The following is a 105,860-nucleotide window of genomic DNA, read 5'->3' as shown; positions in this document are numbered from 1 at the left end:
TTCGATCATGTGGCGCTCCCTTGCTCCAGCGCCCGCTTCAACGTCGGACGTTTCCGCATCCGGGCCAGCATCTCGGAGGTATCCTGCCGTAGCACGGCGTCCTTGGTGACGAACACCACCCCGCCACCATAGGCATCCGCAGCCGGGCGGCTGCCGGTACAGGCATATTCGAATCCGACGGGAGGTAAGTCATACAGCAGGATGGCGGCCTGAATCAGCGCAGCCATCTTGTCCAGGTCGGCGCGTTCGGAATCCAGCAGCCATAAGCCTTCTGGCCGAGCCAACAGGGTAAGACCGTCAAGGTCCAGACGGGAGGTCCCGAATCCCGCCTCCACACGGGAATATGGCTCCTCCTCGTCGCCGGCGGAATCCACCAGCAACCGCTGCAGGAGGCCGGGAACTCCGACGGGCAAGTCCAGCAGCTTTTCCGTCTCCGCGCACACGGCATGGCGCGCCAGTTCCAGCAACGCGTCAGCTTGCGCCCGGCTCATCGGCACCTGTACCGACGCCTGGATATAGTAGTCCATTGCAACTCCTTCGGCTATGCAGCTCAACACTATGATTATATTAACATAATCAAACTATGAAGGCAATGCTGGAACGGGCGTTCCGGGATCGAACCAAAGGGAGACTCCCGCTCCAGGCCTCGGTATGACAGGACCCTTACCGGAATAAGGGGCCGCCCATCAGATGGGGCTGTCCCATTCCCGGGACAGGACCGGCGGGCCGGGAACCGGGGCCAGGGCCGTTTCCCGGTTGGGGGCCAGAGTCGGGTGGCGGTGGTGGCGGCCCATAGGCGGGAGCCGGGGTGCCGTACACGACCACCGGAGGCGGCCCTTCCGGGGCATACGGGTACGAGGCGGGGCCATCGTCGCCGTAGCCCTGGTAGCCATAGCCAGGCGCGTATCCGTACGGCGTTTGCAGGCTGGACAGATACGAGGCGCAGCCCGCTAACGGCAACAGGGCCACCAGCAGCAGAAACCGGAACAGGCGTCTTGGCATCGGGTGGACCTTCCTTGGATGCTGATATAGATTTATCAGTATAGCAGAAAACATGGCTACCTGGAACGAGTCGCCCGATTCGCGCAAGACGGGGCCGCTTCCTTCCGAGCGGCTCCGCAGTGGATGGTGAGAGCAGCACGGACGAAACCGGCTATCCGGCCGACCGCAGCCGTTGGATGATTTGCTGGAGATGGCCGGCGCGCAATTGCAGCTTGGCGGCCCGCGTATCCTGGCCTTCCGTCCGGAATCGTTCGGCGCGAACGGTCAACCGGTGTTCCACGCTTTCCAGGTGCTCGATCCGGGTAGACCGGCTCCAGCGGTGCCGCTGGCGCCAGTGCCGTTCTCCGGGATGGGCCTCCGGGGCAACCGCCTGCACCGGTTGGCCTGCGGAAACAGAAATCCCGGCCAAGGGGATGGGGGCCTGATCGTCAGCGAAAGCCCCGGTGGTGACGGCCGCCAGCATGGCGGTGGCCGTCCACAGCAACTGGCGTTTACGTTTTTTCATGAAGGAACTCCTTCCGTGATAGTGGATGGACGGTGCGCCAGGGGGCACTGATCCGCCCCCGCTGGCCGTTCGTCCATCTCAATATAGGACACACCGGCCTTCCTATACTAGGCAGGTCAACCAATGTGAAAAGGAGCGTCGCCATGAATCGCCAAGCCTTGTTCCAGCCCCGTTCTGCCGCTTCCGCCCGCAGCCGGATCGAAAGCCGGATGGCGGATATCCGCCGGCGGATGGCCATCGAACCGGACGCCTTCGTCCAGGCCCGGATGGATATGGCCCTGGAAATTCTCCAAACGGAACTCCGGAAGCTAACTGCGCCCACCTACTGAAAATTAAGCCTCCCTGGGTGTTTCGGGGAGGCTTTTGTATCCGGAGACCGAAACGCCAGGCGCTAAGCCTCGCCTCTCACGACGCATCGAGATCTCCTTCCAGCGGGACGGAGCGGGACGGGAGTTCGCCCGAGGAATTGGCCCAGCCGGGGTCTATGACCTTTGGTCGCAGATTCATAAATAATTCTCAGATGCTTCCTGGCAAGCGCTATTATGTTAGTCAAGGGATGTGTCGCGTAATTCTTTTTTGCTAGATACAGAAAACGGATTGACATACCTAACACCAAAACCTCTGTAAGCCCGGTCATCCAGTTTCTCATCAAAAAATGGTAACTCATGAAAATTATGGTGCTTACCAGCCACACGGTACGCATTCGGATAAAATCATGGGTAAGTTCACCAATCCTGCCCACCAGATAGCCAGCCAGAGGAAGCCATGAAATCCATAGTATTCCAGGAGGAGATAACCAGACACCGATGGCACCGAAAATCAGTCCAAGGCTTAGACGAATCTGTTGATGGCGCTGTGTATCCAGACTAAAAGGCGCTTGCGACAGTGAGGATGTCATTGACGCCAGGGACATGGCGGCACCCTGGTATTGATTATTGAGCATCTGGGTAACAATCAGTGAGATACCTATGGGAACACCCCAAATGAGTATTTTGGTTCTGCTGGTTTGCAGAAAACGGATCAGGTCCAAAACGAAACACAACGCTCCGAATACCTGGGACCATAAAAAGGGGGAATAAAGATGTATTATTGTTGCTACCATCGCGGATCCTTCAGCCTTTGCCATGCATTGATGCCGGCTCTCCATAGGATCGCGTAGAGAACAGACAGCAAAACCAGCACCGTCACGGCCACACCAGGAGAAGAAAACGACGCCAGACCACGGGCGACGCAAACTATCAGGGCGAACGGCGACAAGGACGCGACCAGGAGAATCACGGTGAGCCGGCCCTTCCATAAGGACCGGAACGCGGCGGCGATTTCTTCCCGCCATAGACGGAGAAACCTTTCGCATGGTGCGAGCCCCTTGCAAGGTGCCGGCCCCTTTCGCCGTCCGCAGAACCGCAGCCTTGCCTGTTCCTTCCGCTCCACCCATCGTCCAAGGTTAAAAAGCAGCCAGCCCACTCCGGCTAATATGAACAGCCAGCCCACTCCGGCCAATGCTTTCATCATTTCCGCAGAATCCATTGGCAATTTCCGGTTACAAAAAACGCCTCCAAAAAATGCGCCCATGAAGTTCCAAAAATGAAATGGTCAATCAGATAAATTATAATGCCCAGCACAATCACTATCAGGGAAACCACGAGAACCAGCAGCGCTATTTCCCGCAGCAGGATGTTCGACGTTCTTTGCTGAAATGTGTTTTCTTTTTCACGCCACATTAGAGATTCTCCTTGTCAACCGATGGAATAACGGGTACTGCGGTCATTGCAGGGTGCGCATCTTCATTTATGGCGTTCTCCAGCCTGCGCACCTCGAATAGTGCCCGTGCCGCCGCATGCACGACGTGTTCGTCGTTCCGAGCGTCCTTGATGAACGCCTTGAGGCGATCATCGAAACTCAGACAGGCCTCCAGCAAAACGCGCTCCGCGTGGACCTGCGGACGGTCGGGAGTCTTACTGGTCATACGGCTTTCTCCATCCCTGGCTCGATAACGGGGTCCATCAGATTTTCACCCAGCCACCAACTGATCCGCCGCCACGCGATTCCGGCATATTCCGGTGACTGCTCGATGCCGGTCACATCATCCCAGCCCGCAAGCAACGCACCGATCATTTCCGACCCGCTTCCGGAGAACGGCACCAACAGACGGCGCGGCGAATCCACCGCCTGCGGTTTATCCGCGCCAGGCGGCGGCAACAGGAGCGTCGCCAGTTGCCGCGTGAGGCCGATGGGCTTCATCGTGGGGTGACCGTTCGGCGCACCGCCCATGCCTGCCTGCCGTTCCCGGGTGGAGACCTTGGACACATAGAAAAACCGGCTGGCGCCGCCTTCGCTGGCAGGGATATTCGTTTTCGTGGCCGTACCGGCGAACTTGCCGTATCCGTTCTTGTTGCCGATGGTTTTTAGGGTGCCCGCGCGCATGGCCCCGCTTTTGCGAATGCCGGACTGCGCGTCCAGCATTTCCGCCGCGTCTTCGTCGAGTATCACGTTGGCGGGCCAGCGGCCATTCGGTGAAGGCGTATAACCGTTATTCGCCACGCCCGGATCCGGCTTACCGTCTCTGATATGTGATAGTTTCCGTCCTGCACCACCGGACAATGTTTCCCCATCCATAGGGATCCGGCCCCATCAATATTCAGCGCCCCACATCCCCACTTCAGGACATTTTCCGCATAAGTCTTCTTACCGGGTTTACGGCACAGCAATATTGGCTCATAAGCGGGTTTTAATGCTGTACCATAGCCTGAAAAAGCCTCAGATTTAGGACACACCGGGGCAGTAAGCTCCCACTCGCGGCGCCAACTATTACCGCCATGCGCGGCATTAGCGGATTCCTCCAGCAAATCGGTATTTTTCAACGTGGGGTGCTTACGAACTCCTGTCGTCTCACGCTTGTTTCCCATCTTTCTGTCGATGGCTTTACTGATGTTCGTGCTTTTTGGAAATCCGCTGCCATACAACCACATGAGGATATCTACCAGGATAAAACCCGCGTCCTCCATCGCCACCGCCAGCCGGTGAAAAGTCCGGCTGCCGCCGAAGGCCATGAGATACGCGCCCGGTTTCATCACCCGCATGACGGCTTCCCAGGTCTCGGTGCGGAACGCCACGTCGCCGCCGTCCCAGGTCTTACCCATGAATCCCTTATCGGTACCGAGAGCCAGGCGCCCGGATATTGTCCCCGGCTTTCCTTTGCGTTTGCTCCCGCCCCGCGAGTTCTGCGTCAGGTGATACGGCGGATCGCACAGCACCGCGTCGAAATGGTGGTCCGGCAACGTGGGCAAAATGGACAGAAGATCGCCTTCCAAAATATTGTGATTTTGGCTCGTCATCATGAACCCGCTTTTACAGTGCGCGAAGCCTTTTTCGCGCTGATCATCCACCCCAGAACCGTCCCCGCGCCGAAGGTGGCGGCGCTCCATCCCCATGTCCGCAACACAGTGTCGCTTCCGCTGTCTTCCGCGCGCAGACTTGCACCCGGCACGGGGTCGACGGCGCTTTCGCGCCGTCCCACGATATAGGGCGTCATGTCGCCTCCTGATTTTTCCGCTTTTCAAGCCTGTCCAGAATCAACCGCACAACATTGTCCATGTTGTTATCCCGCGTATTGTCAGCCAGTATGATGCGTTCGTGTGATGGTGGTTCTACTGGCAGACCCGCTCTATATTCTTGCCAAAAATCCAGCTTCCACTTATCCATGGCTGCGGCACGATGGGTAATGCGGGCACGGGTTACGTTGACGTCCGCCGTCAGCCAAACCAGCGATAGCGTCGTGGCGCGGATCGACACAAATGTTTCCATCTGTCCAATCCACTGCGAATCACGGAATAGGCTGGTGAATGGCGCGGTACAAATCACGCTCCGGCCAATATCCAGGTTGTCCTTGACAATGTTAAGGATGGTTTCATATTCGAGCGGCTTTACCTGTTGCACATAGGGTTCGCTTTCCCGATCATTTTTATCGCAACCCAGCGCCTTCAGCAGACCTTCAGTCATGGCGCAGGTCGCCGAATCCTTATCCACCAGACCGTATCCAAGCGTTTTCGCCAGTAATCGCCCTATGGTGGTTTTCCCCGTTCCGGGATTGCCACCAACCAGTATCAGTTCGCTCATGCCGCACTCTCCTTTAACGCTTCCCCCACATAATCCAGCAGCCACGCCGGGTCATCCCATTTCCCCTTGCGCACCATGCATGCGGTCAGTTTCTCGACGGCGCTGCCGGGCACGGTATCCGCCCACTCATGGAAATCCGGTTCCTCATCAAATGCGTCGATCAGCGCATCCACGGAACCGGCGGCCAAACGGCATCCAGCGCGTGCGCCAGGATTTTCATCGTTACGGCAATGCCCCCACATCCATAATCTGGTGTTCTCTCCTCTCGTAAAAACGTCGCGAGCGCAGCATATGTTGTTTCCCCAAGAAAGCACATCATGATGGTGTCAGGCGCATCAAGCACGGAGCCATCCAATATAATTAATGTCATAAAATGAAGGCAGCACGGATAAGAGATAATAGATTGTCGCCAAGGACCCGATGATTGTTATGAGCAGGGTAAACTGATAAATTCCATACAATACAGAGAAATCTCTCATGATTGCCATGAATAGGAAAACAGCCATGCTGACGAACACGCCTGTGCTTCTGCAAGGAGCGACAGGGATGAGGCGTTTCGATCTTGCCATGGCATACAACAGATACATCACTGGCAGGTTGAATAGCGGAAAAAGAAGCCCGGTGCCGGGGTGAACCACCTCACTCGTTGGCGCTGACCAGATAATAGCTGTTGGAATCACCCACACCAGCATGGAAGATAGAACGATAATCGCGTCTATTTTTTCCATCAAACTTTTATTTTGCATGATCCTCTCCTTATCGCCGTCCGCTCCACCAACAATACCTGGCGGCCACCACGGTCACGCCAGCCACCGCCACCAGCAGGATCTCTCCGATGCCTAATGGCGCAGCGCACCCCGGACCAGGGCCTTCTGCCGCTGCAGGGTTCGCAGTACCCGCCGGTCATAACAGTCCCGGAAATCGGCGCCGCATTGGGTGGCCCAAGGAGCCGCCTCCCGGAAGAACCGTACGGCATCGGCCTGGGCCCGCCGCAGGTCGGCGTCCCGCGCCGCATGCGTCAACCAGAACGTCGGCATCGGCTCGGCCAGCCAGTCGGCCTCCGATTGGAACCGGGCGGACAGTCGTCGCCAGCAAGCGAGCGCCGTCGGGTCCGCCGGATGCTGGTCCAGCTTAGCGCAGGCCACCGTGGCTTGCCGGGTGCGGATCAGGGCCAGATGCCACTCGGAGCGGAAATGCCGCAGGGTCCCGGAAAAGCCTACCCGTGGATAGACGGTGGCCGGTATCGGGACCGGCGGGACCGGTTTTGGAGCGGGAGGATTCAGCCAGGCACATCCGGAGAGGAACAACAGGGAGACGCCAATCCCCCCTTGCAGCAGGGAATACGGAATTCGCATCGGGGATCCTTACAAAATGCCGGACAGGCTGTGGACCAGCTGGCCCTGGAGCGCCGGTACCGCCTTGGCGAAGTTCAGGTTGACCTGGTTGGCCGTGGATACGATCCGAGTCCGGTAATCGATCCAGTGCCCGGTTTTGGTGGTCGTCTGGGTCGTTGTCGTGCTGGTCCCCTGCTGCAGGTTGACGGCCGTCTGCTGCGCGACGGCATGCCGCGACCGGACGCCCACCTGCACGTCGGTGATCATTGCGTAGGTGGTATTCTTCACCAGGGAGTCGGCGACCAGGCCGATCGCCCCGCCGATCAGGGCGCCGGCACCCGCCCCCACCATGGAATTGCCGATCATGGCGCCGGAGGCCCCGCCAATCAGGGCGCCACCGAAACCGCCGCCGAGCGCGCTCTGCGCCGCGGCAGGCGCCATCTTGCCCACCGAAAGCACATTGATCTGCAGCAGGTAGTGCGCTTGGGCATACGGCACGACGCGATATCCCTGCGCGACGAGGTTGGCGTCGATTTCCTGTTCCAGGGAGGAAACGCCCAAGGATTTGTCCGAAGTGTTCTTGAACTGGACAAAAACCGTCTGCTCCCGGGGGGATACCGGGGGCAAGAAAATGGTGTTCGACATCCGGGTTTGGACGTCCAGGTTCCGGTGTTGCAGGGCGACACTGGTGGCGGCACAGCCGGATAGGCCGAGCGCGGCGGTAGCACCGGCCAACAACAGGGAGAATCGGATGGAACGACGAAGGCTACTGGGCATGGTTCACTCCTGCGTGAAAAAACAAGGAAACAAGGGCGCTCAAGGGTTTCCCCCCGACCGGGTACTTTCGTTGGTACGGCCCGGCGCCGCCTCGCCCGAGTATAGAGCCCGAGCGTGGCGGTACCTGGTAAGGGTGCCGGCTAACAGGCGCCATCGTCGCCGGTTTCCGTTCGAGATATCCGCCACTCGGCCAGGATGGCCGCCAGCAGGTCTTCCTGAGCCTGGTCCACTGCGATCCAGCCGGCAGGTGAAGACCACAGCCCGTTACGGATGAAACTCGACAAGGCCTCGTGATACGTTCGGTGGAATCGGTCCAGCCGATGTCCGTCGCTCCTGCCCAGCCGGTGCAGATGGGCGTGAATCGAGCAATCTTCGGCGGCCACCTGTGTCAACACGGGCACCAGCTGCGGATGCTGCCGAAGGACTTTCTTCAGCGTTCCGTGCTCGGAAAGCTGGGCGGCATAAAGGCCGAGAAAGCCGCCGCAAGCCCCGCGCGAAACCGGGGTTCCTTCTCCCAAAAAACGGAGCAGGTCCGGCAAGGGAACGGGACGGGAAATGGCATAGCCCTGGAGCAGATTCGCCCCCATCGCGGTCACCGCGTCCAGGATGTCTACCGTCTCGACGCCTTCCACCACCAATTCCACGCCCATGCCGTCCGCGAGGTCCTGCAGGGCGCCCACGAAATGCAGATCCTGCGGCCGGGTCTCCAGTGTGCGGATGAAGCCCTGATCGAGCTTGATCTTGTCCACCGGCAATTCCTTCAGCCGCAGCAGGGAACCGTACGCCGTGCCGACATCATCCAGGGCCAGGTGAAGTCCCCGGCTCCGAAGCGACTCCAGTACCGGTATGGATTCCTCCATGCCCAGGAAATCACTGCTTTCCAATATTTCCAGGGTGATCCGGGAAGGGGCGATGCCGCTGTTGGCCAGGATGGATTGCAAGCACGGAACGCAGGCGTGGGAAAAGGACTCCGGCGCCATGTTGACGGACACCCAGAGCGGATAACCCCGGTCCTCCAGGACGGCCAGGTCCAGGAGTGCCTGGGCCAATACCGCCTGACTGAGTTCCATCAGATCGGCCACCTCCAACTGCGGCAGGAACTGATTCGGGTAGCGGATCGTCCCGTCCGCTTCGCGCAGCCGTGCCAGCGCCTCCACGCCCACGACGGTACCCGAAGACGCCTCCAGGATCGGCTGATACCAGACTTCCAGCCCGCCTTCCTCGAGAAGTCGCCGTGCCCCGCCAGAGGCCCAGGCCAGGAGCTCCCGGCGAACGGCAAGGTCCTCCTGCTCGATAGAACGGCTGGCGTTCCGGCTTACCCGACAAAAGGAGATATCCCGCTCGAATTCGGGACTGATTCTGGATGACATCCGCGACCTCGGAGCTACGTTCTGTTCTTGCGGTATATTATAATATACGTTCGGTTGATGGTCTAGCCAAAGGCCTGCCCGAAGTCGCTCTCGGGGCTTCCTTTTGCGAAAATCCGGCTCGTTCCGGCACAAAAAAAGGCCGGTCACATCCCGCAGGAGTGCCGGCCAAATACTAGGAGACACACACCACATCAGCCGGGAAGACGGAAAGCCTTCCCGGCTAACGCTTAAAACTGATAGGCGACGCCCATGTTCACCCCGAATTGGTTGGTCGAGCTGGAAGGCTCAAACGCCCCGAAATTCAACGCGCCACCGGTGTACGTGAAGTGGGTGTAATCCAGGCCGCTGTAGACGTGCACGGGGCCGACCAGGCGGTAGTCGGCGTCGAGGCCGAGGACTTCCTCACCGGTCACGCCGAACTGGGCGGAACCGAGTGCGCCGCCATACAGGTGCGGAGTCATACCACCGCCGACCACCGCCAGAAATTCCGCGTTGGCGCCCATCACCAGTCGGCTGGACATCGCGTACTGGAACTTGGCGCCCATGCCGACGAGGCCTGCGCTATAGTCTTCGGTATAGCCGTATGGACCCTGCAACGCACGATTCCAGCCCTGATAGCCACCCGCCACATAGGGCGTGACCATCATGCCGCTGGCCAAGTTGAAACCGACGCCGATGCGGGCCATGATCCGGTTGGTGGTCATGCTGTCGGTGCCGCCATAGGGGACGTAACCATAGCTGTTACCCACCGCGCCCTTGTAGGCGATGTCTCCGGTGCTGTAGCCGTACTTCACTTCGGCGTAGGCGTTGGGGACGCCCAGGAAATCCCCCATGTAGCTGCCCTTCAGGGCGAAGCCGGGGGTCCAGCCGGTCTCTGTGTCCGACGGGCCATACTGGGCGGGCACGTGTTCCTGGTAGTTGGTCAGGGTGCCGGTAGCCGCCACGCCGACTTCGTTGTTGGCGGCCAGGATCGGGTTGACGGTGTCCGCCATCGCGACCGTGGAAACGCCGGCCACGGCCAGAGCGGAAAGTACGGCGATCAACAGTTGCTTGCGCATGCAAAAGCTCCTTGCGGAAAAAGGGTAGTCCGGATCCATTCCGGGATTCACGAAGCCCGGCGCCCGCCAGCACTCCGCCGGAACCGGTAGGATCCGATATGTTTAGTATAGCATCGGAATTTGCTAAACGGCAACACGTTCGGAAATAGCGCGCAATGGAAGCGATAACTAGGCTATACTGAGCAGGGCCCTAAGATGGGAGTGCCGGGTTTTTAAGCGAATAGCTGGAGGTCGCTCGAATGACGACAAAATCGCGGGATGCGGTACTGTTTCTGGATTTCGACGGGGTCCTGCATGCCTTGGACGGCGCGGAGGACTTCCGCCACGTGCCGCTGCTGGCGACGGTGATCGCCCCGCACGCCGTGGACCTGGTCATCACCTCGTCCTGGAAGATCGGGTACGCGCTGGACGAAATGGTAGAACGGTTGGGTCCGGTCCTTGGCGCGCGGGTCGTCGGAATCACCCCTGAAGTTCGGCCGTTCGCTTCCGGCTATCGCCAACGGGAGGTAGAGGCCTGGCAGGAAGCCAGCCACCGAAGAACGGCGCACTGGCTGGCTCTCGACGACGATCCGCAATTATTCGATCCGGATTGCCCGAATCTGCTGCTTTGCGATGGCCGGACCGGATTCACTGAGCAGGACGCCCTGAAGCTGACAGACTGGCTGAAGATGGCCAGATGACCGCTTGAAGCCAAACCTTTTTCTTGTGCCAGGTTCCGCGAGGTTCCTGGTTTTTTTTTATGGTGCGGCGCCAGCTACCAGGCCAAAGACCACCGCCCGCATGAATGGCAATATCCGTCCGGAAGCGTGCTCGCCAGATCGGGCGCATCAATGGCAATCCATCGCCGGCCCAGTTTCTGCGCCGCATGGACGGAGGTCCCGCACCCCACGAAAGGCTCCAGCGCCACACTCGCACGACCGCGATCAGAACCTGCTTCCGTGCCCCCTGTTGATTCCGGTATCATTCCGGTTCTGATTCCGGCGAACATTCGACAGCTATATTCCGTTATCGACGCCATGCCGGTGTCTTTTATCAGGAGGACCACCCCCATGTCTCACCCAGACCAAACCCTGGTCGGCAACGCTGTCAAGCCGTGGCCATCCGCGGTGCTCGCTTGCGCCACCGAACGCCTGGCGCAGGAAGCCGCAGCCCGGCTGGTGTTCGAAACGGCCGCCAGGGACCCGGACCCGGAAGGTTGTATCGTGCTGCCGACCGGGCGCACCGCAGCCAGCCTGTTTTCGGGATTGCTGCGCACCGCCGGGGATTACGCCGAGGACCCGTTCGACGGCCACCCCGTCGTTCTCGATACCGAAACCTTCGGAGTGCCCTACCAGCATATGGCCTGCCGTGCCTGGGCGGCCTACCGGGCGCTGTTCGAACCGCTCCGCCGCCAGGGCAAGCACGTCGCCCGCAACGAAAGCCAGCTCCTGGGCAGCCCGCTGCGGGATAAAACCGCCTCAGACCGGTTACAGGTCCTGCTGCGGCTGCACCGACCGGTCATCCATGCCCTGGCGATCTCGCCGGCAGGGGAGGTTCTGGGATACGAGGCCGATGTCTATGCCGATCTGGAACCGCTGGTCTCCGACTTGCTTCCGCTCTTGACGGTGTCCCTGTCGGCCAAGAACTATATCGATAAAGAACAGCCCTTCCCGATCATCCGGTCTCTCGGCATGTCGGTACCCCTGTCAGCCAAAATGCTGCTACTGCTGGTTTTCGACGTGAGCAAGGCCGGCGCCGTGCGGCAATTGATGGCTTCCGACGAGGATCCAAAATTTCCGGCCAGTCTGTTGAAGCGCAATCCGAACGGTGTTCTCCTGGCGACCCGGGAGGTGCTGGACACCGCAGGAATCCCCCCTACGTTCGACATCACCCGCCCGGCCGACGTTTTACCGGTCCTGGAGTGGCTAGCCGGCTAGCGGGAGCGGCACCGGGACGGAATCAACGGCGGAAACCGGTTCCCGGACCAGGAGACGATCCGCCGTGATTCGTGCCCCCAGGTTACCACCACGGCCATCATAGCGGTAGGCCACGCTGCAACGGCGGGCCATGAAACCCTGCTTGCCGGCTTCGGCCGGTTCCAGGTCGAATTCCAGGATGATGCTTCGGCTCGGCAGGTCGCCCGGATCCAGCTCCCGGGGTAGTTCGGAAATATGAACGAACGCCGATTCGTACGGGGAATCGGCGTGCCGGGTGTCCGTAACCCACAGTTCATCCGAAACCTTCGTCAGGAAGCGCACAAAACCAAAGCCACGGTCCTGCTCCCAGCGGATGCAGGTGCCCCTGACCCGGGATCCCACTTCTCCCCAGGGCGCCCGGGCCTCCCGGCTCGGGAACAGCCCCGGCACCAGATACCCGGAATAGAAGGCATCCGCTTCATGCTGCAGATCCCGGGAGACATTCTGGAAGGCCAGCACTTCCACCCGGCAACCCTTGTTCTGCAGCGCGCGTACGACCTGCAGGAAGTCTCCGTCCCCGGTCACCAGCAGAACCTGGTCCAGTCTCTCCGACTGGAGCATCACGTCCACGGCCAGATCCAGGTCGGCGTTGGCCTTTGAAGTCCGGTTCCCGTCGGCATCGACGAACCAGCGCACCGGTTTCTCGATAATCTTCCAGCCGAGATCCCGAACGACCTGCTGGTACCCGTTGATGCTGGTCCGGTATTCGAAGTCGCGCTTCATCCGTTCATGGTCCACCGCCATGTAGGTGTTCAGCCGCAGCAGTTCGCTCCCCGCCTTTCGGGCCGCAAAACGTCGCAGCACGTCATAGCGCATGGCATAGCCGCCGTTGCGACCGATATTTTCCGAATCCACATACACCCCGATCTTGATAGAGGACATCACACGCTCCATAGCCCGATTAAAAATATACTATAGATAGTGTACCGTATACCTATGGTGAATGCCATAGGACGGGCCACCGATCCCGGACTTTCAGGGCTCTTCGGCCAATTTCCGGCTTGCTATATTTCGGAACGGTTCTTGCCCGAGACGTCCATGGCGCCCTACCTACCGAAGACTGCAGTTCCGTCCGCAGACCTGCTGGACGAGATCAACCTGCTGTTGGCGTTCCTGCCCGGAAACCATGGCGGCGGGGAAATCGGCTGCTGGCTGACGGTAGCCGAGGATGGCGTCCATGTTCGCACCAGGGATCACGCCTGGCAACGGATCACCTTGGCCGTCTTTGCCAGCCTGGAAGAAGCCCTGGCCTTTCTGCGGCAAGAGGTCCGGTTCCAGGCTGAAATCGCCGCGGCACCGGCAGGAACGCCGGGCTGAGCCAGTCGACCGCGCCGTCAACCGTAAAAACGGCGAGGCGCAGGTGTCTCGTGACCACGCCGCCGTCCATGCGACAACTGGATACGCGCCGGCCTATAATGTATAATATATACTATGCCGCAACATGAGGATCGCCAATGATCTGCCGTAGTTCACTTACTCAGCAGAACCTGGAAGATGGGCTAAAATTCATTCTCCATTCCCCTTTCACCTTTATCAATAACGCCCGCCTTTTCGCCACGGCTGCACATGGGGCTACCGGGCAGAAGCGTAAGTATACGGGCGAGCCCTACATTCATCATCCGTTGTGCGTGGCGAGCCTGGTGTTCATGGCCACCGGCGATGTCATTACCACGGCGGCCGCCTTGTTGCATGACGTGGTGGAAGATACTCAGATCACTTTGCCGGATATCCGCAGGGAGTTTGGCGACGACATTGCCGGGCTGGTCGGCAGCCTGACGGACGTTTCCCGACCGGAGGACGGGAATCGGGCCGCCCGCAAGGCCATCGACCGGGCGCATATCGCCCAGGCCGACCCGCGCGCAAAGAGCGTCAAACTGGCCGACCTCATTGACAACACCCGCACGATCGTCGCGTATGACCGGGAATTCGCCATGGTGTATCTCGCGGAAAAGGCGCTCTTGCTGAAAGTCCTGAAAGACGGGAACCGGACATTGCTGACCAGGGCGAAGAAAACCTTGAAGAACGGATCGGAAGCGTTGTCCAGGCCGATCGAAGGCCATGCGCATGAATAAGCCGCCGAGAATCGGAAGGCATCCACTTGACGGCGCCGAAAATCTCAAGCGGGTCAATTTCACGATCCGCGAGGACCAGCATCAAAAGGTGCTGGCCCTGGGCGGGTCGGTCTGGCTGCGGGCGCGGATCGATGAGGCCGGCAAACTTGAACATGCGCTGGAAGAGATCCGGCTGTTCGCGGCACGGCACGAGGAAGAAGAGTGGGCGCGGACCATCTTGCGGTACTGCGCCGATGCGGGTGTCAAAGGAGCCACACTCCAGACAGACGAAAAGCGCAACTGAGCCGGACCGGTATCGGTAGCGTCCGCGATCAGCGCCCCGGTGAGGAGCTTGTCCCGGGCCGGGGCAGCGCCCGGGCGAAGCCGGAAAGCGCCACGGGATGCGCGAAGAAGTTCAGCACCACCCGATCCGGTCCGGTTTTTCGCCAGAACAACGAACCATACCTTTCCCGGTGCTGCAGCTCGGCGCAGGCCCGGGCATCCGACAGCAACCAGCATGCGTCGATCCGATGCGTGTAGTAGGCGTTCCCGTGCTCCCAGGACAGGTCACTGGAGACCCATTTTAACGAATGGACAACGTCCGTCACCCCCAGGATGCCCACCAGCTTCCGGCTCCCGTCCGGAAATTGCAGCCAGGCGACGTTGACCCCGTTCAGCGGCAAATCCGCCAGGACCTCCGCGTGCGGGTAGCGGATGGCTAACGATTTCTCCGCCGCACCGGAGAACGGAACGTAGCGGCCTGGCTTCGTGATCAGATAGGTCAGCGATCCGAAAATCAGCATGGGGCTCAGAGCGACAGCCAATAGGACCTGAATGCCGCCAAGTAGCAGGCTGAGCCACGCTTCCCGGCGGCTGCGGACCATATACCGGACCAAGCCCAGACCAGCGATGACGGCGCCGGTATAGAGCAGGATATCGTCGAAAAATGTCAAATGTCCGTTCATCCCCAGCGCCGCCTCCAGTGGTTCGTCGTTTCTGGCACAGAATAGCACACTTTCGCTATACTGAAAATATAATTAATAAGCAGGAACAGAACAAGGAGCCTCCGGGCTCCTTGGAAAACTAATGCAATACGGGTTTCGGAGGATCTTCTCCCGTCAGGATCCGTCGAAGGGAATCCTGCGGGTTGGAGTCCGGCCCCACCTCCGATCGTTGAGATCGTTGAAACGAGGCCATGTGGGCTGCGACTTGGGTCTGTGCCCCTTGAATTTCCGACAGCCAGGCAGAGATCACTTTCTCCCAGCCGGCCACCGGCTCCCACACCATCCACCGGCCCATACAAGCCGCCTTTTGATCGGGGAGCAGCTGAACCATCCATTTGCTTTGGGCCAGGGTGGCCGTCAGGATCTGGGCCACCACTGCGGCGACCTCGACCGGCATGTCTACGAAGCGGATGGTCAGCAATACCGCGGCATCCTCCGGCTGCTGGTAAGTCTCGAACGACAGGCCGGAAGGCGCCCGCCACCAACGCAGCCGATCTGCCAACGCCGCCTCCCGAATCTGCGGATGGGCGGTTTCCGGGATTTCCTTGGAAACGCAACCCAGGGCGGCGAACTGGTCCCATAGCCCGGGTCTAACAATCTCGCTCATGTGTCACTCCTGATCAAAGTAAAAAGTGCCCATGGGTACCGGCGGCGGCATGGCGGAGCCCTGAGCGTAGTCGGCGTCCTCCGAAGGGTTGGCTACCTGCAGGAGTCCCCGTTGACCGGACTCCATCGCCTTCAGCTGAATCCGAGCGGCGGCCAGGAACAGGCCATCCATGGTTTTCCCGGTTATGCCAAAGCCTTTTTTGGCATATTTGACCAACCGGCGGAAGGCCACCCGGGGATCGTCCGGTTCCCGCGCGAACCGGACGACCCCGCTTTTCCGATCCGTCTCCAGCCGAGGATCGAAAATCACCACTATCTCGGAAGGAACGACCCCCACTTGAGCCCGGCAGACGGTTAAATCAAACCGGTCCCACACGGGCGTGATGCCATCCGGGCCCATCCATCGATCCTCCGCAGCGACTTCCTCAAATTCGACGACAATGATCTGGATCGGCGCGTAGGTTTGCCGTTGCGTTCCCACCCCGGATTGTGCCTGGGCCGGAGCGACTTCTCCGAATTTCCATGGCGCGTCGGCCTGCGGAGCGCTAGCCACCGGCCGGACGGTGCACGTGGGCCTCTTGCGGAACGTAAGAGCAAATCCCGTATGCTGTCCCAGCAAAAATCCCTGTTCCTCCAGCCATCGCTGTAGGCGAATGGAGCGTGGTTCCACGGGCCCCACCGATCGATCCAGAGCGGACGCATGCCCCGGAGAAAAGAAGAAGTCTGCATCGTTCGGGGTATACAAAGAGGCGGTGGCGCGACGCAAATGATAAAAATCCGTCAGCTTCGCCGCCGCTCCCCCCGCGAGCACAAAACCCAAACCCTGCAAGGCCGCCAAATGCTCGGGTGTAAGCCCGAACGTGGTGTGCAACCACGCTAGCGCCTCGCTTCGCACTGATTGGACCGCCGCCGTTCGCGCCGCGGGTGGCCGATCGGCCTGAACCAAACTCGGGGCGACCTCCGCCGGGGTACTAACGCCCAAGGGTAGTTCCGCCGACGTAACTGGCGGCCGGCGAGTCCGAAACCTGCCCAGCCACGGTGCGAGACCCTTTAGAATTTCCTTCAACATGGCACTCTCCTGGAATAAGCCTGCCCAGTATAGCGTCTTGGCCTGACATTGCATTCCAATGCTATACTATAATAATAACAGGAGCTGCCATGCCAACCCGCCGAAGACTGCTTGAACTCACCCTGGCCGGAGCCGTTCTGGCTACCCTGGCGGCAGACCCTGCCGCCTTTTCCGCTACCTATGTCTACCGGACGCACATCCCGGGCGCCACCTCGACTCAAGCCTGCCCGGCCGGGAGTTTCTCGGAGTCCCTGCCGGGGACGTACGACGTCACCGTGCCCGCCGGCTGTACTGCGACCATCGCACTGGACGGTGCCGGGGGCGGCGGCGCTCTCGGAAACGGGGGGAATGGTGCCCGGGTCCAGGGTACGTTAGCCGCCTCGAGTTCCCCGCAAACACTGTCCGTGACGATCCAGGCGGCGGGATCCCCCGGCAGTCTGAACAGCTATGCCCCGGCCGCGACCGGTGGCGGAGATACCACCTTAGTCATCGGGGGCACCCTGCTGATGGCCGCCGGGGGCGGCGGGGGAGCTGGCGGTTACGGGGGGAATAATGCGGTCCTGGCCAATGGCGGCGACGGCGGGGCAACAGGATCCCCCGGAGGCGGGGATCCCTATAGCTACTGTCAAACCGGGGCGGGAATCCCGGGACAGGGCGGCACGCAATCGGCACCCGGTGCAGGGGGCCTGTACGAAAACAACTGCAACTACGTGGCGGGAAACCCCGGCAGCGGGATGACCGGTGGCGCGGGCCAGGTGGGTCAATATGGCAACGGCACTTCCGGTGGCGGCGGAAACGGATATTACGGCGGGGGCGCAGGTTCGCTGGGAGGCGATTATTACGTCGGAGGAGGAGGCGGCGGCGGTTCCAGCTACGCCGCTCCCCAAATCCTCGCCCCCGTTTTCACTGCGGGTGGAGGTTCGCCCGGAGGTACCGCCTATACCGTATCCAGCCCCAGTCCGGCCCAGGCCGGCTCCGTCTCCATCACTTGGTGATGCTTCGGAAACGCGCTGCCCGATCGCCGGATGCAGACGACCGTCCGGCCTAGCGCCCGGCCTGGGTTCCCATCGCCCGGCACGGCCGGAATTACGGCCGGACCCCAGTGGACGTGCTTGCCTTCCACCATGTGGTGGCTGGACAAGAACGCCCGCAGCTCGCTGCCGGCCGTTCCGCCACCAAATCCAGTCCTGGATTGATTCCGGACGACCCGTTCAGGCCCCGCCTCCGGATCTCCGGCGGCGCCACCAGTCGCGCAGGCCCCGCGCCAACGCCTTGCCATCCCGCAACAGGCCCCCCTGGCGCAGCTCCCGCAGGATGGCCCGCGTCGTATCGTCCGGGCCCTGCCGCTGAACCAGCCAGGCGGTATAGGCGCCGGCCCCCATCCGTCCGGCAGCCAGATCCGCGCGCAGCCATTCGTTCAGCAGCCGTTGCCGGGTCTGCAGATGCAGCTCCCGTTGGGCGGTGATGGTATTCGCATACGCGGCGTCCGCCCGGGAGTCCGGGACACGCACATGGTAGCGGGCCGCCACTCCGCCTCGCTGGTACCCTTCCCCGAGCAGCAGGAGTTTCCGGTTGACGTCCCAGTCCTCCAAGACGGGCAAGTCTTCCCGAAACAAACCTACCTGGCGGAGGCTGGCCAGATCCCACAGCAAGGCGATGGGCGGAAACAGGTTGTGGACCAGGACGTCCGGCAGGGAAATCAGCCCTACCGGCGGACAGGGCTCGAAAGGCATTCGGGACACCTCCGGGATATCCCGATGATGGGTACTGATTCCGAGCCGCTCCTCGATCCGGATCACCGGGGCCGCGACCAGGGTCAAGGCCGGATACAGCACGCGCTGGACCGAAAAGGCGGCTACCGATTCGGCCAGAAAGGCTTCCGGCCAGGTATCGTCGTCGTCGTGCAGCGCGGCTAAATCGGTTTGCAGAAGGTCCAATCCGGCATTGGCGGCCCCCGCCACCCCGCGGGACAGCGGCAGATCCTTCACCCGGATCCGTTGATCGGCGCCCGGCAGCCGGCTCGCCATGTCCAGAACCTGACGGACGCTTTCCGGGGAACCCCCGTCATTGACGACCACCAGTTCCCATTTCCGATACGTCTGTCGGAACACGCTGAGCAACGCCCGGAGCAGGAGCACCGGACGGTCCTTGGTCCGGATCACGATGCCTACCGATAAATCAGAAACCGTCATAAGCCTTCACTTCCTGAAAGAATAGGAGACAACCGGGCTAGACCGGCTGTCGACGAGAACGGAACAACACGGTCATCAGGCCAAAACCCGGAATTCGCACGGCCCAAATCAGCAGCCATTCGAAGGTTTCGACGCCCACGTACCCGGCCGCGGTACCGACCGCCCCCCACTCGCGCGTCACCAGCGGGATCAGCGCCAGATTGATTACGGCCGTTCCCAGCAAGACCGACCCGAAGGCCCATCGGGCGCCCCGGTTGAGCAATACGGCTCCCGTCAGCACGTAATTCAAGGCGATGACCGGCAAAGCCATGGCCAGGACCTGCAAGGCGGGTATCGTCGCCAGATAGGAGGCTCCCGCCACCCAAGGGACCAGCAGGGGAGCCAGCTCGGCCAACGCCAGGCTGGCGAGGCTCGCGCCACCGACGGTCCAGATGGCATATTTCCGGATGAATCCCCGCACCGCCGCCGGATCGCCTGCCGCCCGCAAGCGGGACAGTCGGGGGTAACTGGCCGTCTGGGCATGCCCAATCAGACCGATGACGGGCGACAGGAATTTCCAGGCGGCGCCATACAGGCCGGCCACGACCGGACCACCGGCCAACCCCGCCAAAAACAGGTTTCCGGTACTGAAAACGAAGGCGGACAACGAGCCGGTCACCACCGGGAACCCGTTCCGCAGCAGGGCCATCAGCGCCGGCGGCCTGGGCCGGGTCACGACCAGCGGATGGATCCGGAACAGGAGGACCAGACCCAGGATTCCCGCCAATACCGGGGTCAGCGCCTGGATGGCGGCCACCCGCAGCAACTCCTGGTCGTCATGGACCAGGGCCAGCAGCAGGCTCACCGACGATAGCTGAGCGGCGATCTGGATCCGGGCGACGATGGCCATGCGTTCGAGACCTTGGAACGCCCAATTCGGGAACAGGACGCTTCCCAGTACCGCGGCGTAGCTGGTCAGGTAGATCGGTGCCGACAGACGCAGGCGCCAGACCAGCAGGCCGTAGACCAGGAACCCGGCGGCCGCCAAACAGAACTTCAGGGTAAGGACCGAAACCAGCAAGGCGCCGCTCCGCTCTGGGTCTTCCCGGCACTCCACCATGGCCTGGGTCGCCGTGAACGACAGCCCATAGTCCGCCAGGGTCACAAAGAGGCCGCACAAGGTCTGGGCCATCACCAGGACGCCATACCGGGCTGGCCCGAACAGGTGCAGCAGATAGGGGACGATCAGCAGGGCCAACAGGTACGTGGCGCCATGCTGGGTGAACAGCGCCAGGAAATTGTGGAAGGGCCCCGCCGATTTATCCGGCAGGGCCATCCAACACCTCCAAGCCGAGCGGGCGTCCGCTCGGCGGAAAGGCCGGTCCGGCATCAGGCCATGCTGCCGGCCGCGTCCAGGTTTTCCTGCTCTTCCGCCAGGACGGACCCCTTGGCGCGTTCTTTTTCCACCAGACCGATCACCTTGTTGAGCTGGGCCACACGAACCCCGAGCTCTTCGGCGATGGTCTTGATGTCCTCCTTGATCTGGAGATTGGTGGACGCCACCTGATCCCGGCGATTCAGGATGTCCTCGATGGCTTTCTTGTGCTTGCTGTCCAGTTGCATGCTGGCTTCTCCTTCTACGAAATGAGCCGCGCCTCCGGCCGGGCGGCAAGGCCTTGCTACGTTGGAGCAGCCGCTAGGCGGCCGTGCTGGCCGCCTCCGGGCGTTGACCGACCGACTTCAGCTCGCCCGGCGCGAATCGCCTCATCGCGGATGACGGCCCGCAATTCGGCTTCGGACGCATAACCCAGCCGGAGGATATCCGGATCACCGCGCAGGGTTGCCTTCCGTTCGGAGGCGGCGGTCATGGGTACAGAGACAGGCATGGCGCTCCTCATTCAAGTGCCGCCATCAGATTGAGAACTTGGCCGTGAAACCGGGATGTCGGAACGCGGGACCAATGATGGCAGTGGCGCCCAGGAAATATAGTCCCCCGGCGTCCATTGGCCGATCACCGTCCGGTGGTAGCAGGTGCGCAGCAGCAGGGAAACCCCCTGCGGCGTCTCCCCTTTCCGACACGGCCGAAACCGTAAGGCCGAAAGCGGAAACCAGGCGCGATACCCCGTGCCCCGCCATTGACCCAGGACGGTTACCTGTCCTTCGGTGCGCAACAGGAGCAGAACACCGCCAGGCGCCGGCTGGTCTTCCGGATACCGGAAGGCATAAGCCGGATCCGATGGACCTGTCGACGAGGCGGGCCGCGTGCTCACGGAAGTCATGAGACCGGTCTATCGCGCGGCCAATACCGGTTCGGAGTCCGACGCCTCCGTCGCGCTTTCCTCCACGATCTCGGCCATTACGGCGAAATCCTGGGCCAGGTACGGACGACCCGCGTTTTCCGCAACCCAGCTGGCCTGCTGCAGCAAGGCGGGATCCCGGCTTTCCAGGACTTCCTCCCAGATCGGGTCGGACAGAATCCGAGTCCGGATGCGCTCCCGATCGATTTCCGGCAGGTAGACCAGAACGGCGGCTCGCGTAGCCTCCGACAGGGCGATCCGGGGGCGGTCTTCTTGCATCCGGATCAGTTCGGCTTCATGCCGCAACAGCCAATAGGCCAATTCCTGCAGGGCGGGGGAAAGGGTCGGAGACACGGTTAGTTCCTTTTTGGGGGCGATGGGGAAACGGTCTTCTCGGGAAGTATAGGCAGCCGGTTCGCCGGCGAATGCCCGGGGGCGGCCGGATAGACCCGCAATGCCGGCCAGCCGGGCCGATATTCCACCAGCACGGCCTCCCTGTCCGTAAAGCGCAAAGGCTCCGTTCCGGGCGGGTAGCTGCTGGCCAGGACCGGATACCGCACGGTTTGCCCCGACATTAGCCGCAAGGCCAGTTCCGGCACCAGAGACGAGCTGGCCGCCCGACCGGACAACCCGGCCGGACGCGAACCGGACGCTAACCCCTGGATTTCCGCTCGGGCTTCCCGAGAGGAAATCAGGCGCTGACTTTGGATCGCCCCACGCACGACCGCGATCCCGGCCGGACCCCTATGCCAGGTTATCGCCTTGCCGACCCAGGGGGTACCGGCCAGGGCACCGCCCGCCCCGCACAGGCCCAATACCGCAAACCACCATAGGTGCCGCATCGCTCGCTCCCGGGATCAGTCAGAATGGCCCAAAATATACACCGTAGATAATTTTTTGTATACTGTAGGTGAATATATCGCCGAACAGGTGCCCATGACAACCACCCGCCCGCTGATTTCCGTGGATGAGCTAAATGTCGATCCGCATGAGAAGCTGTGGTGCTGGGTCCAGCGTATCTGGCCCGACGCCGTCAGGGAATACCGCGTCCCCATACCCGGCCGAAAATTCCGCGCCGACATCGCGTTCCCGGCCCTGAAACTGGTGCTGGAAGTGGACGGTTACGCCAGTCATGCGAAGCGATACAGCGGTTTCGAGATGGACCGAAGACGCCAGAACCTCTTCGTGGTCAACGGTTGGCGCGTCTTGCGATTTCCGGCCCTGGACGTCCTGCGTGATTTGCAGCGGTGCATCACCACCATCCAGACCGCCCGGGTGACCAGTCCCGGGTACCGCGAGTATCAAGCCGCGCAAGCCGCCGCTCCGGGTCCAACCCCGGGAGCCAGCCCACCGCTTCCATAATAAATAAGCTGTTGCTATACTGTATTTGTCATCATGAGAACATGGGCTTCGGACGACTCGTTCCTGCCGCACCTTCCCACGGGAAACAAGGCCAACGACCGGATTCGCCGCCGCCAGCGCGGAGACCAGACCGAAACCATACGCCAGGATGACCGCCTTACCTTAGGCGTCGGCGGATACCTCGCGTGCGCGACCGGTTCCATTTCGGAAACAGTTCGCCACCAGGACGCCCTTGGCTTGGCCAGGGCGCGTGCTCCCGATTGGGGTAAGGATGGGCAAGCCGTCACAATGGACACCAGGGAAAACGGCACAGAATGCTGAGACGGGACCTGCCCTGGGGGTGTGCAAACCACCTGAACCCGTTACCGGATCGCGTTGCAGCTGATTCGGGTCGAAAGCGAAGCGACGCCGGCTCCGGGTCTCAACAGACCAGCCCGCTCGACGCCAGAGACCAAGCCCTTTCCCCCGGATCGATTCGGGTAGGGAAAGCTTTGGTCTCTGCTCGCTCAACCCCACCAGATCTCAGTTAGAAAAAACCGGTAGCAGGCATTTAGGGGGAGTTGCGTCCGAAATTTGTAGACAGGAAGGAGACGGCCATGTGCCATGTACCCGAAGTAGACGGAAACCCGGAAGACGCGGAGGACTTCGATACCAGCCCGATCTTCCCCATCCACGTGGAAGGCCCGGGCCAGATTTCGGAGCTCAACCGGGAACGGTTGCGCCGGCTCTGCGACGAAATCCGGGAACGGGTCGGCGTAACGGCAGCCGGATCGGTCCGGGTCTACCGGCAAGGCGAGGTCGAAACGATCACCTGCCGTTTCCACGGAGACCATGCCGTGCTGGACGTGCAGATTCTGGCGGTTGGTCATACGGATCTCACGGACGTCCACATGGCCTTCGTGCCGGATTACCTGGATGCCCTGTACCTGGCCAGCATCCTGCTCCAGGCGATGGCCACTGGGGGGGATTTCCTGCACCTGTGCCAAACTCCGGCCATGGTTCCCCTGGCCAACGTGGGCTAGGCCGGAACCATCTTTTCCTCGGCCTCGCGCGCCTACCCGGCGCTCCAGTCCGAGCCCATCGACTGCGCAGCGGAGACCGTTTCCATGCCGTCCACCCCCACCAAAACCTACGACTGGAAAGGACTCCTCATCCAGACGGCGCGGACCCTTCGGCTGGTCGCCATCCTGCTGACGGCCCTGTTCCTGCTCGGAGACCTGGTCGCCGTCATGACCGGTAATCCGCTCACCATCCGCATGCTGGAAGCGTTGGCCCTGTTCGCCCTGCTCTTCTGCCTGGCGCTACTGGCTGAACAACAACTACGAATGGTCGGCTGAGTACGATGGCCTTACCCATAAGTTCCAGGATGGGCCTCCAGCGGCTATTCTGGACAACCCGGCAGGATCGGCGCCACCTGCTCCAAGAAGCTGGGCCAGCCCGCTGACGGCCTGGCGTAACTGGGCAGGTGCCCTGGAAGCACGCCATTCCTGCTCGGTGTGCCACTCAAGGCCCAAACTACGGTCTAGGATCCACAACATCTGGTCCAAGTCCACCTCCCGCGCTTCCCGGCTAAAGACGGACAGCTCTTATTGCAGGCCATCTGGACGGCATCGGCATCCGGAGATTCGGAAGCCTGGAAAGGCAGGAGTTTCAATGCGCTTGCGCGGCATGGCCTAAAACCTCCAGGGCTGGACAATCTGCCCGGTCAAGCCTTGGTGCTGGTCGAGGATTCCGGTCCGAAGCGGGTCGTCCAGCCTCATGGGCGGAAACAAGATTCGTAGCAGGGGATCCCACGCTCCGAAGCCTTCCGGAGCAGATAAGTCCAGGGCATAGCGGATATCCGCATTACTGGAATATTCGTTGCCTCCTGAATGCCGCAAGAGAGTGAAGCCCCGGGCCGTAAGATGGATCCAGTACGAGTCCAGCTCCCCAAATGAACCCAGTTCCCCATTTTGGACCTGACGAACATATAGCCAGTTCCAGGGAGTCTGCGCCGGGCTCGGTACCGCCCCTTGCACGGCTTGCTGGACAAGTGAGGAGACTTCGCGGATATCGCTCGGAAGCGATGTCCCGAATGTCAGTTCCGAATGGTAGATCAGACAAAGGGCCGCATCTGTTTCCGGCCACAGCACCAAGACTTGAGGACTAGTCAAGCGTTCGGAGAAATGGAGTTCCCGGCGAAGATTCGCCAGCGAGACGGTGGCAAGCGAAGTCCCCGCCTGGGAAATGAGGAAGGATCGAGGACTCCCGGTGGCCTCCGGACGGCAAGTCCTGGGGGTGAGACGGGGCGGCTGATAGAGCTTGGCGTTAGGCATGTATGACTCCCTAAAAATAGCGCTTTCACCTAGAACCACTGCAGATATATTATAATATATTTTCTGCTTGGAACACCCGGATTTTCGAAGGCGGGCGGTCGTTGGCAAGGCGGTCAGTGCGAAAAATGGCGCCCTGTCCGGGGCGCCACCGTAAAGCGAAGGCTGTTTAGAACGACCAGATCCTGGGCACTGCCGACACGGTTAGCCGCGGCAGGTTTGGTTTGGGGAACAGCATCTCCAGCAACGGATCCCAGGTTTCCAGACCGTTTTCCAGACCGGCCGGAAAGGTGGCGTCCAGCGCGTACCGGATCTGGCCATTCAACGGATCGTTGTCCGTGACTTGGTGCCATCGCGGGGCGTTGGTCGCCGAGCCGGATAATTCGAACCAGTATCGCTGCAAGTCACCGGATTCGATTCGACGGTCCACCTGCAACCAACCCCATCCGGCGGCGGATGGCATCATTGTGGCGGGTGGCGTCATTAACGAATGATCCGTGGCAGCGCGCCAGATTCTAGGGGCCACCCGGTCGATAATGCGTGTCAGGGTGCGGGCTTCGTCGCAGCTGTGTGCCCCATACAGGATGCAGAGCGCCGAATCCGTAGTTGGCCATAACACCAGGGCCTGATGCCGGGGATGCGCTATCCGAAACGCGGGATTGGGCGGCGTTTGCGCCAGATATGTCGGCTCACCCAACTCGTAAACGCGAGGATACCTATCTCGATACTCGAACCGGGGCGGAACGTATGGATACATGCGGAAATCTCCTGATTGGTTGGCCTGCCCCAGTATAGCCCGAGCGCCACGGTAAGCGGCCGACCAGCACCCAACCGAAAGGGACAAGCCAAGGCTTGTCCCAGGTTGGCACGTTCGCGTCACAGATCGCCTTCGCCCTAACTCCGATCAAGCGGCAGGCCGGTAGTTCAGAGCAGGTGGATCACCAGCTCGAAAAGACTGAACAGTTCGGCCACCGTGCCGATCCCCAGGATGGCCAGGACATGGATCAGGTCGCCAAACAGGCGGCTGAGGTCGATCTGGAAGGTGACGATGGACCAGAGATCGTCGGCCGCGGATACCGCCAGCAGAACGATCATCAGTACGGGGATGAGCAGAACAGCCAGCAACCACAGCAGCATGAGGCACTCCTTCCAGCGCAGAAAACGGAAACAGGCCGTCGCGGCCAAGAAGATATAGCAACTGCCAGCGGCCGGTTGTCCGCATCAAAATGACCACGATAGCTGGCCGCGCTATCCTGCGCAGGACAATTACGCGAAGGGTATTCCGATCCTTGCCTGGACGAAGGCCCCGCTACGCTTCCGCCTATACTGGGGCAGGCCAACCAATCCGGAGATAGCCGTCATGTATCCCTATGATCTCACGACCACCACAGTCCGCGACTTGCGGAAGAAAGCCGGGCCGATAGCCTTGCGAATGATGGATACCCAGCGCCGTGCGCGCGAATTTTTTTATATGAATCCGCAAGACGTAGCTTTGCAGCAGATTGTCGATCTGCACGCGCTGATTCTCTGGCCGCTGGCGCCGCACCCGCTCTGCGTCATGTTCGAGCCCTTTCAACACAAGGGCAAGTCGTTGACCAATTCCATCGATGCCTGGGCCATGGCCCTGAGCCGGGAGGCCAACGAATTCAATGGAATGGTTCCGGTCGAGCAGTGGGGCTTCCTGCAGGTGGTGGCCCGGGGAGACCAGGCCTTTGCAGCGGACTGGGTCGGGATGGATGGCCGCCTAAACAATCCCGCCTGGTACCCGGCCTCCGTGACGGACCCGCTCAGCATCAAAATCCGGGAGGCGCTGGATATCTGCGAACTAGACCGGATTCCTGGATGGAATGCCAGCTGGGGCGCGCTGCTGGACGGGTTGTTTCCTCGCAAGAAGCCCTTACCATTGGTACCGTTGTTGGTAGCGTCGGCATCCGCCACGCCCGCCCCTTGGGTTTTTTAGCGGAGAACACCATGCCTCAGCCTCAAGAACCCCCTGTCCCAACAGATCTACAGCGTAACGATCATGTCCGCCATCTTGAGGCGTCCGTCGTAAGATCCTGAATGTCCGTATCGGGCAAGAACCCATTGGATCCCCACATGGGCCGGCTGCCGAAGAAACTGAAGCCCATCCCCACGCAGGTCTGCGGTCCAGCCACACCGAAACTGGCAGGCATCCGGAGTTTCCGGCTCGACCCCACCTTCACTTTGCAGCAGAGCCGCCGGCTCTGCTTTTTCTGCGCCCGCACCCGGCTGACCGTTGCGGGTTCCGCCCCGCATCGCCAGCCTACGAAATCATAGGGGCCTTTCCCCATAAGAAAAGCCGCACGAATGCGGCTTGGGGAAGGAGTTAATCCGGCGGCGCGACGAGTCCGGGCCGCCACCTTTGCTCGGCGCTTTTCACTGATTCGATAGGTTTCAGCATTTGCTGAAAAGACCGGAATCCGAGCATGGGTTACGGCAGCCACAAGAAAAGGAGCCGCGCGAGCGACTCCCGAATCATGCCTGGACATCAGGCGGCGCGGCGCGAATCCCATCCTTCCGCTTCTCGGACCTGGGCCAGGGCATAGGCCCGAGCCTGATGCCCCAACGCGGCCAGGGCTTCCGTCTGGCGCCAATATCCCCGGGTACGAGCCTGGGTAGAACAGGCCACCTCGCCGGTCAGGCGAAGCAGGGTTTCCCACTGGGACCCGTTTTTCCGCACCGCGATCGCGGCACGGATCACCGATACTTCCTGTTGATGCGCTAATCGTGTCAAGGACTCCTGGTACATTCGGGTACTCCTGTCATCATGGCCTGTGGTACCCGAATATAGGCACGCTGGCGGCTCCGGCCCCGCAAGCTCGCGACGATGGGGGATCCGCTCCGGGCCTGGACAGGATCGGAGGATACCCGCAGAGGCCGAAGCCATCGATCGGCTGCTTGCCGAGCGTACGACGATTGCTGGGCCGCAGAGGAACGCCTGGCCCTAACTGTTGATTGCAGTTAATTGCTCTCCACGATGGAAGCCATCCCGTCGATGTTGAAAGAGGCGGCCGAGAACGGAAAGCGGCAGGCCTGGGAATGCCTGCCGCTTTTCGCTGGACGCAGCCCTTGAATCAGGCCTCCGATCGTGCCCGGATTTCCGCCAGGGATTCCCGGACCAACAATTCTCCATCACGCCAAGTATCCCGCATCTGGTCTTCCCAGGCCACCGGATCCGCTTCGGACAGGCGGAAAGTTCGGATTTCGCCCGTAGCCCGGTTCCTGAACGTGGACAGTAAGCCCTTCTTGCTGGCCTTGCCCGGGTCGGTCACTGGCGCCTTGTACACGTCCCGCCATCCGTCCGGCAGGAGCACCGCCGAGGTCTTCATGGCCATCCGCTGGGTATCGCGGTTCACCTGCTGCAGCAGCGCACCGCCCATCCCGAAGGCGATGTTGTCGGCAGAGAACCCGTGGTTTTTGAACTCCCGCAGGATACTCCGGATGCTGGCCTCATGGATGCCGTCCCCGTAAATGATCCGGGTTCGGTTGAGCACCAGACAGCCCTTGGCATTGCGCGAAGCGCCGAACTTCTCCGCCAGACGCTTGGCCGTCGCCAGCGCCATTTCCACTGGATCGCCGGAGTCTGGCCGGATCACGACCATCCCGTTGGCGGCCACGATTTCCTCTTTCAGCGCACCGCCAAAGAGATTATCCACCGCATGGAACAAGTCGTAGCTGTCGGCCACGCAGGCGAAGAGCTTGCCGGGCCCGCCGAACTGCCGGAGCATATTCCGGTAAGCGTTCAACTCGCCTTCCCGTCCCCAGCTCGTGATCGTCGAGTGCTCCGACGCGGGGATCGAGAAACCGGCCATGGGCTCGTCGTAGTAGGCCTGGGCGTAGCGCAACGCCGAGACCGTGTCCGTCCCCCGGAAGTTGACCAGGTGCGCCATGCCGCCGATGCCTGCCGATTCCTCGCTGGATACGCCGCGCGCACCAAAATCGTGCAGTTTGAACAGAAGTTGCCCGGCCGGGTCGTCCGAAGTCTCGTCGAGGAACAGGCGGATGACCCGCTTGATGGACCAGGACTGTGTGGCCACGGTCAACGGATACCAGACGCGCAAGAGCATGGTTTCCATGTACGGCGCAAGCCAGAATACGGCTGGATCCGTCGACCTCACCGTGACCAGGGCGTTGCCGGTCGGCACGATGGATCCTTCCGGCACGGCTCGGATCTCGAGCGGCAACCGTCCGCCATGGACGTCGACGATGTGACGCCACCCGACTTCGTTGAAGGGCTCGCCGTGGGCCAGGAACAGGTCCTTGGCCTCGTCCACCATCGCGTGGGTGACGCGCGTCGACAGATACCGGCTCAGGATGTACTGCAGGCCGAAAAACAAGGTCCGATCGTAGGTCCCGCCCCGGGACTCGATGTAGGCGAAGAGCCCGGACGCGCCGGGCGGATACTGCAGGAAGTGGCTCGACTTGTAGGAGTCGGTGTCGAGGATAGGGTTGTAGCTGAGTACGGATTCGTTCGTTTGCATCGCAGGGCTCCCCTGTTGAGTGTGACCCGCCGGTCTATCCGGCAGGGTGTTACGTGACCGGCCATCCCGCCGGTCGGGCTTTGGCCGGATCGTTTAGGCCCCGCCGAGAAAGCTGGTGGCGATATGCCAGTGGTCTTCGTACACGGCGCCGTCCAGGGCATAAAAATCCGAGAGCGGCACCCATCGGGCATGGGCCGCGTCGTCCCCGCCTTTCACCGGTGGCAGTTCGCCGGACGGGAAGTCGAAGTGGAAGGCGTGGGTGATGGTGCGCCCGCGCTGGCTGCGGTTAGGGTCGTCGAAAACCCGCGAGCCGCGCACGGATCCTTTCAACACGGGAATCGGCAGTTTCAGCCGGGTTTCCTCCTTCAACTCCCGGATGGCCGCATCCAGCAGGCGTTCCCCTTGCCCGAGGAAGCCGCCCGGCAGAGCCATGAGGCCTTTGCCCGGCATGGCCTTGCGCTCGACCAGCAGAATATGACCGGAGTGGACCACGACCGCGTCCACGGTCACAAAAGTGGGCGGATATGGCATGCTGGCGAACTGCTCGCGGTACCTCCGCAAGAAGGCGTGTTCCTGGACCAGGGCTCCGTACTGAGGCAGCCGCTTGAACTCCTCGATGAAGGACAGGCAGGCCGGGGGCAGCGCCGCCGACAATACGAGATTCGTGCCCGGGCCGTTGGGAGCCAGGATCAGATCGCGCAACTCGGTGGCGGAGCGGCCATCGATATTCGGCATCTCAACCTGGGCCCATTGCGGAAACATCCGCAGGTAGTAAGAAGTCTCGTCCTTGGCGTGGCCGATGATCCCGATGCTCCGTGCCCCGGTGTCCTTGGCGGCCTTGTCCACGGCAGTCTGCACTCCGGTCAGCCAGAGGTCTTCCAGGTAGGGGTGGTCACGGATGGCTGCAATCCGCAGGCGGTCGTCGGCGTCGGGGAATGACGCGCGAATCATGACCTCGCGCTCACGGGCAATAAAGGGATTGCGCGGGGAACGGGTGATGTTGGCGGAACCGATCAGCACCAGGACGTGGGAGGCCTTTTGCAGCGCGGTGCGCACAATGGCCGCATGGGAGTTGTGAAAAGGCTGGAAGCGCCCGATAAAAACGAGCAAGTCGAAGTCCATAGGAATCCCCTAGGCGGTGAAATTCAGTCGGTCTATCCAACTGTTTGGATTTTAGTATAGCGCCAAAAACGCCACAGACAACCAGGACGCTCCGAGCGGATCAACCGCTCCGGCGCGGAGGCCCGGCTTTGGCCTCCTATTCTATATTAGACAGGTCCAATCACTTGGAGGCATTGCGCCCATGTATCCCTATCACCGTTCCATCATACCTACCCAAACCTATTCATAACTATCTGAATCGGCTCAGCGCTGACTTCCTGCTTCACAGAGGCCGGTTTCACGTTGCCGAACCGGCCAGCGGGCGGTACCCACTGCCCACGTTGTCAAGAACAACCACACCCCGAGTCTGGATTTTCTAGCCTTGATCGGGGCTTTTCAGAACAGAGCCGCTTCGGCTCTGTTTTTCTTGCGCTACCGCTTTTTCGGCGGCCAATCCGCCACTATCCAGTTTTCACCTATCGATCGGAGCGCGGCCCTGGTCTTCTTAGCTCGGCGCTCCCGATCGGTCCGCGCACGGACAGCCCCGAAGTCCGGCAGTGACATCCGTTCCTTGCGACTGCTCGTCCCGCTGGGCGGAACCACCGCTGCGTATTCCGGTATTAGGCCTCACCGCTTTTCTTCGGAATGATCTCCGGCGTGTTTCCGGTTCCGACGCCGAAGCTGCTCCGCTTGGCGGAAAGGTTGGCGAATGACACCGTTTCCCGGTACTGGCCGCGCACATTGCGGCAGGCCAGGTCTAGGCCAACGCCAATCTCGCGCTTCGGAGACTGTCGTGTTCACAGGTAGGCACGAAGGATGCGGCTCCGTTTGGCGGACAGGCACCGCTTCGACCCGGAGGCTGGCCGCTCCGTCGATGGGTCCCAAGGCAGGAATCGGGACGCCCCAATATGGAAAGCTCGACGCAAAGAGCGCTGGCCTTGAAAAGACAGATGATAAGCCACCCATACGGTGGTAAGGCCGCGCCGCCCTGGCCGTGATCTGGAAAAAGCGATGATAAGCCACCCATACGGTGGTAAGGTGACCGACAGGGGTAAGTCGTGAATAAACCAAATGATAAGCCACCCATACGGTGGTAAGGTGTATTTTCCGGCTCTGGTTCGAGGTTCGGAAATGATAAGCCACCCATACGGTGGTAAGGTGTCCCGCACTATTCACCATCTGCTTGAAAAGCAAGGGCTTAGACTGCCCATGGCGCCAAGCCTAAAGATTTTTAGGTCGTTTTCAACCCCTTGATTCTCAAGGGGCTGGCCTTGCGCCGCAAAATCTTTCATGCAACCATTGCTAAAGTATAGTATACCTATGGAACTGGCGCAATGGTGGAACGAGGCCTGGCGATCAGAGTTATTCTCCGCTGGCGCCGGTGCCGCCCACCAAGCATGGCCGCTTGCCTCCATACAAATGGTATACTATAATTTACAAATTAAGCTGCCGCTGGATCTCGCATGCCGAAAGTCTACACGCATCACCTGAAAGCCCGTGCGCCCTATGATCGTACCGCGGTCATCGCCCGCGCCAAGTTGGCACCGAAGCTCAGGCTGGTATCTACCGCCGAAGTCGCACTGGATGCATTATTCGAAGTAGGCAATGCCAGCGATATACCGGCGCTGCGTGCCGCCATCACCGCTCTGTCCAGCGGGCAGGGATCCGTCGAGCGGTTGGACTCCGAAGCCGTGGATACGGCCTTGAACCTGGCCGTGGACCAGGGAATCGCTGAGAAGGCGCCGAAACATGAGCCGGGACATGCCCGCTATGCGGAGGAACAGGAGCGGTATGCCAAGGCAATTCGGAATCGGGTTACCACCCTGGAAGGCGCCCGGGACGTGTACGACCAGATTCAGGCGGGCGCCCCTGGGTTACCCAGGGGGGCCGGTATTCCGTCAGGCATCACGATCCGTTGCAATTCCCCGCAGGTGCTCGTTCCCCGACCAGATGCCGAATCCGGCTATCTCGCGGTTACTCCCGTGGAACCGATCGGTCTGCTATTTGAGATCATGGACCGGGTTCAAGTAGGTTTTCCGGCCTCCGCCGCCAAAGATGTCGGCAAACCAAAGCTGGCATTATCCAGGACCACGAAATTTTTGGCCATGGCGGCCAAGCAGATGATCGTCACGCAATATGGCGTTCACCGAGTCCTTCTCAATGAGCCGCCTAAGGCCCTGTCCGATTCGGAGGCGTATATCCACCAGTTGGCGCAAACCGGCGAAGCGCAGGATCGAGCGCGACATCTCCGGAAACGGCTGCCTCCAGCCTTGGCACGGTTGTGTCAACAGGCTTTTACGGATTTCGAACGACAACGGATCGCCGAGAAGAAAGCGCAACCAACGAACGGTAAAACCAAAAAAGCCAAAGCTACGGAAACTCCATCCTGGGGGAGTGAAACCACGGAAGACCACGCCTCGAAAGCCGGGAATCTCCGGCAATTCCGGCATGAATACCAGATCCAGACCGTCCGCCATCTGATCGAATACTTCCACGAGGATTACCGTCAAGCCGGACGGACTGGTGAGGAGTTGGCGATGGACTGCGCCATGACCGTGTATGACGACTTGGAGTGGCGCCGCGCCCATTCCAAAACCGCTAAAAAATTCGAGTTCCTGGTTAAGCTCCCCACAGTTCGGTACTGGGCCACCAAGGCACTGGAGATTTTTTGATGGAAGCCGGATGGCTGCACTTGCAGTTCAAAGCGGCGGGGGTCAACGCCCGCAATGCTTACGCCGTCTACGGCCTGCCCGGACCAGGATCCTGGTTGGGGTTCGCCCATGCCTTGTCGCAACGGGTGGCGGAACCGTTCATCGCGGAAAAAGTAATCTTCGTTGTGCATGACCATCATTTTGAAAGGGATACGGCCAAGGCCGGGGCGCCCTTCCGGGCACGACGCAGCACCGAGATCGGGGTCCGGAAGGAGACTATTGTCGATCACCCGGAAATGAAACTGCAGCTCGGCCTGTTCCTTCCAATCGGAGACCGCCACCTTCCCGATGAATCACACCTGCGAAGGGCGCTTTCCACCTTGCGGTTCGCCGGGGGGGTCATTGACCAAGGTTCCGTCAATATCCGGATAGACACCTTGGGTTCCTTATGGAAAACGCAACCCCGAGGATATGTCGTGTTACCGGAAGACTTGCCGGAAGTGGGCACTCCGCTGGAATCGCTGATATGGAGTCTAACCCAGCCAACGCCAGGCTGGGTCCGGCCGTCCATCCGGGGCTATGAATTCCTGACGCCGCCCCTGGCCACGGCCGGTGGCCGGTTTATACCCGGTACCGGGCAAAAAGCTGAACATGTGCTGGCCGAACCCCTGTTGGGGCTTGTCCGGTATCAGTCGGTACGCGCACCCCTGGAAGGCCAGGCGGCCGCTTGGCATTACACCCACCAACCCGATCTGCTCCTGTTTGAGGCCGATCCTGTTTCCCTGTAATCAACCACGTACTTCACGGAGAATCCTCCCATGGCGAGAACAGCCGACAAATCTACCCCTTACCCGAAAATGGCCGGTTTTCGACGTGCCATCGAAGCCTCCGATGTCCTATTGAGAGCCGGTGCCGCGGGTACCGATTACCTGACGGGAGACATCCCCTGGGTGCATGGCCAGCGTACGACGCAATCGTATGGGGAGATATCCGAGGCCAAAAAACAGGAGCGTGCCACGAAGGCCGCAAAGGATGGTAAAGATCCCAGCGAGGAGATCAAGACGAACAATCTCGTCGGCGGAGAACGCGCCCAATTGCCGACCGGAGAATCCACACTGCATGCCCGCTGGTCTCTGAACATCGGCGCGATCGACCCGACCCCCGACAGTTGCCCGTCTGCGCACTGGTACGCCGTTGCCAGCGCCTATCGTCCGAAAAGGGAGGACCTGGAGATCCTGGCGGGGATCTACGGCTACCATCTCGCGAATGGCGCCTGGTTGTGGCGCAATCGGGACGAAGCCATGGACGGCTCGGTACACATCGAGGCCTACGACTTTGAAGAACGGAAAGTCATCCATCGCTTCGAGTTCAAGGATGTGTTGGATCGTCCCCTGCGTGCGCACTCCCGCAAGTCATCGGCCTGGCAAGAGCAGATCGCCGATGATCAGGAGTTCGCCGCGCTGGTCCATCTTCTGACGGATTTGTTTGATGGAGCCGGCAAACGTCGGATCGGACTGCGGATCGAAGCCCGATTGGAAATGCTTCCTGGTCAAGCGGTGTGGCCCAGCCAGCGGTTCGTCCACGACAAGAAAGAAACGAAAGAAAAGGGCCGGCAATTCTACCGGGTGGACAATCATCTGGCGATCACTGCGGAAAAAGCGTTGAACGCCTTGCGCCATGGGGACATCTGGCATGACGACCAGAATCTCGCGGAAGCCATTCCCTTCGAGCCCCGCGGTGGCTATCTGAAGGCCCAGGAAAACCTGAGAAACGGAAAATCCACCCTGATGCAGGTGCTGTGGCCGACGTTGGCAGGAGACCATGACGCACCGGAGCACCAGGCAACCCGGATTTTTGTCTTGGGATGCCTCGCGCGCGGTTTCGTTTACACCCCGGAAGGCGAGATTGATACCACCAACGAATAGACGGAAGGACAGGACATGACCCCCCGGAAATATATCGATTGCGTTAATGAAGATGCGTCCTCCGCTGCCATGGGCAACCTGGTGTTCGCCTTGCACAGGAATTTCCATCGTGCGCCGTTCGCCGTCCAGTTCCCCGGTTTGATCGGCACCTGCGGACGGCCGGGCGCCGTTGGCGTCGGCAAGGTCGTCCGACTTTTCGTCGAATCGACGGACGGGATGGACGCCCTGCTCCTGGACCCCTTGGTTCGGCGGGTGTTGCGCGACCGGTTCTCGCAACACCCGATACGGTCCCTGGTTTCGTCCCGCATTACGGGCTACAGCAAGACCTGGCGCAGGCGGGACCCCACTGCGGCTCAACGACTCGCGCGCAAGGCGGCAAAACCCCATCCGCAGGGAATGGGCGAACATATCCTGGCCCGGCTCCAGAAGGGAGAGTCGCTTTTGCAGATCGAAGCGGGTCTCAAGCGCAGGGAGATGATCGCGTACCTGCCGGTCCGCAGTTCTTCCGGGCATACGATCGCTTTAGGCATTGGGACCACCGTCTGGGATGCACCCCAGCCGCCGGAGATCGGCGGTCATTTCAACAGTTATGGCCTGACCGGGCCTACGGCACCGGATGGGTGGCTGCCCATAATCCCGCTATGACTCCCGAGTCCGCTACACCTAAAAAGCCCCGGATACTCCCGTCGCACCGGGGCCATCTGTATTTCGTGGAACACACTCGTCTCTCGGTGGAGGACGGGTGTACGGTATTCCAGTATGCGGAAAATGGCCGATTCGTCAGTTACAATCTGCCGTATGCCAATACTTCGGTCGTGATGCTGGGAGAAGGCACTTCCGTTACCCGTGACGCGGTCCGGATGTGCGCCGAGCAGGGCGTCCTGTTGGTGTTCACCGGGGGAGGTGGCAGCCCATTCCTGGCGGGTACCAGTGAAACCTGCATCCCGCTGGATCCCGGCGGCGAATATCGGCCTACCGAATACATGCAGGCCATGGCGCGGATCTTTTTCGATGAAAACCACCGGCTGCGGATGGCCAGGGCCTTGCTGCAGCGACGATACCGGAATATCGAAGTCTTCTGGGCTAAACTTCCGGAGGCGTCCGACCTGGACCTGGCAGCGGATTGGCTCGAGTTCAAGGACGGAAAAAACGGGCAACGAGCGATGCGCTGGCTGGCGGACGCGACCAGCACCATCGAACTGCTGAGCGCCGAAGCGGAATTGTCCAAAAACCTCTATCGGCTGGTTGCCAAAGCCAACGGATTGTCCGGTTTTGTCCGGGACCCCCATACGGACGTGGCCAACCGGTTTCTGGATCAGGGGAATTATCTGATGTACAGCATTGCGGCGTTCGCGCTGTACAATCTCGGTATCTCCTATGCCTTTCCAGTCCTGCATGGCAAAACTCGCCGCGGTGGCCTGGTTTTTGACGTGGCCGACCTCATCAAGGATGGTGTAGCGCTGCCCCTGGCCTTTCATGGCGCCCAGCGATCGTTGGATACCCACGACTTTCGCCAGTCCGTTATCGAAGTGATTCATGGGCAGGACTTGATTGGCCTGCTGATGACGCAGTTCAAGGCCTTGCTGGAGTGCTGAAGGCGGTCTTCGTTTCCCGCAGCCGGCAGGACGCGGAGGCGCGTGTCCGCCGGATTTTGGATGCGTACGCGCCCAGGGTAGGGGACCATGCCTGGATTACGGCCATCAGCCAGGAAGGGCTGGAAACGGTTCGTCTGGCGCTCAAGGCGAAATCCAAACGATCCCATACCGCCGTAGCCTGCTATGCGCAAATCAAGGGACAACTGCGGCTACAGTTCATTGTGGGAAATCGAAACAAGTTTGGACGACAAGGGCAGTCCCCAACCAGAAGTTCGGCCCGGGGACATCCGGCGCTGAGACACCGTGCGTCGTTCCCGCAAGCACCCTTATTGCTGGACTATGCGGAACAGGCCGGCTACTTGCACGATTGGGGAAAAGGCACGTCTGGATTTCAGGCCAAGTTGCGAGCGAATCAGAAAAGCTCGGATCCCGTTCGGCACGAAATCCTTTCGTTGTTCGCCCGGCAAGACGGGCCTGCCCGGATAGGTACGGGTTTCCCCGCCGGAAACCTGCTGGAGTGGTTGGTGGCCACCCATCACCGGCTGCCCAAGTCTTGGCTGCATCCGTTCGAAAACCATACTTCGGCGCCAAATCCGGCCTTTGATCAGACGGTAGCTCCAGAGACTTTGCACGAATTACGGTCGGCGTTCCAGGAATTGCCGCCTTTGCCGGACGTCCGGATGGATACGGCGCTCGGCCGGGCACTGTTTTTCTATGGGCGACTGTCACTCCAGATCGCGGATCATACCGTCTCCAGCGATCCGGGCTTGCTTCCGGCGCCACGGACAGGTGCGCTCTTGGCGAACCCCCGGCAGGAACTCCTCCCGCATCTGCGCGCTATCGGCCAGCGTTCGCGGCTGGTCGCGAGACGGCTGCTCCATCTGCCGGAACGGCTGCCGGGAGTATGGCCGGAATCCAGAACGGAAATCGAAACCCAGGCGCGCGGACGCTTTAGCTGGCAGAACCAGCTGGCGACGGCCGCGCGCTCCTGTAATGCCCGCCAAGGCCTGATCGTGTTCCTGACGGCGGAAACCGGCGCCGGCAAAACGCGCGCGGCACTCCGGTTGTTATCCGCCCTGCACGGCGATCAGCCGATGCGGGCAACCGTGTTATTAGGCCTCCGGTCCCTGACCCTGCAAACGGGGGACGCTTACCGTGAAATGGGGTTACGGGAGGACGAGATGGCGGTCCTGATCGGTTCAAAAGCCGTGCAGGACCTGCATGACGACGGACGCGAGGAGATGGCGATCGAGGTGGCGGCCTGGGACGACGCCAACTGGTTTGGAACCCTACCGGCGCCGTTGAACGAACTTCCACGAAAGAAATCGGAAGCGGCGTTCTTGGGGACGCCGGTACTGGTATGCACTGCGGATTACCTGGCGCGCGCCACGAATTACGAACGGGGATCCCATGTTCTGGCGATGACCCGGTTGGCGAGTGCCGACTTGCTCCTGGACGAGATAGACGGCTATGACTTGGCCAGTTTCCATGCCTTGTTGCGCCTGGCGTTCCTGGCCGGCATGTTCGGCCGCCGGGTGATCTGCTCTTCCGCGACGCTGAGCCCGGAATTCGCCCGAGCCCTGCTGGCGGCCTATCGGCGCGGCTGGTCCTCGTTTGCCGCCTTATCCGGGGCGGATTCCAAAGTCTCTATTTTGCTATCGCATAATCGGTCTGGCTCCCAGGTTCTTCCAGCCTCCGAATTCCAGACGGCGTATTCCCGGCTGCATACTCGGGCCGAAGCCCAGGCCGAAAAAGAGCCGGCGATCCGGCGAGGCCGGGTCTTTGACCAATGGGAGGATTTGCCAAGGCTGGTTAGGGTCGCCCATGCCCAGTTCCATCAAGATCTGGCCGATGGGGCGGAATTCTCGGTAGGCCTGGTTCGGTTTTCCCGGTTACGCTCCCTGCAGCAACAGGCTACACGGCTTTCCGAAGCCATTTCGCGGGGGGAATTCGGAGACCTGGCCCTAAACCTTGTGTTCTTGAGCGCCCAAATCCCGCTTGGCACCCGGATGTTCCTGGAACATCATCTGCGCCAGATCCTATTCCGTCCGTCGCTTTCCAAAATCAAGGAGAGTCTCTTGTACCAACGGATGGCCGCCAGGACTCCGGGCGCCGTTCGGCGTTGTCTGCTGGTGCTCAGTACCCCGGTCATCGAAGTGGGTAATGACCTGGATTTTGATTTTGGGGTGGTGGACCCATCGTCGACCCGATCGATCATACAGACCGCAGGGCGGGTTAACCGACATCGAAGAACCCCTATTCCTCCGGATACGCACAATATCCTGATCGCGGCGGCCCCCGTCCATGGCCAGTATGCGCAGCCCGGGTACGAGCAACGGAAGCCGTATTTCCAAGGGCGCGAACATATCCGGCAGATGGACCCGGATGGGCACCTGACAGAACGGCTTTCAGCGGTGGACTTGTTCCGCTCAACACCGGATCACCGGACGCTGGCCGCTCAGGAACGCCGTAATATCGCGCGGGAAATGGGCAGGGAGCTTCGTCGATTGAACGACTACCAGTGGGCCGAGTCGGTGGAGCGGCCATTAAGGGATGAACAAGGTTTCTCGCACGAACTATGGCTGGACGGAAACCTGGGATGGCAAGGCGACGAATCGCACATCCGCGGGAACTATTGGGACGATACGGATAGCGCCCACCTGTTGCGCTACGGCCTGCTGGACAAGCAGGACGTTCCGGAAATCCTGGAGTTCATCCGTGCGCGAGCCGGATTGGCGGACTCCGCGCCAGATCCCGACGTTCGCCAAAAATACATGCGATTAACGATGCGTAAGCGTGAAACGGATTCCGGGATTCCGGCCTGCCCCTTGCTCGGGATCAAGAAAATTGGCCGATGACCACAGCCTGAATCTAGCCGCATTAAGTGCCAGGCCGCTTCAAGAACCGGTTACAGAATAGCACAAGTTTGGTTCCGCCAGAATCTAATGGCCCTAGCCCGGACGACCAGAACCGGGTAAAATGAGTGTCTACGTGGAAGGGGAGAAGCACATGGCCGCCAAAACACCGGAAAAGGACCGCCAGTTCGAACGGATTCAGACCTTGAGAACGGTCATGACCGCCTCGGGCTGGGATCTCAACCTCATTTCCGAAACGGAAGCGGTCCAGGATTCGATCTTCGCCTACCTTTATGACCATCATTGCAGCCAACTGACCTTGTTGCAGGTCCCTGCGCCGGTCTTTCAGAAGCTGCTCCGCCAGGGGGCACAACTGTCCCGGCGCAAAAAAGAACAGGTTTGCACGGCGCTCATCACCCGGATCCACCAGGGGCTGGAAACCGGCGATTCGTCGGAACTGGCCGCGCTGTTCAGCCTGTACTGGGGCGGAACCGAAACCGCCAAGATCACGAAGGCCGAAGTACCCCATCGCTTCGTCGTACATTACCCGTTGCCGGAGCGGGCCGGGCTGCTGCGGCCTTTCGCCATGGACGACCCTTCCGGGTCCCGGTTTCCATTGCCGGCCAACCGGGCCCTGGAGGTGGTGCACCAGGTGCGTATCCAGGACAGCGCCAGGCATCCCGAATGGTTTCCAGGCGGCTAGCCGCGAGAACACTTCCGGATCTGGATTTAGTCCTCGACCAGCACAACTAGCAATTTGAACAGGAGGCACCAACGGTGGGAAATACACTGATCGGAAGCGCGGGCACCCGCATAGCGGGTATTCGACAGAGACATCCCAAGGCTTCGAGCGAAGCCGTTTTCGCGGTAACCGTGGGTGACGGTCGGACGGTGTACATGTGCACCGGTCCCCTGCACGATGCGCGGGAAGACCAGGTTTTCGTGGCCAATGCCGAGCATTTTGTGCGGCTGTGGCGCGCCAACCTCCACGAGGACCAAAAGCCGTTGGCGCAGGGGACGCCGGACTCCTGGATGAAAGATCGGAAATATGCCAAGGCGGCTGGCGGGTTTTCCCGCGGAGAAACCGACCCGGTTCCTTTGGCGGAAGCGATGCTGGACGTCCGGGAAAATCCGAACTTGTCGCTGCGCACAACAGGCGCCGGCTGGATGTCCCGGCGTCGGCCTCATGATCGTCCACCGCTTTACTCGGCAGGTCTTACGCTCGGGAACGGATACACTCGAACCATCTGGTTATTGGCCAACGGCGCCCGTTCTTTTCCGGTGCGCGCACGCGCGTCAGACGGCGCGGGCTTATTGCATCGGCTGGTAGGCGAACCGGATTTCCCGCTTACGTGGATCGCCGATTTTGGTAGAGAGGACTTCTGATGAAACGGCCGCCGGTAGCTGGCCAGGTTTCGCGCCGGCACTGGACGCCTTCCGGGCTTGCGGTCTCCGCATTGCACACGATAGGCTCTTTCGATATACTAAAATTATAAACTGGCACAGTGGGCCGTTAGCCCCATCCGGACTCCAGGATTGGTCACCCGGAGGCCCGACCTCCAACTGCGACGACCGTCTGAAACGCTATCCGGATTTTAGCCGGGAGTTCCCGCATGCCGCCCACCACAGCCATTGCCTATCGCGAGAGATGCCTCAACGGGTCCCCGCCCCGGATTTCGAATTCTCCGGAGGAATCGGCCTGATGGGAAACAGCGGCTTGGCGGCGAAGGAACTCTACTACCTGATGCAGGGATTTCTAGCCTGCGCCGCGCTAGGGTTTCTCTGGGTTGGCACCGCCGCTTTCTGGGCTTTCCTCCGAGGCCGAAAAACCCCGGAAGCATTGACGGGGGCAGCACTGGGCGGCCTGGGTTTCGCCCTTTTTTCGGCCATCGTGCTTATCGGGCGGTAGGCCCGTGTGCGCCGTGAAGCACCCGCCACTGGATCCGGTTTTATTCTTCCAAAATCGCATCGAAAACTGACCAAAGGACCAGCCTTGATCTACATCGAACCCCACGCCGGACCCGCACCCATCGAACAGGTCATCGCCGACGCCCGCCATTCGGTGGACCTCAGCGTATACTACCTGTCCAGCCGACCGATCCTGCAGGCCCTGGCCGCGGCGCACGCCCGGGGGGTGGACGTCCGCGTCCTCCTCGACGGAAAGCCCTATGGCATGCGTCCCGGCCTGGTCCAAAAGGAATGGCGGGCCGTCCGTGCCACCGGTGCGTCCGTCCAACGGGCGCCGGCCCGTTTTGAGGCGCGGCCCGGGCGCTATGCGTTCCTGCACAACAAATACGTGTGCAACGGCCATCGCTGCGCCATCGGCACGGCCAACTACGACTACAGCGCTTTCCACTACAATCGGGAGTACATCGATGTCACCCGGAATCCTGCCGTGGTTCAGGCGGCGCGCACCGTGTTTCAGGCCGACTGGACCAACCGTCCGGCGGGCACCCTGCCCCACCGGATTCTGGTTCTTTCTCCGGGCAGCGAAACCCGGATAGCGGCCATCATCGATCAGCCCGGACCGGTATCCCTGGAGAGCGAGGAGATGGGTAACGATCCCCAGATCCTCCAGGCCATCGCCGCCAAGGGGCGGTTGGCCAGAATCATTCTGCCGGCCGGCATCAGCCCGACCGACCAGCGCAACGTGCGATGGCTCCGGGCACGCGGCGTCCAGATCCGGCTCCTGCCAAAGCGGCCGATTTACCTCCACGCCAAGATTATTGTCGGTCCGAATATATCCTTCATCGGGTCGGAGAACTATTCCAGAAGTTCGTTGGACCTGAACCGTGAGATGGGTATGCGGCTGCGCAATCCAGCCGAACGGCGGATCCTCCAGGCGCAGTTCGACCGGGATTGGGCGGCGGCCGCGCGTTCCACTTCGGCGGAATACCGGCGGCGCGATGACCGCTACGAGCCCCATTGGCATCGGACGTACGGCCGATGACCTCCACATACCCGCGGGTTTGGTTACTTCGATTGCGCGTACTTTGCTTACCACTCTGCGGGTGGCTTATCATATATTTTCTTGTGGGCGGCTTATCATCAACACGGAGTTCGACGCCATCATGCACCAAACGACAAAAGTCCTAGACCGCTGCTATAGCCTGCTTTCCGCGGCGGAAACCGCCCGTGCCGCCCTGCTCCGGGTGCAACCGCAGATCCAGGGCGCCCTGCCGCGACAAGACGTGGAAACCGCCTTGCGCGAGCTGGACCGGGCGCTGGCTGGCGCCCTGGAGGTCCTTGGCGATACCTTGTCATGCTGAGCCCTGAACGCACGATTCGCCCGGCGGCCCTGTTCTCCCCCGACCGTCGCCATCGCTACGGGTTGTGGCGATACTGGGGAACCGGATCGCGGACGGTGATGTTTATCGGCCTCAACCCGTCCACCGCTGACGAGATTCGAGACGACCCCACGGTGCGCCGTTGCATCGGTTACGCCAAGACATGGGGATTCGATCAGATGTGCATGACCAACCTTTTCGCCTACCGGGCTACCTTGCCCGCCGATATGCGCCAGGCCCCGGACCCGATCGGCCCCGACAACGACCGGTACCTGCTGGAGTTCGCCCGCCGGGCCGAGCTGGTGGTCGCCGCCTGGGGCGCGCATGGCGGTCACCTCGACCGGGAGACCCGGGTCCGGCATCTGCTTCGGGACACGGCCTTGCACTGTCTCGGCCGCACCAAAACCGGGCATCCGAAGCATCCGCTGTATCTGCGTGCCGATCTGCGGCCCATCCCGTATGGGGACTGACGGATTGTCCGAGGCCCTGGACCGGGCCGGTGGCGCCCAGGTGGCCTCCCGCTGCTTCGCCCGGGACGCCCGCCGATGGTTCCGACATTATGCCGGGCATTCCGGCCAAAGCCCCGGACCAGAATGGCTTGGTCTCGCTCCGGGTCGTCCGGAGCGGCCGAAACCGGTTGACGCTACAGATGCTTATGGTATACTGTTATTACATCAGGATACCGAGAATATCAGATGCCATTGCCCAAAGACCGTCCCCGCCCTACTCCGCCGGAATTGGTTGGTTCAAGAACGGCAGACGAGCCGGAGGCTACCGACAATCCTGCCGGTACCTCTCGGATCGGCCCCCCGGCGGACGGCAGGCCCGGTTCGTGGCCGGTTGGCCCCATCGATTACATGCACCTATTGGAGCATCCCGAGGAGATTTCCGAGTTTGGCCGGATGCCCGCCACGCCCAGCCTGGCCCAGCCTGGCCTGGCCTGGGACCAGGAAAAGCTTCCGGTCGAGAAACTATCGGAACAGATCCAGAGACTTCTGGGCCTGCTGGCGCAAGCCCACCCTTACCTGGCCACCCGGAAGCATTCGCTGCTCTCCCGGGTTACCGGGTCGGCGCTGGTCAAGCGGCTGGACCATCACCTGGCGGTACAGGAACTGCCGGAAGTCCTCCAGCAAAGCGAGGCGGCTGCCCAACGAGTCCGCGAATTGTGGGCGCATGCCAAGGCCGTGCTGGAAGAAACTTCCGGGCAGGAAGCCGAGCTGAAGGCCCTGCTGGACGGCGCCCAGGCCTGGCTCCGGGACCATCCGGAAGCCGGCGAATCCGACAACGCCCTGAGCGCCAGCCCCCGGGAACGGCTGCTGAAACGATATGCCAAAACTCCGGATGAAGACGGTTTTACCGGAGTCCAGGATTCTCTGGCGCATGGCATCCGTTTCGTGGCCGACCTGTTGGGCGGCATGCCCAAATCGTGCAAGTCCGGATCGTAGCCCGGTCATACGGGAGGCGTTATGCGACCAGCATTGGACCCGCTTCGAGCGCGCATCCGCTACTTCGGCATCCAACCGAGCGCGGTAGCCGCCGGTTTCGGCCTTGGATTATTCGGACTTTTCGTGTTCGTCGACGGGGGGGGTACAGGACCCCTGGACGGCAGGAAACCTGCTGGGGGCCGTCGGCGCGGCGCTGATCGCCGGCGCCCTTCTCGTCCTGGTTGGATATTTACCAGCCAGCACGCCCTGTTTAAGGGATCTGCAGTCCTGGGCGGCCCGCCATCCGGAAATCAAGGCATACCTCTGCGAAATGGGCCGTCGCGGATATAATCTTCGGGGCCTGGATTGGATGCTGTCGGCCGCCCGGGTGGAATTCCTGCGCAAAGCGCAGCGCCGTCAAGAACGGTTAGCCATCGAGCGGTCCCTGCTCTCCCCTTGCCCACCGCCTTCGGTTCCGGAAAACGGCCCCGTTGCCCGATAACCCGTATCCCTTCCGATTCTGGAGCACTCCGAATGCCGCTTCCGCCGAACCACCCCAAGATCGTTTTCGCTGAGCAGGATCTCGTCGATCAGCTTCCCGGCATCGAGGCCTGGGTGTGCGACACCTTCGAACTGGAAGGCGGCATCCTCCTCACGGACGAATCGCGCATCGGCGATTTCATCAGCCTATGGGAGATTGACGAGGACCCTTCCCGGTGGAACCGGATTCGGCGCGAATGGGCCGACCAGGGGGTGCCGATAGAGCGGCGGGACTTGGTAACGGACGTCTACCGGCGGGTGCTCGCCGCCAAACCCCGGCAATAAAGAACGGCGGAAGGACTCCGCCGTCGAGGTGAAAACAGGTTACCAAATCCAGGGCCGGTTCCTTGGCGGCACGTCTGGGCGAACGAGGTTTCCCACCAGGGCCCCCGCAAAACTAGGCGCATATTGCGTCAATATCGGCTCCCAGCTAGCCCACAGGTAGTCATAACCGATGATGCCGTCGCCCGAAGGTTTGTTCTGATGATAGCGCCTACACTGGTGTCGCCCACGCGAGATCAAGTCCTGGATCTGCGGCAAAAAAATCGTTAGCGACGTCTCTTCCGTCCATGGAAACTCCGTTCTGCTCCAATCGGGGGGGTGGCCTAGCGCCAAATTGTGCAACTGGAAATCCGGGCGGACGAAAAGCCAGACTAAAGACAACTCGGCGAGAGGCATAAGGTTTTCCCCCTGCGCCAGGCGAGCCGTTGCTTGGTACACTTCGGAGGCGTATCGATATACTCGTTCGGGCGATGAACACATCGGCCGTACGTTGTCGGGGCTGTCCTGCATCAAGGCCAAGCCCAGATGGGAGCCTTTCGCGGCCGGAACGATCATCAGGGCACTCACCCCTTGGCGCTGTTCCCGGCAGGGCGTCTGGGCGACGATGGCGCCATCCAGGCCCAGACGAGGATCCCCTATCAGCTGGACGTGTAGACCGAGCAGTGCGTCCAGCCGGGTTCGTTCGGTTGCGGGTTGGATCATGAATGCGATCTCCATAAGTGGCCTGCCTAGTATAGGCGACAGCGAACGCGGTCCGTGAACATTTTCGGGCCAAGTTGTGGCGCCGACCTATACTGTCGGGACCGTCCCAGCTTCAGGAGTCCGCATGTCAGCCTTGTCCAGAATCGTAAAAAGCATGCCCGGCCGGAATGCCACCCGGTCGGCTCCGGTGTCCCCCGATACGACGTCCGACGCGCTGGCCCTGGCCCTGGCCATCGACGCCGAACTGTCCCGCGCGGCGCACGGCCATCCCGGCTTCAGCGGCGCCCATGCGCGCTGTGCCGGAGACCGGGTCAGCGTCCGCTACCACTCCACCCAGGAACCGTTCCTGCTCACCCTGGCACAGGCACGGGCGTACCTTGTCCGGTTGCAAACCGGCCATCGGGGACCCCACTGGGAAGCGCAGGAAGTCCGGACGTGACCCGCCACACATTCCGGGCCATCTTGCCGACAACTTGGCTTATGGTATATAATAAATTCAGTTCTAACTGAATCCCGCATCCGAGAGGCGCTCACCCCATGTTCAAACCAATCGCGGTTGTCCTCCTGACCCTTGCCGTTCCCGCCCTGTTCCCCCCGCTGGCCGAAGCCGCAGCCGCAACGCCGCAGATGATCCAGTCCGAAATCGCGCATGCCCAGCCACAATTGGCCATCCGGCAACTGGCCCCGATCCTGAAGGCCGACCCGCACAGCGCCAAGGCCTGGTATCTGCAGGCCGAAGCCCTGGACGCCAGCGGAAATGACCAGGCCGCCAAGCAAGCCCTGTCCACGGCAGAGCACCTGAACCCCGGAATGTGGTTCGCCAATCCCAAGGATCTGCAGCGGCTGGAACAGCGCGTAGGCCTGACGGATGTCGCCGCCGCCAAGGCCCAATCCCGGCTATTGAAAACGGTGGACACCATCCTGGGTATCCTGATTGGCCTTGGTCTCATCGGATTCCTGGTAGGCCGCCGGCGCTCCACCGCGGAGGCGGCCGCCGCGGAAACGGCACGGTCCGACGCCCTGGTCAAGCTGACGGAGGCCATGACCGGGCCGTTCAACCAGGCCCGGATCAGCGCGGATGCCCAAGGGGATACGGTGCGTCTGGCCCTTTGCAACAGTCTGCTAGTCAGGGTGTCCAATCAGGCCAGCGCCCTGAAAGCGGCGGTTTCCGCCACCACGGAAGACAAGCGGGAGGCCACCGAACGCGCCTTGAAAACGCTGTGGCAGGCGCAAGCCCAGTTGGATCCGGCCCAGCCCGGGGCACAGGCGGCCGCGACCGGCCTGTTTTCCCACTCGATCCCGGAAGCCACCCCAGCGCCGGCGGCCCCAGTGGGGAGCCCCGGAGTGTTCGCCCCCAACAGCGGTCAACCAACCTACAATGGCCAAGGGTACCCGTCTGCCGGTAATTCCGGCGGCGGGATGCTCGATACGCTCATTACCGGCGCCGAACTGGGCGTCGGCCTCCAGGTCGGCGAAGACCTGATCGACGGTCTTTTGGGCGGTGGCCGCGAAGAAGGTTTCGGCGGGGGATTCGACAGCGGTTCCGGCTCTGACTTCGATTCCGGCTTCGGCGGCGGCTCCGACGACGGACTGGCTGGTGGTTCCGATTCCTTCGGCGGGGATGGTTCCGATGGCGGTACGGACGACGGCCTGTCCAACGACGACGATTCCGGAGACTTTGGCGGAGGAGCCGACGACGGGTTCGACAGCGGCGATTCCTCCTGGTAATCCCGGCCTATACTGGCTAACCAGCACTTTCCGGGCCGGAAGGCCCACCTACCACAAGGAGCAACCCTATGGGACTGTTTTCCCGCGCAGCAGAAATCATCCAGGCCAAGACCCACGCGGTCCTGAACGGCATGGAGAACACCGATGAAACCCTGGATCTGTCCTACGAAAAGATGATCGGGGCGCTCCAGGACGTCAAGCGGCATACCGCCGATGTCGTCGCCGAGCGGATCAGCCTGGATCAGCAGATCGCCGCTTGCCAGAAGAACATGACCCGCTCCGAAGCCGACGCCAAGCTGGCCTTGCAGGACAACCGCGAGGAGTTGGCCAAGCAGGCGCTGCTGGCCAAGACCGCGGAAGCCACCAAGCTGGCCTCGCTGCAGCAGGCCCACGACGGCATCGCCGCCCAGGAAGCCAAGCTGGCCGACTACTGCGCCAAAATGCAGCAGCGGATCGATGCCTTTCGCACCCAGAAGGAGGTTCTCAAGGCACAGAACAGCGCCGCATCGGCCCAGGTGAAGGTGACCGAATCCCTGTCAGGCATCGGCAGCACCAGGGGCAACGCTGGCGATGCCCTGCAGCGCGCCCAGGATAAAACCCAGGCCATGCAGGCCAAGGCCGCCGCGCTCGACTCCATGATGGCCTCCGGCGTGCTGTCCGATCCCCTGGACCACCGCTCCCAGGTCGAGAAGGAACTGGACCAGTTACACGCCAGCTCCAGCGTGGACGACGATCTCGCCCGCCTGAAGGCCGAAATGAATCCCCCGGCTGTGGCCTCCAACGACAAGGCCGTCTAAGATGGCCTCCCGCGTGGTAACCGGGGCGCGTCTGGCGCGCTCCGCCTTGCTGACCGGCGGTTTGGCGCTTGCCTTGAGTTCCTGCGGGCTGACAGGGCATTCCAACCCTTTGCTTGGGCACTGGACCCTGGAAAAAGTCCGGATGACCAACCCCGCCATGAACCGCCTCGGGCAGTCGATGGTCGGGGAACATTTCGATTTCCGTAAACACGAAATCATCGTCACCAAAGGGGCACGTCGCGCCACCATCCAGGTCAGCCACTATGCGGTCAAGGACCACGGACGCAAGGTCTGGACCTACAAGGTCATGCCGGCCGGCCAGCCGTCCGTCGGGGAGTTCAACCGGATTTCGGATGGCGGCCAGCGTTTGACCGTCAAGGACCCGGGGATGACACTGATCCTGAAGCGGGCCGGCTAACCGTGTCCGGCCTGGATCTCCAGTTGGCCTGGATCCGGCGCGCGGGCGGCGACCTGCGGGTGTTCACCAACGCGCTGGCCAACCAGTTGGAAACCGCCCTGCCCAACCTGACCACGGTGGTTCGGCGCAAGAATGGGCTCTTCTCCAAAACCACCCATGTCCGCAGTATCGAAATCCGCACGGATCCGTGGCGTTTCCATCTGGAATACGATGGCTCCCGTCTCACGGCCAGCCGAGCGCAAGCCGTCCACGGAGTCACGCTGAGAACCGGCGCCCTGCCGCTGGACGAGTGGCTGCGGCACCTGCAAACCGAAGTATCCCGTCTGTCCGGCGAGCTTCAGGGGGCCGACCAGGCCCTTCACGATTTCCTGCTGCGCTAACGAGCGAGGTCCGATGTCCTTTTCTGATGCCTTACGCGCCAAAATCACCGGTTTGCCCCCATCGCCGTCACCTGCGGCCCCTGGAGCCGACTCCGCTCAACGCCAAGCACGGCAACAGGAGTGGGAGCGCGCCCTGCAAGCCGGCCGCCTGCCCAGCTTCGTCCAACAACGCTTGGCCGACACCCAGCGCGGCGTTCAACCCTGGTCTAGCACCGCGAGCCCCGCCGAACTCCTGCTGATGCGGTCCCACGGCATCCGGCCGCTCGGGATGGTCATGGGCAACTGCTGGTACCACTTCGGGTTCTCCTGGACCCGGGGGCACTACGAAGGCTGGCATCTGGCGCTGCGCCGGATGCAGCTCGAAGCCCGCACACTGGGCGCCAACGCCATCGTCGATGTCCACATGAAAGTGCGCAAGGGCGAGGCTGACGACATGGACTACGCCGTCACCGGAACGGCCATCCGCGTGGCGGAACTACCGGCTTCGCCCACCCCGTTGGTGGCTACCATTTCCGCCCTGGAATTCATTCGCCTTCTGGAGGACGGCATGGTTCCGGTCGGTATCGCCATCGGTGCGCATTACGACTGGTATACCGCCTGGTATGGCGATGACCAGGAGCGGCTGGCGCGATACCAGCCCGGGACGGCCTACTACAACCAGGAGATCACCGACCTGTCCCGGTTTCAGGAATCGGTCCGGCGCCGCGCCATCCAGGAGTTGCGCCAGGACGGTGCCCGCATGGCGGCTTCCGTCCTGGCGCACACCCAGTTCACCCAGATGTTCCGGGTCGAACGGGATGATGATAACCCGGAACGGTTCCTGTGCCGGCACATCGCCATCGGTACCGCCATCGTCCATGATCCGCACACCCATCCGCGGCAGGCCATCCGCCCTACCCTTTCGCTGGGCGAACGCCCGTTGAACGCCACCCCATCCCAGAAGGAATCCCTGCTATGACCGACACCACCGAACGCCTGGCACCTCATGCCGTGGAACGCCTGAAGGGCCTGCGCGGCCAGGGTAGCCATGCCGGCATCTTCACCTCCGACCTTTCCGTCAACGAATTCGTCATGGTCCGCAAGGCGGGCTTCGAGCCCTTGGGCCTGGTGATCGGTTCCTGTATCTACCACATGGGCGTCCAGTACGGCAGCTGGAGCCGGAACATGGAAATGGAAGTCCTCTCCCAGGCCATGTACGAGGCCCGGGAACTGGCCATCAGCCGGATGGAACAGGAGGCCTCGCTCCTCCAGGCCGACGGCATCGTGGGGGTCCGTCTCGAAGTGAAGCGCATGGAGTGGGACGACCAGGTCCTGGAGTTCATGGCCATCGGCACCGCCATCGCGCACCGTACCGGAGCGCAGGGCTTCAAGGGGGTGGGCGGCAAGCCCTTCACCTCCGACCTTTCCGGACAGGACTTCTGGATGCTCCTGCAGGCCGGCTACCGGCCCATGGAAATGGTCATGGGTTCCTGCGTGTATCACGTCGCCCACCAGGGTTTCATGAAGTCCCTGGCCAATGCCGGGCGCAATGTCGAACTCGATCAGTTCACCCAGGCCATGTACGACGCCCGGGAGCTCGCCATGGAACGGATGCAGCACGAGGCACAGGCGGCGCAGGCCGACGGCATCACCGGGGTCCAGCTGAAGGAAGGTTCCCACAACTGGCAGCCGCATGTCATCGAGTTCTTCTCCGTGGGCACCGCGGTCAAGGCGATGGATAACGCCGACCAGATCGTCGACGCGCTGCAACCGCAGCTGGTGCTGCCGATCGACGCCTGATGGCACGCTCGCACTTGATCGCGGACGTTGGTCCTTCCGTCGATAGCCACCACTGGGTTCAGCAGCTGCGCCTGCCGTATTACACCGTGGCGCAAATCCGGAATCTGAAGCGGGGAGAACGCCTTTCGCTGGTGAACGTATCCGGGCCTCCGTGGCAATATGGCGGCCCGGATAGTCGGGCATCGGCCCATGTCGAAAAGGGTTATGGCTTCTGGGAGCTGCAGGCGGTTTGGGAGATCCCCGCCGGACAGCGAGCCGAGCGCCGCGGGACATGGGGCACCGGACCGCTCTTGTTTTGGCTGAAAAAAGGCAATCAGATTGTCACACTGGCTGACGACGCCGAAAGATGGCGACAGGCCAAGCGCATGCTGCGGTTATGCCGCCGTCTGGCGCACGTCGCCAAAAGCCGGGGAGAGCGGCGAGCCTATGGCGATCTGCTGCCTTACCCTAATAACGGACGGGAAAACACCTTTCTCGAATTCCTTCGGGGAATCGCGGTTCATCCATACGGCCTGGGCGCCAATCACCCGGAAGGCCCTGTGGTCGCCAGGCCCCCGTCCTCCGCTGGGGCTAGGCGACCCTGGATCTTCTGACCCGCCGGGAGGCCCGGTTGCCCACTGGAAAACCGGTTCGCGCGGGATAACCGCTTACGCATATAGCGTAAAAATCACTGGAAACGAATATGCGGTCCCTATACTGGAGATCGTCCCGTCGAAGGTTGCATCATGCCTGACTTGCGCCGCCTGTGGCTCCCTGCCCTGCACTTCTGGTTCCGCCTGGCCTGGCGGCAGACCGCGCTCGCCCTGGCCATCGGTCTGGTGCTGCTCCCGGTCATGGGTACCGCGGCTATCGAAGACATGCTGCATCCGAGCCTCACCGTAACCGCCCTGTCGGTGATGATAATCCTCGCCCCCTTCCTGCTCTTGGCATTCGTGCTGGGTACCGCATGGATCATCCAGTCGAGCTTGTGGGCCCGGCCATTCCGGTATCAGGAGCAAAGCTGGCGCTTTGCTCTCTATCAGGGCGGCCGGGAGGTGGCTCCGGACTGGGGGAAAGCCTGGTTGGTCTACTGGGCGCTGACCTGGCGGGGATTGCTGATCAACATCGGGATGATGGCTGTAGCCTGGGTTCTGCCCATGGCCTGGCTGGTTACTGGATTCATCGCCCAATACGGGGCCGCTTTCTGGTTTCTCTCGAAGTCCTATGGAAATCTGAAACTGGACCTTATCGAGCTATCGACCAATAATGTCTTCGTATCTGATCAAGGAGCCTGACATGCCGCAAAATTCTGACAACAACCCTTACGTCAGTGCCTACAGGCACGCCGCCGCCGGTGGCCTTGGCGAACTGCTGGCCAAGACCTACAGCCTGCTGGCGGCCACCCTGGCGGTATCGGCGATCGCATCCTACTTCGGGATGCACTCGCCATTCGTCTTCCAGCATCCGATCCTGCTGATGATCGGGTCGTTCGCGCTGCTCTTCGCCGTGCAGTACACCGGCGCGCGCCATAGCCCCCTGGCCGTCCCCCTGGTCTTCGCGTTCGCGGCGGGAATGGGCCTGATGATGGGGCCGATGATCGCCGTCTATCTCAAGATGCCGGGAGGCACCGGGATCGTCACCGAGGCGCTGGGGACGACGGCGGTCATGTTTGTCGGTCTGTCGGCGTACGGCGCCCTGACCCGCCGCAACTTCAGTCACATCGGCGGCTTCCTGATCACCGGGCTGATCGTGGCCATCGTGGCGTCCCTGCTGAATGCCTTCCTCTTTCATCTGGAGGCCCTGCAGCTTGCCATCGCCGGCGTCATCGTCCTGGTGTTCAGCGGCCTGATCGTGTATGACACCCAGCGGATGGTACAGGACGGAATTCAGGAACCCGTCCTGCTGGTGGTATCCCTGTACCTGGACATCATCAACCTCTTCCAGGCCCTGCTGGAGATATTCGGCAGTCGGTCCTGACCCCGCAGTCCGGCAAACGGCCCGTTTGTTGGCTACCAGCCCGTGGCTGGCCGCCTGCCGGTTCCCCGGGTTGGATTAGCCGGTGGCGGTGCCCCGCCGGGGGGACAGCACCCTATCGAGTTTCGGCCCTTCGGCAACCAACCATTCGCGCAGCAACCCTTCGTCAACGGCTTTCTCGAAAGACAGCCCCGCCCCGGTTACGGTATCCAGCAACGCCTGGATGGCTTCGCTGGGCAAAAAGCGGAAAGGCTCGACTCCCGCTTCGGGGGCGTCGCTCGAATGCCGCCATCTCAAAAAGATTGGATCCTCAAAATCATCATCAGCCTCCTCCTCCGACCAGACCCATTGCACGGGTTCCGGAAGTACCGAGAGATCCACCGGTTGCGTCTCCAGCAAATCGATCGCGTTCTCGAAGGCCGTCATGGTTATCCGCAACCAGCGCCAGTACGCCTGCAAAGCCAGGAGGCACCGATCTTGATCGGTAGTGATCGACTTCATGGCGGGGATAGCCAGCGACACCAATTCTTCCAGAACGGAAGAAATCCTGATACCGGAGCAGCGATAGCCCATCTCGAGCACGTCCTCGTCCGAAATCCACGTCCGCAAGAGCACATAGGCGCCAGCCGGCCGCGCTCCCTTGAAAATGACGGGCCTATCGTCGAATTCGAGCTTCAGGCCCCCTTCCAGGAACCTGGCCACCCGGAGATACGGGCTGGTGTCCGCCGTTTCGCCGTAGACGGCCAGGATCTCATCAAAAGTCAGGCCCTGGTTCTTCAGCATTTGCAATGCCAACCGCGAGTTGCTGTCCGAAAAGATATCCGTTTGCTCATTCATTCTTCCTGATCTCCTGTCGTGTACACTCGCGCACACTATAGCACTGGTTATTGTTAGTCTCTAGTCCGCAGACCAGAAAAGTCCGGTTTCCAGGAGCCGCCAGAGAATCGGTTTCATGAGATTTTGGTATTCTAAACAACAGCGATGGACCACGCGCGGGTAGGCCGGCCGGTGCGCCCTTTTTCGCCCAAACTCAATCCGAAGCTCGCCCGGCCGACCTCGTGGCTATACTCAGGCCACAGCCATCGGCGCGCCATTCATCCGGAGAAATCACGTGTTCCTGGTTAGCCATCAAGGCCTGGTCTTCGAAGGCGATCAGCACCTGCAGCAGATCAATCCCAAGCCCTTGCTCTTCCCCATCGCCTTCCAGGATCCTGCAGTAGACCTCCTGGGCGGGGCGTCAAGTTATGTATTTCGGGAGGATCGCCAAGACCTGGCCAAGCGTCGGCGCGCCGGCCGGATCTACCAAACCAGCACCGAAACCCGAGAATGGGCCGCGTGCAATTTCCCGGCTTTGGATTCCCAGCTGGAAATCGAGCGCCATCGGCTGGTGCGTCCGGCAGCGGTCTATCAACCGTTTTCGGCCGGGGTCGCCTGCCGGTTACCAGGTACCTCCGCGCTGATCGGGAAAGGCATCCTGACCACCCGCTGGGACATTACCACGGTGGAGCAACTGCTGGACGGCGTGTGGCTGGTGCTCTCACAGTCCGCTCCACCCCAGCATTGGCCGGGGGAGACCGTCCCGCTGCCGGTCCCAGGTTCCCGTCCTCTACCCCAAACCTGGTGTCACGCGACGACGGCCAAGGAGGCACTCCCACAATGATCCTGATCGGTATCGTGGTTCTGGCTCTCCTCCTCTTCCTGCGTTTCTTCTGGGTGCTCATCCGGTGGGAGGTGCGCTGGGACATGCGCTTGCTGGAATTCGGAATGCACGCTTTCCTGCTGGGCGTATTGCTGACGCTGGCCGCCCTGGTCTACAAAGGTCTGCTCGTACTCTAGGGGGTATGCGGCATTCCCGGCCAGGCGGAACAAGCCGATGACGCAATAATCATTGGTATACGATTTATCGTTATATTTTCTTTTTTGTCTAGGCTTTGGTTCTGATCCGAATAAATGATTCAGGCGCCCTTGCCGGCGCCTTTTCTTTGGTCGTCGCCGGCCTTATACCGCCTTCAGGCCGCGGCGACGGGCCTGAATCGAGGCCTGCCGGTCCTCTTCAGTCATGGCCACCTTAAAGTCAGCGTAGGTTCCATGCAAAAGCGCTTCGCTAACCCGGCGTCGGGGGTCTGTCGGCGCCAGGGAACGCATCTCGTAATCCGGCCTCAGTCTTAATGGCGGTCAGATCGCGTCCGAATTCGGCCATCAAGGGACCGTATAGCGCCAGGCAGGCTTGCGTAACTCGGATCATGCCGTCTGACCGGGTGACAAATCGGTGTTCGAAAGGAATATTCTCGATAGGTAGAGGTAATGGCATAGATATTACTCCTGGCGTTATCCCATTTATTGGCTATTATAGTTCAGACTGGATGATCTGTTAAGTCATTCTGATCGCTTTCCGCCGCTGTGAAATCTGCAGCAGGTACCGGGCGATTTCGAAATCCCGGTTGAACGCCGCAGCCACAGCCGCCCGCCGAATTGGTTTAGGCAGGCATCCTAGTCTGACAGTGGGCCATATCGACCCCATAGGTGCTGCTGTTGGCCGCTTAACTTGGCAAAGAACGGTTTCAGGGAACGACAGCACCTCCGGCCCTATTGATTGAATAGCATAGCAAAAACCGGGCGATTGTCGAGCGCGGAACCCTTCCAGCATGAAAAACCGCAGGAGTCATCGGGGCCGATGGCCTTGCGCGGTCCACCGTATGCGCACTTCTGCTATACTATAGTGCGTCATATTCCAGGCGCCAAGGACAGCAGGGTCTCCGACCCGTTACCCAAGGAGAACACGGATGAGTCATTTTCAATGCCAGGTGCTGCCGCTAGAGGTTTTGCCCCACGATAACGCGGATGCCCTGGAGTTAGCCAAGGTCGGGGACTATCTCTCGGTGGTACGCAAGGGCTATTTCCGCACTGGAGACTGGGGCGTATACATCCCGGAAGGCGCGGTCCTTCCGGAACCCATCCTGGAACGTATGGGGTTGACTGGAAAACTGGCGGGTTCCCAAGCCAACCGTGTCAAAGCGGTCCGGTTGCGGGGCGTGCTCAGCCAGGGGCTGGTTTATCCCGTGGATAAACGATCCGGTTGCGCCGGCGTCCTCAGCCTGCCAGACGGTCTGCCTCCCCGGGACGGGTATTCCGGAGTACTGCCGATTCCCGTCGAACTCGGCCAGGATGTCAGCTCGCTGATGGGCATCGTCAAATATGAGCCGCCTATCCCGGCCCACATGGGCGGGGAGGTCCTGAATCTCGGGGCCGAATTGACGGTGGCCTTTGACGTGGAGAATCTGAAACGGTATCCGGACCTCCTTTTGGAAGGAGAACCGGTTCGAGTGACGGAAAAAGTCCACGGCACGTTCTGCGGGGTGGGTATCGTCCCTGCGGCGTATGCCCACCCGGAATTGCTGCATGGGCGGATTGCCGTCTTCAGCAAGGGCCTGGGAGGCCAGGGCCTTTGCTTCAAGGACAACGAGAGAAACCGGCATAACTTGTATCTGCGCGCCATCCGGGAAGCCGGAGTAGACCGCTTCCTGCTGGAGTATTTTCCAGAGGAGGACGTCCCGGTATTCGTGTTGGGCGAAGTCTTCGGAAACGGCGTCCAGGACCTCGCGTATGGCCACGTGTCTCCCGGATTCCGGGCTTTCGACGGGGTCCGCGGCTTCCGCGGACAGCAGGTCTTCGATCGGCGCGTCTATCACGGGTTTCTGCCGGAAGTCACTGTCCTGTACGAAGGGCCTTACCGAAAGCAGATCGTGCTGGACTTGACCGATGGCCGGGAATCCATCTCCGGGAAGGAAACCCATCTTCGCGAAGGCGTGGTCATCCGTCCGGCCACCGAGCGGTGTTGCCCGGAAATCGGACGGGTGTTGCTCAAGTCGGTAAGTCAGGCCTATCTGCTGCGCAAGGGTGGCACTGAACTGAATTAGCTTTTCGTAGCCGAGACCCCGTCTCGGCTTTTCCATGCCGGAAAGGCTCAACCCGCTGGGTTCCCAGCCGGAGACCGGCCCTATACTGGAAAGGCCCCCTGCCGAAAAAAGGATATCGCCCACATGGAAACCACCATCATCAACCTGTTCGGGGCGCCAGGCTCAGGCAAGAGCACCTGTGCCGCCCATGTGTTCGCCAGCCTCCGGGAACAGGGGGTAGCGGCGGAATTCGTCCCCGAGTACGCGAAGGAACTGGTCTGGTTTGACAACAAGGCCGAACTGGCCGACCAGCTCAGTATCTTCGCCGAACAACACCGCCGGATCATCCGGGTCTTCGGCAAGGTGGAGTATATCCTGACGGACGGCCCCCTGCTGAACTCGATCCTGTTCCAGCCTGAAGGCTATCCGGAGTTGTTCACGGAGACGGTTCTGGCGTTCCATGCCCGATTTCCCCGCCAGAAAAACTATCTGCTGAAGCGAACTCATTCGTATGAAAAAGCCGGGCGCCAACAGACCGAGGAAGATGCCGTTTTGCTGGGCCACAAGCTGGAAGGCATCCTGCACCGGCACATTCCGGGACAGGTAACAACCTTGCCGGTCGGGCAAGCGGTTTCCGCCATAATGGCTGACCTACTGGCGGAACGGGAGGCGGAAAAAGCTCTTTCGGCCCTGGGGCAATGCGCTTGACCAAGCATACGGATCGCGGCCTAAGCCTCTGGGGTCTATACCGTTGGTAATCCGATTGAAACCCTGCCTGTTTGGCAGGGTTTTTTTACCAAGAAGCGCGCCGGTCAGTGACACCACAAAAATGAACGGCAGGGATCCTGCTGTTTGCGACGGGATAACACCTGATAAGCCACCCATGCGGTGGTAAGCGTAGGACCATGACGACGCGGGCGCGGGTAGATATGATAAGCCACCCATGCGGTGGTAAGCTATTCGGCAGGTTCCTGTTACGGCTTGGGATACAATGACTTAGCCGATCTCGGCACCTAGCGCAAAGATTTTTCGGTCAGGGCGTAATATCTTGATTCCGAAAGAGTCCGCTTCCGATCAAAAAATCTTTGTTTTTAGTATACAGAAAGTCTGAACCAGCTTCAAGCGACTGCGACACAGCCCGGCAAGACAGATGGAGCGCCAAAAGAAGCGGCTACGCCGCACCATGGGGCGTGGCCCCCGATCGGGTTTCCGTAAATCCAGAAATTCTCCCCCGTCTCGCCTCCCTTTGGGTACAACCGCCGGCCGGCACGCAGATGCCGTTACCAGGAGACGAAAACGGAGCCATCCGCACCATTCGTGGCCACACCTCCCGCCCCGCCTCCGGTAGGATTATCCGCGCTACTCGTGGCGGCCACCGGAAACATATCACTGCCCAGTCCCGTACTCGTGCCACCTCCGGCGCCACCGGCGGCTTCACCCTGCAGAGCGGCGGCATACGAAATGCTGGACGGGTTCCCGGGATCCCCCGTGGCTTGGCCGACGTCGGCACCGCCAGCCCCCACCGAGACGCTGAGCGGAGTGCCTGGGTTGGGAATATCGAAGGATACCTGGTGGCCCGGTGACCCCACACTGTACTGGGCATAGAGATCGCCACCGCCACCGGCCCCGTTCAGGACAACGTGCAGCGAGGCGCAGCCGGCCGGGACGCTCATCGAATAGGTTCCGGGCGCCGTTGCGGACCAGGAACCCGCGAGGCACGGCTGGCCCCCGGGGATTTCCACCCGATATTCGAAGTTCTGCGCCAAGGCTGGACCCGCGCCCAGCGCGAACCAGAGCAGGGCTCCTCCGAAAAGCGCCCGGATGGGGGAAAGACTGATGCGTATTTTTGGCATGGAACAGGTGCTCCTGACTGGAACGCCGCATGGAGGATCTCGGAATCGACCGACAGCCGTCGACCATTGCCAAATATAGAATCAGTCAGGCTGGATATGCCTGCAGGACCAGATTCACCTGTCGGACAAACAGCTGGAAGGCACTGATCTGCGCAGGCCCCAGTGCCCGCCCGGAAGCCCTGCGATCGGCATACAACAGGCCAATGACGCGCTCCCGCAGCAGAACTGCCCCCATCAGGGCATGCCGGCCTCCGGCTTCTAACTGCAGGCCCCCGGCCGGCTTGGGGACCGCAGTGCAGGCCACGGCGTCTCCGGCGGCCAATAACCGCTGCAACGGTTCATCATAGGGCGTGTGGAAGCCATCCGCCCGTACGACCGGCCCCTGCCCGGTAAAAATCCGGCCTTGGAAGTGTGGGGCATCCGCCGACCGCAGGGCGAATACCGTGCCGTCGAATCCGCCGCCGCGCAGGATCCCTTCCACCGCCGCGTTGATCAGGACGTTGAGATAGATGCCGGCCTTCGGCAAGGCGTGCATGTCCGTCAGCGCCTGCAACTGGACCTCCGCGTCGGCATCGAAGCACAATTCGAGACCTGGATCATCCACGGTTTCCGCCGCATCTCCGGCCAGGATCCACCCCGGTGGGCACATGGCCAAGGCCCGCTTCTGGTTCTCGCGCATCTGGGCCGCCAGGTCGCCGGGAGACTGTTTGATCACCGCGGTCAGCCGGCTCACCAGCCGTTCCACGGCTAGGGGCGATCGGGTCTTCAAGGCCGCTACCGTATCCCGCCCCAGCGCCACCGCATTCGGCCGGTGCGCCACCGTGATTTCGGCGGCCAGGTCCTGGAGACCCCACGCATCCAGCATGCGCAAGCTGAGATCCTTGCTGCGAAAGCCAAAGATCCGCTGTTCCGCCAGCTCCTGATCCTCTCCCCGCGCCAGGGCCCGGTCCAGGTCCTCCGCCTGTTCGCCTCCGAAGCACCACAAGGAGAGTTGCCCGATATCCTGCAGCATGGCAGCCACAAACACCCGTTCCGGGGACCCGCGCGTTTTCTCCGCGATAAAACGCGCCTGGGTGGCGGCATGCAGGACGTCCCGCAGCAGCGCCACCACCCGGGACCGGCATTTGGCCGAGGTGGCGCTTTCCAACACCAGGGCCGAGTAACACAGCGTCCGGACGGTATCGAGCCCCAGCACGATTAACGCCCGCGTGATGGTGTCGATCTTCTGCCTGCCCGCGTTGAAATAGGACGAGTTCGCCATGCGCAATACCAGCGAGGTCAACGCCGGGTCGGAAAGCACGATATTTCCGATTTCGGTCATGCTCCGCGCCGTGTCGTCCGTGGCCTGCAACAGCTTCTGCACCGTCTCCCCCAGGATGGGCAGATCCTTCTTGGCCAGGTCCTCCGCCCAGGCCGCCAGCCCCCTTGGGGAACCCAAGGGCGCCTGCCCCTTAACCACCATGATCCGCACTCCTCTTCCAGGCCGCCAGATAACCAGGTAACGTCTGCAACCAGCGTTCGATGCCCGCACGTTCGCAACCCGAATAAGCCGTCAGATCCATCCGCAATACCGGACCGGATACCGCAGCCAACCGCCGAAACTCCTCGGCTTCCGGTTCCGTCAGGTCCAGAATCTCCTGTAGCCGCCCGAGCAGGGTCCGGGGCGCAATTTTCCGGCCTCGAGCCAACGCCGACAGAAACGCCTCGGAACAGTTCAACCGCTCGGCCATGTCGGCCTGCCGCCAACCCCGCTCCCGGCAACATCCGCGCAGTTTTTTCCCCAAAGGGGTCACTTCCGTCCTGGGCATCGCTGGCCGCCATTAACCATTAAAAGTTAATTATACCACGAGAAGTTCGGCCATCGCTAGCCACCATCGCTATACTGTTATCAATTTTATTCTCGAAGGCCCGCTTGTCCATGCCGCAGGATGCCATTCCCCGCCCCTTCCAGACCGCCGTCCTGATGTCCACCTGGAACGGAAAACCCTGGATCGATCAGCAACTGCAGTCCCTGCTGGACCAGTCATGGCCCCATTTCAGAATCCGCATCCGGGATGATGGCTCCACCGACGGCACGCAGGAAATCCTCGAACGATGGCACCGTCTATCCCCAGAGCGGCTCACTTGGTACCAGGGCGGTTCGCGCCTGGGGCCAGCAGGGAGCTTCTCGGAGCTGGCCAGCCAATGCACGGCGGACTACGTCCTGTTCTGTGATCAGGACGATGTCTGGCATCCGGACAAGGTGGGAATCTCCCAGGCGGAAATGGCCCGCCTGGAACGGCGGATGGGCCGAAATACGCCCCTGCTGATCCACACGGATTTGACGGTCTGCGACGAGCAGCTGGCCGTCCTCGATCCATCTTTCTGGCGGCACCAGGCCCTGAACCCCGCCAAGAACCAGTTGAACCGGCTGCTCCTGCAGAACGTCGTGACCGGATGCACGGCGATGGCCAATCGGGCGTTGCTCCAGGCGGCCGGACCGGTACCCCCCGACGCCATCATGCACGACTGGTGGCTGGCCCTGGTCGCCAGCGCCTTTGGCCACATCCAACCCATCCGCATGGCGACCGTCCAATACCGGCAACATGGACGGAATGTCTGCGGCGCCCCCCGGAAAGCCCTGTCCTGGGCGTATATCCGCGACAAACTCCGGCAACCCAGGGGCGGACGGGATGGGTACCAGGCCGCCTTACGCCCCTACTTCCGCCAAGCGGAGGCATTCGCCCGTCGCTTCGACGGCACCAGGCCAGGCTACCGGCTGACCGCCTCCCAGCGGAAAATGCTCCAGGCCCTGGTAACGCTTCCACGGGAGTCCTTCCTGGCCCGTCGCTATCGCATTTTCCGTTACGGATTCTGGAAGCAGGAATGGTTCCGGAACCTGGGCTGGCTGGCGCGAGCATGAAACCGGTGATCTGGGAAACCGCCAGCTGGGAAACGCCGAAGCCGGTCCGGCCGCCATCCCCCTGGACCGCGCTGCCTCCCGAAGCGGCGTCCGTGTTACGGCCGGACGTCGCCCTTTTGGTCCCCACCCGCAACGCCGGGTTCCTCTGGCGGGACTGGTGCAAAGCCCTGCGCCGGCAAACAGTAAAACCGGGCTGGGTACTGGTCGCCGATTCAGAGTCCAGGGACGCCACCCCGCTCATCGCCGCGCGCTACGGGCTACAGGTAACCCGGGTGGATGCGCGGACGTTTGACCACGGGCTGACTCGAAACCGGATGGCCGCCATGGTGCCCAAGGCCGAAATCCTGGTGTACCTGACCCAGGATGCGGTTCTGGCCGATCCCCAGGCGCTGGAAAGGCTCCTGGAGCCATTCGCGGATCCCGCCGTGGCCATCGCCTCCGGCCGGCAACTGCCCCGCCCGGGCGCCGGCGAGATCGAAGCCCAGGCCCGGCTATTCAACTATCCGGACCAATCTCGGCGAATCCGGAAAACGGATATCCCGGAGATGGGGATCAAGGCGGCCTTCGTCTCCAACAGCTTCTGCGCCTGGCGCGCCGCGGCCCTGACCGCGATCGGCGGCTTCCCGTCCACGATCATGGGGGAGGACACCCTGGCGGCCGCCCGCCTGCTGCTTTCCGGCGCGGAAATCGCTTATGTGGCGGAAGCCCGGGTCTACCACTCCCATGCGTACTCCATCCGGGAGGAATCCCGCCGGTACTTCGATATCGGGGTATTCCATGCGCGGTTCGCGGCGGAACTGGAAGCCTTCGGCCGGCCGGAAGGAGAAGGCCGCCGCTTCGTGCGGGCCCAGTTGGAATACCTGCGAAAAGCGGCCCCTGGCCTGATCCCCGGAGCCATCCTGCGCATTGGCTGCAAGTATGCCGGCTACCGGCTCGGCCGGAAGGAACACTTCCTGCCCCGCTTCCTCAAACGCCGCCTCAGCCTGCACCCCGGCTGGTGGCGCAAACCCTACAAGGTCTCCGCCTGATGCTCTCTCGATGCAAACACCCGGTCGCGCTTGGCGCCCTGCCCCCCCTGCTGGCCTACCTCCTGTCCTGGTACTACGACGGGCAGGATATTCTCCTGCTGACGGGCACCGCCCTGGTGCTCCTGCTGTGGGCCGTCAGTTCCGGACTGGAGCGCTGGCGCCGGGGGGAGGCCCGGCCTACCGGTTTCCTGCCGGCCTTCATGCTGGCCTGGTTTGTCTGGTACGCCATGACCCTGCTCTGGAGCCCGGACCCCTACACCAGCTGGTTCTATGTCTGGACCCTGGGCGCGCTTCCGCTCGCGTTCCTGGGCTGGACGTTGGCCACTCCGACCGATCCGGAGCGGGCCGACCGCATTTGGCGCCAGTTTCGCTTCGGCGTGTTCCTCTCGGCCCTGGTCCTGGCGGGCCTGGCCATGTATCAATACTGGCACTGGACCCGGATCGGCATGTCCCCCGCGGGATTGCGCCCCTACGGCCCCCTGCTGGATACCAACAGCTTTGCCGCTTGGATGAACCTGCTGTTCTTCCCGGTGCTCTTCGTCTGGTTTCTGAAAGACGAATCCGTGGTGGAAAACCGGACGGGCCGAGGCTGGGCCTGGGCGCTTTTCGGGCTGCTCGCCCTGATCCTGCTCGCGGATTTCTCGACCGACAGCCGTGGGGGCCTGCTGTCCTGGCTGTGTACCTGGCCGTTCGCCATCTGGGCGCTGTACCGGCGGCCTCGCGTCTGGCGCAAGCTGGCAACGGTGGGACTCGCCGCCCTGGCCGCCTTCAGCGTGTTCCAATGGTCGCGCGGATTCGACCTGGTCGGCCACCTGGCGCCCAGCTTCATCGACCACAACATCTCGACGGTCTCCCGCTGGCTGATGTGGAAGGCCACTTGGCACATGTACCTGGCCCATCCCTGGGGCGGCGTCGGGTTGGGCGGCTATTTCCTGTTCTACCCGGCCTTCCGGCTTCCGGCCGAACTGGCGTCGGCGGGTACCTACGCCCATAACGACTATCTCCAGTTCCTGGCCGAAGGCGGCCCCTTGAACCTGGCCTTCCTGCTGGCCTTCGCCGCCATCCTGTTCTGGGCGGCCTGGAAACTCATCCGGATGGGGGCAACGTCCCCCGCCCGTTCCATCGCCGAATACCAAAGACTGGAAGCCGTCGGCCTGGTCCTGGGCGTGTTCGCGATCACCGGACATGCGCTCGGCAACTTCATCTTCTACAACCTGCCGCTCAGCCTGTTGGCCGGGTTGTTCCTGGCTCGCGCCTGGATGGTATTGGCGCCTCCCGCGTCCTCACCGCAAACCGGGATTCCCGCCATCGGGCGCCAACGTCTGGCGGCCGTCCTCGTCGCATTGCTGTTGGCGTGGCCGGTAGCCGACCTGCTTTGCGATACGGCCGGAGTTACCCTGATGAACGGAACCTGGGTCGGCGCCTACCTCCCCAATGCCTGGCGGTTTCCGGTCCTGTTTCGGACGGCCGAGCTGCTGTCCGTCATCCGGCCGCTGGATCCGGCGCCGCATCTGCTCCTGGCCGGCCTGTACCGGCAAAGCGCGAAGCTCCCTACGTTCACGGCCGCGCAGCGCCGGCTGCAGCTCGATTCCGCTTTGGTCCAGTACCACGCCGCGCTCGAAGGCATCCCCCGGGAAGCATCCGTTTTGAATGCCATCGCCGCCCTGATCGCCAAGCACGGACCGGCCCTGGGGCTATCCCCCGCCGCGACCGACAAGGCCGCTGTCGGTTACTGGCGCCAGGCCATCGCCGTCGATCCGGAAGACCTGGCCATCCGGTATGATCTGGCCACCTGGCTGCGATTGCACAGCCAGTATGCCACTGGGCGCGCCCTATTGTTGCGAGGCGGAAATCGGCCCCTATTGGGCCGGGAGCCGAAGATACTGGCGGCCATGATCGCAGCCTATCCGGACGGTGCTCCTCCGGGCTTTCGGCCACGAAAAGGGCCTGGCATTCCGGCCAGGCCCTGAGACTCGAAAACGTGTTTCAATCCACGCCCCTTGCGGGGCGAAGGAGCGGCTTCAACCGGTCAGGCTTTGGTCAACCGAAGGAATAGGCGGCGCCCGCCAGCCAGCGGTATTGATTCCCCTTGAAATCGCCATTGAGGTGGTTATAGCGGAATGCGGCGAAAAGATGGACCGGCCCGGTCAGACGGTAATCCGTCAAGGCCCCCACCTGCACGACGTTTGAAGACCGCACATGCACCGCGGTGCCGTTGACATCCCCCGAGGCGTTTATCCCGCCGAGATAGCCGGCATAAACCTGAATCGAAAGCCGGGATACCGGCGCCCAGGCCGCATACAGGCCGCCGCCCAGCGCATCATTTTCCGACCCGATGTGCGCCGCGCCGCCGAAGAATTCCTCATGAAACTGGAGATGATCATATCCCAGATAAGGACCTACGCGGAAATGGCCGCCCAACGGAATCAGGTAGCCAGCCTTCACGCCCACGCCCCAGACATGGCCGCCGGATGGGGTCGGGGTACCATAACCTCCGAAGTCGTAGTGAACTCCGGCAGTGCCGAACCAATTCCCCTGCAGGGTCGTGCCCCGCAAGCCCAGCCCGGCGTCCGGACCACCACTGTATTGGCTGGAGAACCCTTGCCCTTCTCCGTATACGCCTACGCTATTCATCGCGGACCGCAAGGTCCCCGCGCTCGCCGCCAAAGGGAGTCCTGCCAAAAGTACAGCCGCCAACACCGCACTGCGTTTACCCATGAAAATCTCCTTACCAGAGTTATTTGTTTTCGTTGATTCCCGAACAACGATGGATATTTTACCGCAAATGGCAGTATACCGCAAGAATTCACTTCGACGGGAACAGGATCCCGGCCAATCGCCGGATTGGCTCCAAATTCGATAATTAGTCTGCTAATTAGTTTGCGGCAATCCGATTTCCTCTGCGGAAATTTCACGATAGGCCGAATCAACATTCCGCCCTATACTGGCCGCAGGCCAATGGAAGGAGAATCGACCGAAATGGATCCGCATGGTTCGATTGTCGTCATGGGGGAAGCCTATCTGGACCTGCGGGCCGAATCGCATTTCCGGCCTGGAATCTCGAAGCCCGGTTCGCGGCTGGACCTGGGGGCGGGAGGCAACGCGTATTGGGCGGCTCTGGCCTTGCGCCGCGCCGATGTGCCGGTTCGCTTCGCCCTGACCGCCGGGACGACGGAACTGTCCCGCCTGCTCGTTGCGCGGATTCAGACGACCGGCGCGGAAGTCCAGGTATGCTGGCGGGCGGAGGCGGCCCCGGCTTGGCGCTCCACGCATCTGGATGCGCAAGGGCGGCCCCAGTCCCAGGTGACGAGCGATCCGGACCGGCGGCCGTGGCCTGCGGCCTGGTGCAAACAGGTTGTCACGAGCTGCTCCGGCGTGGTCCTGGACAGCACTCTACCTCCAAGCGCTCTGCGGCACGTTTCCAGGCTCTCCCGCGCCCGGGAATGCCCCGTATGGGCCATTATCAGCCACAAACCTGGCTGTCTCAGGCGGCTGGTCACGATCCCGTTTCATGGGGTTCTCTTCCACTCGGTCGCGGCCCAGTACCGGCGACTGGTACAGGCATGGGCCCGGCGGCAGCCGTTTCCGGTAGCCTTGCTGCCCAGCCATCCCGGAGAAGCCGGATGGGCGCAGGAACCCCATCGTCCGGCCTGCCCACTTCCGCCGCCAGCGGCCATCCTGGATTCCCGCCAGGCCGCTATGTCCGCGGCCCACTGCCTCTTGCCGCAACTGGCGGTATCGGTGGATGCCTGGGGCGAACCGCTACGTGAGGCCTGGACCGAGTTACTGGAGAAAGGGGAGGAAGCCTGGATTCGCGACCGGTCCCCATCGCTGGACCAGTATCTGGACCATTTGCGGGAGGACGCCCGCCGCGACGCGCTTACCGGATTGTGGTCCCGGGGCGCCGGAGAACGGGAGCTGGCGCGATTGCTAGGGGCCGGCCCGGCTCCCATGGCCCTGATCCTGCTGGACGTGGATCGTTTCAAACAGGTCAACGACGGCTTCGGGCATGCGACCGGGGACCGGATCCTGCAAGAGATCGCCACGCTCCTGCAGAACGGATTCCGGCAAGGGCAGCCCGTGATCCGCTGGGGCGGCGAAGAGTTCCTGTGCGCCCTGCCGGGGGCCGATGCCGTGGCCGCAGGCCTGGCGGCGGAACGGCTGCGAAAGCTCGTCGCCCGCACCATCCGAAGGCCGGATGGGCAGCCGGTCACCATCAGCGGCGGCATCGCCGGAATCCGTCCCGGAGAGACCCTGGCCGGCGCCGTGGCTCGCGCCGACCAAACCCTGTATCGCGCCAAGGCAACCGGGCGCAACCGGATCGAGCGGGAGTGATTGCGCGACAGGAATTTCAGTGCAACCGGGGATGACCCCGATCTCCGGTGTCGCCCGCTTCCACAACCTCATGACAAGATCCCACGCCCCTACCGGGGAATAACGGCCGGCCGCAATCCTCACAATACGCATCTTCCCGAAGATCGGGATCCACCTGGATTTGTTCGGGAGAAACCCCCAGCTCTGCCAGCGCCTCCACGATGGGCTTCAGTTCGACTTCCGGATCACCGTTGGTCATCCACACGTGGCCCGCGAATCGGTCATTGCCCGTAATCCCGATCCGGAGTTCGAGGCCCCCATCGGTCTGGTAAACGCCGATGGCTGCCCGAACAGACAGTCCGAGTACCGATTCCGAAGAGCGGGTCACCCGCGTCATCGCGAGCTGCAAACCCATCAGATTGCAGATCGAGACCCCTTCCTCAATCGCGTATTCCCATACGGCCGGCATCCCGACTTCGACGAAATCCAACCCCGGCAAACTGGACAGCAGGATCTGGCCGAAGGCATCCGGCCAACCGAGCAACCGGGAAGTCGCTTCCAGAATCGCGGCCGCCAATCCGGTTTCCGGCGCATCGTCTGGACGTACCCACTGAAACAAAAAACCGGGGTCGGCATCCCGCTGGGACGACGTGACCGCGAACAAAACGAAACGCAGGGCGAGGACCGAGTCCCCGGCTGGCGGCGGTTTCCGGGGGAGAAACCAGGTCTCCTGTTGTCCCAGGGAGGCTTGCCTGCACTGGCGGACCAGCCTCCAGCGCTGCGCCCATGATTTGGGGAGGTCAGAAAGCGCGTACAGATAAGGCAGCATCAGCAAGGACGGCTCCACGCCCACGAGCCCCTGTTGCCGGAGACTCCGGGCTGCCTGGTCCAGCATGGATAGACCGCCGGACAAGCCCGGCTGACGGAGTTCGGTGGGCACCGGAGCGCCTGGCTTCGTTCCCAAGCACAACGGGACCAGAAACAAGGTCATGTCGCAGGCTTCGGCTTCGGGCAGACCTTCCCCCCGGAGCGTGACCGCGATGTGGGAGGAGACGGTATCCGCCCAGGAAGCCACCATCTTGGCGGCTGAATCGAGCCCGGCGTCGTCCAGGTCTTCCAGAGCCCGCAATACATGGTGGTCCGTACCGGTATCCAGCGCCTGGGCAACCAAATCCCCCACGCGCAAAGACGGTTCGGAATTGAAATCTGCGGAGAGGCTGGTTGCGGCCTCGGCGGCCGCGAAAATCTCGCGGGCCCAGTTTGGCGGTGTTTTGGAACACTTCTTCCGTCCGGAGACTCGGGCTGCACGCTTCGTGCTCATGGGGAATCCTTCGAGCCTTCAGATAGAACCACTGACAGTGTACCGCAAATGGCGCAAAGAAAACGAGGCCGGTTGGGCCTTGTCAAGCAGAAATGGTTTCGGACGGGTCAGGGCTCCAGAGCCAGCCGGACCTCCCAGGTATTCGGTTCGCCGTCAAAGCCAGGAATCAGCACATCGGTTCCAATCAGGCGTTCATACCTGGTCAGATCCTCCCCCCATCCGTCGCTGAGTTGCCCGGATAGCCATTTCACCAGCGCGGCTTCCGTCGCTTCTGGCAATAACCAGAAATCGAAGCACCAGTTCTGATGATCCGGCTCCAGTTTCAGCGTCGTGCGCCGACACGGGATATGCCCGGACCAGGTTTCGAGTCCCGCCATGTCTTCCTGATAATCGGATTCAACCTCCTGCAAGGCGTCCCCCGGATATTGATCGGAAGCGACAAAGGAATCCTGTTCCTCGTCCCAACGAAAACGGGCGGGGACCCGGATCCGATACTGCCGGGTGCCCGTCAGAACCGGAAGCTGGGCGGCCCGCTGGCGCCTTTTCAGGTGGTCCTCCGCGATTTGCCGCGCGAAGTCGAAGTCCCCTTCGGGATCCTGTGGCCGGATGGTGCCAAGCCAGGCCTGGGCCGCGGTTTCGTCCCACAGTGGGCCATAGGGACGCAACTGGCAACAGCGGGCACGGCACTCGTTCTGGATCAACTGAAGCATCCGCCAGGAGCCGGTTTCACCTGTGGAATAGCGGGTCCAGGCGGCCGAAGCGTCAGCGGACGCTTGCAGCCGCGTAAACACCTCGCGAGCCGCGGGATCTGATCGAAAGAGGTACAGCCACAGGGAATCCGGCGTTTGTCGCGCCTTCTCGGCATAGGCCACCAGCAGTTCGGCCCGTCGCTCTGGGCTTCGCCGGTAGACGTTCCACGCCGCACGGATGGGAGGATACCGCGTCTCAAAAGAGAGTTCAGGTACTTGGGATTCGTTACTCATGGAAACACTCCGGGTCAGGGCCTGCCCCAGTATAGCCCCACAGACAGAAAACCCCGGAAATCGTTCCGGGGTGAAAAAGAAGCCTGACGATCAGGCGGGAACCCGTATGCCCATGTCCTGGGCCAGCCGCAAATAGGCCTTGACGATGACGCCCAAGCGCAACTGGGCCTCGGCATCGCTGATGACGGTGGCCTCTTCCAGCCGGCGCAACACCGGAGTCAGGGCCGCGGGCGTTTCGGGCAAGGGAACTCCACGACCGTCCAGCCAGAAGATCACCCGACTTGCGTCGACGTTCCCGCCGAAATCCCGCAACAAGGGATGGATCCCGGATACCTCGACGTCCAATCGCCCATCTCCGAACGGAATGCGGACGGTCGCGCGCTGGTAGAGCCGGTTGACGGTATCCGTCCGGATGTCCGCTTTCAGCAGGGCTTCGATCTGCGCCGGCGTGAACAGAATATGTGTGGTCATGATACGATCCTTTTCGGTCACAAAACACGAACGGCGTGTCGCAGCCGTCGCAAGTATTCCTGGCAACTGTCGGCATACTCCTCGCAGTTATGGCGGTAGGCCGGGTCCAGCGGACCACTACGTCGGAATGCCCTGGAAAGGAACGGGGCGGCGGCCATGGGGTACCAAGCCCAGCCTTCCGGCAAGGAAAAATGGCCCCAGTCGAGCGCCTTGAACCAGCGCGCTTCCCGAAAATCCGGGGTGGCGGCCGCAACTTTGCAGATCGCTCCGGATTTCGATTTGGTGGCTAGGGCAAATTCACCGGTTACGGCCCGAAACAGGACCAGGCGTGTCGTTGGTTGTGGCATACGCGTATCCTCCGAGGCGGAAAACCGCCCCTGTCAAACAAGACTGGTCAGGCGGCGTCTTCGTCCGAATCATCGGAAACAGCGGAATCCGGCTTGAACTTGAGTTGCCCGTACTGCGCCGAGCTGGGGTCCAGATCGTCCCGCACCCCGAGATAGACCGGCTGATACAGACTGCCGCCATCCGGATAGGCATACAGATACCGGATTTCAGCCTGTTCCCCGATCGCAGGGATGGCGTGATTCGCGGGGATCGTCACATTGCCGACCGGAATCCACTGATCGCGCTGGGGATCGAACAGCTCCAGGGCGACACTCCGCTTACTGACATGCCGGCTCAAAACCCGCGCGGTCAGCGTGGCATAGAACTTGAATTTCCGGACGGACCCTTCATAATTGGGGCGGCCCGGCGTATACCGGGAACTGACGTGCTTCAAGACCACGCCTTCCTTGCCGGAATCCCGCAAGGCTTTGAAAAAGTCCAGTTTGCTTTGTGCGTACTCCGGGGAAGCACGAGGAATTCCGAATCCGGGCGTCGGCGCGATTTCGATACCGGGCCGGCTCGACAGGTGCCGGTAGACGGCGGTCAACCGGGAGGACAGGATGCCGTTGGGGCCATCCAGCCGGATTCCGAACCCCCGCAGGAGGTCAAAAGCCACGAAACGATCCGCCAGCAATTCGCCATCGAGCAAGAGCGGCTGCTCGCCAAAGCTCTGGAACGCCCGCACGATCTGTTCCGGAACGGAAACCGCCCGCCCCTTCCGGTTGGTGGCCACCACGGTACCGGACTCATTGCCGATCATCAGCCGGCGGCCATCGTACTTCTCCTGTACCAGCCAGTCCGGATCCCGAAGCAAGGCCATCAGCACGGCTTCCGGCACTTCGTTCAATAGCTGGGGAATCCGTCCCGGAATCACTTCGGCCACCGTCGGCACGGCGGAATACCCGCCGCCAGCCTCCGTTCCGGCCATCGGCTGATAGCCCTTGCGAACCTTCTCCCCAACGAGTTTCTCGTAAGTCTTGCGGGCCACCGGTTCGGCCACGGGTTGCGGCGTCTTGGTTCCGGACGTCAGCGCGCTGCCGCGCCGGCCGTACTGAAAGGGAACCTCGAATCCTTCTGGTGTTTCCACCAACTGGACGTGGTACTCCTTGTCGGAACCCCCTTCCTGGAACAGGAGACTGACTTGTTCGATGTTGGTCTTTGGCATATACTACTCCTATGGGAATGTGATCCATGACGGATCGGCTTCTGGTCCTGTCCAGTATAGCAAAAGGAGCTTTGTCGATGAATCTCCTGGAAGCCCTGGTGGACCCAAGCGGGGCCTCCCGTTGAAAAGTCCGCTCCAACCTTTGGAGAACCTGAACTTGCTTGATACATCTAAGGCTGCCCTGGAAACCCCCCATGCACCGGACGGACTAAACTTGGAGAACCCCTGGTCGAGCATCGCGCGCCCCGCCGAAATCCTGCGGAAGTGGACCCGTCTGACCGAAAGCCGGCTGGGACGGTACGGCCCCCGGCCGACACCGCCGTCCGCATCCCAACCTCGGACGCCCCCGGCGACACCGCCAGCCAAGCCGGATTCGGATCGCCCGGATACGCAATTCAAGCCTGTGGGTGGCAGTCCGGTTTCTGTCGAGGAGGCCTGGACCTGCATCAAGGCATGCCGGATCCTGGCCGTCTGGCCGGAAGCCACCGATGCGCAGGTCGGCACCGCTCGAGACCAGCGCATCATGGAACACGACCGGCAGAAACCCATCTGGAATGTGGGCGACGACTACCGGATCGGGCTTATCCGGGCGGCGGCCGCCTACCTGCTGGGGATGTCCGCTGATGAAAGGGGCGCGAGACTGGCGGCGGAACTGCAGGAGGCTTACGCAACGGCGCTGGCCCACGCCCTGTTGGCTCCAGCCAAGAGCCCACCGGCCGGGACGGGCACCGCCCCGCCGCGCTAGCCGAATTCCGGCCTGAAGAGTCTTCCGCTGCTCCGCCTCTAATCAAGTGCCGCGGGTAATCATTGGCTAACATCGTTACCCGCGGCACCTTGCGGCAATCACGTTAGAAGGCCGCCCTGAATCAAACCGCCGCCGGTAGCCCCTGAAAGGGCTACCTTCAAAATCATAAAAAACTGCAATCATATCGCCGCTCAATTAAATTGTTTCCAATCATATCGCCGCTCAGGCATAACGCCGCCCACTCCTTGCTATGCTGGTGGTTGGCCGGTCGGTCCCGTTCGGCAACCACCAGGAGGAACACCGATGCGCCTATTCTCCGCCCCCCGCTGTCGCACCCGCTACTGGTCCTGTTCCACCCTGGCCAACCGGCTCTATGCGCAGGCAGGCGTACCCAAGCCGGAAGCCGCCACAATGGAGGACTGGAAGGCCTGGCGGACGGAAGCCCAAGGCCGGCATCCGTTCCTTTACGCCCTGATCGAAACCTGGTTCGAGCGCCTCCAGGACCTCTGCTACTTTCCGACCGACGTCCTGGAGGAAGCCCGGCACCAGTGGCTGAACCGGGTCACCCGCTCGCATACCCTGCCCAGCGACCTCAAACCGGGCGGCTACTATGACCTGGACACGGTCCTCCTGCACAGCCTGTTCACGGCCCTGGTGGACTTTGTCGAGATCGAAAAGGCCGCCCGGCGGACGAGTTCAATCGAAGATCGGCATAGCCTGCCCTGGTGGGCGCGCCACCGGTTTCTCCGCTGGAAGCCCTGGCGCTCTCCCAAGGATGGCCTGGCATATCTAGCCTGGGAGGCCGGTCTCGACGATCCGGAACTGGCCGAGCACCTCCGGAGTCCGGCGCAAGCCCGCGTGGCGCGCGAAATCCTTGCCTTGTATCATTGGTGGAAGATCGAACGGCCGGCCCGTACGGACCCGCACGACGCCTCCGGCTGGTCCGCCTGGTGCGAGAACCACCCCCCGTTCGCGAATGACAGGACCCCGGAAGACCGCGACGAACGCTTCCGAATCCTGGAGCGGCTGCGGGAACTGGAAAGCCAGTACCAGGAAGAGGACACGGACCGGTTGATCCGCCTGATCCGCATCCGGTCGGAGCTCTGGACCTGAACCGGAAGATCCCGGCGGGTGCCGAAACCAGCGAGCCTTCGGTTGTTGGCAAAAAGCCGGCCATGAGCCACGCCAGGCAGGAGATCCTGCCGGTAGCCGTATTCCAAGCCCGCTAGCGGAGCGCGGAGTTAGCCCGCTTAGTTGCTTCAGGGAGCAGCCTCAGGGCTGCTCCTCCGCTTGCGGCCCCGCATGCGGCCCCGCATGGGAGGTTCTGGCCTATACTGGGCAGGACCTTGACAAGGAGTGGCTTATGTGTGACGAAACCCTGTTGGAGCTGGAAGCCGGAAAACTGTATATCCTGTCGGGGCTTCCGGGCTGCGGCAAAAGTTCGGCGATCCAACGGTCCGGACTGGAAGAATTCACTCTGTCCAGCGATGGCCTGCGTCAGCAGATACTCGGGAATCGGTTGGCGCCCGTGGCGGGCCCAGTCGGTTACCGGCGGATCCCCTTGGCCCATCAGGACGGGGCGGTATTCCAGGTCTTGGAAGCCATGGTGGAGGCGCGCATGCGGGAAGGCTTGACCACCTTCGTGGACAGCACCGCCATTTCGGATGAAGAACGGTCCCGGTGGGCGGCACTCGCCCACAAGCACGGCATGAAACCCTGTGTCCTGATTTTCGATCGAACCCTGGATCAGGTCCGAAGCCGGAATGCGCAGCGGATCCAAAGCGTGCCGGAAGTCGTCCTGCAAAAGTTCCAGGAGCGTTTCCAGGCCGACAGCCGGTTTCCGTGGAAACCGGTGCCCGATCAGTCTCTTTTCCGGCTCGTGCCGAGGACGCTGCCGTCTGCTGCGATCGATGTCATCGGCGACGTCCATGGTCTGCTCCCGGAGCTGCTGCGGCTGTTGGATCGCTTGGGTTACCGGATGGCTAGCGGAGTGCCAGGCCATCCGGACGGACGGCGTCTGCTCTTCCTGGGCGATATCGTCGACCGGGGACCGGACAGCATCGAGGTCCTGCGTCTGGTGGCGAACGCGTGCGCCGCAGGGCATTACGCCATCCTGGGCAACCATGAAAATAAGCTGCTGCGGTTCTGGGACGAGAAGGCGAAGGGCGAGGCGCACGCCGGGTCTTTTTCCTCTGCGGAAACGGCGGTGGCCTTCATGCGGCTGCCACCGGAGGAGCAGACGCGGCTGATCGGGTTCCTGCGAGAGTCGCCGGCTTCCTTTGTCTGGGAGTCCGGAACCGAGCGCTGGGCGTTTTGTCATGCCGACGTGGAATGGTTTGATCCCTTGCGGACGCCAAGGTCAGACCTACTGTACGGGACCAAGAAGAACAAGGATTTTCCGGAGAGCCCAGCGGTTGCGCCCAGCCTGACGGTGGATCAGCGGTACCATGCTGGCTGGGAGACGCCCCTGGCCGTCCTGGGCGGAGGCGGCGTCAACGCGTATCGATTGATCCGGGGTCACGTCCCCCAGCGGGTTCCGGTGGAAAGTGTCTTTTCCCTGGAAGAACGCCAGGCGTTCGGGGGCCATCTGGTGGCACTGCCCTTCGATCGATTCATACGGAAAGGGGCGGATCGCGCGGCCTTTGATCACTGCGTGGTCCGGCAGGCGTGCGCCTTCGATTTCGACCGGCATCAGGCACAGCAACGCCGACTGCACCGGGGCCTGATGGCCCTGAAAGATCGGGGCCTGGTGCAGCGCCAACGGCAGCCGCAGACCGGCTTGACGCTCTACAAGTACAGCCGCAAGGTGTTTTACGACGCGTTATGGGCAGCAGACCCCTTGTTGCTGAAGGCGCGCGGATTGGTCCTGGATCTGGCCGGCAACATCGTCCAGCATCCGTTCGACAAGGTATTCAACTACCGGGAGAACGGCACGGGGCTGGACATTACGGAGGACCGGCCGGTACTGGCGGTCACCAAACTGAACGGGTTCCTGGCCTGTGTGACGGCGGATCCCTACCAGGCCAATCAACTGCTGGTAACGACCACCGGCAGTTTCGATTCCCCGTTTGTCGCGATGGCGCGAGCCATGCTGGAGCGCGGCGAGATTTCGAAGATCTACCGGACGTTGCGGGACCAGGACGTCACCTTGCTGTTCGAGGTGTTGCATCCGGAGGATCCGCACATCATCCCGTATTCCGAGAAGGAATTCGGCGCCTGGCTCATCGGGGCACGGGGCAAGCGGCAGGAAGACCGGTGCTGGGCGGAAACGGCGCTGGACGACCTGGCGGGCCGGCAGGGCTTTCGTCGCCCGGCCTGGGAAACGACGACCTTCGGCATATTGCGGGCGAAAGCCCGGGAAGCCCGGATCGAAGGCTGGATGGTCCGCTCGGCGGATGCCGCCGAAGATTTCCTCCTGAAGCTGAAGACGCCCTACTACCTGACCACGAAATTCCTGGGCAGGATGGGCGACAAGCACATCGCGCATCTATTCGGCAATCCACGGAATTTCAAGGAAAAGGTCGACGAGGAATTCTACGAGTTGGTGGATCGGCTGTCGATGACGATGGACCAGGTCGCCTTCCGGGCCTTGAGCACGGAGCAACGGATCGAATTGATCCGGAGCCTGGTGGCCTGATTTTTCGCTGCGGACTTCGGTCCGCAGCTTTTCTATGGGCGGCCGCGTTTCAAGAGGAGCGGCCCCGGATACCGCTCCGGAAGCGCCCGCTCGCCTGGGCGGGGCCGCGTCCGAGTTGCCAAATCCGGCATGCTGCCGGTTGTCGGCGCTGTCTTTTGGTTATGTACCGTATAGCATCAGCTTATTTTCTTGATAACGAACCGACCTCTCTGTTATGATGAGGCATTCTTTTTCACCTGGCCTGGGATCTCAAGATGTATCTGCGTTGGTTGTCGGACCTCCACGTTGACGTCAACAAACCGAAGGATGTGAGGCTACCCGCTCTACCGACCGATCCTGAGACCGTCCTGGCCTTGCCGGGCGATTTCGGGACGCCGAAAACCATGGCCGACTGGCTGAACCTGCATGCCCGGACGTTTCCATACATCCTCCTGGTGCTGGGCAACCACGACCACTGGGGTTTCTCGCGGGAACGCGCCGTGGCCAAGTGGCAAGAAGGCCTCGCCAAGCATCTGACCGGCGAATTTCTGGCGCGGATCGTCCTCCTCGAAAACGAATGGGTGGACCTGGCCGGCGTCCGATTCTTTGGCACCACGCTCTGGTCGGATTTCAGCCACGCGGACCCCGCCGTTCTCCAGGCCGCTCGCCTCGATCTCCAGGACTACAAGCGCATCCGGACGGCCGGCGGCACGCAACGGTTCCAGCCCCGCCATGCGGTCATCGCCCACGATCAGGCGATCGCCTGGCTTCAGAAAGCCATCGCCGAACCGTTTGCCGGTCCGAAAATCGTCCTGACCCATTTCGCGCCCAGCCGCAAGTCGTTGCCGGCGAGCTGGGCGGACGATCCGCTGGGCGGTGCCTATGCGAATTCCATGGAAGCCTTGCTGCGGGTATTCGGAGAACAAGGCGTCCGACGCTGGCTGCATGGGCATATCCATACCGCGGCGGAATACCGGATCGGACAAATCCGGGTGTCCAGCAACCCGTTTGGGTATCCAGGAGAGCAAGGTGCGACCGGTTACCGGCCCGACAGAGTGGAGGACCTGGCCGGCGACTTTCTTTAGGCCGAAACCGGACTGGAGTCCGCCAGCTTGTTCGGGATCAGCCGCCGCTGCCGCCAGTGCTGGGTCTCGGCCACATGGCCCTGACGCACGAACTTGCCCACGTGGGTCGGAAATTCCGCCAGGGAAAAGGCGTCGGCCACCCGAACGACATAGCCTTCGTGCTGGTCCCGGTCGGATTCCCGCCAGAGCGCCTGGATCTTGCAGGCTTCGAAGATACCGTCGTAGAGCACCGGCACGGGCGTCACCCCGAGGAGCTGGAACCATTCCAGGGTTTCGTCCCACGGCAGGCACCGGTTATGCCCGTCCCACAAGGAGAAGCCCATGAAGTAGGTGGGCAGGTCGTCATAGGGCAAACTGTGCCGGGCGTAGAGATTTTCCCCGCAAAGGCGCCAGCCTTCCGGAAGCTCCGCGGCGAATTCCGTGCGGAAGCGCTTGACCCAGGCGCGGTCTTCCCCGCCCCGGCTGTCGAGACTTCGAGCATGAATGTAGTCCCGATACATGGTCGTGTTTTCGCCATCCATCTTGCGGGTGACGACCACGCGCCGGCCTCCGAAGACGGCCAGGGACGGCAGAATCCGGTCATCCTTGCTGATGGACTGGGACCAGGGCAAATGCCAGGTCCGGGGATACTTGACCCACTGCCGGAAGAGATGCAGGACCTGTCCTTGCACCAGGATCTTCCGGACGCTGGGGTCGTCGAAGAGTTCGCCGCGCATCCGGGTGCCATCGGGCAGGACGGGGTTCCCCCATTTGTCGTAAGGCTGGTCCGGGTAGAGATGCGGAGGCAGAATAGGCCGGGTGATGCCCGCCGCGAGCCGGACGTCTTCCACGGATATCGTGGTTTCCTCGCACTGGATATGATGGGCATCGCAGACGGCGGCGCCGTTTTCGAGGTAATAGCCGCCGTCCGGCCAGAGCCGCCGTTCCAGGATGTGATGCGCGGCCGTCGCCGCCTGGCCACAGCCGAACACGCATTGGCCGCGGGCGCGCGCCAGTATCCCTTCCCGAAATTCCGTGCGGGAAAGCAGTTTGGGTTGGGCGATGCGCGGAGCGGTCATATTCGGTTACTTCCTGACGCTAAATACGTTATTATTATACCACAGGTATTGTTCCGGTACCAGGGCCAGCAAACCGGCCCTATACTGGGCAGATCCCCTGAAAAAGGAAAAGGAGGAATGTCGAATGCCTACGAAGGCGAAAGTTTTTACTCACGAAGGGAAAATCTATCGGCTCCGTCGGATATCTGTTAAAGAGCGGGAACGTGGCTACACGGAGCCCTGCGAAAATCAGTACAACATCCTCCAGCGGAGGATTACAGCCCCCTGGGTGTTCTTCAAGTTTGGTTTCTGGCGGGAAATCGAGCGCGAACTAATCCCGAGCCATGCATGGATATCGCCCGGGTCTTGGCCCAACGATTGTCCAGCGCCGCCGCGTCTCGGCTGGAAACGGACACTCCGCCCTTCCTGGTGGTCCTGGACGGGCTTCCCGCAGATTCTCTCCAGCGAAATCCGCATCTGCGCCGCCTCCTGGAAATGGCGCGTTCCCATCGAATCAGCCTGATGCTGTCTCGCCAGTTCCCTACGACTCCTGATGATGCATTCCAGACCAATATGGCCACCCGGATCTACCTCCAGAGCTGGAATGAAGCTGCTCAGGCCTACTTTGCGCAGGAAACCGGCCATCAGACCGCCGGTTCGCGGGGGCTGGTCCCCGGTCAGGCCTCCGATCTCGCACTGCTTCTGTCGGGCGAGGCCTACGTCTGCCAGGATGGCGATCGCCGTCGAACCCGGTTGGCCGGGTACCCGGCCCTGGCCGCCTAGCGGACCGGGAGACACCTCCCAAAAGAAGCCTCCCGCTTTGTGGGGGGCTGACTCGTATTAACGGCGTCTGCCTGTCTTCTGTCCTCGCGTAACCGAGCCCGGGCCACGGTCGCTATATTCAGGCACCAACCCAGGCCATTTCACCATCAGGAGAGACACCATGTTGACGAACACCGCCAGCCAGATCGCCGTCGCCCGCTTCCAGGATGCAGTCGAGTCCTGGAGTTCTCCTGAAATACAGGACACTCTGGAATCTCTCCAGGGTAAGCGTACCGCCTGGGCCAAGGCCCGGGCCGAAGTTCTCCGGGAGGAATTGGCCGCTCGCATGGCCTTCGGAGACCTGCACTAGTCTCCCATCTTCCACCTCTGTTTCAGGGCGCCCTTCCCGGCGCCTTTTCTTATGTTCAACTCCCCGGCGAGGAGAATCGCTTGGCGGCGTGGGCGGGGGAACCGGTTGCCTGCTGTTCCATCCCCGAACGGGAGGCCGTCCTGGAGGCGCCCCAGACTCAGACGGGATCGGACCGGCCGATCGCTTGGCCAGGCCGGTCTCCGTCCCGAAAAGCGGCCAAGGCCCAGCCCATGACATAGCTCAGCAGCAAACCCCACACCAGGGAGCCCCCAGGGTGGCGAACCGGGTCCAGGTAGGGCAGCAGGACGGCGACGAGGCAGACGGCGAGCGCCAGCTTCCGGGACACTACGCGCAACCTGGCCAGAACCAGGAAAATCAGCAGCGACGGAACAGCGCGCACCAGCGCGAATAGCGCAGAGCCCGCCCCGGTGGCGATCATTCCCATCACAACGCTCCCGAGCAAGCCGCTGTAGACCAGTGTGGGCACGAGCTGTTTCCAGCAAAAAGGCTTTCGCACCAAACCGAAGCCGAAAGTCGAGCTCTTGGCGGTAGGCCGAACGGCCGCCAGCAAGGCGTCGCCATCCCGGACAAACCGAGCCCGGTCCCGCAACACGAATCGCAGCGGGTCATGAGCGGCATCGTTCCGGATGCCGGCCAGCTTTCTCAGCCGGGCGGCCATGCCGACAGGCAAGCGGTCTTCGACTGACGACGCCAATTGGCCCAAGCCGGTACCAGTGGCGTTCCAGTGGGTGCGCAGCGCATCCTCCAGCACGGCGGAGGCGATCAGTACGCATTCGATGTCGGACTTCGTCCGGACCAGGGTTGATATTTCGGTATTCGGCATAAGGGCTGCTCCCTGGCAGGTTCGATTAAAGAACGGAAAACGCCGACCGGCGCTGATGGGCGGCCTGACGCCGGTCTTCGGCCTCTGCCGCAGCCCGGAAGTCCGCCGCGGACCCTTCCCGCAAGGCTTGCGTCATTTTCCGGCGGGGATCCTCGATCGGCAGCCTGTGCTCCTCCCGGTCGAGATGGCCAAGGTGTTGGGCGCGACGCCAACGGATGGTATCCCGGGCGCGGGCCTGGAAGTCGTCAGGCGTACGGACCTGCCGGATATCGATCCCGGCCTCCGCGAAAAGCGGGCCCCATACGTTCAGGGCGGCCGCGGTCAGGCGGTATTGGCCATCCACCTGCAGGAATGCCTGGTCGATGGTCGGCAATTTTTCGGGAAAAGGCAGCATGGGGATCTCCTTAGGTTCCGCTGATCAGTATACCGAAAATGGCTTAAATAATCCAGCGATACGGAATCAGAACACGCAAATATGCGATTACCGGCGGAGCATTGCGTCGCACTTTGGCAGTAACGGTTCTGCTCAATATAGGTTGGTCCTGGCGAATTCGATCAGGGAGCAGCCGCAGGGGCTGCTCCTCCGCCCGCATCAGGACGGGTTCTTCCCGAACGACCAGACGGGCTTGGGTGCGGTTCCTTTACGGATCGGGCGGCCAGCCCAGTCCGGTATCCGGAAATGGGGGGGCGAGCCTCGGCCACCGGCTGGGCAGACCGTATTCGGCGCCATGAGCCGCGCACAACCGTTGCAGCCACCGGGCGAAGGATTCGTCGATGAGGCCTTCGACGGCGTCCCAGACCTGGTAGGGCAGGCGAAGGTATCCGGTTTCCGCCGAAGAAACGACCAGCCAGAACGCGGAAAATTGGTTTGGCAATGGGCGTCCTGCCGGACTCAACCACCGGTCGTCGCCCAACATGGCCCGCCGGGCCTCGTTCAGAGCCATCTGCAAGGCAATATCACCATGCAGGCGGCCCAGGTCGAAATATCGCTCGGGGAGTAGGAAGAAATGGGAGAAGAAACCGGAATGCTCCGGGTTACTGGCGAGGTGAATCCGTAGCACGGCCAGCGCCCCCCGCTGACCAAACGGCAGCAGGGCATAACGGCTGACCAGGCTCACCGGAGCTTCGGTCGTCAGCCGGCGCAAGCCGGCACGGGCTTCGGCTGCATAAGCGATGGCTCTTGCCGTCTGGGCTGCCAGGTCGTGCAACGGCATGCGGGATCCGTGCACCCTGGCGGTATCGGGATCGGACGGCATGGGGGACATGGATTTTCTCCTTCTGCGGATGTTCGATGGGGTGTGGCTATATTCAGGCACGTATCAGGCCATTTACTTAGGAGAGATCCCTATGAACGCAGTCCAGTCCGCAGTCGCATCCAGACAGATATTCCGTCAGCAGCAGCAGGTGGGCGTGGTCTACACCCGCCGCTACTCGGAGTTCCAGGAAAGGCGTCTCGTCGAAATCGCCCACCAGCGCGAAGAGGCCGCCCAGATCGTGCAGTACCTCCAAGATATTGAGGACCAGGGGTTTACCCTGGACGCCTTCCATTACCAGCTCAGGAATATGGCCGCAGCGACACTGCGTCATCGGCAAGCGGCCTAAATACCGCACCATCATTTGAGCTCAGCAGGGAGCCTTCGCGCTCCCTGTTTTCTTTTCTCACTCCCAGGTGCTCGTTGACGCACCGCGTTTCCGTGGTGTAGCCGACAACCAGTTTGCCCATGAAAAATGCCGCCGTGGCCGCCTCCACCGTGCCGCTGTCCGGCTCACCGCCACGGAACGGAATGAGGTTGGCCACCACGGCGTCGAGGCCTGCCCGGCGCGGGACCGGTCGGATGGGGCGGCGGTGGTCTCGGCATCCTTCGGCATCGGCGCGGTAGCTTAGACCCGTTCGAACGAAAACTTCGTCAGATCAACGCGGGCGCTGGCGTGCTCGATGATGAACGCGCCAATTTCTCCATGCTCATCCATATCGATCAAGGTGTTTTTATCAAAATCCCTGTTTTCGCCCACGTTGTACGCGCGCAACTCAATATACAGTGTGTCGATGTCCTGAAAATATTTGATTTTCACAATTTTAATCCTCCATCGCCACCCAGCAAGGGCAATCCGTTTCCGGCTTCCGCCGATTGATGCCGCCACCGCCGCTGGGCGGCATTGACCATGGCGGCTTCCTCCATTATTTCGCGTCACGGTTCAGAATCAGTATCAAACCCATATATGTTTTTGGCTTCGGGCATGGGGCTAATGGTATGCCCTTATGGACATCCATTTTGGCACCTAAACGGCAACCTAACGGCTCTCCTTGGCCTTCAATTAGTGCCTTACACCTATCGCATGTCTTTTTCACGATCTTCTTCCTTTTAACCCAATTCCCGACTAACGAATGGCACCGGCTGCAAACACCTAAACCCATGGAACGATCCACACGAATCCGACCTGATGAACCAACCGGACTCGGAGGCCTTGAGCACCAGCTCGTCCTTCGCTGGCACATGGACTTCTTCCCCGGTCACGGGATTGTGGGCCGTCCGCGCCTCCTTGTGCTTCGCCTGGAACGTGCCGAATCCGTGGATGCGGACCTTCCTGCCGTGGAACGCCTCCAGGGCGACAGGACCAAACAGGGTATCCAAAACGGCGACGGACGCCTTTTTTACGGCCACACAACCATATTTTACTGAACCAGGGGGAGATCCCGGAGGATCGACTCCAGGAGGAGGCGGTCCATCGGGTCCCGTTCGGCCTCCAGCTTTTCCTGGAGCTTCGTTCGAAGCACCCAAACTGATTCTCTGGGGTCCAACCCGTAGTCCCGGAGGATTTCTTGCAGTTCCTGTTCCATCTGAAGTTCCTTTGTGTCCTTCCTGTCGCAACAGCATTATTATACCAAAAGTGGTGTATTTACACAAGGCATGGAAGCGGCTGGGTGACCGTATTCACCCATCGGGAGAGTGCTGAAGTATCGGTACGGCGCGGCCTCCGTTTCCCCGGACGCGCCGGGCCGCCCGGGACTGGCCGAACAACGCCGAGGCCGGCGCCCGATGGCCGGATCCGTTGCCGACCGTAGGACGATGGCGAACGCCAGGCGGTAGGTTCCGAGACTATACTGGATAGGGCCATTTCCAAGGAGGAAATCACATGCGGTTTGAAGCCGAGCAGTTTTGGAAGACCCGGGGCGGATCTTTGGTGTACATCTCCGCAGTCAATCTCGACGCACGCTACCCAGTACTTGGCTGGATCTCCGATGACCCCGATGTCTGGCGGGCGTTTCAGGCGGGAGAACGGATGTTCGATTGGATTCGCCATTTCCGGTGGTCAGGCTGGACGCTGGACGGTGACTACCTACTCCGGACGCTAGAGCACCCTAACGATCTGGAAGGCTGTTTAAGCTCACGCGATCCCGGATATCCGCCCTTGGTAAAGGGCGTGGCCCCATCTGGTTGCTGGAGATTTTAAGCCGGCGTGGGATCTCCGGACAACGGCCGGAAGGGCGAAACATGTAATCAGGAGACCTTATGTTCATACGCGACATACAGAACACGGACGCAGACCGCGCCGAATTCCGCGCGCGGATCGAGACGGATTACGAGGCCCGATACCCGGGAGGCATCGCATGATCAGCCAAGTACTGTATTGGTGGCCATTTACGGCAAAACCTCCCCTGGACAAAACCCGCTCGGCGGTGAACGCCGCGCGGCAAAAAGCGCATCTCGCGCGATGGGCCGATCTGTTCCCGGAATACCTGGAATCGGAAACCATCGACTTCGAGGACTTCTGGGAGCCCGCCAGCGAAGTCCTGGCCCTGCTGGACCAAAAGGTCCACGTCTGGTTGCTGGATAAAGAGGCGCGCCGCCATCCCGTGGGAACCACCCCGGTGGAACCCGATGGCAGACAACCTACCGTCGTGATGGGACAATTTCCCGCCTTGCGGCAACCCCGCTCGCCCACGCCCCTGGCCCCCTGGTGGAGTTCCTATCTGGACCGGGAACCGGTTTGGCCGGATTCCGGGCAGATCGAACAGGCCATCGCCTACGCCTTGCTTCCGGAATTCCAGCAAAGGGCCGGGCGCAAGCTTTGGCTGGCGGGGATACCGGCGGCAGATTCGGGTTCGCCGCGTTTCGACCGATGGATCGGCGGGAAAGCGGATCCGGACGCGATTTCCGTGGCGGAAACCCTGCTGGAAGCCCATCGGCAAGGCCTGCGGAAGGTGTTCCTGAAGATCAACCTGGCCAAGTACCAGACAAAGGCGCTGGCCCTGCCGGACACGCTGGATCGGGCGGGCGCCGAACGGCTGGTATTCGACACCCTGGGATTCACGATCGCGCATCTGGAAGGTTTCGGTAATGTCGTGCTGGTGCAGGAATGGGTGGACTTGCGCAAGGAATATCGGTGCATCGTGATCGATGGCCGAATCGTCTCCGGCGCCGGGCTGATACCGGCCTTTACCCCGCTGGATCGCCGGACTGACGACGTCTGGGATCGGCAGGTGCTCGGCCGCCAGGAAGACAACGAACCCGTCTTGATGTTACTGGACACGGAATGGTCGCAGTTACAGCGCTTTGCCGAAGAAACCGCGCAGGCCATGGCCAAGCGCCACGGCCTGCGGCATTACACGCTGGACCTCGCGTTCGTGGGCGGGTCGCCGTGCGTCGTCGAGGTGAACCCGCCGTACAACTTCGGGTTATACGCCAACGATCCGGCCCGGGTAACCAAAGCCATCCTCGCCTTGGACTGATCCGGTCTTTTTCGCCCACGGGCAGGGCTCCATCCTGGCACAGGGCCGGCATGCCGATCCGCGGCTCATCGCGTTATACTGGGCGGGATTTGCGGAGGCGCGCGTATCGCCCAGCTATAAGGCCGGGCGTGGATTGAAACAAACAAACAAACGGGCAAACAACCGAAAGGAACCAATCTAATGACAGCAAAACCAAGCGGCAATCTCCTTACACTGTACATTGTCCCCACCACATTGCCGAAGATCGCCGGCCAGCGCCGCATCGTGGGGCGCGAAGGGGACTGGAGCGCCCGAGATTCCTATCGCAACGATCCGTCCCAATGGAAAGAGATGGGTCTTATGGCTTCCGATGGGCACTTGGTCTGCCTGGATGCCGGTCCGGAAGCCTATTTGGAGCTTAAAAGCTGCGAACCGCTGATGGCGGGGCTACAAATAAGGGTAATCCGACCAGTCGAGGCATAACCAAAAAACGGTGGGATTTGGCCATCCGGAGCGGATGAAAGAAGAGGATGCCTGAAGGTGCTGTGGCCGACCAGCGGGATATGCGGCTTTCAGACCGGAGCTTGCGCTCCGGTCTTTTGTGTCCTACCTCCGCATATTGGAGATCGTCCTATATTAGGCAGGATCATTTTCCAGGAGAGAATCATGTTAGGACACTTGTTCCGGCGCGTCGCTTCGGATGCGGTCTATGTGTGGGGTCTGTTGGCGGGTGCCAGCGCCCTGCCGGGGTACACGTCTTTGGTTTATCTGGTGGCTTTCGCTTTTGGCTATGCCTTTCTGTCCCGGTGGTTGACAGGCCTACGGCAGATTCGCCGAATCCGCCGTCAGGCCGTTCCCGACACCCATGGGGTGCAGGCCCGGACAGATCGCCTGGCGCAACTGGCAGGAGTCCCGGCGCCCCAGGTGCTGTGTTTTTCCGCCAGGCGCCTGCAGGCGGCCACATTGGGTTTCCTGCCGGGAAGCGGTGTCATCCTGGTGCAGAAGGATCTGCCCACGGTATTGCCCGACCTTGAGCTGGAAGCCATTCTGGGGCATGAGCTGGGCCATATCGCGCATGGAGACGTATTCCGGCGTTCGGTGCTCCAGGGATTGGCCAACATGGCCGCCTTGAGCCTTGGCTACGGAGTGTTCGCCCAGTTTCAGGCGCAACTGGGTACCCAGGACGCGCTGATCCTGGGGTTGGCGGCCGCCACCGGCGTGTTGCTGGGGATGGCCGCATGGGTAGCACCCATTTACCAGCATCGGCAGGAATTCGAGGCCGATATATTTGGCGCGCGCCTCAGCTCGGCACCGGCCATGGCTTCCGCATTGCGCCGGATGACCCGGCCCAATGCGCCCAGAACCCCGAACAGCCTACACCCCTGTCTGGAGGACCGTGTGAACCAGTTGCAGTCCTTAGGAGGTTATCATGCATAGCCAGTCGCCGCAGAACTATCAGGCTCGGACCAACTATGTCAGATTCAAGAACTTGCCCGGGCTTCGACAGGCGTTGGCGCCATTTTCGGTGGTAATAAAGGAAAAGAACGGTCGCCATGCCTTATTCGGCTTTAAGTCCGAAGCTGACAGCGTGCCGGCCTCCCTGCTGTATGTAGATCGGCATATCTCCCCGTTTCTGGAGGACGGAGAGATTTTGGTCGTACAGCAGATCGGCTGGAAGGCGTCCACTGGCGAGTTCACCAGCGGAGCATGGGCCGTGGATTCAAGCGGGCGTTGGGTGGCCATCGAGATGGAGGACATTTACGCCATTGCCGCAAAGCATTTCGGAGTTCCACTGGAAGCCATCTCCCGTTGCGCGGATTAGCCTAGCCACGTTTTGCCGGCGCTACTTGCGCCGGTTTTTTTTTGTGGCCGGCGCTGGTCCTCCCAACGGGAGGTGAACCTGGGGAGAACACCGGGATTTACGGAAACCGGAAGGGAGGACGCGCCCCATGATGCGGAGCGTAAGCTCCGCAATAGAAACCCGCCCCAAATTATAAGGGCGGAGTCCGGTCAGGCGCCAACCGGCAGCCACAGCGATGGGTTGGTGCGGGAAAACCAGTATCAGTTCGGCAGGATGCCCAACGTGTCGACATCACAGAAACTGGACAGGGAATTGGCGCCCAGCACGTAAGGCATGTTCAGGTTGGGCGCCGAAGAGCCAGCTTGCACTCCGGCGAACACGGCGGCCGTACCCAGTTGGGGATAGGCCCCGCAGGGAGAGCCGTCATCCACCAGGTACCCGGCTCCGGTATATACGGTGTAGGTCTGGCCGCCCGCGGTGATCGTCTGGCTGCCGTAATCCACCTCGGGAGCGGTTCCGCTGTACACATACGGGATCGGCGTCGCGAAGGCGGCGTTGTTGAGATTCCCCGTCACCGACAGTGACTGCACGTCGGACGGATTGGCCGGAATGCAGAAGGTCACCGTCTGGCCGTACGTACCCGATGTCGTCACCCCGAAGGTCCCGTTGACCGTTGCGGTGTCCGGACTGGCGGTCCCGGCTGAAGCGCTGCCGCCGGTCAGGGAGGCAGCTCCCGCCGGGCAACTGGTCGAGTACCCCAGACTGGTCATCGTCGCGAACAGGGAGGACAGGCTGCCCGGCGTAGTTCCGGTTTGCGTCGCGGAGTCCTGCGCCTGGATCAGCCAGTAGCCCGCAGGCCCGGCCTGGCCGCCCGGGATCCTCGTTCGGTACACAAAGGTCGTCGCCCCTGCGGTGGATACCAGCCCCAGGGCCAGCGCCAGACCGGCCATCCACAGGGGTCTCATTTTCAGGGGAATGTGCATGACCGTCTCCGGCGATCCAGGTTGACGGAGTATAGGAACAACGGCGCCAGGCGGCCGGAAGTGGGCCACTCCTGGAAAACCGGCGTTAACGCGCCGAGGTCGACGGCACCTGTTGCGCCGTGTGCTTCGCTCTCAAAATCTGCTCGGTGCGGGCCCCGGCCAGCGCCCGATAAAAAACGACGTAGTTCGGATGCACGACCAATTCGCGCAACCAGTCGGGTAGGCCCGGCCGCCCGGTGCGGCCTAGTTCGGGATGCTGTGCGAGCGGCTTGATTTGTCGCGTAGCTCCTTGCCGAAACCCTTGGCTCGCCCCGGGTTGTCTTTGCCGATGTACCGAACAATTGCGCGCAAATCCTCGCGGGCAAGCCACCGGCTATAGGCCGCGGCTTCGTGCGCTCCGCGCATTGCCTGGGCGCGGTTTTCCCGGCTCTGCGTGATTTCCTGCTGGTCGAGGTTCCAGTTGGTCGCGTCGATCTGGACAACGGCAATGCCCATGTCGCGCAATAAGATCAGCGCGGAACGGGGACTGCCAAAGCGGCGCGGTTCGGAACTGTGTGCCTTGGACAAAATGGCGTCCTGCCCGCTCCGGGTAGCGATCTCCATGAAAAACCCGCCGCCCTGCCCTTTCAAGGTGACGCCGACAACACCGCTGGCGGTGGCGCGCAGCGGCTCTAACGTCATGGGGTTTTCAGCGCTTTAACCGGCGGGCGACGACCAGCTTCTCGCGCGATTCCTGGGTTTTCCGGCTGGGGAGCTCCCCGGCATCCGGAATGACGACTGGGGGCATCGCGCCTGGCCGGTGATTCCGGACGGCCAACAAAAAGCGACCGGTCCGAAGACCTGCCGCTGAAACTGGTTGCCGCTGTTTGTTTGTTTGTTTCAATCCACGTCCGGCTACAAGGCCGGGCGATACTTCGGTTCAGGCTGGGCCTGCCCGAAGATTGGCAGGCGCCTCGAAATTCGCGCAACGTCGGGTCTTCCAGACGGGATCGAACAAGATGGGATAGAAAAACCAGCCGTTCCGGATGCCGTGTGGATCTCCGGTCATCGCCGGATCCGGATTCAGGCACCGCAAATGGGTATTGCCGGGGACGGCCCCGGCCTGGCTGCAAAAGTGGCACTCGTTGTGTTCCGTCAGACTGGGAATGGCCGATGGGGCGTTATTCATGATAGGACTCCTTATCGCGTGGACCTCGCCAGTATAGGACCGGCCAGCCTATACCACTTTTACGTGATGGCTCCCACCATAATCTCCGATTTGGCGGGAGCCATGATGAAGGTATAGCCGCCAGAGCCTATCCGATGCTATACTTTTATCATGAACTCGCTCCAGCGAAAGATCACTTACCGCCTGTATCCCAACGCCGAACAAACCCTTCGGCTGGAATCGGCGTTGGGCCTGCACCAGCGTCTCTACAACACGGCACTGGAGGAGCGCATCCGCATCTATCAAACTGAAAAGCGCTCCATCTCCTTCGCCGAACAGTGCCGTGACCTAACCCGCTGGCGCAAGTCGGTTCCAGCCTTGGGCGCCATCAATGCGCAAGCCGAACAAGTGACGCTCAAGCGCATTGATCTTGCCTTCCAGGCTTTCTTCAGACGGTGCAAAAGCGGGGAAACCCCTGGGTTCCCCCGCTATAAATCGATCGAGCGTTTCCGTGGCTGGGGCTACAAGGACCACGGAAACGGATGGAAACTAATTCCAGGACCGAACGACGGCGCCCACGGCTGGATCACCATGCAGGAGGCCGGCGGCCGCATTCCTATCCGTGGCAGATCACGGCTGCCCGGCATTCCTAAGACCTGTGAAATCCTGCATCGCTCCGGACGCTGGTACGCTTCCGTTACCCTGAACGTCGAGGCGTCCGGCATCCATCGAGAGGCCGGCACCGGCCTGGCGGCCTTCGATTGGGGCGTCAAAACCTTCCTGACCATCGCCGCCGAGGATGGGACGTTGACCCCGGTAGACAATCCTCGGCATTTGCGCCGCCAGCTGGAAGCCGTCCGGCAGTTGGGCCGCACCATCACCCGAAAGCGTCGCGCGGCCCAGGCGGCATCAGGCAAGACGACCGGCTTCCCGGTTTCGGCCAGTCTGCGCCGGGCGTATGCCCAGTTGGCGCGGCTTTATGGAAAGGTGGCGCGCCAACGGGCGGATTTTCTGCATCAGACCAGCAGTTGGCTGGTCAAGACGTTCGGTGCCTTGGGCACCGAACAGTTGAATGTCGCCAGCATGGTGCAATCTCCCGCCCCGGGTGGTAAACGTCGAAGGGGATTGCACCGAGAGATTTTGTCGACTTCGCCGTCGGCGTTCCTCCAACAAGTCCGGTACAAAGCGGAAGAAGCTGGTACCGGACTGGAGGAAGCGCCGACGCGCAAGCTGAAACCAACGCAGCGTTGTCACGCTTGCGGCGTACTGCCGAAAGAAAAGAAGCTTCTTTCGGACTCGCGGCATGCGTGTCCGCATTGTGGCGCCCAGGCAGGGCGCGACGACAATGCGGCTTTAGTGTTGCTACATTGGTTGAAGCTGAGCCTGAAATTCACCGGCCAGGAACTGGCCGAGGTGCTCAGCGGCGTCAGACATTGGGACGGAAGTCCCAATGCAGCCGCAATACAGCACGAAACTCTAGCTATATGCGCGTATGCGCTTTAGTCAGAGCAGTTCATTGGTGATCCCCCGAGTCCCGGAGCCCGTCTCTGAAACCCCGAATCGTCTGTGTCGGCATGGTCACCCTGGACCATCTCATGGTGGTCGACGCTCATCCCGTGGAAGACAGCGAGAATCCCGTGCGTGCCAGCCTGGAAGTGATCGGCGGGCCGATCGGCCGGGGCGCCATCGCCGCGGCGCGCCTGGGCGCGAACGTCCGCTTGCTGGCCACCTGCGGGAACGATCTGCATGCCCGGCGCATGACCGAGCTGCTGGAACAGGAGGCCATCGAACTCCACCTGCAGTTCCGGCCGGTCGCCTCCCAGCGGTCCTTTGTGCTTCTGTCCGGCGACAAGCGCACCACGGTATGGTCAGCCCAGCCGCCGGCGGACGCCGCCCTGCTCTCCCGGATTCCGGAAGTCCTCCAGGACTGCGATGCCATCCTGATGGACTGCACGGATCCGGTCTTGTCCCACGCGGTGGCTGATGAAGCCCGTCGCCGGGGCATTCCGACCCTGGTGGACACCGGATCCTACAAGCCGTGGGTCGAGACGCTCCTGCCCAAAATCACTCATCCGGTTTCCCCGGAGAAATTCTTTACCGGGCGGCACCCCGGCCTGGCTCCGGAAACCGCTCTGGGCCGTGCCTGTGCCGGCTTCCAGCCGGTCTGGTGGGGGATGACCCAGGGACGCCGGGGCGGCCGCTATTTGGCGCGGACGGAAGGCCCCCTGCCGCAGACCTACGCCGCACTGCCGGTGACCGCAGTGGACACCTGCGGTGCCGGGGACGTGTTCCATGGCGCGCTGGCGTACGCCGTGGGGATAGGCTATCGGGCCCGAACCGCGTTTGACCTGGCGGCCTGGGCGGCAGGCCGGAAATGCGCCGTGTTCGGCAACGACGGGATCCCGTATTTCGGGCCACGCAGGCGCTACGCCGCAAGCGGAGGAGCGGCCTCCTGACCTAAACACGGACAAGTCCAGGACCAGGAAGAGAACGGCTCCCTGGAAGTCAACGGGATCGAAGTTAGCAATGTTCGTTTTCTATTTTGCCGTTGATGCCTACCGTAACTTCACTCGGCCCAAGGCGTTAGGGGGAATAGGTCGCGGCTGGTTCATTTTCAGTGGCATCATCGATATCCTCATCGCCTTACTGTTCATTGTCACCTGGCCGCAGGGATCACTGGTGTTGGTGGGCATCTTTGTCGGCGTGAACCTTATCATCGACGGAATCGTCCTCATCATGGTGCGCAATACCGTAATTCAACCCCCTAAATCCTGATTGAGAAAAGGAAACCTATGTTTGCCATTAAAGCGTTGTTTACGGATGAAGTATCGGCCAGAACTGTGTTCGCTGAATTTCAGGAAACTTTATCCGAATCGCGGGAAGGCCCCGCAGAGTTTTATGCCGTGCTGCAAAAAAATGCTTCAGCAAGGTTTACGGCTGAAACCTGCCATTTTCTCAGAAAAAAATGTGGTGGCTTGTGAATTCTACGGCTTTGATGAGAAGGAATCCGCGATGGCGACAGCAGCATTGACGGACGCTGGGACATTGGAAGTTATCATAGAGTAGCAGCTTAATGACGTAGGAGCGAAGATAGCCAGCGATTAGCATGTTCTATGGTATCGTCATCTATCTTTTCTTCTTCGATGACGAGAAGCACCATCAACCGCATATCCATGCCAAGTATCAAGGGCAGGAAGCAAGTTTCGCAATATCGAATGGAGCGCTTCTTGCAGGTGAGCTTCCTCCAGGAAAAACCAAAATGGTGGAAGCCTGGATTGAAATTCACAGAGAGGAATTGATGGCTGATTGGGAACTGGCGGTTAGTGGGCAAAAACCGTTCGCTGTCGATCCCTTGCGTTAAGGAGCCCGACATGGAGTCAGTGCTGTCTGTTCATCCGCACGACGATTTCCGTCTGGAAATCAGGTTCAATACGGGAGAAACCCGTATTTTCGATGCACGGCCGTACTTGGAAAAAGGGGTGTTTGCCCAGTTGAAAGAGCTGTCCAAGTTCAGGCAAGCCTTTGTGGCGCGGGGCACCGTGTGTTGGCCGGACGATCTGGACATCGCTCCGGAAACTTTGTACATCCGGTCTCAACCTTTATGATGATTTAGGTCCAGCTTCCAAGCGAAGCTGGATTTTTATGGGTACGCCCTGATCCCAGACGGCTGAAAGCCCCTGCCTCATTTCATCCGAACGGTGGGACGCAGGCCGGGTCTGGAGCTAGGCCCGCTCTCTCCCGACCGGGGCCGCCTTCCCTGACTCAGCGGGTTTCTTCGGCAGTTGCCTGTGCGCCTTCGACCGACACCCCGGCCAGCAATTCGGTCAGGCCGTATCGACCACGGGCCGGTCTTCCGGACGGAGTGGCCTCCTGGTCCAGATCCAGCAGGCACTGCGGATTCCAGCGGGGATTCTCCAATACCAGGCCATACCGGCCTTCCCGCGGATAGCCGCACGGATTGGCAACGATCCGTGCTGGCCCGATCCGGTAATCGACGGAGTCATGCACATGGCCGTGGGCCCAGAGTGCCGGCGCCCAGCTTTCGACCTGGTCATCCAGTGCAGAGCAGAAACCGCTGCGGATAGAGGACGCTGCGTACTGCGGATGCTGGCTTCGAAAGCTCGGGGCATGATGGGTGAGCACCACCGTCGGCAGACCGGCCTGATCCGAGCCGGAAGTGAACTGTTGCGCCAACCACCGGACATCTCGGCGATATTCTGCCCAGGCATCCTCCGGATGGAACAGGGCGTCCCCTTCCCGAATGACCCGGAAATCGTTCATCCCGTTTCGGCACGCGTCCAGCTGTAGGCCCTGCGCGAAATCCGTCCATAAGGTCGTTCCCAGAAAACGGATCCCATCCAGGATCAACGCCTTCCGCTCCAACAGATGGAACCAGCGCCGGTCCACGGCGGCACGGATCTCGTCACGGACCTGCCCCAGATCGCGGCCATAGGCCTCGTGATTGCCAATCACCATGACCACCGGACGGCCCTGCCGGTTAACCGCGCGCAGCCAAGCCCCGATATCCGCGGGCCGGCTCGAGATATCCCCCGTCAGGAGCAGGATGTCGCCGACGAAATCGGCTTTCGTCCACGGAAAATCCCGCTTTAGGTTCCGGTAGCGCTCGAAATGGGTATCGCTCAGGAGTTGCAGGGTGGGTAATCGGGACATGGCAAAGTCTATCGGCTTCGGGAAAGCCCTAGTATAGCACCGGGGACCACTTGGGTCAGGCCCGCCTCCCGCCCGGATGATCCTGGAAGAACAACGCTGAGACGGACCCCGGAGCCTCGCCGGTTTTCCGGGCGGAAAGCCGGACCATGGGAACGGCCGGAATCCGTCCCCAGGACGGGGTTTCGAGGATCCGCAAGTTATGCGTTGTCGTCTGGCCTAACGTATAACCCAGGAGGAACCGCCTGTTCAGAGGCCCCCAGTACGCCGCCCGTGGACCTGGTCGGAAGTACCGCCTACGCCGAAGCGTTCAGGGAGCACACTCGTGGTGTGCTCCTCTGCTGGCGAACACCTGCGCTCCCGCCCTTGGACCCAGCCCCTAAATCGCCCTGCCCGGCCACTCTCCTGGCGAACTTGTAAGAGTTCCTTACAAGTTGCCCCTTCGGTCAGCCACCGGGCGTCGCCTGCTTTTAATCCAGCGGAGTTGTGGGTCTGGAACAGAAACGCAGCCCGGAGGCTGCGTTCTGGCACGGGAGCCCGCGATGCGGGTGGGGTTCAGCCCATGTGCAGCAGGTGCTCGAACCGGCCGATGAAGATCTTCAGACCTTCCATGTCTTTCGCCAGTTCTTCCCGCCAGGGCCGCTCGGCATGTTCCGGATCGTGCCATTCAAACACGTCTGGCTCCTGATAATCCACCAGGATCACGACCTTGCCGGAACCGGCATGCTGATGCGCGTCCTCCGCCCAGGCCAGCACCTTCTCGGCATCGGCCTCGTCCAGAAATTTCTTGAACACGACGGACGCGTTGCCGGTGTCGGCGTCAAAGGCCATCTCGCCGCCCTGGTCCTTCAGGAAGGTGACGGCATCCAGGCTGTCCGGTTCGGCGGCATGCAGGAAGGCTTCGATGGTTACACGTTTGGTCATGGGTTTTTCTCCAAAGAAAGTCCGCCATGGGGCGGTACCGGATATTCGGCGCAGGAGTATAGGTACCCCGCCAACTCCCCGGGAAGGACGGCGCGGGACCAGGTGTCGGCTTCCGGCAGGCAGGGACCGGATGGCTGCGACCGGAAGTCACACGCCGTTTTAAGCTGAATTAAGTTTGTATACTTAATTTAAGATCAGTAGAATAATTGATCATAATTTTCGGAGGACCTCATGACCCACCAAGACTTTCTCTTTCATCGCCCAGATTTGGCTCATAGATATGCGGACAGCCTGGAAGGCCGCAGTCTAGTGGATGCCAGTTCCGGACTGTTTCTGGCAGCGCCCCGGCGGACCGGAAAGACCACCTTCGTACGGCAGGATCTGCTGCCGACCCTGGTGGCACGCGGAGCGACCCCAGTCTATGTCGATCTTTGGGCGGATCGGTCTCGGGACCCTGCGCTGCTGATCTCGAGCGCCATCCAGTCCAAGCTCCAGGAATTCGCCAGTACGATCCGAAAGCTTGCCCAGGTGGTGGGCTCGGCGCAGATCAATTTGTTCGGCACCGTTCAACTGGGCCTGGCCCAGCCAGAATTGCCGGCAGCGATCACTCTGGCCGACGCGCTGGAGGCGCTGTCCGTCGCGGCGCAAACGCCGGTGGCCCTGGTAATCGACGAAGCGCAGCATGCCTTGCTCACCCCCGAAGGCCGCAATGCCATGTTCGCGCTGAAAGCCGCGCGCGACCGGCTGAGCCATGGAGTAACCGGACCCCGGCTGAAGCTCGTCATGACCGGTTCCAACCGGGACAAGCTGGCCTATTTGGTCCGGGACAAGGATCAGCCTTTCTTTGGTGGTACCATCACTCATTTTCCGCTGCTGGGGAAGGAGTTCCTTGAGGCTTTCGCGGCCCACATCAATCGGTTTCTGGCGGCGGACAACCAGTTCGAGGCGGCGGATCTGTGGGAAGCCTTCCGCCTGGTGGGATACCGTCCGGAAATGCTGCGCCGTCTCGTGGCGAACCTCGCTCTGGATGGCGGTGCTGAGCGCCTGAGAGTGGATTTGCGCACCGGTGCCCACAACCTGAGAAGCCAGATTTGGGGGCAGATGGAGGCGGAATTTTCCGGGTTGACCCCGATTCAGCGGGCGGTGCTGGAAACATTGATCGAAACCGGGGCGGGCTGTGCGCCATTCAGCGATACCTTCCTGAAGACCTGTGCCCAGAAACTGGGAAGGACGGCCAAACTGCCAGCCGGCACGGTTCAGGGGGCCTTGGACGCCCTGCGGGAGAAGAATCTGGTGTGGCGCGCCGACTGGGGCGACTACGCCTTGGAGGACGAGAGCATGGCGGAGTGGTATCTGGGCAGATCGACCGAAACCTCCTGACCAAACCCGCCGCACAAGCGATTATTCCGTGCGGGATCTGGGCGGACGTATCGGTCCTCCGCCGTGGAAACAGCCCCCGGGAAGGATCCGGGAGAACCGGGTCGATTGCGGGATCAGACGGTATCCCGCTGGTAGCCTTCGGAAGCTGGCCTTGGCAAATCCAGAAGGAGCGGCCGATGCCTGCGCGGGCGTGGCCTACCCAAGGCCGCGTCCCATCGGTTGGTGACCGTTTTGGTGGATCCCGGGGCTATCAGCCCAACCTTAGCATACCCACAACCTATATCAATAAATCTGTTATTTTTGCTTTTAATAAGATGTCCTAAAGCCAACCTGTCCAGATCATCCAGCCTTTGTGAAGAGATATCATGCCTATAGGATGATATCTTGTTTATGCTTCTATCCCCATATTGGTTTAGAGTTCCTGAATTCATAAAAAATTACCAAGCCAGGCTGGCGGATCCCCCTGTCCCGGAATTCGCGCTGGTGGCGGTACCCCCGCCGCCGCTAATGGCCGCGCCGCCCGCGCCTCCAGTTCCGGAAGTATTGGCGGTTACCGTCGTGCCGGGGGCACTGAAATTCTCGCCACCAGAACCGCTGTAGCAACCGGCATCCGTCCCGTTGAAGCCCCCGCCGCCTCCGCCGGGGAGACCGCCGCCTCCCCCTGGAGTCTGGGGGCCTCCTGAGAGAGGAGTTGCCCCACTGTCCGGGCTGAAGGCGGTCCCATTGGCACCGCAATACACATCGACTTGTCCGTCGTAATCCGTATCGTAGCAGCCCGCTCCGCCGAACCCGGAGCCTCCCGGGCCGGGAGCCGCGAAGGGCGCCGCGGATTGATTGGCGGGGCCACCGGCGGTTGGCGGATATTCCAGGCCGCAGTCTCCGTTTAGGTCCCAGATCGCGCCGCCACCGCCACCCGCCTCCAGCAGGACGTCCGACGCGTCGCAAGACAAGCCGGCGCAGACCATCGTCGCGCCACCGCCGGCGCCGTCGTAGCCATCGCTGGGGCCTCTCGCGCCAACGATCACTGTCAGGGTTTCTCCGGGGGAGACCGGAAAGCTTCCGGCGAAACCACCGCCCGGCGCTCCGGCGTAGGTACCTCCGCCCCCGCCGGCACCCGTCAGGTTGGCGGTGGCCGTGGTTACACCGGCAGGCACGGTGACTTGATAGGTTCCAGGGCCAAAGGAAGTCCATCCAGGCGGAACCGAAGCCTGGGCACCAACGATCATGACCCGGTATTGGTAAAAGGCATCGGCCGTGGAGGCCAGGCCCAGGCAGCCGAGCAGGCCTAAGAGCGGAATTGCTTTGCGGAGGAAGCGCATCAGGGGAGAACCGACTGATCAGGGGATATCCGAATATAGCGACGCCCCGGGAGCAGACGCACGGCCCGTTCCCGCTCAGTGCCAGGCGATGGCGACGGAGCCATTCGCGCCTGGCAGATCCCCGATACCACCTCCCGGAGCCCCGCCTCCGGGCGTGTCCGTCGGCGCCAGCATGATAGACGCCGCATAGTCGGAACCGCCGCCACCGCCACCGCCCGTATAGCCGCCGCCTCCGTCGCCACCGGAACCTCCTCCGAAATACCCGTCGCCACCCCCGCCACTCCCCCCGTTGGTGGAGCCCTGCGGAAGGACAGGAGCTCCGCCCTGCATCCCGGACCCGGAATTACCTGGATCCAGATTGACGCTGGGATACCCGCCGCCCCCGGATCCGGGACCAGCTTGGGTCGCCCCCGCTCCGCCTTGAGCGGGATACGAACCCGCAGTACCGTTCGCGCCGGAGCCTGCGATCAAGCCCCCATCCCCGCCGTCCGCCCCGTCCTGATAGGAGTCATGCTGGCCGGCTCCGCCGCCACCTCCGGCGACCCCATAGCGCGTTCCGCTTCCGGAAGCCACCTCGCTATAGCCGCCGCCGAAACCCCCATCGGAGCCGGAAGCCCCAGACCCGCCCTGGCCCACGGTGACAGCCCAAGTCTCGTTGCCCGGGTTAGGTACGTCGAAGGTGATCTCCCCGCCGTTGCCACCTACGGCATAGGCAGCTCCCGACCCGCCGGCCCCCCGTAAGGTCACCTGCAGGGTCGAGCAGCCGGCGGCGGGGATCGTAACCGAAATCGTCCCCGGCGTAGTTTCGGAGAGGCTGCCGGGTGTACAGACGGGTGCCGGGTGCCCACCGGGGATTTCGGTCCGGTAGATATAGGTAGTCGCGGCGGCGATGGCGGGCGCGCCCAGGATGAACAGACCCAGCGTGGCGAGGAGCGTCGGGATCCGGATACGAGATGACCATGAAACCATGCCAGGAGTGCCTATGAGGACTAAGTTCCTAGTATAGGCGCGCCGGGGAAGCGCCCGGCCAGTGTTCCGGTTCCAGGATTCCTATATTCCCGTACCAAGTGTTCAGGCCAACGGAATAAGGAGAGAATCATGAAATATTATCGCGCGTTTCATCCTGTCCAGAATGACGCCACCCCCACAAAAGGCCACTCGCAAGGGGCGTTTTCCCTGCTGGCCCTGCTGCTGGTAACCAGCCTCGGGATGATCGTCTGGAGCGTTCAGCAACCAGATCTCTGGGCCGCCTACGTGGTAATAGGCCTGGTCGTTCCGATCATCGGACTACGCCTGGCGATGGAGATCAAGGAGGAGTCCAAATGGAACCAGAGCTGGACCACCGGCCTGATCCTGGCATTGGCCATCCTCTTGGCGACCCTGGCCGAGATGTACCTGACCGGAATACTGAACCCGGCCTGGATCGGTGTAACCGCAGGCATTGGTAGCGCCACTGTCATCGGCCAGATACTCGCTAAGGTGGTGTTGTAGCGGCTATTTAGGGCCCGGACTCGTTCCGGGCCTTCGTTCGTGCCAGGCGCTAGCAGCGGGCTGTGAGTCAGGCCCCTAACCGAAGGGGCCAGGCGGGCAGCGCCAACCGGTGTACGGCTCCTCAGGCGTGGCGAGCAACCGCATGAAGCGATTCAGTTGCCGTTCACCTTCTTTGCGAATGACAGGCTGAAACGCGCGTCGACGGCCTCCAGCAACCGCACGGCGGCGCGATGGCCCCATCGAAGGGGCCAACCTACAGATATCCTGGGATTTATCACGACTCGCTGCGTTTTTGGGTGAATGTGATAAATATCCATGCGATCCAAGTGTTAGAGAGATCGGCCAAGCTCCGGCAAGGAAAATCAGCAGGACCGGCCGGGATGGGTGAGCCGCGAACCGATCCCTGAACGAGGAAGCGGAGCCGGTTGCTAGGAAGGGGGCGTCTGAATCACCGTACAAGAGCTCGCCTGCCGATTCGTTGGCCCAGGTTAGAAACCGGAAAAATCCCCTGGTTCTCCATCGCCGTGTTGTCCGGTTGACACCGCAGACGCCCCTGGCATAGCAACCGACTTGGCGGATTTCGGACAACGCCCAGGCTTCCTATCCGGGGCCAGTCCCGCAACCGGTTCCGATATTAGGCGACTTATGCTATACTGTTTTTATTTATGGCCGCCATCGCGCCGGAGGTAAGTTTTGCTGGCCCGCAACCCAGGATCCGTAACCGCTGTTGCCGCACTCTGTTCCCCATCGAAGATCCCCCGGACGGCCCGTTCGCTCCCTGGCTTGGCGCTGGTTACCGTCATGGCCCTGGGCCTATACCAGGCGACGGACTCCACGAGTCCTCCCGAAAGACTGGCCGCCCCTTCGCCGCCGCGATCCTTGGTGACCCAACCAATCGCGCCACAACCAACCGCGCCCCGGACGGTAGCCCGGATTTCCGCGGCGGAAGCCCGGTTGGCCCCCCTGGGGAGCCCAGGGGCGCTTGCCCCCATACAGCAACGTGTCCTGCACATGGCCCATCAAATTGGGAAACAGGTCGGCATCGGCGACCGGTTGGCCGCGGTGGCCTACCAGGAAAGCTCTCTGGGCCTGTTTCCCAATAGTCCTGGTCATTACGGCGCGGGGTCGGTGGGGCAACGCGCGTTGCAGGTCGTCCTGAAGGCCCACCCCTGGCTGCAGGCCTATTTCCAGGGCCGAAACTGGGCCCGGGAGCTGAAGCGAAGTCCGTCCGTTTCGCTCTGGGTTTCGGCCTACTACCTGATCCACTGTTACCACCGGGCGCATGAGCATTGGACCGGCGCCTACAGCTTGTACCGTTATGGCTCGATCCAGCCCGGGGCGCCTTATCCGGAACGAATCCGCCAGAAGCTACGGCTGGTTAGGCAGGTGCTGAAGATTTAAGCTGGCGCTCGTCCAGAGAGCGCACGGCGCCCTAAAGCTGAAAAGCCTTATCGATAAGGTACCAGAGAATGCCAAGAAACTACCAAACGCACACCGCCTCTGTTTGCCGCACTGTGCCTGTCAATATGACCGGCCGCGACTTTGTGGTGGGCGATCTCCACGGAAGCCTGCGCCTGCTGGAAATAGCCCTGGAAGGGGTCCACTTCGATCGGGGCCGGGACCGCCTCTTTTCCGTGGGTGATCTGGTGGATCGCGGCCAGAATTCCCTGGGGTGCCTGCAACTCTTGCAGGAGCCCTGGTTTCATTGTGTTCGGGGAAATCACGAAGACCTGATGCTGGATTTCCTGGACGACGGGCACCAGTATGGCTCCGGTTCCCGCCATGCGTGGCTTGATCAGGCCAACGGCAGTGGATGGTATTTCGAGTTGTGGCATGAACGCGCCTACCTCGAAGAGACCTTGGTCCCGATTCTTCGGCGGCAACCCCTGTTTCTGACGGTGCCGCTACCGGACGGCCGCCAATTCCATGTCGTGCATGCTGAGATCGTAACGGCCGGGTACGATATGGGGGAAGGCCATCTGGCCTTCTGGACGGACGATACGCTCTCCGAATTGCCCGGCGAGATGGAGCGGACCGCGTTCGTTTCCGGCTATGGCGACGTGACCACCTTTCGCAATCGCCTGCTGTGGGGCCGTAGCCAGGTCCTTTCGCTGAACTACGGAGCCGTGCCGGAAGACGAGCTCCTCGGGATGCGCCCGGGACTGTCCCCCATCTACTGCGGGCACACCATCCTGCCCGGTCCCGGTGGAGGCACGTCCTGGCCGCTGGTCCTGCAGTCCCATGTACTGCTGGATACCGGAGCCTACCAGGCCGGCCGCGACCAGAACCGGGGCCTGACCGTAGCGGAGCCGTTGACGGGCGGGTTCTGGTTTTTCGGCGCACCGTAGTTCAGTTTCTGGCAACCTGGAGTTACTAACTGTAACGGCGATAATTTCGCCAGATGATTCGCCAATAGGCCCGCCATGCCTTCCATTGCCATCTATTATTATGAGGATCCGTCGTTTGCGCGCTGGATCGCCACGTCCGGAGACGTGGCGAACACCGCTGGGATGCCGGACTGAGGCCGCGACCAGGCATCGGCCGGTAAGGGGCCTGACCGGAAGCGCCAGGCCCGCGAGGCACGCGGTTCAGGCCGCCAGCCGTCCCGTCCTTCTCAGCAGCTCCCACACCGCGTCGATTTCCTTTGCGGTCAAGGCATGGCGGTCCCGCAAGGAATGGTGATCATTGGCCGACGAGATCTCCCGCCCCAGAACACGCCCGGCGCATTGCCGCCAGTGCGCGCCGAAATCCGCGAGCACGCCGTCCACGTCCAGGGCGACGACGGGAGCGGTCATGCGCGGTCCTCCGCCTCCCAATGCGTCACCTCGATCTCCGCCACGCCGTCCGGCAAGCAGCCTGGCGACATTCTCTCCGCCAAGCGATCTCGCCGAAGCTTGCATTGGCACAGGGCGAAATCCAGCTGATCCCGCGCTTGGGTGTGTTCCTTGATCTCCCTGTCCAGCAAGCCGATTTCCGCCTGGATTTCCGCTCGAGGCAGGGCGGCGACTTCCTCCTGCATTTCGGCGTCGGTCATGACGATTCTCCTGGCCGATAGCCCACCAGCCGCTGATTTTCCACCAGAAGGTTCTCCGGCCGGTCCCCCGCGGATTCAGATGCCCAGGCATGGGCGCGAAGGACGAAAGCGATGGGGCTCATGCTTTGGGCCGTCCCATCCGGGCTACCGCCTCGTCGATCTGTTTCCGGGTCAGGTGAATCGTCCGCCCGGCGCTGCTGTCCTTGACCGTGTCGTCGGTCAACGGAAACTGGCTGACGACGATGTTCGGCTCGGAGTACACGGGTTCCACCTGGTCGGTTTGCGGGTCCAGGCAGAGGATCCAGGTCGCATTGGATTCCGGCGGAGAAAAGAGCCCTTGGGGTCGGCCTGGGGCAGCACGCCACCCGATTCGAGTGTGGTACCAACGCGCCCGTTCCGGATTGCTGTACTGCGTGCTGTAGGGGATGCCATAGCCGATGCTGTCGCACATCTTGTGCAGATGCCCGTGCATGCCCTTCAGGTAGGTGATGGTGGTGAACGTCTGGCCGCGGAGCTCGTAAATTAGCTTGAGGCCGCGTTTCTCCTGGAAATTGACGATGTTGGGGGATCCGACCGACAACGCGGATTGCTTGTCCACCACCTTTTGCTGCTGGTTGATGACAGCTGATCCCCATAGAGGCCGGGGCCTGGTCGGCCCCTTGCAACCGGCCAAGGACAGGGCGGCCAGGAACAGGCCGCCGGCAAGCAGGGTCTTCGACTTCTTCATTGCGCACCTCCGGCGCTGTTGGCTGCGGCATTGGCTTCGGCCTGATCCTGCTCGGCACGGATCTTCCGGTAGAAGCGTTCCAGATCCGGCGGCAGGGGTCCCCGGTATGCCTCGAATTCGTCCACGATGTCAGACCGCAGGGCGGCCTTCTGGGCCGGAGTGCGCGCCAGGATGTACTGGGCGCGGGCCTGTTCCAGTTGCTGGATCATGCCATGGGTGTATTCGGGCGAGTGGTGGAAGATCTGGTTCTGGACGGCGGCGTACTTGGGCGCGAAGAAGGCGAAATTCGCATAGCCCGCGTAGTTGAGGCCGAACAGGGAGGCCTATTAGCCCTAGCAGGACATATGTCAAGCGGAGGCTCCTCTGCGTCATATGGCGGCTACCATGGAATATGTGAGTATAGTATACTTTTAGTTTGTTTTTCGGTCAACGCGCCGCTGGCCTGAGCACGAACGGACCATCGCCATCATCTGAATGTCAGGCCCCAGGACGGGAACCTATACTAGGCAGGCTCAGAAATGTAGGAGGCACCATGTTGGCAAAACAGCTTAATCCCGAAAGTCCGGAGTTCCCCCGCTACCAAGGGCTATCCATGGAGTGTGACCAACTCCGGATCAGCCTGTCGGTCTATGAGTACCTGCAGAATCGGCTAGGCATCTCCCGGGGTCTGCTACAGGACTTGAACAAGCTCGGCCTGGTCCTGGCCGGAGGCGCGGCGGCCGCCTTGGTGGACGTGGCCCAAGGCCGTCCTCCGGCATCGGACCCCGGCGACGTGGATTTTTTCTATAAGGGCTGGACCCTGAGTCACGGCGAACCGGTTGCCGGGCTTCCCGGCCTCAACCGAATGGGCTCCATCGCCCAACGGCTGTGGTACGACGGATTCGAAGAACAGCCCGAGACCAACGCGTTTGCGGTCACCTTCCGAAAGACCTTTGTTCCGGCCAGGCCCCCGGCGCTTGTGCCCAGGAGAAGCCCGTCCGTCTGGAGCTTCGACCGCATGCCGGAGACTCCGGAAGAAGTCTTCGAGAAACCCCAACCCGTGACGATCTCCCTGCAGATCGTCACGGTAAAAGAGACCGGGATGCTCCGGTATGGGGAGAATGACTTTCAGCCCAAGGATGCGAAGGCCTGCGCCCTGAACATGCCCGTGTTCAGCCGGTTTGATTTCACGATTTGCCGGGCGGAGCTGGACGGCACCGTCTTGCAATTCGATCCGGATCTGCCGGAAGACCGGCAGAACAAGACTATCCGGCTGCGGCATCTGGCCAGGAATCCGCTGGCTGCCCTGCTGCGGATCAACAAGTATCAGAAAAAGGGGTATACCGCTCCGATTTATGAGCTGGCCAAGGTTTTTGCCATCTATGATCAAATGCCGGAAAAAGAAAAAACCGAGATGCGACCCGCGCTTGAAAAGCTGGGCCAAGCAGATTTCCGGTTTGAGCCGATAACGTCTGATCCCAACAGCCCGTATGGGGCCATGGCCAACCTGAACGTGGACATGTTCACATTGCTGCGAGCCAATCGTCAGATGGAGACTAACGGTATTTTCTTCTCCAGGGAGATCGCTCCCCCGATTGACGACGGCTCTATCCCGTTCTAATTTCTGCCGTAGATAAAACCGTTACGATTACCGCAGACGTTCGGTCTGCGGTTTTCTTTTGATCCAGGCCAACCAGCAGCCCTGCCCAACGCGAACACCGGACATGTGGTAATTGCCGAAACACGCCACTTCCGGTATACGGTTCGTATAGAACTCCACTGGTACGACATTTTCGAACCGGAAGCCACCGGCAAGGCATTTCTCCGCCGGATTCCGCCTTTGGGCGAGCCGACACAGTCGGCGGTGCTGGTCAAGCAGTATCCCGGAGCGGCCCAGACGGCTGATTCGAAGCACCCCCTGGAGTTTCAGGCAACCTGGGTGAGCCAGCAGGAAGCCAATGGCTGGTTGTCGCGCAAAGCCTGGACAGCCTATGCCCACCCGCGCTCGGGTGACCGACTATTTCGGCCATGGGTTCCTGGCTATCTCAACATGCGCCCCATGTTCACCAAGGCCGAGCCGGATACGTCCCTTGGGCGGGAGCCCGGCCTGTGGACCAACGAGCAAGGCCGGCGATTGTCATTGCCATCGTTGGAGAGAGCTCCCGGACTCGAGCTCGAGCTGGAATCGGCCTTGGCCTACCAGCGAGTACTGCTGGATTTCCGGCCCGGATATTTCCATAGGCCAGGGCCGATGCCATCCAGGCGAGCAGCCGCGATCAGGGAGCAGCCTCAGGGGCTGCTCCTTGCGGCAGGCCGCCAGGCCGGTCTCCCTTTTCCGTTCGGATTCCGCCCGGGAAAAGCGACGGTCGTCCCAAAACGAGCCATCGGAAGAAGGATTACCCGGTACCGAAACGCTGGCGGAGCTCTTCGGCGTCTCTTCCGGGGCCATGGTCCTGCGCCTGCAGCAATTGCAGCTGCTCTAGGCTTGGCGCCGCTTCGGGCTGGCGATAGAACTGCACTTTTGCTATAATGTAACGCTTACGAAGCGATAGGGGTGTTCGAACATGGCATGGACGATTTATTGCGACGGGTCCTGCGGTCCCACGAATCCGGGGCCATGCGCTTGGGGAGCGGTGATCGTGGACCCTGCGGGCATCGTGACCGAGCACAACGGTTTTATCCAGGTCGACGGCACCAACAATATCGCCGAGTTGACGGCGGCCATCGAATCCCTGCGAAGCCTTCCGATGGCGGGCTGCCACGAGGTTCTGGTCATCACCGACAGCCAGTATGTCGTCAATGGCGTCACCGAATGGGCGCCGGGCTGGATCCGAAAAGGCTGGAAGACCGCCGACGGCAAGCCGGTCAAGAACAAGGACCTCTGGATCCGGCTGATGGCGGAAGTCCAGCGCCGGCCAGTGCGGTTCCAGTGGGTGAGAGGCCACAACGGCCATCCCGAGAACGAACGCGCCGACGAACTGGCCAATGCCGGGTTACAACTCGCGGGCCAGCCGGTTTCCCCGCCGGAAATGGTGCGCCCGGCCCAACAGCTGAATCTGGATGCCGCCCTGCCTACGGAGATTCCCGCCAGGATACTGGAGGCCGTCGAGACGGCGCGCCGTGAGCTGGCCGCGCAATTAGCCCAAGCCGACGATACCCGTGCCGACCAGATTCTCGTGGAGACCGCCACCGCGCGAATGGATTCCAAGCTGCTGGCCTCGCGGCAGAAAGGCCGTGGCGGCTGGCATACCGACCGTTGCCGGACAGCCGGCCTGGAGGCCATGTTGCGCGAGCATATAGACAAGGGCGACATGGCGGACGTGCTCAACCTGGCGGCCATGATCCTGGTCCGCCGTGAGGCTGGTTTGCCATGATCATCTACGCGCGTATCGACGGCGGTCCCGAATGCGAATGTCGCCGCTGTCTGGAAGAACGCCAGGCCACGGTTTCCACCGCCCTGGGGGATATCCCGCTCTCCATGGTGCGGATGATCCTGTGCCCAAAGTGCGGTAACAAGCGCTGCCCCCACGCATCGGACCACCGGCTGGAATGCACGGGCAGCAACGAACCGGGCCAGCCTGGCAGCATCTACCCGGCTCGCAGCCGACCCACCCAGGAGTAAATTTCGTGGCGAAAAACGACATCGTACTGGTAGGCCACATCGTACGGCAGGCCAACGGCCGAGAAGTGAAACGGTATCCGATCGTGTCGTTCCTGGATGGGGGAACCAGGGTCGAACTGATGGGGGAGCACGGGAACTTCCACTCGGACCTGGTTACCGCGGCAGGAAACGGCTACCAGATGGAGAGCCCTGATCCGGAGATCCAGGCGCGTTGGGCGACGGCCGTCAAGCGGGCAGCCGAACGGCAGGAGATCGCTTCGCGGGCGACCCGGTTGGCGGCGGACAGTGCCGAACCGGCAGCGGTGTCATGACCGCCGTTCCTGCCGATTCGAAGCCCATCGCAGCCAGCTCGGCGCTGACAGAAGTGCTGGGCGCCCTGAGCCGGCG

129 protein-coding genes and 1 pseudogene (1 of these 130 running past the window's edge) are annotated in these 105,860 nt (G+C 61.7%); 69 read left to right on the top strand and 61 right to left on the bottom strand.

Annotated features, from left to right (window positions below; genetic code table 11):
• From ACYCUK_RS00650 to ACYCUK_RS00635, 4 genes are all read right to left on the bottom strand, one after another.
• On the bottom strand, window positions 1–9 hold the 5' portion of the coding sequence (locus tag ACYCUK_RS00650; RefSeq protein WP_461592950.1) for a J domain-containing protein. 573 nt of this gene lie to the left of the window's left edge; 9 of the gene's 582 nt are visible here — the first part of the coding sequence; the start codon lies at window positions 7–9; the stop codon falls past the left edge of the window.
• A complete protein-coding gene (locus tag ACYCUK_RS00645) occupies window positions 6–527 on the bottom strand; it encodes a hypothetical protein (protein WP_461592949.1) in 522 nt (173 codons plus the stop codon). The genes ACYCUK_RS00650 and ACYCUK_RS00645 overlap by 4 nt, the downstream gene beginning before the upstream one ends.
• A 136-nt stretch (window positions 528–663) precedes the next feature.
• Complete coding sequence (locus ACYCUK_RS00640) at window positions 664–1,002, bottom strand: hypothetical protein (RefSeq protein WP_461592948.1); 339 nt, start codon at window positions 1,000–1,002, stop codon at window positions 664–666.
• Window positions 1,003–1,153: 151 nt separating this feature from the next.
• Window positions 1,154–1,507, bottom strand: coding sequence for a hypothetical protein (locus tag ACYCUK_RS00635; protein ID WP_461592947.1), 354 nt, complete (start codon window positions 1,505–1,507; stop codon window positions 1,154–1,156).
• A gap of 143 nt (window positions 1,508–1,650) precedes the next feature.
• Between ACYCUK_RS00635 and ACYCUK_RS00630 the strand changes: the two genes are divergently transcribed.
• Window positions 1,651–1,836, top strand: coding sequence for a hypothetical protein (locus tag ACYCUK_RS00630; RefSeq protein ID WP_461592946.1), 186 nt, complete (start codon window positions 1,651–1,653; stop codon window positions 1,834–1,836).
• A gap of 62 nt (window positions 1,837–1,898) precedes the next feature.
• On the opposite strand, the gene ACYCUK_RS00625 is transcribed toward ACYCUK_RS00630, so the two are convergent.
• The 13 genes from ACYCUK_RS00625 to ACYCUK_RS00565 all read right to left on the bottom strand — a co-directional run bounded on the left by ACYCUK_RS00625 (window position 1,899) and on the right by ACYCUK_RS00565 (window position 10,162).
• On the bottom strand, window positions 1,899–2,633 hold the full coding sequence (locus ACYCUK_RS00625) for a YgjV family protein (protein ID WP_461592945.1): 735 nt from the start codon (window positions 2,631–2,633) through the stop codon (window positions 1,899–1,901).
• 382 nt (window positions 2,634–3,015) lie between these two features.
• Window positions 3,016–3,228: a hypothetical protein gene (locus ACYCUK_RS00620; protein ID WP_461592944.1), complete on the bottom strand. Its 213-nt coding sequence runs from the start codon at window positions 3,226–3,228 to the stop codon at window positions 3,016–3,018.
• On the bottom strand, window positions 3,228–3,473 hold the full coding sequence (locus tag ACYCUK_RS00615; protein ID WP_461592943.1) for a hypothetical protein: 246 nt from the start codon (window positions 3,471–3,473) through the stop codon (window positions 3,228–3,230). The genes ACYCUK_RS00620 and ACYCUK_RS00615 overlap by 1 nt, the downstream gene beginning before the upstream one ends.
• Window positions 3,470–3,997, bottom strand: a complete 528-nt coding sequence (locus ACYCUK_RS00610; protein ID WP_461592942.1) for a hypothetical protein — start codon at window positions 3,995–3,997, stop codon at window positions 3,470–3,472. Before ACYCUK_RS00610 ends, ACYCUK_RS00615 begins: the two co-directional genes overlap by 4 nt.
• Entirely contained in the window at window positions 3,994–4,845 is an 852-nt protein-coding gene (locus ACYCUK_RS00605) for a DNA methyltransferase (protein ID WP_461592941.1), read from the bottom strand. The genes ACYCUK_RS00610 and ACYCUK_RS00605 overlap by 4 nt, the downstream gene beginning before the upstream one ends.
• Complete coding sequence (locus ACYCUK_RS00600; RefSeq protein ID WP_461592940.1) at window positions 4,842–5,039, bottom strand: hypothetical protein; 198 nt, start codon at window positions 5,037–5,039, stop codon at window positions 4,842–4,844. The genes ACYCUK_RS00605 and ACYCUK_RS00600 overlap by 4 nt, the downstream gene beginning before the upstream one ends.
• Entirely contained in the window at window positions 5,036–5,623 is a 588-nt protein-coding gene (locus ACYCUK_RS00595; protein WP_461592939.1) for an AAA family ATPase, read from the bottom strand. Before ACYCUK_RS00595 ends, ACYCUK_RS00600 begins: the two co-directional genes overlap by 4 nt.
• Window positions 5,620–5,811 carry a hypothetical protein gene (locus tag ACYCUK_RS00590; protein WP_461592938.1) on the bottom strand — a complete coding sequence of 64 codons (192 nt, stop codon included), beginning with the start codon at window positions 5,809–5,811 and terminating at the stop codon, window positions 5,620–5,622. The genes ACYCUK_RS00595 and ACYCUK_RS00590 overlap by 4 nt, the downstream gene beginning before the upstream one ends.
• A 147-nt stretch (window positions 5,812–5,958) precedes the next feature.
• On the bottom strand, window positions 5,959–6,369 hold the full coding sequence (locus tag ACYCUK_RS00585; protein ID WP_461592937.1) for a hypothetical protein: 411 nt from the start codon (window positions 6,367–6,369) through the stop codon (window positions 5,959–5,961).
• 93 nt (window positions 6,370–6,462) lie between these two features.
• A complete protein-coding gene (locus tag ACYCUK_RS00580) occupies window positions 6,463–6,978 on the bottom strand; it encodes a hypothetical protein (RefSeq protein ID WP_461592936.1) in 516 nt (171 codons plus the stop codon).
• 9 nt (window positions 6,979–6,987) lie between these two features.
• Window positions 6,988–7,734: a complement resistance protein TraT gene (locus tag ACYCUK_RS00575; RefSeq protein WP_461592935.1), complete on the bottom strand. Its 747-nt coding sequence runs from the start codon at window positions 7,732–7,734 to the stop codon at window positions 6,988–6,990.
• Between the two features lie 140 nt (window positions 7,735–7,874).
• Window positions 7,875–9,104 (bottom strand): EAL domain-containing protein, encoded by a 1,230-nt coding sequence (locus tag ACYCUK_RS00570; RefSeq protein WP_461592934.1) that lies wholly within the window; start codon window positions 9,102–9,104, stop codon window positions 7,875–7,877.
• A gap of 227 nt (window positions 9,105–9,331) precedes the next feature.
• Entirely contained in the window at window positions 9,332–10,162 is an 831-nt protein-coding gene (locus tag ACYCUK_RS00565) for a hypothetical protein (RefSeq protein ID WP_461592933.1), read from the bottom strand.
• A 239-nt stretch (window positions 10,163–10,401) separates the two neighbouring features.
• Here ACYCUK_RS00565 and ACYCUK_RS00560 point away from each other — a divergent pair, with 239 nt between their 5' ends.
• Together ACYCUK_RS00560 and ACYCUK_RS00555 are read left to right on the top strand one after the other, a co-directional pair.
• Window positions 10,402–10,842, top strand: coding sequence for an HAD domain-containing protein (locus tag ACYCUK_RS00560; protein ID WP_461592932.1), 441 nt, complete (start codon window positions 10,402–10,404; stop codon window positions 10,840–10,842).
• A 369-nt stretch (window positions 10,843–11,211) separates the two neighbouring features.
• Window positions 11,212–12,078, top strand: a complete 867-nt coding sequence (locus ACYCUK_RS00555) for a hypothetical protein (RefSeq protein WP_461592931.1) — start codon at window positions 11,212–11,214, stop codon at window positions 12,076–12,078.
• On the opposite strand, the gene ACYCUK_RS00550 is transcribed toward ACYCUK_RS00555, so the two are convergent.
• Complete coding sequence (locus tag ACYCUK_RS00550; protein ID WP_461592930.1) at window positions 12,067–12,999, bottom strand: NYN domain-containing protein; 933 nt, start codon at window positions 12,997–12,999, stop codon at window positions 12,067–12,069. The two genes, ACYCUK_RS00555 and ACYCUK_RS00550, sit on opposite strands and share 12 nt — an antisense overlap.
• Window positions 13,000–13,155: 156 nt before the next feature.
• Here ACYCUK_RS00550 and ACYCUK_RS00545 point away from each other — a divergent pair, with 156 nt between their 5' ends.
• The 3 genes from ACYCUK_RS00545 (at window position 13,156) to ACYCUK_RS00535 (ending at window position 14,472) form a co-directional block, all read left to right on the top strand.
• Entirely contained in the window at window positions 13,156–13,434 is a 279-nt protein-coding gene (locus tag ACYCUK_RS00545; protein WP_461592929.1) for a hypothetical protein, read from the top strand.
• Between the two features lie 137 nt (window positions 13,435–13,571).
• Window positions 13,572–14,189 carry an HD domain-containing protein gene (locus ACYCUK_RS00540; protein WP_461592928.1) on the top strand — a complete coding sequence of 206 codons (618 nt, stop codon included), beginning with the start codon at window positions 13,572–13,574 and terminating at the stop codon, window positions 14,187–14,189.
• Window positions 14,182–14,472 carry a hypothetical protein gene (locus tag ACYCUK_RS00535; RefSeq protein WP_461592927.1) on the top strand — a complete coding sequence of 97 codons (291 nt, stop codon included), beginning with the start codon at window positions 14,182–14,184 and terminating at the stop codon, window positions 14,470–14,472. The genes ACYCUK_RS00540 and ACYCUK_RS00535 overlap by 8 nt, the downstream gene beginning before the upstream one ends.
• 28 nt (window positions 14,473–14,500) lie before the next feature.
• Here the strand turns inward: ACYCUK_RS00535 and ACYCUK_RS00530 are convergent, their stop codons facing one another.
• The 3 genes from ACYCUK_RS00530 to ACYCUK_RS00520 all read right to left on the bottom strand — a co-directional run bounded on the left by ACYCUK_RS00530 (window position 14,501) and on the right by ACYCUK_RS00520 (window position 16,649).
• The gene (locus tag ACYCUK_RS00530; protein WP_461592926.1) at window positions 14,501–15,133 is read right to left on the bottom strand and encodes a hypothetical protein; all 633 of its coding nucleotides are present in this window, start codon (window positions 15,131–15,133) and stop codon (window positions 14,501–14,503) included.
• Between the two features lie 118 nt (window positions 15,134–15,251).
• Window positions 15,252–15,779 (bottom strand): hypothetical protein, encoded by a 528-nt coding sequence (locus ACYCUK_RS00525; RefSeq protein WP_461592925.1) that lies wholly within the window; start codon window positions 15,777–15,779, stop codon window positions 15,252–15,254.
• Window positions 15,780–15,782: 3 nt separating this feature from the next.
• Entirely contained in the window at window positions 15,783–16,649 is an 867-nt protein-coding gene (locus tag ACYCUK_RS00520; RefSeq protein WP_461592924.1) for a hypothetical protein, read from the bottom strand.
• A 287-nt stretch (window positions 16,650–16,936) separates the two neighbouring features.
• On the opposite strand from ACYCUK_RS00520, the gene ACYCUK_RS00515 reads away from it, so the two are divergent.
• Window positions 16,937–17,842 carry a hypothetical protein gene (locus ACYCUK_RS00515; protein WP_461592923.1) on the top strand — a complete coding sequence of 302 codons (906 nt, stop codon included), beginning with the start codon at window positions 16,937–16,939 and terminating at the stop codon, window positions 17,840–17,842.
• 216 nt (window positions 17,843–18,058) lie between these two features.
• On the opposite strand, the gene ACYCUK_RS00510 is transcribed toward ACYCUK_RS00515, so the two are convergent.
• From ACYCUK_RS00510 to ACYCUK_RS00495, 4 genes are all read right to left on the bottom strand, one after another.
• On the bottom strand, window positions 18,059–19,039 hold the full coding sequence (locus ACYCUK_RS00510; protein WP_461592922.1) for a glycosyltransferase: 981 nt from the start codon (window positions 19,037–19,039) through the stop codon (window positions 18,059–18,061).
• A 37-nt stretch (window positions 19,040–19,076) separates the two neighbouring features.
• On the bottom strand, window positions 19,077–20,354 hold the full coding sequence (locus ACYCUK_RS00505; protein WP_461592921.1) for an oligosaccharide flippase family protein: 1,278 nt from the start codon (window positions 20,352–20,354) through the stop codon (window positions 19,077–19,079).
• Between the two features lie 53 nt (window positions 20,355–20,407).
• On the bottom strand, window positions 20,408–20,641 hold the full coding sequence (locus tag ACYCUK_RS00500) for a hypothetical protein (RefSeq protein ID WP_461592920.1): 234 nt from the start codon (window positions 20,639–20,641) through the stop codon (window positions 20,408–20,410).
• 665 nt (window positions 20,642–21,306) lie between these two features.
• On the bottom strand, window positions 21,307–21,669 hold the full coding sequence (locus ACYCUK_RS00495) for a hypothetical protein (RefSeq protein WP_461592919.1): 363 nt from the start codon (window positions 21,667–21,669) through the stop codon (window positions 21,307–21,309).
• 582 nt (window positions 21,670–22,251) lie between these two features.
• On the opposite strand from ACYCUK_RS00495, the gene ACYCUK_RS00490 reads away from it, so the two are divergent.
• From ACYCUK_RS00490 to ACYCUK_RS00480, 3 genes are all read left to right on the top strand, one after another.
• Entirely contained in the window at window positions 22,252–22,677 is a 426-nt protein-coding gene (locus ACYCUK_RS00490) for an endonuclease domain-containing protein (RefSeq protein ID WP_461592918.1), read from the top strand.
• A 596-nt stretch (window positions 22,678–23,273) separates the two neighbouring features.
• Window positions 23,274–23,699, top strand: coding sequence for a hypothetical protein (locus ACYCUK_RS00485; RefSeq protein ID WP_461592917.1), 426 nt, complete (start codon window positions 23,274–23,276; stop codon window positions 23,697–23,699).
• An 84-nt stretch (window positions 23,700–23,783) separates the two neighbouring features.
• Window positions 23,784–24,014, top strand: a complete 231-nt coding sequence (locus ACYCUK_RS00480) for a hypothetical protein (protein ID WP_461592916.1) — start codon at window positions 23,784–23,786, stop codon at window positions 24,012–24,014.
• A 1,144-nt stretch (window positions 24,015–25,158) separates the two neighbouring features.
• Here the strand turns inward: ACYCUK_RS00480 and ACYCUK_RS00475 are convergent.
• Window positions 25,159–25,452, bottom strand: a complete 294-nt coding sequence (locus tag ACYCUK_RS00475) for a hypothetical protein (protein WP_461592915.1) — start codon at window positions 25,450–25,452, stop codon at window positions 25,159–25,161.
• 461 nt (window positions 25,453–25,913) lie between these two features.
• Complete coding sequence (locus tag ACYCUK_RS00470; RefSeq protein ID WP_461592914.1) at window positions 25,914–26,126, bottom strand: hypothetical protein; 213 nt, start codon at window positions 26,124–26,126, stop codon at window positions 25,914–25,916.
• A gap of 223 nt (window positions 26,127–26,349) precedes the next feature.
• Between ACYCUK_RS00470 and ACYCUK_RS00465 the strand changes: the two genes are divergently transcribed.
• Window positions 26,350–26,949, top strand: a complete 600-nt coding sequence (locus ACYCUK_RS00465; RefSeq protein ID WP_461592913.1) for a hypothetical protein — start codon at window positions 26,350–26,352, stop codon at window positions 26,947–26,949.
• A 549-nt stretch (window positions 26,950–27,498) separates the two neighbouring features.
• Here the strand turns inward: ACYCUK_RS00465 and ACYCUK_RS00460 are convergent.
• The 3 genes from ACYCUK_RS00460 to ACYCUK_RS00450 form a co-directional block, all read right to left on the bottom strand.
• Complete coding sequence (locus tag ACYCUK_RS00460; protein ID WP_461592912.1) at window positions 27,499–27,759, bottom strand: hypothetical protein; 261 nt, start codon at window positions 27,757–27,759, stop codon at window positions 27,499–27,501.
• Between the two features lie 325 nt (window positions 27,760–28,084).
• On the bottom strand, window positions 28,085–29,491 hold the full coding sequence (locus ACYCUK_RS00455; protein ID WP_461592911.1) for a nicotinate phosphoribosyltransferase: 1,407 nt from the start codon (window positions 29,489–29,491) through the stop codon (window positions 28,085–28,087).
• A 93-nt stretch (window positions 29,492–29,584) separates the two neighbouring features.
• Window positions 29,585–30,613 (bottom strand): bifunctional nicotinamide-nucleotide adenylyltransferase/Nudix hydroxylase, encoded by a 1,029-nt coding sequence (locus ACYCUK_RS00450; RefSeq protein ID WP_461592910.1) that lies wholly within the window; start codon window positions 30,611–30,613, stop codon window positions 29,585–29,587.
• Window positions 30,614–32,055: 1,442 nt separating this feature from the next.
• On the opposite strand from ACYCUK_RS00450, the gene ACYCUK_RS00445 reads away from it, so the two are divergent.
• The 14 genes from ACYCUK_RS00445 to ACYCUK_RS00380 all read left to right on the top strand — a co-directional run bounded on the left by ACYCUK_RS00445 (window position 32,056) and on the right by ACYCUK_RS00380 (window position 45,154).
• Window positions 32,056–33,264 (top strand): hypothetical protein, encoded by a 1,209-nt coding sequence (locus tag ACYCUK_RS00445; protein ID WP_461592909.1) that lies wholly within the window; start codon window positions 32,056–32,058, stop codon window positions 33,262–33,264.
• Complete coding sequence (locus ACYCUK_RS00440; RefSeq protein ID WP_461592908.1) at window positions 33,264–34,031, top strand: hypothetical protein; 768 nt, start codon at window positions 33,264–33,266, stop codon at window positions 34,029–34,031. Before ACYCUK_RS00445 ends, ACYCUK_RS00440 begins: the two co-directional genes overlap by 1 nt.
• 30 nt (window positions 34,032–34,061) lie before the next feature.
• Complete coding sequence (locus tag ACYCUK_RS00435; protein WP_461592907.1) at window positions 34,062–35,168, top strand: type I-F CRISPR-associated protein Cas7f/Csy3; 1,107 nt, start codon at window positions 34,062–34,064, stop codon at window positions 35,166–35,168.
• A 15-nt stretch (window positions 35,169–35,183) separates the two neighbouring features.
• The gene (locus tag ACYCUK_RS00430; protein ID WP_461592906.1) at window positions 35,184–35,813 is read left to right on the top strand and encodes a type I-F CRISPR-associated endoribonuclease Cas6/Csy4; all 630 of its coding nucleotides are present in this window, start codon (window positions 35,184–35,186) and stop codon (window positions 35,811–35,813) included.
• The gene (gene cas1f, locus ACYCUK_RS00425; RefSeq protein WP_461592905.1) at window positions 35,810–36,763 is read left to right on the top strand and encodes a type I-F CRISPR-associated endonuclease Cas1f; all 954 of its coding nucleotides are present in this window, start codon (window positions 35,810–35,812) and stop codon (window positions 36,761–36,763) included. The genes ACYCUK_RS00430 and cas1f overlap by 4 nt, the downstream gene beginning before the upstream one ends.
• Window positions 36,757–39,621, top strand: coding sequence for a hypothetical protein (locus ACYCUK_RS00420; protein WP_461592904.1), 2,865 nt, complete (start codon window positions 36,757–36,759; stop codon window positions 39,619–39,621). The genes cas1f and ACYCUK_RS00420 overlap by 7 nt, the downstream gene beginning before the upstream one ends.
• 214 nt (window positions 39,622–39,835) lie before the next feature.
• Entirely contained in the window at window positions 39,836–40,321 is a 486-nt protein-coding gene (locus ACYCUK_RS00415; RefSeq protein ID WP_461592903.1) for a hypothetical protein, read from the top strand.
• A 194-nt stretch (window positions 40,322–40,515) separates the two neighbouring features.
• Window positions 40,516–41,004: a plasmid fertility inhibition factor family protein gene (locus tag ACYCUK_RS00410; protein ID WP_461592902.1), complete on the top strand. Its 489-nt coding sequence runs from the start codon at window positions 40,516–40,518 to the stop codon at window positions 41,002–41,004.
• 316 nt (window positions 41,005–41,320) lie between these two features.
• Entirely contained in the window at window positions 41,321–41,527 is a 207-nt protein-coding gene (locus tag ACYCUK_RS00405) for a hypothetical protein (RefSeq protein WP_461592901.1), read from the top strand.
• Between the two features lie 84 nt (window positions 41,528–41,611).
• Entirely contained in the window at window positions 41,612–42,568 is a 957-nt protein-coding gene (locus ACYCUK_RS00400; protein WP_461592900.1) for a phospholipase D-like domain-containing protein, read from the top strand.
• 121 nt (window positions 42,569–42,689) lie between these two features.
• Entirely contained in the window at window positions 42,690–42,887 is a 198-nt protein-coding gene (locus ACYCUK_RS00395) for a hypothetical protein (protein WP_461592899.1), read from the top strand.
• Window positions 42,881–43,375: a DUF1643 domain-containing protein gene (locus tag ACYCUK_RS00390; RefSeq protein ID WP_461592898.1), complete on the top strand. Its 495-nt coding sequence runs from the start codon at window positions 42,881–42,883 to the stop codon at window positions 43,373–43,375. The genes ACYCUK_RS00395 and ACYCUK_RS00390 overlap by 7 nt, the downstream gene beginning before the upstream one ends.
• Window positions 43,376–43,762: 387 nt before the next feature.
• Window positions 43,763–44,350 (top strand): hypothetical protein, encoded by a 588-nt coding sequence (locus tag ACYCUK_RS00385; protein ID WP_461592897.1) that lies wholly within the window; start codon window positions 43,763–43,765, stop codon window positions 44,348–44,350.
• A gap of 513 nt (window positions 44,351–44,863) precedes the next feature.
• Window positions 44,864–45,154, top strand: a complete 291-nt coding sequence (locus tag ACYCUK_RS00380; protein WP_461592896.1) for a hypothetical protein — start codon at window positions 44,864–44,866, stop codon at window positions 45,152–45,154.
• 39 nt (window positions 45,155–45,193) lie between these two features.
• Here the strand turns inward: ACYCUK_RS00380 and ACYCUK_RS00375 are convergent, their stop codons facing one another.
• Complete coding sequence (locus ACYCUK_RS00375; RefSeq protein ID WP_461592895.1) at window positions 45,194–45,868, bottom strand: hypothetical protein; 675 nt, start codon at window positions 45,866–45,868, stop codon at window positions 45,194–45,196.
• Window positions 45,869–45,986: 118 nt separating this feature from the next.
• Between ACYCUK_RS00375 and ACYCUK_RS00370 the strand changes: the two genes are divergently transcribed.
• From ACYCUK_RS00370 to ACYCUK_RS00325, 10 genes are all read left to right on the top strand, one after another.
• The gene (locus ACYCUK_RS00370; RefSeq protein ID WP_461592894.1) at window positions 45,987–46,292 is read left to right on the top strand and encodes a hypothetical protein; all 306 of its coding nucleotides are present in this window, start codon (window positions 45,987–45,989) and stop codon (window positions 46,290–46,292) included.
• Window positions 46,293–46,390: 98 nt separating this feature from the next.
• Window positions 46,391–47,581 carry a hypothetical protein gene (locus ACYCUK_RS00365; protein ID WP_461592893.1) on the top strand — a complete coding sequence of 397 codons (1,191 nt, stop codon included), beginning with the start codon at window positions 46,391–46,393 and terminating at the stop codon, window positions 47,579–47,581.
• 68 nt (window positions 47,582–47,649) lie between these two features.
• Window positions 47,650–48,378, top strand: a complete 729-nt coding sequence (locus ACYCUK_RS00360; RefSeq protein WP_461592892.1) for a PspA/IM30 family protein — start codon at window positions 47,650–47,652, stop codon at window positions 48,376–48,378.
• Between the two features lies 1 nt (window position 48,379).
• On the top strand, window positions 48,380–48,796 hold the full coding sequence (locus tag ACYCUK_RS00355; protein ID WP_461592891.1) for a hypothetical protein: 417 nt from the start codon (window positions 48,380–48,382) through the stop codon (window positions 48,794–48,796).
• 2 nt (window positions 48,797–48,798) lie between these two features.
• Window positions 48,799–49,176: a hypothetical protein gene (locus tag ACYCUK_RS00350; RefSeq protein WP_461592890.1), complete on the top strand. Its 378-nt coding sequence runs from the start codon at window positions 48,799–48,801 to the stop codon at window positions 49,174–49,176.
• A 13-nt stretch (window positions 49,177–49,189) separates the two neighbouring features.
• A complete protein-coding gene (locus ACYCUK_RS00345) occupies window positions 49,190–50,134 on the top strand; it encodes a heavy metal-binding domain-containing protein (protein WP_461592889.1) in 945 nt (314 codons plus the stop codon).
• Window positions 50,131–50,955, top strand: a complete 825-nt coding sequence (locus tag ACYCUK_RS00340; RefSeq protein WP_461592888.1) for a heavy metal-binding domain-containing protein — start codon at window positions 50,131–50,133, stop codon at window positions 50,953–50,955. Before ACYCUK_RS00345 ends, ACYCUK_RS00340 begins: the two co-directional genes overlap by 4 nt.
• Complete coding sequence (locus tag ACYCUK_RS00335) at window positions 50,955–51,548, top strand: hypothetical protein (RefSeq protein ID WP_461592887.1); 594 nt, start codon at window positions 50,955–50,957, stop codon at window positions 51,546–51,548. The genes ACYCUK_RS00340 and ACYCUK_RS00335 overlap by 1 nt, the downstream gene beginning before the upstream one ends.
• Window positions 51,549–51,680: 132 nt before the next feature.
• Window positions 51,681–52,229, top strand: coding sequence for a hypothetical protein (locus ACYCUK_RS00330; RefSeq protein WP_461592886.1), 549 nt, complete (start codon window positions 51,681–51,683; stop codon window positions 52,227–52,229).
• A gap of 1 nt (window position 52,230) precedes the next feature.
• Entirely contained in the window at window positions 52,231–52,911 is a 681-nt protein-coding gene (locus ACYCUK_RS00325) for a Bax inhibitor-1/YccA family protein (protein WP_461592885.1), read from the top strand.
• A 75-nt stretch (window positions 52,912–52,986) separates the two neighbouring features.
• Here the strand turns inward: ACYCUK_RS00325 and ACYCUK_RS00320 are convergent, their stop codons facing one another.
• Entirely contained in the window at window positions 52,987–53,745 is a 759-nt protein-coding gene (locus tag ACYCUK_RS00320; RefSeq protein WP_461592884.1) for a hypothetical protein, read from the bottom strand.
• Window positions 53,746–54,019: 274 nt separating this feature from the next.
• Between ACYCUK_RS00320 and ACYCUK_RS00315 the strand changes: the two genes are divergently transcribed.
• The 4 genes from ACYCUK_RS00315 to ACYCUK_RS00300 all read left to right on the top strand — a co-directional run bounded on the left by ACYCUK_RS00315 (window position 54,020) and on the right by ACYCUK_RS00300 (window position 57,512).
• The gene (locus tag ACYCUK_RS00315; RefSeq protein ID WP_461592883.1) at window positions 54,020–54,568 is read left to right on the top strand and encodes a hypothetical protein; all 549 of its coding nucleotides are present in this window, start codon (window positions 54,020–54,022) and stop codon (window positions 54,566–54,568) included.
• Entirely contained in the window at window positions 54,565–54,744 is a 180-nt protein-coding gene (locus ACYCUK_RS00310; RefSeq protein ID WP_461592882.1) for a hypothetical protein, read from the top strand. The genes ACYCUK_RS00315 and ACYCUK_RS00310 overlap by 4 nt, the downstream gene beginning before the upstream one ends.
• Before the next feature lie 947 nt (window positions 54,745–55,691).
• Window positions 55,692–56,825 (top strand): RNA ligase (ATP), encoded by a 1,134-nt coding sequence (locus ACYCUK_RS00305; RefSeq protein ID WP_461592881.1) that lies wholly within the window; start codon window positions 55,692–55,694, stop codon window positions 56,823–56,825.
• A gap of 123 nt (window positions 56,826–56,948) precedes the next feature.
• Window positions 56,949–57,512: an AAA family ATPase gene (locus ACYCUK_RS00300; protein WP_461592880.1), complete on the top strand. Its 564-nt coding sequence runs from the start codon at window positions 56,949–56,951 to the stop codon at window positions 57,510–57,512.
• Window positions 57,513–58,084: 572 nt separating this feature from the next.
• Here the strand turns inward: ACYCUK_RS00300 and ACYCUK_RS00295 are convergent.
• From ACYCUK_RS00295 to ACYCUK_RS00285, 3 genes are all read right to left on the bottom strand, one after another.
• Window positions 58,085–58,657 carry a glycine-rich domain-containing protein gene (locus ACYCUK_RS00295; RefSeq protein WP_461592879.1) on the bottom strand — a complete coding sequence of 191 codons (573 nt, stop codon included), beginning with the start codon at window positions 58,655–58,657 and terminating at the stop codon, window positions 58,085–58,087.
• 85 nt (window positions 58,658–58,742) lie between these two features.
• Window positions 58,743–60,119: an HDOD domain-containing protein gene (locus ACYCUK_RS00290; protein ID WP_461592878.1), complete on the bottom strand. Its 1,377-nt coding sequence runs from the start codon at window positions 60,117–60,119 to the stop codon at window positions 58,743–58,745.
• A complete protein-coding gene (locus tag ACYCUK_RS00285; RefSeq protein WP_461592877.1) occupies window positions 60,109–60,441 on the bottom strand; it encodes a helix-turn-helix domain-containing protein in 333 nt (110 codons plus the stop codon). Before ACYCUK_RS00285 ends, ACYCUK_RS00290 begins: the two co-directional genes overlap by 11 nt.
• A 134-nt stretch (window positions 60,442–60,575) precedes the next feature.
• On the opposite strand from ACYCUK_RS00285, the gene ACYCUK_RS00280 reads away from it, so the two are divergent.
• Genes ACYCUK_RS00280 through ACYCUK_RS00270 form a run of 3 tightly spaced genes read left to right on the top strand, consistent with a single transcriptional unit; the run spans window position 60,576 to window position 64,557 of the window.
• Complete coding sequence (locus tag ACYCUK_RS00280; RefSeq protein WP_461593177.1) at window positions 60,576–61,559, top strand: glycosyltransferase family 2 protein; 984 nt, start codon at window positions 60,576–60,578, stop codon at window positions 61,557–61,559.
• Complete coding sequence (locus tag ACYCUK_RS00275; RefSeq protein ID WP_461592876.1) at window positions 61,556–62,587, top strand: glycosyltransferase family 2 protein; 1,032 nt, start codon at window positions 61,556–61,558, stop codon at window positions 62,585–62,587. The genes ACYCUK_RS00280 and ACYCUK_RS00275 overlap by 4 nt, the downstream gene beginning before the upstream one ends.
• Window positions 62,587–64,557 (top strand): O-antigen ligase family protein, encoded by a 1,971-nt coding sequence (locus tag ACYCUK_RS00270; RefSeq protein ID WP_461592875.1) that lies wholly within the window; start codon window positions 62,587–62,589, stop codon window positions 64,555–64,557. Before ACYCUK_RS00275 ends, ACYCUK_RS00270 begins: the two co-directional genes overlap by 1 nt.
• 70 nt (window positions 64,558–64,627) lie before the next feature.
• Here the strand turns inward: ACYCUK_RS00270 and ACYCUK_RS00265 are convergent, their stop codons facing one another.
• Window positions 64,628–65,305: a hypothetical protein gene (locus tag ACYCUK_RS00265; RefSeq protein WP_461592874.1), complete on the bottom strand. Its 678-nt coding sequence runs from the start codon at window positions 65,303–65,305 to the stop codon at window positions 64,628–64,630.
• A 261-nt stretch (window positions 65,306–65,566) separates the two neighbouring features.
• Between ACYCUK_RS00265 and ACYCUK_RS00260 the strand changes: the two genes are divergently transcribed.
• On the top strand, window positions 65,567–66,922 hold the full coding sequence (locus ACYCUK_RS00260; RefSeq protein ID WP_461592873.1) for a sensor domain-containing diguanylate cyclase: 1,356 nt from the start codon (window positions 65,567–65,569) through the stop codon (window positions 66,920–66,922).
• A 16-nt stretch (window positions 66,923–66,938) separates the two neighbouring features.
• Here the strand turns inward: ACYCUK_RS00260 and ACYCUK_RS00255 are convergent, their stop codons facing one another.
• The 5 genes from ACYCUK_RS00255 to ACYCUK_RS00235 all read right to left on the bottom strand — a co-directional run bounded on the left by ACYCUK_RS00255 (window position 66,939) and on the right by ACYCUK_RS00235 (window position 71,228).
• A complete protein-coding gene (locus tag ACYCUK_RS00255; RefSeq protein WP_461592872.1) occupies window positions 66,939–68,222 on the bottom strand; it encodes a DUF2863 family protein in 1,284 nt (427 codons plus the stop codon).
• A 107-nt stretch (window positions 68,223–68,329) separates the two neighbouring features.
• The gene (locus ACYCUK_RS00250; protein ID WP_461592871.1) at window positions 68,330–69,205 is read right to left on the bottom strand and encodes a hypothetical protein; all 876 of its coding nucleotides are present in this window, start codon (window positions 69,203–69,205) and stop codon (window positions 68,330–68,332) included.
• A 90-nt stretch (window positions 69,206–69,295) separates the two neighbouring features.
• Window positions 69,296–69,676 (bottom strand): hypothetical protein, encoded by a 381-nt coding sequence (locus ACYCUK_RS00245; protein ID WP_461592870.1) that lies wholly within the window; start codon window positions 69,674–69,676, stop codon window positions 69,296–69,298.
• Between the two features lie 17 nt (window positions 69,677–69,693).
• On the bottom strand, window positions 69,694–70,023 hold the full coding sequence (locus ACYCUK_RS00240; RefSeq protein WP_461592869.1) for a hypothetical protein: 330 nt from the start codon (window positions 70,021–70,023) through the stop codon (window positions 69,694–69,696).
• Window positions 70,024–70,070: 47 nt separating this feature from the next.
• Window positions 70,071–71,228, bottom strand: coding sequence for a WGR domain-containing protein (locus ACYCUK_RS00235; protein WP_461592868.1), 1,158 nt, complete (start codon window positions 71,226–71,228; stop codon window positions 70,071–70,073).
• A 214-nt stretch (window positions 71,229–71,442) separates the two neighbouring features.
• Here ACYCUK_RS00235 and ACYCUK_RS00230 point away from each other — a divergent pair, with 214 nt between their 5' ends.
• From ACYCUK_RS00230 to ACYCUK_RS00215, 4 genes are all read left to right on the top strand, one after another.
• A complete protein-coding gene (locus tag ACYCUK_RS00230; protein ID WP_461592867.1) occupies window positions 71,443–71,973 on the top strand; it encodes a hypothetical protein in 531 nt (176 codons plus the stop codon).
• Between the two features lie 303 nt (window positions 71,974–72,276).
• A complete protein-coding gene (locus tag ACYCUK_RS00225) occupies window positions 72,277–73,086 on the top strand; it encodes a hypothetical protein (protein ID WP_461592866.1) in 810 nt (269 codons plus the stop codon).
• A 250-nt stretch (window positions 73,087–73,336) separates the two neighbouring features.
• Entirely contained in the window at window positions 73,337–75,610 is a 2,274-nt protein-coding gene (locus ACYCUK_RS00220; RefSeq protein ID WP_461592865.1) for an AAA family ATPase, read from the top strand.
• A gap of 254 nt (window positions 75,611–75,864) precedes the next feature.
• On the top strand, window positions 75,865–76,674 hold the full coding sequence (locus ACYCUK_RS00215; RefSeq protein WP_461592864.1) for a metallophosphoesterase: 810 nt from the start codon (window positions 75,865–75,867) through the stop codon (window positions 76,672–76,674).
• Here the strand turns inward: ACYCUK_RS00215 and ACYCUK_RS00210 are convergent.
• Window positions 76,671–77,732 (bottom strand): RNA ligase family protein, encoded by a 1,062-nt coding sequence (locus tag ACYCUK_RS00210; RefSeq protein WP_461592863.1) that lies wholly within the window; start codon window positions 77,730–77,732, stop codon window positions 76,671–76,673. The two genes, ACYCUK_RS00215 and ACYCUK_RS00210, sit on opposite strands and share 4 nt — an antisense overlap.
• A 327-nt stretch (window positions 77,733–78,059) precedes the next feature.
• On the opposite strand from ACYCUK_RS00210, the gene ACYCUK_RS00205 reads away from it, so the two are divergent.
• Together ACYCUK_RS00205 and ACYCUK_RS00200 are read left to right on the top strand one after the other, a co-directional pair.
• The gene (locus tag ACYCUK_RS00205) at window positions 78,060–78,494 is read left to right on the top strand and encodes a hypothetical protein (RefSeq protein ID WP_461592862.1); all 435 of its coding nucleotides are present in this window, start codon (window positions 78,060–78,062) and stop codon (window positions 78,492–78,494) included.
• A 160-nt stretch (window positions 78,495–78,654) separates the two neighbouring features.
• Window positions 78,655–78,843, top strand: coding sequence for a hypothetical protein (locus tag ACYCUK_RS00200; RefSeq protein WP_461592861.1), 189 nt, complete (start codon window positions 78,655–78,657; stop codon window positions 78,841–78,843).
• A gap of 157 nt (window positions 78,844–79,000) precedes the next feature.
• Here the strand turns inward: ACYCUK_RS00200 and ACYCUK_RS00195 are convergent, their stop codons facing one another.
• From ACYCUK_RS00195 to ACYCUK_RS00185, 3 genes are all read right to left on the bottom strand, one after another.
• The gene (locus ACYCUK_RS00195; protein WP_461592860.1) at window positions 79,001–79,687 is read right to left on the bottom strand and encodes a hypothetical protein; all 687 of its coding nucleotides are present in this window, start codon (window positions 79,685–79,687) and stop codon (window positions 79,001–79,003) included.
• A gap of 25 nt (window positions 79,688–79,712) precedes the next feature.
• Window positions 79,713–80,081 (bottom strand): hypothetical protein, encoded by a 369-nt coding sequence (locus tag ACYCUK_RS00190; RefSeq protein ID WP_461592859.1) that lies wholly within the window; start codon window positions 80,079–80,081, stop codon window positions 79,713–79,715.
• Window positions 80,082–80,328: 247 nt separating this feature from the next.
• Window positions 80,329–80,952: a hypothetical protein gene (locus ACYCUK_RS00185; RefSeq protein ID WP_461592858.1), complete on the bottom strand. Its 624-nt coding sequence runs from the start codon at window positions 80,950–80,952 to the stop codon at window positions 80,329–80,331.
• An 82-nt stretch (window positions 80,953–81,034) separates the two neighbouring features.
• Between ACYCUK_RS00185 and ACYCUK_RS00180 the strand changes: the two genes are divergently transcribed.
• Window positions 81,035–81,289, top strand: coding sequence for a hypothetical protein (locus ACYCUK_RS00180; RefSeq protein ID WP_461592857.1), 255 nt, complete (start codon window positions 81,035–81,037; stop codon window positions 81,287–81,289).
• On the opposite strand, the gene ACYCUK_RS00175 is transcribed toward ACYCUK_RS00180, so the two are convergent.
• From ACYCUK_RS00175 to ACYCUK_RS00160, 4 genes are all read right to left on the bottom strand, one after another.
• On the bottom strand, window positions 81,243–81,485 hold the full coding sequence (locus ACYCUK_RS00175; RefSeq protein WP_461592856.1) for a hypothetical protein: 243 nt from the start codon (window positions 81,483–81,485) through the stop codon (window positions 81,243–81,245). The genes ACYCUK_RS00180 and ACYCUK_RS00175 overlap by 47 nt on opposite strands.
• A gap of 83 nt (window positions 81,486–81,568) precedes the next feature.
• Entirely contained in the window at window positions 81,569–81,880 is a 312-nt protein-coding gene (locus ACYCUK_RS00170) for a DUF2283 domain-containing protein (RefSeq protein ID WP_461592855.1), read from the bottom strand.
• Between the two features lie 170 nt (window positions 81,881–82,050).
• Complete coding sequence (locus ACYCUK_RS00165; protein WP_461592854.1) at window positions 82,051–82,350, bottom strand: HU family DNA-binding protein; 300 nt, start codon at window positions 82,348–82,350, stop codon at window positions 82,051–82,053.
• Between the two features lie 11 nt (window positions 82,351–82,361).
• Window positions 82,362–82,526: a hypothetical protein gene (locus tag ACYCUK_RS00160; protein WP_461592853.1), complete on the bottom strand. Its 165-nt coding sequence runs from the start codon at window positions 82,524–82,526 to the stop codon at window positions 82,362–82,364.
• 296 nt (window positions 82,527–82,822) lie between these two features.
• Here ACYCUK_RS00160 and ACYCUK_RS00155 point away from each other — a divergent pair, with 296 nt between their 5' ends.
• From ACYCUK_RS00155 to ACYCUK_RS00135, 5 genes are all read left to right on the top strand, one after another.
• Entirely contained in the window at window positions 82,823–83,140 is a 318-nt protein-coding gene (locus tag ACYCUK_RS00155; protein WP_461592852.1) for a hypothetical protein, read from the top strand.
• Window positions 83,141–83,366: 226 nt separating this feature from the next.
• Window positions 83,367–84,419 carry an ATP-grasp domain-containing protein gene (locus tag ACYCUK_RS00150; RefSeq protein ID WP_461592851.1) on the top strand — a complete coding sequence of 351 codons (1,053 nt, stop codon included), beginning with the start codon at window positions 83,367–83,369 and terminating at the stop codon, window positions 84,417–84,419.
• A 180-nt stretch (window positions 84,420–84,599) separates the two neighbouring features.
• Window positions 84,600–84,881, top strand: a complete 282-nt coding sequence (locus tag ACYCUK_RS00145) for a hypothetical protein (protein WP_461592850.1) — start codon at window positions 84,600–84,602, stop codon at window positions 84,879–84,881.
• A gap of 183 nt (window positions 84,882–85,064) precedes the next feature.
• Entirely contained in the window at window positions 85,065–85,835 is a 771-nt protein-coding gene (locus tag ACYCUK_RS00140) for a M48 family metallopeptidase (protein ID WP_461592849.1), read from the top strand.
• The gene (locus ACYCUK_RS00135) at window positions 85,828–86,220 is read left to right on the top strand and encodes a hypothetical protein (RefSeq protein WP_461592848.1); all 393 of its coding nucleotides are present in this window, start codon (window positions 85,828–85,830) and stop codon (window positions 86,218–86,220) included. Before ACYCUK_RS00140 ends, ACYCUK_RS00135 begins: the two co-directional genes overlap by 8 nt.
• Before the next feature lie 239 nt (window positions 86,221–86,459).
• On the opposite strand, the gene ACYCUK_RS00130 is transcribed toward ACYCUK_RS00135, so the two are convergent.
• The 4 genes from ACYCUK_RS00130 to ACYCUK_RS00115 all read right to left on the bottom strand — a co-directional run bounded on the left by ACYCUK_RS00130 (window position 86,460) and on the right by ACYCUK_RS00115 (window position 88,350).
• Complete coding sequence (locus tag ACYCUK_RS00130; RefSeq protein ID WP_461592847.1) at window positions 86,460–87,164, bottom strand: hypothetical protein; 705 nt, start codon at window positions 87,162–87,164, stop codon at window positions 86,460–86,462.
• Between the two features lie 103 nt (window positions 87,165–87,267).
• Complete coding sequence (locus ACYCUK_RS00125) at window positions 87,268–87,456, bottom strand: type II toxin-antitoxin system RelE/ParE family toxin (RefSeq protein ID WP_461593176.1); 189 nt, start codon at window positions 87,454–87,456, stop codon at window positions 87,268–87,270.
• Window positions 87,426–87,863, bottom strand: coding sequence for a hypothetical protein (locus ACYCUK_RS00120; protein WP_461592846.1), 438 nt, complete (start codon window positions 87,861–87,863; stop codon window positions 87,426–87,428). The genes ACYCUK_RS00125 and ACYCUK_RS00120 overlap by 31 nt, the downstream gene beginning before the upstream one ends.
• Before the next feature lie 238 nt (window positions 87,864–88,101).
• A complete protein-coding gene (locus tag ACYCUK_RS00115; protein WP_461592845.1) occupies window positions 88,102–88,350 on the bottom strand; it encodes a hypothetical protein in 249 nt (82 codons plus the stop codon).
• A gap of 150 nt (window positions 88,351–88,500) precedes the next feature.
• Here ACYCUK_RS00115 and ACYCUK_RS00110 point away from each other — a divergent pair, with 150 nt between their 5' ends.
• From ACYCUK_RS00110 to ACYCUK_RS00085, 6 genes are all read left to right on the top strand, one after another.
• The gene (locus ACYCUK_RS00110) at window positions 88,501–89,832 is read left to right on the top strand and encodes an RNA-guided endonuclease InsQ/TnpB family protein (protein WP_461592844.1); all 1,332 of its coding nucleotides are present in this window, start codon (window positions 88,501–88,503) and stop codon (window positions 89,830–89,832) included.
• A 71-nt stretch (window positions 89,833–89,903) separates the two neighbouring features.
• A complete protein-coding gene (locus tag ACYCUK_RS00105; RefSeq protein WP_461592843.1) occupies window positions 89,904–90,785 on the top strand; it encodes a PfkB family carbohydrate kinase in 882 nt (293 codons plus the stop codon).
• A gap of 70 nt (window positions 90,786–90,855) precedes the next feature.
• On the top strand, window positions 90,856–91,104 hold the full coding sequence (locus ACYCUK_RS00100) for a hypothetical protein (RefSeq protein ID WP_461592842.1): 249 nt from the start codon (window positions 90,856–90,858) through the stop codon (window positions 91,102–91,104).
• A gap of 17 nt (window positions 91,105–91,121) precedes the next feature.
• Complete coding sequence (locus ACYCUK_RS00095; protein WP_461592841.1) at window positions 91,122–91,310, top strand: hypothetical protein; 189 nt, start codon at window positions 91,122–91,124, stop codon at window positions 91,308–91,310.
• A 125-nt stretch (window positions 91,311–91,435) separates the two neighbouring features.
• Window positions 91,436–91,690 carry a DUF4160 domain-containing protein gene (locus ACYCUK_RS00090; RefSeq protein ID WP_461592840.1) on the top strand — a complete coding sequence of 85 codons (255 nt, stop codon included), beginning with the start codon at window positions 91,436–91,438 and terminating at the stop codon, window positions 91,688–91,690.
• Window positions 91,691–91,700: 10 nt separating this feature from the next.
• A complete protein-coding gene (locus ACYCUK_RS00085) occupies window positions 91,701–91,934 on the top strand; it encodes a DUF2442 domain-containing protein (RefSeq protein WP_461592839.1) in 234 nt (77 codons plus the stop codon).
• Between the two features lie 157 nt (window positions 91,935–92,091).
• On the opposite strand, the gene ACYCUK_RS00080 is transcribed toward ACYCUK_RS00085, so the two are convergent.
• A complete protein-coding gene (locus tag ACYCUK_RS00080; RefSeq protein WP_461592838.1) occupies window positions 92,092–93,000 on the bottom strand; it encodes a metallophosphoesterase in 909 nt (302 codons plus the stop codon).
• A gap of 552 nt (window positions 93,001–93,552) precedes the next feature.
• Entirely contained in the window at window positions 93,553–93,921 is a 369-nt protein-coding gene (locus ACYCUK_RS00075; RefSeq protein WP_461592837.1) for a hypothetical protein, read from the bottom strand.
• A 231-nt stretch (window positions 93,922–94,152) separates the two neighbouring features.
• Between ACYCUK_RS00075 and ACYCUK_RS00070 the strand changes: the two genes are divergently transcribed.
• Window positions 94,153–95,301, top strand: a complete 1,149-nt coding sequence (locus ACYCUK_RS00070; RefSeq protein WP_461592836.1) for an ATP-binding protein — start codon at window positions 94,153–94,155, stop codon at window positions 95,299–95,301.
• A 437-nt stretch (window positions 95,302–95,738) separates the two neighbouring features.
• On the opposite strand, the gene ACYCUK_RS00065 is transcribed toward ACYCUK_RS00070, so the two are convergent.
• Both ACYCUK_RS00065 and ACYCUK_RS00060 read right to left on the bottom strand, forming a co-directional pair.
• Complete coding sequence (locus tag ACYCUK_RS00065) at window positions 95,739–96,620, bottom strand: hypothetical protein (protein WP_461592835.1); 882 nt, start codon at window positions 96,618–96,620, stop codon at window positions 95,739–95,741.
• A gap of 75 nt (window positions 96,621–96,695) precedes the next feature.
• Complete coding sequence (locus tag ACYCUK_RS00060) at window positions 96,696–97,589, bottom strand: hypothetical protein (protein ID WP_461592834.1); 894 nt, start codon at window positions 97,587–97,589, stop codon at window positions 96,696–96,698.
• 129 nt (window positions 97,590–97,718) lie between these two features.
• On the opposite strand from ACYCUK_RS00060, the gene ACYCUK_RS00055 reads away from it, so the two are divergent.
• The 3 genes from ACYCUK_RS00055 (at window position 97,719) to ACYCUK_RS00045 (ending at window position 100,459) form a co-directional block, all read left to right on the top strand.
• Complete coding sequence (locus ACYCUK_RS00055; protein ID WP_461592833.1) at window positions 97,719–98,111, top strand: hypothetical protein; 393 nt, start codon at window positions 97,719–97,721, stop codon at window positions 98,109–98,111.
• Window positions 98,112–99,122: 1,011 nt separating this feature from the next.
• Window positions 99,123–99,512: a hypothetical protein gene (locus ACYCUK_RS00050; RefSeq protein ID WP_461592832.1), complete on the top strand. Its 390-nt coding sequence runs from the start codon at window positions 99,123–99,125 to the stop codon at window positions 99,510–99,512.
• 125 nt (window positions 99,513–99,637) lie between these two features.
• Entirely contained in the window at window positions 99,638–100,459 is an 822-nt protein-coding gene (locus ACYCUK_RS00045; protein WP_461592831.1) for a metallophosphoesterase, read from the top strand.
• 240 nt (window positions 100,460–100,699) lie between these two features.
• Here ACYCUK_RS00045 and ACYCUK_RS00040 read toward each other — a convergent pair whose 3' ends face one another.
• From ACYCUK_RS00040 to ACYCUK_RS00025, 4 genes are all read right to left on the bottom strand, one after another.
• Window positions 100,700–100,906, bottom strand: coding sequence for a hypothetical protein (locus ACYCUK_RS00040; RefSeq protein ID WP_461592830.1), 207 nt, complete (start codon window positions 100,904–100,906; stop codon window positions 100,700–100,702).
• Window positions 100,903–101,145, bottom strand: coding sequence for a hypothetical protein (locus tag ACYCUK_RS00035; protein WP_461592829.1), 243 nt, complete (start codon window positions 101,143–101,145; stop codon window positions 100,903–100,905). The genes ACYCUK_RS00040 and ACYCUK_RS00035 overlap by 4 nt, the downstream gene beginning before the upstream one ends.
• A 118-nt stretch (window positions 101,146–101,263) precedes the next feature.
• Window positions 101,264–101,872, bottom strand: a complete 609-nt coding sequence (locus ACYCUK_RS00030) for a hypothetical protein (protein WP_461592828.1) — start codon at window positions 101,870–101,872, stop codon at window positions 101,264–101,266.
• Complete coding sequence (locus ACYCUK_RS00025) at window positions 101,869–102,081, bottom strand: hypothetical protein (RefSeq protein ID WP_461592827.1); 213 nt, start codon at window positions 102,079–102,081, stop codon at window positions 101,869–101,871. Before ACYCUK_RS00025 ends, ACYCUK_RS00030 begins: the two co-directional genes overlap by 4 nt.
• Window positions 102,082–102,404: 323 nt before the next feature.
• Between ACYCUK_RS00025 and ACYCUK_RS00020 the strand changes: the two genes are divergently transcribed.
• The 4 genes and pseudogenes from ACYCUK_RS00020 (at window position 102,405) to ACYCUK_RS00005 (ending at window position 105,784) form a co-directional block, all read left to right on the top strand.
• Window positions 102,405–103,472, top strand: coding sequence for a hypothetical protein (locus ACYCUK_RS00020; RefSeq protein ID WP_461592826.1), 1,068 nt, complete (start codon window positions 102,405–102,407; stop codon window positions 103,470–103,472).
• A gap of 943 nt (window positions 103,473–104,415) precedes the next feature.
• A pseudogene (locus ACYCUK_RS00015) lies at window positions 104,416–104,862 on the top strand (ribonuclease H family protein); the annotation flags it as partial.
• A 359-nt stretch (window positions 104,863–105,221) separates the two neighbouring features.
• Window positions 105,222–105,473 carry a hypothetical protein gene (locus ACYCUK_RS00010; RefSeq protein ID WP_461592825.1) on the top strand — a complete coding sequence of 84 codons (252 nt, stop codon included), beginning with the start codon at window positions 105,222–105,224 and terminating at the stop codon, window positions 105,471–105,473.
• A gap of 5 nt (window positions 105,474–105,478) precedes the next feature.
• On the top strand, window positions 105,479–105,784 hold the full coding sequence (locus tag ACYCUK_RS00005; RefSeq protein ID WP_461592824.1) for a hypothetical protein: 306 nt from the start codon (window positions 105,479–105,481) through the stop codon (window positions 105,782–105,784).
• Window positions 105,785–105,860 lie beyond the last annotated feature (76 nt).

The sequence above is a fragment of the Thiomonas sp. genome (assembly GCF_054608695.1).
This window is presented reverse-complemented; position numbering and strand designations above follow the sequence as displayed.

Excerpts from the sequence above, each read along its gene's own strand:
- ACYCUK_RS00280 (WP_461593177.1), top strand. The coding sequence starts at position 60,576 with ATGCCGCAGGATGCCATTCCCCGCCCCTTCCAGACCGCCGTCCTGATG.
- ACYCUK_RS00110 (WP_461592844.1), top strand. The coding sequence starts at position 88,501 with ATGAACTCGCTCCAGCGAAAGATCACTTACCGCCTGTATCCCAACGCC.
- ACYCUK_RS00320 (WP_461592884.1), bottom strand. The coding sequence starts at position 53,745 with ATGAATGAGCAAACGGATATCTTTTCGGACAGCAACTCGCGGTTGGCA.
- ACYCUK_RS00500 (WP_461592920.1), bottom strand. The coding sequence starts at position 20,641 with ATGCAACTGGACAGCAAGCACAAGAAAGCCATCGAGGACATCCTGAAT.
- ACYCUK_RS00295 (WP_461592879.1), bottom strand. The coding sequence starts at position 58,657 with ATGCCAAAAATACGCATCAGTCTTTCCCCCATCCGGGCGCTTTTCGGA.
- ACYCUK_RS00615 (WP_461592943.1), bottom strand. The coding sequence starts at position 3,473 with ATGACCAGTAAGACTCCCGACCGTCCGCAGGTCCACGCGGAGCGCGTT.
- ACYCUK_RS00480 (WP_461592916.1), top strand. The coding sequence starts at position 23,784 with ATGCCGTCCACCCCCACCAAAACCTACGACTGGAAAGGACTCCTCATC.
- ACYCUK_RS00490 (WP_461592918.1), top strand. The coding sequence starts at position 22,252 with ATGACAACCACCCGCCCGCTGATTTCCGTGGATGAGCTAAATGTCGAT.
- ACYCUK_RS00220 (WP_461592865.1), top strand. The coding sequence starts at position 73,337 with ATGTGTGACGAAACCCTGTTGGAGCTGGAAGCCGGAAAACTGTATATC.
- ACYCUK_RS00395 (WP_461592899.1), top strand. The coding sequence starts at position 42,690 with ATGCACCAAACGACAAAAGTCCTAGACCGCTGCTATAGCCTGCTTTCC.
- ACYCUK_RS00140 (WP_461592849.1), top strand. The coding sequence starts at position 85,065 with ATGTTAGGACACTTGTTCCGGCGCGTCGCTTCGGATGCGGTCTATGTG.
- ACYCUK_RS00085 (WP_461592839.1), top strand. The coding sequence starts at position 91,701 with ATGGAGTCAGTGCTGTCTGTTCATCCGCACGACGATTTCCGTCTGGAA.
- ACYCUK_RS00640 (WP_461592948.1), bottom strand. The coding sequence starts at position 1,002 with ATGCCAAGACGCCTGTTCCGGTTTCTGCTGCTGGTGGCCCTGTTGCCG.
- ACYCUK_RS00435 (WP_461592907.1), top strand. The coding sequence starts at position 34,062 with ATGGCGAGAACAGCCGACAAATCTACCCCTTACCCGAAAATGGCCGGT.
- cas1f (WP_461592905.1), top strand. The coding sequence starts at position 35,810 with ATGACTCCCGAGTCCGCTACACCTAAAAAGCCCCGGATACTCCCGTCG.
- ACYCUK_RS00545 (WP_461592929.1), top strand. The coding sequence starts at position 13,156 with ATGGCGCCCTACCTACCGAAGACTGCAGTTCCGTCCGCAGACCTGCTG.
- ACYCUK_RS00335 (WP_461592887.1), top strand. The coding sequence starts at position 50,955 with ATGGCACGCTCGCACTTGATCGCGGACGTTGGTCCTTCCGTCGATAGC.
- ACYCUK_RS00155 (WP_461592852.1), top strand. The coding sequence starts at position 82,823 with ATGCGGTTTGAAGCCGAGCAGTTTTGGAAGACCCGGGGCGGATCTTTG.
- ACYCUK_RS00245 (WP_461592870.1), bottom strand. The coding sequence starts at position 69,676 with ATGACCACACATATTCTGTTCACGCCGGCGCAGATCGAAGCCCTGCTG.
- ACYCUK_RS00515 (WP_461592923.1), top strand. The coding sequence starts at position 16,937 with ATGCCAACCCGCCGAAGACTGCTTGAACTCACCCTGGCCGGAGCCGTT.
- ACYCUK_RS00380 (WP_461592896.1), top strand. The coding sequence starts at position 44,864 with ATGCCGCTTCCGCCGAACCACCCCAAGATCGTTTTCGCTGAGCAGGAT.
- ACYCUK_RS00080 (WP_461592838.1), bottom strand. The coding sequence starts at position 93,000 with ATGTCCCGATTACCCACCCTGCAACTCCTGAGCGATACCCATTTCGAG.
- ACYCUK_RS00415 (WP_461592903.1), top strand. The coding sequence starts at position 39,836 with ATGACCGCCTCGGGCTGGGATCTCAACCTCATTTCCGAAACGGAAGCG.
- ACYCUK_RS00010 (WP_461592825.1), top strand. The coding sequence starts at position 105,222 with ATGATCATCTACGCGCGTATCGACGGCGGTCCCGAATGCGAATGTCGC.
- ACYCUK_RS00075 (WP_461592837.1), bottom strand. The coding sequence starts at position 93,921 with ATGACCAAACGTGTAACCATCGAAGCCTTCCTGCATGCCGCCGAACCG.
- ACYCUK_RS00090 (WP_461592840.1), top strand. The coding sequence starts at position 91,436 with ATGTTCTATGGTATCGTCATCTATCTTTTCTTCTTCGATGACGAGAAG.
- ACYCUK_RS00120 (WP_461592846.1), bottom strand. The coding sequence starts at position 87,863 with ATGACGTTAGAGCCGCTGCGCGCCACCGCCAGCGGTGTTGTCGGCGTC.
- ACYCUK_RS00065 (WP_461592835.1), bottom strand. The coding sequence starts at position 96,620 with ATGCGCTTCCTCCGCAAAGCAATTCCGCTCTTAGGCCTGCTCGGCTGC.
- ACYCUK_RS00605 (WP_461592941.1), bottom strand. The coding sequence starts at position 4,845 with ATGATGACGAGCCAAAATCACAATATTTTGGAAGGCGATCTTCTGTCC.
- ACYCUK_RS00455 (WP_461592911.1), bottom strand. The coding sequence starts at position 29,491 with ATGCAAACGAACGAATCCGTACTCAGCTACAACCCTATCCTCGACACC.
- ACYCUK_RS00595 (WP_461592939.1), bottom strand. The coding sequence starts at position 5,623 with ATGAGCGAACTGATACTGGTTGGTGGCAATCCCGGAACGGGGAAAACC.
- ACYCUK_RS00160 (WP_461592853.1), bottom strand. The coding sequence starts at position 82,526 with ATGGAACAGGAACTGCAAGAAATCCTCCGGGACTACGGGTTGGACCCC.
- ACYCUK_RS00550 (WP_461592930.1), bottom strand. The coding sequence starts at position 12,999 with ATGTCCTCTATCAAGATCGGGGTGTATGTGGATTCGGAAAATATCGGT.
- ACYCUK_RS00195 (WP_461592860.1), bottom strand. The coding sequence starts at position 79,687 with ATGCCGAATACCGAAATATCAACCCTGGTCCGGACGAAGTCCGACATC.
- ACYCUK_RS00035 (WP_461592829.1), bottom strand. The coding sequence starts at position 101,145 with ATGACCGACGCCGAAATGCAGGAGGAAGTCGCCGCCCTGCCTCGAGCG.
- ACYCUK_RS00030 (WP_461592828.1), bottom strand. The coding sequence starts at position 101,872 with ATGAAGAAGTCGAAGACCCTGCTTGCCGGCGGCCTGTTCCTGGCCGCC.
- ACYCUK_RS00020 (WP_461592826.1), top strand. The coding sequence starts at position 102,405 with ATGTTGGCAAAACAGCTTAATCCCGAAAGTCCGGAGTTCCCCCGCTAC.
- ACYCUK_RS00215 (WP_461592864.1), top strand. The coding sequence starts at position 75,865 with ATGTATCTGCGTTGGTTGTCGGACCTCCACGTTGACGTCAACAAACCG.
- ACYCUK_RS00305 (WP_461592881.1), top strand. The coding sequence starts at position 55,692 with ATGAGTCATTTTCAATGCCAGGTGCTGCCGCTAGAGGTTTTGCCCCAC.
- ACYCUK_RS00225 (WP_461592866.1), top strand. The coding sequence starts at position 72,277 with ATGCGCCTATTCTCCGCCCCCCGCTGTCGCACCCGCTACTGGTCCTGT.
- ACYCUK_RS00485 (WP_461592917.1), top strand. The coding sequence starts at position 23,274 with ATGTGCCATGTACCCGAAGTAGACGGAAACCCGGAAGACGCGGAGGAC.
- ACYCUK_RS00475 (WP_461592915.1), bottom strand. The coding sequence starts at position 25,452 with ATGCCATCCGCCGCCGGATGGGGTTGGTTGCAGGTGGACCGTCGAATC.
- ACYCUK_RS00580 (WP_461592936.1), bottom strand. The coding sequence starts at position 6,978 with ATGCGAATTCCGTATTCCCTGCTGCAAGGGGGGATTGGCGTCTCCCTG.
- ACYCUK_RS00180 (WP_461592857.1), top strand. The coding sequence starts at position 81,035 with ATGAACGCAGTCCAGTCCGCAGTCGCATCCAGACAGATATTCCGTCAG.
- ACYCUK_RS00525 (WP_461592925.1), bottom strand. The coding sequence starts at position 15,779 with ATGAGCGAGATTGTTAGACCCGGGCTATGGGACCAGTTCGCCGCCCTG.
- ACYCUK_RS00105 (WP_461592843.1), top strand. The coding sequence starts at position 89,904 with ATGGTCACCCTGGACCATCTCATGGTGGTCGACGCTCATCCCGTGGAA.
- ACYCUK_RS00460 (WP_461592912.1), bottom strand. The coding sequence starts at position 27,759 with ATGTACCAGGAGTCCTTGACACGATTAGCGCATCAACAGGAAGTATCG.
- ACYCUK_RS00300 (WP_461592880.1), top strand. The coding sequence starts at position 56,949 with ATGGAAACCACCATCATCAACCTGTTCGGGGCGCCAGGCTCAGGCAAG.
- ACYCUK_RS00630 (WP_461592946.1), top strand. The coding sequence starts at position 1,651 with ATGAATCGCCAAGCCTTGTTCCAGCCCCGTTCTGCCGCTTCCGCCCGC.
- ACYCUK_RS00135 (WP_461592848.1), top strand. The coding sequence starts at position 85,828 with ATGCATAGCCAGTCGCCGCAGAACTATCAGGCTCGGACCAACTATGTC.
- ACYCUK_RS00095 (WP_461592841.1), top strand. The coding sequence starts at position 91,122 with ATGTTTGCCATTAAAGCGTTGTTTACGGATGAAGTATCGGCCAGAACT.
- ACYCUK_RS00345 (WP_461592889.1), top strand. The coding sequence starts at position 49,190 with ATGTCCTTTTCTGATGCCTTACGCGCCAAAATCACCGGTTTGCCCCCA.
- ACYCUK_RS00250 (WP_461592871.1), bottom strand. The coding sequence starts at position 69,205 with ATGAGTAACGAATCCCAAGTACCTGAACTCTCTTTTGAGACGCGGTAT.
- ACYCUK_RS00275 (WP_461592876.1), top strand. The coding sequence starts at position 61,556 with ATGAAACCGGTGATCTGGGAAACCGCCAGCTGGGAAACGCCGAAGCCG.
- ACYCUK_RS00100 (WP_461592842.1), top strand. The coding sequence starts at position 90,856 with ATGTTCGTTTTCTATTTTGCCGTTGATGCCTACCGTAACTTCACTCGG.
- ACYCUK_RS00535 (WP_461592927.1), top strand. The coding sequence starts at position 14,182 with ATGAATAAGCCGCCGAGAATCGGAAGGCATCCACTTGACGGCGCCGAA.
- ACYCUK_RS00355 (WP_461592891.1), top strand. The coding sequence starts at position 48,380 with ATGGCCTCCCGCGTGGTAACCGGGGCGCGTCTGGCGCGCTCCGCCTTG.
- ACYCUK_RS00375 (WP_461592895.1), bottom strand. The coding sequence starts at position 45,868 with ATGGAGATCGCATTCATGATCCAACCCGCAACCGAACGAACCCGGCTG.
- ACYCUK_RS00440 (WP_461592908.1), top strand. The coding sequence starts at position 33,264 with ATGGAAGCCGGATGGCTGCACTTGCAGTTCAAAGCGGCGGGGGTCAAC.
- ACYCUK_RS00270 (WP_461592875.1), top strand. The coding sequence starts at position 62,587 with ATGCTCTCTCGATGCAAACACCCGGTCGCGCTTGGCGCCCTGCCCCCC.
- ACYCUK_RS00575 (WP_461592935.1), bottom strand. The coding sequence starts at position 7,734 with ATGCCCAGTAGCCTTCGTCGTTCCATCCGATTCTCCCTGTTGTTGGCC.
- ACYCUK_RS00040 (WP_461592830.1), bottom strand. The coding sequence starts at position 100,906 with ATGACCGCTCCCGTCGTCGCCCTGGACGTGGACGGCGTGCTCGCGGAT.
- ACYCUK_RS00235 (WP_461592868.1), bottom strand. The coding sequence starts at position 71,228 with ATGCCAAAGACCAACATCGAACAAGTCAGTCTCCTGTTCCAGGAAGGG.
- ACYCUK_RS00255 (WP_461592872.1), bottom strand. The coding sequence starts at position 68,222 with ATGAGCACGAAGCGTGCAGCCCGAGTCTCCGGACGGAAGAAGTGTTCC.
- ACYCUK_RS00430 (WP_461592906.1), top strand. The coding sequence starts at position 35,184 with ATGACCCCCCGGAAATATATCGATTGCGTTAATGAAGATGCGTCCTCC.
- ACYCUK_RS00325 (WP_461592885.1), top strand. The coding sequence starts at position 52,231 with ATGCCGCAAAATTCTGACAACAACCCTTACGTCAGTGCCTACAGGCAC.
- ACYCUK_RS00645 (WP_461592949.1), bottom strand. The coding sequence starts at position 527 with ATGGACTACTATATCCAGGCGTCGGTACAGGTGCCGATGAGCCGGGCG.
- ACYCUK_RS00210 (WP_461592863.1), bottom strand. The coding sequence starts at position 77,732 with ATGACCGCTCCGCGCATCGCCCAACCCAAACTGCTTTCCCGCACGGAA.
- ACYCUK_RS00200 (WP_461592861.1), top strand. The coding sequence starts at position 78,655 with ATGTTGACGAACACCGCCAGCCAGATCGCCGTCGCCCGCTTCCAGGAT.
- ACYCUK_RS00565 (WP_461592933.1), bottom strand. The coding sequence starts at position 10,162 with ATGCGCAAGCAACTGTTGATCGCCGTACTTTCCGCTCTGGCCGTGGCC.
- ACYCUK_RS00390 (WP_461592898.1), top strand. The coding sequence starts at position 42,881 with ATGCTGAGCCCTGAACGCACGATTCGCCCGGCGGCCCTGTTCTCCCCC.
- ACYCUK_RS00260 (WP_461592873.1), top strand. The coding sequence starts at position 65,567 with ATGGATCCGCATGGTTCGATTGTCGTCATGGGGGAAGCCTATCTGGAC.
- ACYCUK_RS00360 (WP_461592892.1), top strand. The coding sequence starts at position 47,650 with ATGGGACTGTTTTCCCGCGCAGCAGAAATCATCCAGGCCAAGACCCAC.
- ACYCUK_RS00070 (WP_461592836.1), top strand. The coding sequence starts at position 94,153 with ATGACCCACCAAGACTTTCTCTTTCATCGCCCAGATTTGGCTCATAGA.
- ACYCUK_RS00265 (WP_461592874.1), bottom strand. The coding sequence starts at position 65,305 with ATGGGTAAACGCAGTGCGGTGTTGGCGGCTGTACTTTTGGCAGGACTC.
- ACYCUK_RS00510 (WP_461592922.1), bottom strand. The coding sequence starts at position 19,039 with ATGACGGTTTCTGATTTATCGGTAGGCATCGTGATCCGGACCAAGGAC.
- ACYCUK_RS00185 (WP_461592858.1), bottom strand. The coding sequence starts at position 80,952 with ATGTCCCCCATGCCGTCCGATCCCGATACCGCCAGGGTGCACGGATCC.
- ACYCUK_RS00130 (WP_461592847.1), bottom strand. The coding sequence starts at position 87,164 with ATGAGACCCCTGTGGATGGCCGGTCTGGCGCTGGCCCTGGGGCTGGTA.
- ACYCUK_RS00115 (WP_461592845.1), bottom strand. The coding sequence starts at position 88,350 with ATGAATAACGCCCCATCGGCCATTCCCAGTCTGACGGAACACAACGAG.
- ACYCUK_RS00585 (WP_461592937.1), bottom strand. The coding sequence starts at position 6,369 with ATGCAAAATAAAAGTTTGATGGAAAAAATAGACGCGATTATCGTTCTA.
- ACYCUK_RS00445 (WP_461592909.1), top strand. The coding sequence starts at position 32,056 with ATGCCGAAAGTCTACACGCATCACCTGAAAGCCCGTGCGCCCTATGAT.
- ACYCUK_RS00505 (WP_461592921.1), bottom strand. The coding sequence starts at position 20,354 with ATGGCCCTGCCGGATAAATCGGCGGGGCCCTTCCACAATTTCCTGGCG.
- ACYCUK_RS00025 (WP_461592827.1), bottom strand. The coding sequence starts at position 102,081 with ATGATCCAGCAACTGGAACAGGCCCGCGCCCAGTACATCCTGGCGCGC.
- ACYCUK_RS00340 (WP_461592888.1), top strand. The coding sequence starts at position 50,131 with ATGACCGACACCACCGAACGCCTGGCACCTCATGCCGTGGAACGCCTG.
- ACYCUK_RS00465 (WP_461592913.1), top strand. The coding sequence starts at position 26,350 with ATGTATCCCTATGATCTCACGACCACCACAGTCCGCGACTTGCGGAAG.
- ACYCUK_RS00405 (WP_461592901.1), top strand. The coding sequence starts at position 41,321 with ATGGGAAACAGCGGCTTGGCGGCGAAGGAACTCTACTACCTGATGCAG.
- ACYCUK_RS00310 (WP_461592882.1), top strand. The coding sequence starts at position 54,565 with ATGATCCTGATCGGTATCGTGGTTCTGGCTCTCCTCCTCTTCCTGCGT.
- ACYCUK_RS00625 (WP_461592945.1), bottom strand. The coding sequence starts at position 2,633 with ATGGCAAAGGCTGAAGGATCCGCGATGGTAGCAACAATAATACATCTT.
- ACYCUK_RS00410 (WP_461592902.1), top strand. The coding sequence starts at position 40,516 with ATGTGCACCGGTCCCCTGCACGATGCGCGGGAAGACCAGGTTTTCGTG.
- ACYCUK_RS00635 (WP_461592947.1), bottom strand. The coding sequence starts at position 1,507 with ATGAAAAAACGTAAACGCCAGTTGCTGTGGACGGCCACCGCCATGCTG.
- ACYCUK_RS00060 (WP_461592834.1), bottom strand. The coding sequence starts at position 97,589 with ATGGTTTCATGGTCATCTCGTATCCGGATCCCGACGCTCCTCGCCACG.
- ACYCUK_RS00570 (WP_461592934.1), bottom strand. The coding sequence starts at position 9,104 with ATGTCATCCAGAATCAGTCCCGAATTCGAGCGGGATATCTCCTTTTGT.
- ACYCUK_RS00385 (WP_461592897.1), top strand. The coding sequence starts at position 43,763 with ATGCACCTATTGGAGCATCCCGAGGAGATTTCCGAGTTTGGCCGGATG.
- ACYCUK_RS00205 (WP_461592862.1), top strand. The coding sequence starts at position 78,060 with ATGGATATCGCCCGGGTCTTGGCCCAACGATTGTCCAGCGCCGCCGCG.
- ACYCUK_RS00540 (WP_461592928.1), top strand. The coding sequence starts at position 13,572 with ATGATCTGCCGTAGTTCACTTACTCAGCAGAACCTGGAAGATGGGCTA.
- ACYCUK_RS00555 (WP_461592931.1), top strand. The coding sequence starts at position 11,212 with ATGTCTCACCCAGACCAAACCCTGGTCGGCAACGCTGTCAAGCCGTGG.
- ACYCUK_RS00365 (WP_461592893.1), top strand. The coding sequence starts at position 46,391 with ATGTTCAAACCAATCGCGGTTGTCCTCCTGACCCTTGCCGTTCCCGCC.
- ACYCUK_RS00190 (WP_461592859.1), bottom strand. The coding sequence starts at position 80,081 with ATGCTGCCTTTTCCCGAAAAATTGCCGACCATCGACCAGGCATTCCTG.
- ACYCUK_RS00530 (WP_461592926.1), bottom strand. The coding sequence starts at position 15,133 with ATGAACGGACATTTGACATTTTTCGACGATATCCTGCTCTATACCGGC.
- ACYCUK_RS00600 (WP_461592940.1), bottom strand. The coding sequence starts at position 5,039 with ATGACGCCCTATATCGTGGGACGGCGCGAAAGCGCCGTCGACCCCGTG.
- ACYCUK_RS00470 (WP_461592914.1), bottom strand. The coding sequence starts at position 26,126 with ATGCTGCTGTGGTTGCTGGCTGTTCTGCTCATCCCCGTACTGATGATC.
- ACYCUK_RS00290 (WP_461592878.1), bottom strand. The coding sequence starts at position 60,119 with ATGGTGGTTAAGGGGCAGGCGCCCTTGGGTTCCCCAAGGGGGCTGGCG.
- ACYCUK_RS00620 (WP_461592944.1), bottom strand. The coding sequence starts at position 3,228 with ATGTGGCGTGAAAAAGAAAACACATTTCAGCAAAGAACGTCGAACATC.
- ACYCUK_RS00145 (WP_461592850.1), top strand. The coding sequence starts at position 84,600 with ATGACAGCAAAACCAAGCGGCAATCTCCTTACACTGTACATTGTCCCC.
- ACYCUK_RS00560 (WP_461592932.1), top strand. The coding sequence starts at position 10,402 with ATGACGACAAAATCGCGGGATGCGGTACTGTTTCTGGATTTCGACGGG.
- ACYCUK_RS00240 (WP_461592869.1), bottom strand. The coding sequence starts at position 70,023 with ATGCCACAACCAACGACACGCCTGGTCCTGTTTCGGGCCGTAACCGGT.
- ACYCUK_RS00055 (WP_461592833.1), top strand. The coding sequence starts at position 97,719 with ATGAAATATTATCGCGCGTTTCATCCTGTCCAGAATGACGCCACCCCC.
- ACYCUK_RS00045 (WP_461592831.1), top strand. The coding sequence starts at position 99,638 with ATGACCGGCCGCGACTTTGTGGTGGGCGATCTCCACGGAAGCCTGCGC.
- ACYCUK_RS00050 (WP_461592832.1), top strand. The coding sequence starts at position 99,123 with ATGGCCCATCAAATTGGGAAACAGGTCGGCATCGGCGACCGGTTGGCC.
- ACYCUK_RS00330 (WP_461592886.1), top strand. The coding sequence starts at position 51,681 with ATGCCTGACTTGCGCCGCCTGTGGCTCCCTGCCCTGCACTTCTGGTTC.
- ACYCUK_RS00450 (WP_461592910.1), bottom strand. The coding sequence starts at position 30,613 with ATGGACTTCGACTTGCTCGTTTTTATCGGGCGCTTCCAGCCTTTTCAC.